The sequence below is a fragment of the Isoptericola sp. NPDC057653 genome (assembly GCF_042799955.1).
GTDB lineage: Bacteria > Actinomycetota > Actinomycetes > Actinomycetales > Cellulomonadaceae > Isoptericola.
In genome coordinates this window covers 1-115343 of the sequence record NZ_JBHVHP010000003.1, presented here as the reverse complement: position 1 = coordinate 115343, position 115343 = coordinate 1, and the positions used below count along the sequence as shown (strand labels likewise).

Below are 115343 nucleotides of genomic sequence, written 5' to 3'. Positions count from 1 at the left end.
GGAGGCGGCCCCGGTCGTCACCGTCCAGGCCAAGGCGAAGGTCGACGTCGAGACGCTCAGCAAGAAGGTCGTCTCCGGCGCCAAGATCACCCCGGCCCCCGAGCCGGAGCCGGAGCCCAAGCCGGAGCCCGTCGTCGAGACGCGCTCCACGACCGAGACCGTCTCGCGCTCCTCGGAGCGCACCGAGGCCCCGGTCGCCGCGACGACGGCGACGAGCTCGTCGATCGGCGCCCAGGTCGTCTCCATCGCGCACCGCTACATCGGCACGCCGTACGTCGTGGGTGGCTCCACCCCGGCCGGCTTCGACTGCTCGGGCCTGGTGACCTACGTCTACGCCCAGGTCGGCGTCAGCCTGCCGCACCAGTCGAGCGCCATCCGCAACGCGTCCAACGTCTCGGTCGTCTCGGCCTCCGAGGCGCGTCCTGGCGACCTCATCTGGTCCCCGGGGCACATCTCGATCTACATCGGCAACGGTCAGCAGATCGACGCCTCGCGTCCCGACGGCTGGGACACCCGGATCCGCGACATCTGGCAGTCCAGCCCGGTGTTCCTGCGCGTCCAGGCCTGATTCACCGCAAAGCGCCCCGGTACCTCGGTACCGGGGCGCTTTGCTGTGCCTTGCGCCTACCTTTCGCTACGCTTGAACCGGGCGCCCTCGACGACGAGGGCGGGCTCCCTCGCCAGCGGACAGGAGGCGCAAGATGACACGGCCTGAGGTCGTCCTGGTAGGTGTTGACGGGTCTGCAGCGAGCCTGCACGCCCTCGACTGGGCCGCCGCGTACGCGCGGCGGGTGGGGTGGGGGCTGCACGTCGTCTGTTCCTACTCGTTGCCGTCGTTCACGGCCGCGTCGCTCGACGGCGGGTACGCGGCGCTGGACGACACCGCGATCCAGGAGGGCGCCAAGGCGGTCCTCGCGGAGGCGGAGGCACGCGTGGCCGCCGCCGGGGTCCCGGTGCAGGGCACGGTCGCGACCGGCGACGCGGCGGGCGTGCTCGTCGAGATGTCCCGGGAGCACGCGCTCGCCGTCGTGGGGACACGGGGCAAGGGCGGGTTCACCGAGCGCCTGCTCGGCACCGTCTCGTCGGCGCTGCCGGCGCACGCCCACTGCCCGACGGTCGTGGTGCCGTACCGGGGCGGTGACGGCGGGACCGACGCCGCCGAGCGGCGCGACGGCGACGCCGTCCACGAGGTGCGGCGGATCGTGGTGGGCGTCGACGGGTCGCCGTCCGCCGAGGTCGCGCTCAAGCACGCCGTCGCGCAGGCGAAGGCGTGGGACGCGGAGCTCGTCGCGGTGGCCGGGGTCCCCCTCGGCGGCGGCGCGGGGATCCTCGCGTGGCTGCCGTCGCAGATCGACCACGAGACCGTGCTCGCCGACGTCAAGGCCGGCCTGGACGTGACGGTCGACCGGGCGCAGGCCGCCAACCCGGGCGTCACGATCAAGCGGCACGTGCTCGACGGCACCGGCGCCGAGCTCCTCACCGAGTTCTCCACCGGCGCCGACCTGATCGTCGTCGGCTCCCGCGGACGCGGCGGCTTCCGCGGCCTGCTGCTCGGCTCCACCAGCCAGGCGGTGCTGCACCACTCCGCGTGCCCCGTGCTCGTCGTGACGCGCAAGTGCGACGAGGAGCTCGACCAGGACGAGTCCTCCGCCGCCTGACGTCCTGGGCGGATCGTGGCCCTGTCCCGACTCGGGACGGGGCCACGATCACGTCCTCGACGGAGTCAGTGGCGGGTGCGGTACAGGCGCATCGTGATGGGGCCGAGGACCCCGGTGAGGACGACGGCGGCGACGAGCACCCAGACGATCTCGCCGCTGTCGGGGGTGCCCGCCATGAGCCCGCGCACGGCGGTGACGAGGTGGGTGACGGGGTTGATCTCCACGAACCGCTGGAGGGCGGCCGGCATCGTCGACGGGTCGACGAAGATGTTCGACGCGAAGGTCAGCGGCATCAGCACCATCATCGACACGCCCATCACGGCGTTCGGGGTGCGCAGCAGCAGGCCCAGGATCGTGAAGATCCAGCTCAGCGAGAACGCGAAGACGAGCAGGAGCAGCACGCCGAGCACGACGCCGACGAACCCGCCCTCGGGCCGGAACCCCAGGATCAGGCCGAGCCCGATGGTCATGACGGACGCGATGGAGTAGCGCACGGTGTCGCCGAGCAGCGCGCCGACGATGGGTGCGGGGCGCCAGATCGGCAGGGAGCGGAACCGGTCGAAGACGCCCTTGGTGATGTCCGTGTTCAGCGTGTAGCCGGTGTACACGGTCACGATGACGATCGTCTGCACCAGGATGCCGGGCAGCAGGAACTGGATGTACGCCGTGGTCGAGCCGGCCAGCGCTCCGCCGAACAGGTAGGTGAACATCAGCGTGAAGATGACGGGGGAGACCAGCACGTCGAACAGCTGCTCGGGCACGTGCTTGATCTTCAGCAGCGCGCGCCACGCGAACGTCAGGGTCATCGCGAGCGCGGGCGGCCGGGCCGGGCGCTCGGTGAGCGCCACCGCCTGGCGCAGGGTGGTGGTCGTGATCTCGGCGGGGTCGGCGGACGTGGTCATCGGGACACCTCCTCCTCGACGGGCCGGGCGTCGTCCTCGTCGGCCGGCAGCGGCTTGCCCGTGATCGTGAGGAACACCTCGTCGAGGCTCGGCTGGCCCAGCGTGAACTCGGGGACGGCGATGCCGGCCTCGCCGAGGGCGGGCAGCAGCCGCGCCACGTCGTCCGCCCCCTCGTCGGGCACGCGGGCCGACAGGGCGTACGGGTCCGTGGGCAGCGTCGGCGCCGACCCGAGCACCTTCTCGACGACGCTCGCGGCCGCGGCCCGCTGGGTCGCGTCGGCGAGGCGCATCGTCACCGCGCCCTGGCCCACCGAGCGCTTGAGCTCCGTCGACGTCCCCTCGGCGATGACGACGCCGTGGTCGATGACGGCGATCCGGTCGGCGAGCTGGTCCGCCTCCTCCAGGTACTGGGTGGTGAGCAGCACGGTGGCGCCGTCCGCGACGAGCACGCGCACGATGTCCCACACCTGGTTGCGGCTGCGCGGGTCGAGACCCGTGGTGGGCTCGTCGAGGAAGAGCACGCGCGGGGCGAGCACCAGCGACGCCGCGAGGTCGATGCGTCGCCGCATGCCGCCGGAGTAGGTCTTGACCTGCCGCGCGCCGGCGTCGGAGAGGCTGAACGCGTCGAGCAGGCCCTCGACGCGCCGTGGGCCGGCCGCGCCGCGGAAGCCGTACAGCCGGGCCAGCATGAGCAGGTTCTCGGTGCCGGTCAGGTCCTCGTCGACGGAGGCGTACTGGCCGGTGAGCCCGACGGCGCTGCGCACGGCGTCGGCCTCGGCCACGACGTCGTGCCCGAGGACGCGGGCGCTGCCGGCGTCGGGGCGCAGCAGCGTCGCCAGCATCCGGACGACGGTGGTCTTGCCGGCGCCGTTGGGGCCGAGCAGGCCGAACACGCTGCCGGTCGGGATCTGCAGGTCGACGCCGTCGACGGCCTTGGTGACCTGCTTGCGGGTGGTGAAGTGCTTGACGAGCCCGTGGGCGTCGACCGCCAGGTCGGCAGTGCCTGCGGCGGGGGCGCGGGGCGTGGGCGGGTCGGACATGGGAACTCCCGGGGTCGCCTGAGTGAGGTGCGTCACGTCCCAGGCTAGGACGGCCCTGCGACGGCGAACTCATCGGCCGCCCGTCGTGGCAGGGTGGCGCCCATGACCACGGAGCACGCGACCAGCGACCTGTTCGACGCCGACCACCTCGCCGCGTGGGTCGCCACCCAGGCCGGCTTCGCGCGGGTCCCGGGCGTGCAGTACGCGGTGCGGGTGGGCGACGACGTGGTGCTCGAGGGCGCGTGGGGCGTCGCCGACGTCACGACCGGGGAGCCGCTGCGCCCGGACCACGTCTTCCGCGTCGCGTCGCACTCCAAGACGTTCACGGCGACGGCGGTGGCGCGCCTCGCGGACCGGGGCGCGCTGCGGCTCGACGACCCGTTCGAGGCCCACCTCCCGGAGCTCGTGGGCGCGGCCGTCGGCCGGGTGACGCTCCGCGAGGCCCTCGGCCACACCGGAGGCGTGCGGCGCGACGGGCGCGACGCCGACTTCTGGCAGCTGGGCGCGCCGTTCCCCGACCGCGGGGCGCTGGTCCAGTCGGTGCTCCTCGACGGCGCCGTCCTCGGGCGGGGCGAGGTCTTCAAGTACTCGAACCTCGCCTACGGGCTGCTGGGGCTGGTCGTGGAGGCCGTCACGGGCCTGCCGTTCGCCGACCACGTCCGGGCCGACCTCCTCGAGCCGCTCGGGCTGCGGCGCACGACCGCCGATCGAGCCGACGGGCCCGCGCACGTCGTGGGCCACTCCGCCCTCGGCGTCGCGGACGACGGCCGCCTGCCGGTCGCCCCGGTGCGGACGGGCGCCCTCGCGGCGGCCACCGGGTTCTGCTCGACGGCGGGGGACCTCACGCGCTGGTTCGCCGCGCACGCGGACGGCTCGGACCTGCTGCGCCCCGAGAGCCGCCGGCTGCTGCAGCGCGACGAGTCGGCGATCGACCGACCGCACGCGCGGCCGCGGCGCTACGGACTGGGCCTCGAGTCGCGGGAGCTCGAGGGGCGGCGCGTCGTCGGGCACGGGGGCGCGTTCCCCGGCCAGCTCAGCCGCACCTGGGCGGACCCCGCCGGGCGGGTCGTGGTGTCGGTGCTGACCAACGCCGTCGACGGCCCTGCCGAGGCCGTCGCGACCGGGCTGTTCTCCCTGGTCGCGACCGCGCTCGACGCAGGTGCCCCGGACTCCGACGCCGACCTCGCAGCCCTGGACCGCCGCACCGGCCGCTTCGCGAACCTGTGGGGCCAGACCGACGTCGTGCGGCTCGGTCAGGAGCTGTGGCTGATCGACCCTCGCCGGGAGGACCCGCTGGCCGGCGCGGAGCGGCTGGTCGCGGACGGCGAGGACCTGCGCCTGCCCGTCCACCCGGGCTTCGGGGCGCCGGGAGAGCCGGTCGAGCTGCTGCCCGACGCCGACGGGCGGCCCGCGGGGATCGTCGTGGGCGGGCTGACGTCGTGGCGGGCGGACGACTACGAGCGCGAGCGGAGGGCCCAGCTCGAGGCGCTCAGGGCTCGGGGAACGTCGGCGTGATCGGCTCCAGGCGCGTCGCGGGGGAGGGGCGCGGCTCGTCGAAGGTCTCGACCTCCACCGTCTCGGGCGCCAGGAGCCGTGCGACGGCGGCGGCGAGGTTGGTGCGGATCGCGGCGACGAGCCCGTCGGCGTCGCGCGCCTCGAAGCGCTCGACGAGGTCGACGTGCGACTCGGCGGCGTCCTTGCGCACCGCGTAGTCCTCGCTGAGCGTGAAGCTCGCGATCCGGACCTCGACGATGAGGGTGGTCATCCAGCGCAGCAGCCAGGGGTTGCCGGCGGCGGCCACGAGCGACCAGTGCACGTTGAGGTCGGCGTCCCCGACCCGCCGGGCGTCCTCGCTGCGCTCGGCGGCGACGAGGGCGTCGTGCGCGGCTCGGACGGCTGCGACCTGCGCGGGCGTGGCCCGTTCGACGGCGAGCGGGGCGGCCGACGTCTCGACGACGGTGCGCGCCTCGTAGAGCGACCGCACCCGGTCGGCGCCGATCCGTACCACGCTCAGGCCCCGGCCGGGCGTCGACCGCAGCAGGCCCTCCTGGACGAGGCGCTGCGCGGCCTCGCGGAAGGGCCCGCGGCTCACCCCGAGCTGGCTCGACATCTCGACCTCACGGATGGGCGACCCCACGGGCAGCGCCCCCGAGTAGACGGCGTTGCGCAGCTCGACGGTGATGAGGTCGACCGTCGACGGCCGTGTCACCGGCGACAGGAACGGTGCGCTGCCGACGGGGACCCGTGACGACGGGGTCATCTGCTCTCCTTCCACGTGGTCGGGGACCGCCCCGACGGGACTCAATCATCCCGCGGCCCGGCCGTCCGGCCAGATCGTGACCCTCTTGTGACCATGACATGACTGCGTTCTGGGACCGCTGAAGGCCCCTCGGCGTGGCGTCGGGCGCTGCCGCCACCGCGTTGACCTGCGATGACGTCGAGCCGTCCGGGTGTGAGTGCCACGTCCTGGAGGATTGTAGACAATCCGACATGCGGATACATAGATTGTCATCGCGTCGGCATCACGGCTACGGTGTCGCACCGTCCAGACCCAACAGCCCGGCGCGACTCCCGCCCGGGCACGGAAGGGAGACACCGTGTCGTCCATCAGGACCACGAAGCGCCGCCGGGCGATCCTCGCCGTCGGCTCCGTCCTCACCATGACCGCCCTGACCGCCTGCTCCAGCGTCGACGACGGCGGCACGGGCGGCGGCGGTGGATCGACCCTGCAGAAGATCAAGGACGCCGGGACGGTCAACGTCGCCTTCAACGGCGAGAAGCCGTACAGCTACAAGGACGGCGACGAGCTCACCGGCGCGACGATCGCCCTCGACAAGGAGATCTTCGCGTCGCTCGGTGCCGACGACGTCCAGGGCACCCAGACGGAGTGGAACTCGCTCATCCCGGGGCTGAACGCCGACCGGTACGACACGGTGTCCGCGGGCATGTCGATCCTTCCGGACCGCTGCAAGGCGGCGGAGTTCGCCGAGCCCACCATCATGTACACCACGGCGTTCCTCGTGCCGAAGGGCAACCCCGACCAGCTGACCGACTGGCAGTCGGTGGAGGACTCGGGCCTGACCATCGCCGTCACGAGCGGCGCGATCGAGGACGGCTACGCCAAGTCCACGGGCGTCAAGACGATCACGGTCGGCGACTCGACGGACGGTCTCAACGCCGTCGTGACCGGCCGCGCCGACGCGTTCGCGCTCACGGGCATCTCGATCCGTGCGCTCGCCGACAGCACCGACGAGGACGTCGAGGCCACGGACGCGTTCGTCGCGTCGATCGACGGCGTGCCTCAGATCGGCGCCGGCTCCGAGGTCTTCCGCAAGGGCGACACCGAGCTGCGGGACGCCTACAACGAGGAGCTCGCCAAGATCACCGGCGACAAGGACAAGTGGCTCGAGATCATGGAGCCCTTCGGCTTCACCGAGGCGGAGTTCCCGCCGGAGGGGCTGACCGCCGACATGCTCTGCGACGGCGACCTCGGAGCCATCCAGGACCAGCTGGGGCTGGACTCCTGACCACATGTCAGACGATCTTCAGGCACTGATCGACCGGCTCCCGAACCTGGGCGACGCGGTCCTCGTCACGCTCGAGATGACGCTCGGCGGCGCCGTGCTCGCCATGGTGGTCGCGCTGGTGCTGGGCTTCGGCTCGCGCACCCGGACCCTCTGGGTGCGCGGGCCGTCCCGGGTGGTGATCGAGTTCTTCCGCGGCACGTCGCTGGTGGTCCAGATCTTCTGGCTCTTCTACGTGCTGCCGCAACTCGGCTTCAAGATGGAGGCGCTCACGGTCGCCATCGTCGCCCTGGGCCTCAACTACGGCGCGTACGCGGCCGAGGTGGTGCGCGGCTCCATCGAGTCCGTCCCCACCGGCCAGTGGGAGGCCGCGACGGCCCTCAACCTGGGCTGGTTCCACAAGGTACGCCGGGTGGTGTTCCCGCAGGCCTGGGCGCTGATGATCCCCCAACTGGCGAACCTGCTGATCCAGCTCCTCAAGGGCTCGGCACTGGCGTTCTACATCACCCTGCACGACGTGTACTGGTGGATCGACGAGCTCCAGAGGGACACCCGCGACACGTTCTTCAGCTACGGGATCGGTCTCGTCATCTACTTCGTGATCGCCTACGTCCTCACCTGGGGGATGAACTGGCTCGAGGAGCGTGCCAAGCGTCGGCTCGGTCGCGGCTCGCGTCCGCGGATGCGTGACGTCCTCGGCCTGAAGCCGGGCGTCCCGACCGAGATCGCTCGCGTGAAGGGGGGCGTGGCATGAGTGACATCTGGGACTGGGAGATCGCCTGGGACGTGCTCCCCGAGCTGCTCCGAGGTCTGGTCGTGACCATCGAGGCGACGATCGTCGGCATGGTCATCGCCTCGATCCTGGGGCTGGTGATCGCCCTGGCCATGCGCACGCCGACCCGGTGGGTCCGCGGACCGCTGCGCCTCGTCGTCGACTTCATCCGCATGACACCGCTGCTGGTGCAGCTCGTCTTCGTCTGGCTGCTGCTGGTCGACGTGCCACCGCTCGTCATCGGCTTCGGCGTGCTCGGCGTGCACTACGCGACGTACATGTCCGAGGTGTACCGCGCAGGGATCGAGGCGGTCCCGCCCGGCCAGTGGGAGGCGGCCAAGGCGCTCAACCTGCCGAGGTCGCGGACGTGGCTCGCGATCATCCTGCCGCAGGCGATCCGCAAGACCCTGCCGGGCCTGGGGAACTACGCCGTGTCGATGTTCAAGGAGACGCCGTTCCTCTTCGCGATCACCGTGGTCGAGATGTACTCGGCGGCGCAGGCCTACGGCGCCCTCACCTACTCGTACATCGAGCCGATCACGATGGTGGGCCTGCTCTTCCTGCTGGTGAGCTACCCCACCTCGCTGCTCGTGCGACGGATGGAGACCCGCCTTGCCTGACCCGACGACGACCTCCGCTGGGAGCCAGACCATGACCACATCGACGAGTGCTTCCCCCGCAGGGAACACACCCGCCATCGAGTTCCGGGACGTGACCAAGCGCTTCGGCGACAACGTCGTGCTCGACGGGCTGAACTTCTCGGTCGCCCAGGGCGACCGGGTCACGCTGATCGGCCCGTCGGGCTCCGGCAAGACGACGATCCTGCGCCTGCTGATGACGCTGGAGGAGGCGAACGGCGGCCTCATCCTCATCGACGGCGACCCCTACACGCACGAGTACAAGGGCGACAAGTGGGTCGAGATCTCCGAGAAGCGCCGCCGCGTGGTGCGCAACCGCGTGGGGATGGTGTTCCAGCAGTTCAACCTGTTCCCCAACATGACGGTGCTGGAGAACATCATCGAGGCGCCCGTGCACGTGCTCGGGCTGTCCAAGAAGGACGCGATCGAGCGGGCCGAGCAGCTGCTCGAGCAGGTCGGGATGTCGGACAAGCGTGACGCACGCTGCACGCAGCTCTCCGGCGGCCAGCAGCAGCGTGTGGCGATCGCCCGCGCGCTGGCGATGGACCCCGAGATCCTGCTGCTCGACGAGGTCACGTCCGCCCTCGACCCGGAGATCGTGGCGGACGTGCTCGGCGTGCTCCGCGAGATCGCGCAGACCACCGACATCACGATGCTGCTGGTGACGCACGAGATGCAGTTCGCCCGCGAGGTGTCGAACCGCGTGCTGATGTTCGACCACGGGCGGATCGTCGAGGAGGCGGACCCCGAGACGATGTTCACCAACCCCAAGCACGAGCGCACCCAGGAGTTCCTCAAGGCCGTGCTCGGCTGAGCCCGCCGCACCCCTCGGGTGCCGAACACGCACCCCTCGGGTGCCGAACAGGCAGTTGCCCCCGGTATGACGCGCCGCGACGCGTCATACCGGGGGCAACTGCCTGTTCGGCGTCCGGGCGCGGTGGGGCGGGTCAGGACGCGGGGGTCGGAGTGGGGCTCGCGCCCTCCTGGGCGGACCCGCCGGAGGAGGTGCCGGTGCCCTGCTCGGCGTCCGTCGAGCCGCTCCCGGTGCCCGTGCCCGTGTCCGTGCCGCTGCCGGTGTCGGTCCCGCCCCCGGTGGTGCCGCCGTCGGAGCCGTCCCCCGTCGTGCCGCCGTCGGTCCCGCCGGACGTGCCGGAGTCGGTGCCGCCGTCGGTCGTGCCGTCCGTGGAGCCGTCGGTGCCCCCGTCGGTGCCGCCGCCCGTGGAGGGGTCCGTGCCGGAGTCGGTGCCGCCGGTCGGGTCCGGTGCGGGCTCCTGCGTCGGGGTGTCGGTGGTGCCGTCCGTGGACCCGTCGGTGGTGCCGGTCGTGGGGTCGCCGGTGCTCTGGTCGCCGGGCACGTTCGCCGGGTCCTCGGCGGGGCCGGACGGCGTCGGGTCGGGCGTGGAGCCGCCGGAGTCCGTGGAGCTGCGGCTGATGCTCGTGCCGGACCCCTCCTGCCCGCGCACCGCGTCGGACAGCGGCTTGCCGATCGCGAGCTCGATCACCAGCACCACGCCCATGACGACGACGAACAGCGCCGCCGCCGACACCGCGAGCACCTTCTTCGTGCCGTGCTTCTCGACGAACCGCAGCCACGCGTTGCGGGGCTCCTCCGCGGGCTCCTCCGAGCCGGCGGGGTCGCCGCCGTCGGTCGGGCCGTCGTCGCCGCCGGGCAGGGGGTCGGCGGCGGACCCGGTGGTCACGGGGGTCTCGACCGCCGTCCCGCCACCGGCGTCCGCGACGGTCACGACCGTACCGTGCGACGTCTCCGTGGTGCGGCGGGACTTCGACGCGAGCTGCGTCACGACGGGCTTGAGCTGCTCGTGCGTCTTCTCGATCGACCGCGTGTAGAAGAAGTTGCCGATCACGGTGACGACGCTCGCGAGGCCGGCACCGATGATCGTCCCGGCGACGCCGAAGAACGACATGAGCACCGTGGCGCTCACCGCGGCGAGCGCGCTGGCCACGATCTGCGTGAGCGAGAGCCGGGTCTTGGGGGCCTCGGCGCGCGGCTCGTCGGCCGGGCCGCTCGGGTCGGGGGTGCGGGAGGAAGAGGTCACGAAGCGTCAGGTCCAGGGGTCGGGGAGTCGGTCCGACACCCGCCGCACCCGCCGGCACCAGGGCCGCGCGCCGCGGGCTCCGGCGTCTGCCGCGGGCGTCCCCAGCAGCCTAGGACGAGCGTGTGCAGGTCGCAGCGGGCCGTCGTGACCCGCCCTGTGAGGAAGCGCGAAGATCCTGTGTTCCCGCACGTTGCGGGTGTGACCGCGGCCCCGTCCCGACGCGGGACGGGGCGAGGATCACACCCACGCAGGCTGGGTCAGGACGCGGCGGCCTCCGCGGCGGCGAGCAGCACGCAGGTCGCGACGCCGTCCATCGCGACGCGCACCTCGTCCAGCGGGGGCATCGAGGGCGCGAGGCGGATGTTGCGGTCCTGCGGGTCGCGGCCGTACGGATACGTGGCTCCGGCAGGGGTCAGCGCGATGCCGGCCTCCTTGGCGAGCTGCACGACGCGCGCGGCCGTGCCCGGCACGACGTCCACCGACACGAAGTACCCGCCGTCGGGCCGCGTCCAGGTCGCCACGCCGGCGTCGCCCAGGCGCTCGTCGAGGATGTCCACGACGGCGCTGAACTTCGGCGCGAGGATGTCGCGGTGCCTGCGCATGTGGGCCCGCACGCCCTCGGCGTCGCCGAAGAACATCGCGTGCCGGAGGTGGTTGACCTTGTCCGGGCCGATGGACCGGATGCCGAGGTGCTTCGTGAACCAGGAGACGTTGGCCGGGGAGGACGCGAAGAACGCGACCCCCGAGCCGGCGAAGGTGATCTTCGACGTCGACGCGTACATGAGGACGCGGTCGGGGTTGCCCGCCTCGGCGGCGAGGTCGATCGCGTTGGCCGACTTGGCCTCGTGCTCCGTGAGGTGGTGCACGGCGTAGGCGTTGTCCCAGAAGATGCGGAAGTCGGGCGCCGCGGCGGGCATCGAGACCAGGCGGCGGGCCACGGCCTCGGAGACGACGGAGCCGTCCGGGTTGGCGTAGGTGGGGACGGCCCACAGGCCCTTGACCGTGGGGTCGTCGGCGACCAGGGCGGCCACCGCCTCGGCGTCGGGGCCGTCGGGGGTCATGGGCACGGTGACCATGCGGATGCCCAGCTCCTCGCAGATCGCGAAGTGCCGGTCGTAGCCGGGCACGGGGCAGACGAACGTGATCTGCTCCTCCCGCGACCACGGCCGCTCCGACCCGGGCACGCCGAACAGCAGCGCCTGCACCACGGTGTCGTACATGAGGGTGAGCGACGCGTTCCCCTGCGCCAGGAGCTGCTCCGTCGGCACGCCGAGCAGCTCGGCGAAGATGCGCCGCAGCTCGGGGAGCCCGGCGAGCCCGCCGTAGTTGCGCGTGTCCGTGCCGCCCTCCGCCACGTGGTGGCCCTCGCCGGGCAGCGCGAGCAGCGGCTCGGCGAGGTCGAGCTGCTCGGCGGACGGCTTGCCGCGCGTGAGGTCGAGCTTCAGCCCGCGGGACTGCAGGTCCGCGTACTCGCGGCGCAGGTCGTCGAGCCTGGTGGCCAGATCGGCGGCCCGGTCGGCGGACGGGGTGGTGGACGACGGCGCGGTGGAACCCTCGGTGCTCACCTCACGGACTGTACCGGCCGACCCCGGGCGCGCGGCAGGGCGTCCCACAGGTCGGGCGGCGGGTCAGGCGGCGGGTCCGGCGGAGGTCAGGCGTGCCGGGAGAGCAGGCGCGCGAGCCGGGCCAGCGACACCTGCATGAACCCGCGCAGCGCCAGCGCGGCGAGCGGGTCGGTGACCGCGCGGGGGAGCGGCCCGGCCAGGTAGGCCTCCTCCCACCACACGACGCGGCAGCGCCGCTCGTCCATCGGCACGACGTCGAACCCGGCCTCGCCGAGCAGCACCGGCCCGAGCTTGCGCAGCCGGGTGCGGCCCACGCGGGCCGCCGACGTCGACGGGCGCTCGAGCTGCTCCACGACCATGCGGTCGAGGAGGACCAGCCGGCCGAGGGCCGTGCCCGGGTCGCGGCCCACGCCCGGCCCGCTCGCCATCGCGTACCGGTCGCCCACCTCGGGCCCGCCGCCCGCGGGGCCCTGGAGGCGGGTGGCGAGGATCCACCGCGGGTGCGTGCGCAGGTCCGCCACCCAGGCGTACGCGACGGACGCCTCGACCGGCACGACCCGCGCGACCTCGACGCGGCGGGCGTGGCGCTGCCGGCCCGTCATCGGACCCGCCCGCCGGTCACGACGCGTCGTCCTTGCGCCTGCGGCGCGGCAGCCATCGGCTGGGCGACGTGCGGCGTGGGGCCTCCAGCGCGCGCAGCTCGGGGACCTCCTCGCCGGGCTCGAGCACGGCCTCCACGACGCGCGGGAAGTGGTCGGGCGGAGGGCCGAACGCGCGCCGCGACTGCGCCACGACGCCGTGCCCCAGGGCCCGCCCGCCCGCGACGCCCACGACGACGCCCACGCCGAACGGCAGCAGGCGCCCGAGCGCCAGCGACCCCTGCTTGGCCACCTGCCGCTTGAGGAACTGGCGGGCGAGGGTCCGGTTGACGCGCTTGATCGTGGTCTGCGGCATGGAGGTGAGCAGCACCTTGCCCCACGCGACGGTCGAGCCGCCGATCGCGAGCTCCACGTCGCGCGCGCCCCGGTCGCCCAGCACGGTGGCCAGCAGCAGGGCGCGCCGGCGCGGCACGTCGTCGATCTCGATGCCGTGGACGTCGGCGACGGCGAGCGCGAACGCGGCCGACGACGCGAAGAAGGTCGCGACGTCGCCGGTGGTCAGGGCGGTCGCAGCCGCCGTCCCGACCGACGGCGCGGCCGCCGCCGCGCCCACCGCGCCGCCGGCCGTCGTGAGCAGCGTGAGGTACTCCTTCTCCAGGATCCGCACGATGCCGGCGGGGTCGGCCTCGGGGTTGCGCGCGCGCAGCCTGTCCACGTGCTTGTGGATCGCCGCCGACGGGATCGTCACCGCCTTGTCGAGGAGCGCGTCGAGCAGCGGCGTCGACCGGTACTCCGCCCACGCCTCGCGGCGCTCCGCCTCGTCCCGCAGCTCGACGTCGCCGCGGCGCTCCTCCTGGGGGACGACCTCGCCGCCCGTGCCGCCGGTCACGACGCGGCGCCCTCCGCGCCGTCGCGCGCCGGCTGCTCGAACACGGCCGGGGGCACGAGGGCGCCCGCCTTGAGGGTGCGGCCCACCGTGCAGGCGCGGTCGATCGAGCGCTGCGCCAGCAGCAGGGTCTTGTTGCGCGACGCCTCGTCCAGCCCGGACAGGTCGATCTCGAACCGCTCCGTGAGCACCGGGTACCGGTCCTCGTCCATGTCCTTCGCGTCCTCGACGCGGATCACGGCCTCGTAGGCGTCGCCCAGCACGCGGGCGAACTTGGTGTCGCTGCTCATCCCCGCGCACGCGGCGAGCGCGATCTTGAGCAGCTCGCCGGGGGTGAACACGGCGCCGGCCTCGACGGGCCCGACCTCGACGGTCGCTCCGCGCGCGGAGAAGCCGCGGTAGGTCCGGGTGCCGGTGCGCTCCACCCACAGCGGGTCCGTGGGCGACGGGGTCACGGGGGCCGCCGTGTCGGTCTCGGGGCCGGCGGCGGTCTCGGTGGTGGTCTGGTCCGTCATGAGGTGATCCTCCCACTGCGTGCCCGGGGACGTCCGGGCGTCCCGAGGAGAACGTGCGGAGGTGCCGGCCGATTCCGGCGCCCCGGCCGCGCCGGGCGATGTGACGGGGCTCACCGCGCACGGGGTGTCACGGAACGCCCGGGGCCGCGGTCGAGAGGGTGTCGGGCGGCCACCGGGCCGCGCACCGCAGAGAGGACACTCGCATGAAGATCGTGGTCGTCGGTGGGACGGGTCTCATCGGGAAGCAGGTCGTCGCGCACCTCACGGACGCCGGGCACGAGGCCGTCGCGGCCGCGCCCAGCACCGGGGTGGACACCCTGACGGGCCAGGGCGTGGACGAGGCGCTCGCGGGCGCCGACGTCGTCGTGGACGTGTCGAACTCGCCGTCGTTCGCGCCGGACGACGTGCTCCGCTTCTTCACGACGTCGACGCGCACGCTGCTCGACGCCGAGGCGCGCGCCGGCGTGCGGCACCACGTGGTGCTGTCGATCGTCGGCGCCGACCGGAACCCGGACTCCGGGTACCTGCGCGCCAAGGTGGCGCAGGAGGAGATGGTGCACGCCGGCGGCGTCGGCTGGACGGTGGTGCGGGCCACCCAGTTCTTCGAGTTCGGCCCGCGGATCGCCGACGGCGCCACCGTCGACGGCGTGGTGCGGATCCCGCCGGTCGCGTTCCAGCCCGTCGCGTCGGCGGACGTCGCACGGTTCGTGGCCGAGGCCGCGGCGGGCGACCCGCGCGGGGAGACGTACGACGTGGCCGGCCCGGACCGGGTGCGGTTCGACGAGTTCGTCCGCGCGGTGCTGGCTGGCGCCGGTGACGACCGCGAGGTCGTGGCCGACCCGGCGGCGCCGTACTTCGGCGCCGTCCTCGTGGAGGACTCGATCGTGCCGCAGGGCGACGCGCGCGTCGGTGCGGTGTCCTTCGCGGACTTCGCCGCCGGGGCGGCCGTGTGACCGTCGCCGGCCACCCCTGCCGTGTCCGTGGGTCGCGGCGTAGCGTGACCGCATGACGACGCGCCCCACCGCGCCCGAGCGCCCCGGCGCCCTCGACGAGACCGAGGGGGCCGGGGCGCTCGACGCGTTCCTCGCCGTCCGCCCGCAGCTGTTCGGCATCGCCTACCGCATGCTCGGCGGGGTGGCGGAGGCGGAGGACGTCGTGCAGGACGCCTGGGTGCGCTGGCAGGGCACCGACCGGGCCGCGGTGCACAACCCGGCGGCGTTCCTCACCACCGTGACGACCCGGCTCGCGATCACCGCGGCGACGTCGGCGCGGGCGCGCCGGGAGACGTACGTGGGGCCGTGGCTGCCGGAGCCGGTCGACACCTCCGGTGACCCGGCGCTCGGCGCCGAGCGGGCCGAGGCCCTCGAGCTGGCGACGCTGCTGCTCCTGGAGCGGCTCACCCCGCTGGAGCGCGCCGTGTACGTGCTGCGGGAGGCGTTCGGGTACCCGCACCGCCGGGTGGCGGAGATCCTGGACCTCACGGAGGCGAACGCGCGCCAGCTCGCGCGCCGCGCCCGCGAGCGCCTCGGCCGCCGCGAGGCCGTCCCCGTCGACCCGGGCGAGCACCGGCGGCTGCTCGACGAGTTCGTGGCCGCCGCGCACGAGGGCGACCTCGCGCGCTTCGAGCGCTACCTCGCGGACGACGTGGTCGCGCGGCCCGACGGCGGCGGCCGGGTGCACGCCTCGAAGGTGGAGCTCGTGGGCCTGGCCCGGGTCGCCCTGTTCCTCGACAACGTGTGGCGCAAGTTCTGGGACGCGGGCGAGGTGCGGGTCGTCGAGGCCAACGGCCTGCCGGCGCTCGTCGTCGACCTCGACGGCGCGCCCCACGCGCTGCTGGCGCTCGACGTCGTCGCCGGGCGCGTGGAGCACGTGTACGTGCAGGTCAACCCCGACAAGCTCACGGGCTACGCCGTCGCGGGCTGAGCCCGCGCCGGCGGCACCTCCTCAGGCGTGCAGCGGCACGTCCGCGCGCTCGTCCTCCGCCGCCGACGCGTCCTCCGTGCCGGGCGTGTCGGGCGCGGTCGCAGCGGCGAACGCGGCGCGCGGCGTCTGGACCGAGGCGAGCGAGACGACGTCCCGCCCGAACACGACGGCGGTGAGCCAGACGGCGAGCACGCGGGCCTTGCGCTCCCACGTCGGGATGGCGAGCAGGTGGTAGCCGCGGTGCATCAGCCACGCGAGCCGCCCCTTCACCACCAGCCGGCGGAACTGGAAGATCCCCGAGCCCAGGCCCAGCGTCGCGATGACGCCGAGGCTGCCGTGCACGTAGGGGCGGGTGGGGCGCCCGTGCAGCGTCGCGACGAGGTTGCGTGCCAGGCGCCGCCCCTGCCGCACCGCGTGCTGGGCGTTCGGCACGGCCAGCGCGCCCGGACGGGGCGCCGCGAGGTCGGGGACCGCCGCGCCGTCGCCCGCGGCCCACGCGTCGTCGACCGGGGCGTCGTCGGTGCCGACCCGCAGGTCGGGCCGCACGACGACGTACCCGCGCGCGTCGACCGGCAGGTCGGTGTGGGTCGCGACCACCGGGTTCGCCGCGTTGCCCGCCGTCCACACGAGCAGGCCCGACGCGAACCTCTCGCCCGTCGAGAGGGCGACGACGCCGCCGGACGCCGACTCCAGCGCCGTGCCGAGGTGCACGTGGGCGCCGCGCCGCTCGAGCTGCTCGACCACCCAGCGGCCCGGGCGCTCCGTCACCTCCGGCAGGATCCGGCCGCTGCGCTCGACCAGGTGGAACCGCAGCTCGGCGGCGTCGATCTCCGGGTAGCGGGGGAGCAGGTCGTGGGCCAGCGACAGCAGCTCCGCGAAGCCCTCCACGCCGGAGAACCCGCCGCCCACGAACGTCACCGTGAGCAGCCGCTCGCGCTCGGCGCCGCGCGGCAGGCCCGCCGCCCGGTCGAACGACGTGAGCAGCCGGTCGCGGATCGCCACGGCCTCCTCGACGTGCTTCATCCCGATCGCGTGCTCCGCCACACCGGGGACCGGGAACACCCGCGTCACCGCGCCCGCCGTCACGACGACCGTGTCGTACGGCAGGCGGGAGGTGCCGCCCGAGCGCGGCCGCACCACGACGGCCCGGTCCGCGTGGTCGATCCGCACGACCGACCCGTCCACCAGCCGCGTCCGGCGCAGGTGGCCGCGGTGAGCCACCGCCGCGTGCCGCGCCTCCACCGACCCGGCCACCACCTCCGGCAGGAACGGCTGGTACGTCATGTACGGGCGCGGGTCCACCAGGGTCAGCTCGACCTCGCCGCGGCGCAGCTCGCGCCGCAGCCCCTTCTCCAGCTCACGGGCCGCCGTGAACCCCGCGTACCCGCCACCGACGATCACGATGCGTCGCATCACTGCCTCCTGTGCCGCGCCCGTCGGGCGCTCTCACCACGTCGACCACGCAGCGGGTGGTGGCGTGACACGCGGGCGGTGTGACGTCGGAGACGCGCGGGCAGCCGCGCCGCCGAGGGCGTCCGCGGGGTCGTAGGGTTTCCGCATGGCCGCCATCCCCACCCCGTACGAGGACCTCCTGCGCGAGGTGCTGGAGCACGGCACGCACAAGGAGGACCGCACCGGGACGGGCACGCGCAGCGTGTTCGGCCGGCAGCTGCGGTACGACCTGCAGCAGGGCTTCCCGCTGATCACCACCAAGCGCGTGCACCTGAAGTCGGTGGCGTACGAGCTGCTGTGGTTCCTGCGCGGCGACTCCAACGTGCGGTGGCTGCAGGAGCACGGCGTGTCGATCTGGGACGAGTGGGCGTCGCCGGAGGGCGAGCTGGGCCCGGTCTACGGCGTGCAGTGGAGGTCCTGGCCCACTCCCGACGGGCAGCACGTGGACCAGATCGCGGGCGTGATCGACCAGATCAAGGTCGACCCGGACTCCCGCCGCCTCATCGTCAGCGCGTGGAACGTGGCCGAGCTCGCCGACATGGCGCTGCCGCCCTGCCACCTGCTGTTCCAGTTCTACGTGGCCGACGGGAAGCTCAGCTGCCAGCTCTACCAGCGCTCCGCTGACCTGTTCCTCGGCGTGCCGTTCAACATCGCGTCGTACGCGCTGCTCACGCACATGGTGGCGGCGCAGACCGGCCTCGAGGTGGGCGAGTTCGTCTGGACGGGCGGCGACTGCCACGTCTACGACAACCACGTCGAGCAGGTGCGCACCCAGCTCGCGCGCGACCCGTACCCGTACCCGACGCTGCGCCTCGCGCCGCGCGACTCGATCTTCGACTACGAGTTCGAGGACGTCGAGGTGCTCGGCTACCAGCACCACCCCGGCATCAAGGCCCCGGTCGCGGTGTGATCGGCCTGATCTGGGCCCAGGCGCACGACGCCGCGGGCCGCCCCGTCATCGGCGCGTCCGGCGACATCCCCTGGCGCGTCCCCGAGGACTTCGCGCACTTCAAGGCCACCACCGCGGGCCACCCGGTGGTCATGGGCCGCCGCACCTGGGAGTCGCTGCCGCACCGCCCCCTGCCCGGCCGCACCAACGTGGTCGTCACCAGGCGGCCCGGCTGGTCGGACGGCGGCGCGGTCGTCGCCTCCTCGCTCGAGGAGGGCCTGGCGCTCGCGGCCGCCGCACCCGGCGGCGACGAGGTGTGGGTCATGGGCGGCGGCGAGGTCTACGCCGCCGCGCTGCCCGTCGCGGACCGGCTCGTCGTCACGGAGGTCGACCTCGCCGTCGAGGGCGACGCGTACGCGCCCGCCGTCGACGGCGCGGTCTGGGAGGTCGTCGACACCGGCGCCTGGGCCACGTCGTCCGGCCCGGGCACCCTGCGCCACCGCGTGCGCGTCTACGCCGCGCGCTGACCCCCGCGAGGTAGCCGGGCTCCACGCGAGGTCGTGCGCACAGCACCCTGGCGCGGACCACCGCGGCGCGGTCCGCGCCTCGCGGGTCTGTCGACCACCTCGCGGCCTGTCGACCACCTCGCGGCCTGTCGACCACCTCGCGGAGTCGTCGACGACCGCCAGGGATCCGCGCTGCCTCGCGGCACCCGACCACCTCGGTGACGCGGGCCCCAGCGGGCTGAGCTTCACGATCTCGACACCGATTGTTGGAAGGCGCTTGCCGATTCCGGCAACCGTCCGGTAGCGTCCGAGAAACCGGTTACCGGCGCGTCTTCACCAGGGAGCGCGACCAGCTCGACGACGAGCAGAGGGGCACACCCATGGTGGTTGTGACGTACGACGAAGGGCCGGCGCGATGAGCGCCGTCACCGCCGCGCAGACGGCCGCGCCGGAGGCGGCACCGGCACCCGGCCCCGCGCCGGCGGGCCCGCGCCGCAAGCGCGCGTCGGCGCTGTGGAAGCACAAGGCGCTCTACCTCATGGCCGTGCCGGGGATCCTGTACTTCCTGGTATTCAAGTACGCGCCCATGGGCGGGCTCGTCATCGCCTTCCAGGACTACATGCCGTTCCTCGGGATCGGCGGCAGCCCGTGGGTCGGGTTCGAGCACTTCGTGCGGTTCTTCACCGAGGACACGTTCCTGGTGCTGCTGCGCAACACCGTGGTGGTCTCGCTCCTGCTGCTGGTGTTCGCGTTCCCGGTGCCGATCATCCTGGCGCTGCTGCTGAACGAGGTGCGCACCAAGGTCTTCCAGCGCAGCGTCCAGACGGTCATCTACCTGCCGCACTTCATGTCGTGGGTCATCGTCGCGTCGATCTTCTACGTGCTGCTCTCGACGGACGGCGGCGCGGTCAACAACCTCATCGTCGAGTGGGGCGGCCAGCCCGTCCCGTTCCTCACCGACCCGGACTGGCTGCGGCCGCTGTACGTGGGCCAGGAGATCTGGAAGGGCGCCGGCTGGGGCACCATCGTCTACCTCGCCGCCATGACGGCGGTCGACACCCAGCTCTACGAGGCGGCCGAGCTCGACGGCGCGGGCCGCATGCGCCAGACCTGGCACATCACGCTCCCCGCGATCCGCCCCACCATCATCGTGATGTTCATCCTCGCCATCGGCGACTTCCTGGAGCTCGGCTTCGAGCACATGTTCCTGGTGATGAACTCCCTGAACCGCTCGGTCGGCGAGATCTTCGACACGTACGTGTACACGACCGGCATCCAGAACGGTCAGCTCAGCTACGCGGCCGCCGTCGGGCTCTTCAAGGGGCTGGTCGGCCTGGTCCTCGTCGTCATGGCGAACCGCCTCGCGAAGCGCTTCGGCGAAGAGGGCGTCTACTGATGTTCTCCTTCGAGGGCTTCGTCCGGATCAACACGTTCCTCACGGGCGCGTACCGGCTCGCCTACCTCAACCTGCTCTGGGTCGTGACGACCGTCCTCGGGCTCGGGCTGCTCGGCGCCGGCCCCGCGTCGTACGCGCTCGCGCGGTACGTCGACGGCTGGTTCCGGCGCGGCGAGACGCCGCCCGTGACGCGCGCGTTCGTCGCCGGCGTCCGGGAGCAGCCGTGGCGGTCGATGGTCGTCAGCTGGATCCTCGCCGGCGCGGGCGCCGTCATCGTCACCAACGTGTTCCGCGCCCCGAGCTGGACCCTCCAGGCGCTGAACGTCGTCGCGCTGGTCGTGCTCGCCGTCGCCGCCGCGTACGTCTACCCGCTGATGGTCGCGACCGGTGCCGCGACCGTCGGCCGCCAGCTCGCCGGCGCCCTGCTGATCGGCTTCGGCTCGCTGCACTGGACCATCCTCGGCGCCACCGCCGTGGGCCTGACCGGGTGGCTGCTGTGGCAGTTCGCGTCGCCCCTGCTGGTGCTGTTCGGGGTGGGGATCCCGGCCTGCGCCGTCGGCGTCGTCACCCGCATCGTCTTCCGACCCCTGGCGCAGGACCCGGACCAGCCGGCCGCGCCCGACCGCAGTTCCATCCACGCGCCTGCGACGGAGCAGGTGGCATGACACGAAGGAGTCAGACCATGAGGAGAGGCATGCTCGTGCGGGGCGCGGCGACGGCGGCCGTCGCCGCGCTCGCCCTGGCCGCCTGCGGCAACAACGGGTCCGGGGACACGGCGGAGGCCGACGACGGCCCCCTCACCTGGATGGCGATGCTCCACACGCCGACCACGCCGGAGAAGGACGGCGTCATCGAGTCGGCGCTGGAGGAGCACACCGGCCAGAAGTTCGACGTGCAGTGGGTGCCGGACGCCTCCAAGGAGGAGAAGATCAACTCGGCGCTGGCCTCGGGCAAGCTCGCCGACATCGTCTCCCTCACGATGACGGACAGCACCCAGGTGCGGCAGGCGCTCGGCTCCGGCCAGTTCTGGGACGTCGACCAGTACCTCGCCGACTACCCGAACCTGTCCCAGATCGACCCCGACACGCTCGAGGCCGCGAAGCTCGACGGCAAGCTCTACGGCGTGCCGTTCCAGAAGATCAAGGCGCGCTACGGCGTCCTCGTGCGCCAGGACTGGCTGGACAACCTCGGGCTCGAGGTGCCGCACACCATCGAGGACCTCACCAAGGTCGCCGAGGCGTTCACCCACGACGACCCGGACGGCAACGGCAAGAAGGACACCACCGGCTTCATCGACCGCGAGGAGAGCTTCCTCGTCGGGTTCCGGTCGCTGTCCGGGTACTTCGGCGCCGGCGACAAGTTCGAGGTCACCGACGACGGCCAGGTCGTGCCCGCGTTCACCACCGACGCCTTCAAGCAGGCGATGGAGTGGTACCGCGGCGTCTACGAGGAGGGCGCGGTCAACCAGGAGTTCGTCACCGTCCAGAAGTCGAACCAGCAGGACGCCATCGCACAGGGCAAGGGCGGCATCGTCGTCACCGGACTGTTCGAGGCGAAGAACTACCAGGCGCTCGCGGAGAGCGCGGACCCGAAGACGCCCATGAAGTGGGCGCTGATCAACGACATGCGCACGGCCGACGTCGAGCACCGCATCCTCACGGACACGGGCGGCGGCATGGGCGGCTGGCTCGCCTTCCCGAAGAAGGAGGTGACGTCGGAGGCCGAGCTGAAGAAGGTGCTGACCTTCGTCGACAAGCTGATGGACGAGGACGCGTTCGCGCTCATGACCAACGGCGTCGAGGGCACGCACTACGCGACCGAGGGCGACGGCGTCGTGTCGATCACGGACGAGACCGCCTGGGAGCAGGAGGTGCAGCCGTACTCCTCCTCGCGGCCGTCGGAGAAGGTCGTGACGTACAAGTCCACCTCGCCGTACGTGGACGAGGCGAACGAGCTGATGGCCGCCAACGAGGACGCCGTCGTCATCAACCCGGCGCAGTCGCTGTCCTCGGACACCTTCGACCGGCAGTGGTCGACCATCGAGCAGCAGGTGAACGACGCGTACAACCAGTACATCACCGGCCAGATCGAGATGTCCGACTACGACGCGGTGATCGACGGCCTCCGCGGCCAGGGCCTCGACCAGATCATCGAGGAGTACTCGGCGGCGTACGCCGAGGTCAACGGCTGACCCCACCCCCGATGCGGTGAGCGGGCTCCGGCCGTGCCGGACCCCGACAGGGGCCGGAGCCCGCTCACCACGCTCGCGCACCACCGAGAGGCGACACGTGCACACCCTCGACGAGACCCTGGCCACGACCACCCTCCAGGCCGCGATCGACGACGCCGCGGCGGCGGGCGGCGGCACCGTGCTGGTGCCCGCCGGGACGCACCGGACGGGCGCGCTGCGCCTGCGCTCGCACGTGGAGCTGCGCCTCGAGGCGGGCGCCGTGCTGCAGTTCGTGCCCGACCCGGCGCTGTACCCGCCGGTCGAGGCACGCTGGGAGGGCGCCCCGGCCACGATCCACTCCCCGTGTCTCTACGCGGCCGGCGAGACGGACGTCGCGATCACCGGGTTCGGCACCATCGACGGCGGCGGCGGCCCGTGGTGGGACACGTTCCGCCACGACCGGGAGGCGCTCGCCCACCCCCGACCGACGCTGGTGGGGCTGCACGACTGCGAGCGCGTCACCCTGCGCGACGTGCGCCTGACCAACTCCCCGAGCTGGACGGTGCACCCGCTGCGGTGCGACGGGGTGACGATCTCCAACGTCGTCGTCGTCAACCCGCCGGACTCGCCCAACACCGACGGCATCGACCCCGAGTCGAGCCGCAACGTACGGATCAGCGACTGCCACATCGACGTCGGCGACGACTGCGTGGCGATCAAGGCGGGCACCGAGCGCGACCCGGAGCAGGTCGCGTGCGAGAACATCGCCATCACCAACTGCACGATGGTGCACGGCCACGGCGGCGTCGTCATCGGCTCGGAGATGAGCGGCGGCGTGCGCGGGGTGGTCATCAGCAACTGCGTCTTCGAGGGCACCGACCGCGGTATCCGCATCAAGTCCCGGCGCGGGCGCGGCGGCGTGGTCGAGGACGTCCGCGTGACCAACGTGGTCATGCGCGGCGTGATGTGCCCCTTCGTGATCAACCCGTTCTACTTCTGCGGGCCGGACGGCGATGAGCCGCGCGTCGCCGACCGGGCCCCGCACCCGGTGGGCCCGTCGACACCGGTGTTCCGGCGCATCCACCTCGCGCACGTCACCGCGCGCGACGTGCACGCGGCGGCCGGCTACCTCTACGGCCTGCCCGAGCAGCCGCTCGACGACGTCACGCTCGACGACGTCACGATCTCCTACGCCGCCGACGCGGTGCCCGGCGTCCCCGCGATGGCCGACGGCGTGCCCGAGCTGCGGCGCGCCGGCCTGCACCTCGGCTTCGTCGGTAACGCGGACCTGTCACGGGTGCGGATCGAGGGCTGCGAGGGCCCGGGCGTCGTCGTCGAGGCGAGCCCCGCGCTGCGGCTTCAGGGGGTGCGGGTCGATGGCGAGCCCGTCGGTGCGTGACGCCGCGCGCCGCGCCGCGCCGGACGACGGCGTGCCCGACGCACCCGTGCGCCGTCGGGCCGAGACGTGGCTGGCCGTCGCGGGCATGGTCGGGGCGGCTGTCTTCCTGGGCGGCTTCGCGCTGGTGCTGAACCGCACCGACGAGGAGACGTTCCTCGCCCGCCTGTACCCGGCGATGACGGACGCGGGCGTCGACCTCGCGTCGGCGGACGCCTACGACGCCGCGCGCACGCTGGCCGCCTGGTTCGGGCTGACCCTCGTGGTGGTGCTGCTCGTGGCGGCCGCGGGGGTCTACGTCGCCCGCCGCCGCCCGGCCCGCCGCTCCACGGGCTGGTGGTTCCTCGCCGCCGGGCTCGCGTGCCTGCTCGGCAGCCAGCTCGTGCTGTACCCGGTCGCGTTCCTGTTCTTCCTCGCCGCGGGCCTGTTCGCCCTGCGGCGGACCCGCCCGACCGGACCCTTGACCGGCCCCTTGACCGAGACCCTGCCCGACACCGGGAGCACCCCATGAGCAAGACCGTCGCCCCGCCGCGTCCCGACCGCGCCCTGCGCGCCGACCGCACCGGCCGGATGCACCGGCCCACCACGGGCACGCGCGTCTTCCGCGTGGTGAACGTGGTCGTCCTGTCCCTGTTCGCGCTGGTGTGCGTGCTGCCGTTCGTCAACGTGCTCGGCAGCTCGCTGGCCACGCCGGGGGAGCTCGCGACCCGCCCGTTCGTGCTCGTCCCGCGCACGTTCTCGCTCGACGCCTACCGGTACATCCTGTCGACGTCGACGATCTTCCGGGCGATGGGGGTCTCGGTGTTCGTCACCGTGGTGGGCACCTTCGTGAGCCTGCTGCTCACGTCGTTCATGGCGTACGCCCTGTCGAAGCGGTACCTGCGCGGCCGCCGCGTCATCAACTTCCTCGTGGTGTTCACCATGCTGTTCAGCGGCGGCATGATCCCCACGTTCATCGTGGTCAACAGCCTGGGCCTCATCGACTCGCTGTGGTCGCTGATCCTCCCGGTGGCGATCAACGCCTTCAACTTCGTCATCATGCGCAGCTTCTTCCAGGGCATCCCCGACAGCCTGGAGGAGGCCGCGCGCATCGACGGCTGCTCCGACCTGGGGGTGTTCCTGCGGATCGTGCTGCCGCTGTCGCTCGCGTCGATCGCGACGATCGGCCTCTTCTACGCCGTGTACTACTGGAACACGTACCAGAACGCCATCCTCTACATCAACGACTCGACGAAGTGGCCCATCCAGGTGCTGCTGCGTCAGATCGTCATCGTCGCCAGCGGCATGAACGCGGACGAGAGCGCCGTGGACGTCGTGCCGCCCGCGCAGTCGGTCAAGATGGCGGTCATCTTCATCGCCACCCTGCCGATGCTGATCGTCTACCCGTTCGTGCAGCGGTTCTTCGTCAAGGGCGCGCTGATCGGGTCCGTGAAGGGCTGACGCACCGGCGCACCGGCGCACCGGCGCACCGGCGCACCGGCGCACCGCGGCCCGGCGGCGTCAGCCGGCGGGGGAGTAGGCCGCGTGGAACGTCCAGCGCGCGTCGAGCGTCTCGCCGAAGCCCTGCGACTGGACGGCGAGCGTGCCGTCGTCGGCCAGGCAGAGGCGGATCCGCAGCGTGGCCAGCTCGTCGCCGTGCGTCCCCGCGCGGACGTCGAGGGTGCCCGCGCCGGACCAGCCGGCCGTCACGACCGCCGGCTCGTCGCCGGTGCGGACGGCCGACGGGCCGGAGGTGTCGACCAGGATCGACCACCCGTCGGACGACGCGACCGTCCCCCCGCTCGCCCCCAGGGCCAGGGTGAGCTCCGCCGGCCCGGCACCCGGGGTGCTGCTCGCCCAGCGCCCCGACAGCACGCGCGCGTGCGCCGGGTCGTGGCGCGGCGCCGGCCAGGTGAGCGGGGCGACGCCGGCCGCCGGGGCGTGCGCCCCGGCCGGGACGAGCGCGCGGGCGGGGGCGACGAGGTGGTCGAGCACCAGGTCCAGGAGCTTCTGGTCGCCGGCGCCGGCGGCCTGGGCGTCGGCCGTCACGACCACGCTCACGCCTGTCGCGGGGTCGCCGTGCACGACCTGGCCGCCGAGGCCGAACATCAGCCAGCCGCCCTGCGGCGGCAGCCACAGCTGGTACCCGTAGGCCGCGCGGAACGGCCCGCCCCACGTCTGGGTCGCCGGGTCGGCCTGCGGCGCCGTGGCGGCGGCGAGGTAGTCCGCGGGCAGCAGCCGCGCGCCGTCGTGCACCCCGCCGTCCAGGAGGAGGCGGGCGAGGCGGGAGAGGTCGTCGGGCGTGCAGATCAGCCCGGAGCCCCCGTGGCTGTACCCGTCCGGGCCGCGCAGGAAGCGCAGGGCGGGGCCGATCCCGAGCGGGTCGAGCAGCCGCGGCCGCAGGTACTCCGCCAGCGAGATTCCGGCGACCCGCTCCACGAGGGCGGCCAGCGTGTACGCGGCGCTGGTGTCGTAGGTGAACAGCGTGCCGGGCGGGTGCGTGGGCGGGACCCGGAAGTACGACTCCAGCCAGCCGCCCTCGCGCACCTTGTACGTCGTGGCACGGTGCGGGCCGACCATCGCGAGCATGTGCCGCAGCGTCGTGGCCTCGAGCCACGGGTGGGCCGGGCCGTCGGCGACGAGGTCGGGGAAGTGCCGCACGACGGGGTCGTCGAGGCTCAGCGCCCCCTCGGCGGCGAGCAGCCCGACGGCGAGGCCCGTCACCGTCTTCGACACGGAGTACATCCGCTGCGGCACGTCGTGGCCGAGCGGTGCGCTCGCGGCGGCGAGCAGCCGCTCGCCGCCCGCCCGGACGTCGACGGTGTGCACCGCGACGTCCAGCTCGCGGGCCCGCGCGACGACGGTCGCGAGGCCCGCGGCGAGGGCGGGGTCGGCGGGCGGCGCCACGGGGCTCAGACCAGGTCGCGCACGGCGGCGTACTGCGCGCGCACCTCGGGCCGGGGGTCGGCGGCGAGCGTCGTGGCGACCGTCGTCGACCACGCGGGCGCCGCCGCATCCGGGGTGCCCGCGGCGGCGAGCACCCATGCGGCCTGGCGTGCGGCGCCGTCGGCCACGTACTCGCCGGGCTCGGGGACGCCGATCGCGAGGCCGAAGACCTGCGTGGCCACCTGCTGCACGGCGGGCGACTGCGCCGCACCGCCGATGAGCATGACGCGCTCGATCGGCACGCCCTGGGCGCGGAGCGCGTCGAGGCCGTCGGCAAGGCCGCAGAGCATGCCCTCGACGTACGCGCGGGCGAGGTGCTCGCGGGTCGACGTCGCGAGGCGGACGCCGTGCAGCGTGCCGGTCGCGTCGGGGCGGTTGGGCGTGCGCTCACCCTCGAGGTAGGGGACCAGGACGAGGCCGTCCGCCCCGGCGGGGGCGGCCAGCGCGAGGTCGGCGAGCTCGTGGACGTCGGCGTCGAGCACGGACCGCGCCGCGTCGAGCACGCGGGCGGCGTTGAGCGTCACGGCAAGCATGAGCGCGTTCCCCGTGGCGTCGGCGAAGCCGTTGATGGCGCCGGTGCCGTCTGCGGTGCGCCGCGGCGCCACCGCGGACACCACTCCCGACGTGCCGATCGAGATCGCGATGTCGCCCGGGGTCATGCCGAGGGCGAGCGCGGCGGCGGCGTTGTCGCCGGCGCCGGGGCCGAGGAGGGCACCGCCGTCGACGTCCGCGCCGGCGGCGGAGGCGTGCGCGACGCCACCGGACTCCGACGGGCCGAGCACGCGGGGGAGCACGAGGTCGTCCCGCCCGAGGGCGAGCCTCAGGAGGTCGGGGCGGTACGCGCCGGCGCCCCCGTCCGCCTCGGCGTCGTAGTAGCCGGTGCCGGACGCGTCGGAGCGGTCGGTGGTCAGGGCGTCGAGGCGCGGCCCGAGCGGCGACTCGTCCTCGGGGCCGTAGCCGGCGATGCGCCAGGTCAGCCAATCGTGGGGGAGGGCGACGGCGGCGACGCGGGCGGCGTTCTCCGGCTCGGCGTCGCGGAGCCAGCGCAGCTTGGTGACCGTGAGCGACGCGACGAGCACGGACCCGACGGCGTCGGCCCAGGCCTGCGCGCCGGCGTCCCGGTCGCCGTCGCCGAGCTCGCGGACCAGGTCCTCGGCCGCGGCGGCGGAGCGGGTGTCGTTCCACAGGAGGGCGTCGCGCACGACGCGGCCCTCGGCGTCGAGCGCGACGAGCCCGTGCTGCTGGCCGCCGACGGCGATCGCGGAGACGTCGTCCAGGCCGCCGGCCTCCTGCGCCGCGGCGAGGAACGCGTCCCACCAGTGCCGCGGGTCGATCGACGTGCCGTCGGGGTGCCTCGCCGTGCCGGATCGCACGAGGCGCCCGGTCTCGGCGTCGCGCACGACGATCTTGCAGGACTGCGTGGACGTGTCCACGCCGGCGACGAGGGGCATCGTTGCTTCCTTCTCGGGTCGTTCAGTGCGGTGGGTGGGATCGTGGCCCGGTCCCGAGCCGGGACCGGGCCACGATCCCACCCACCACGACGGGGGGTCAGCCGATGAGGTGCTTCAGCGCGAGCTGGTGCAGGCGCACCAGGCCGTAGTCGCGCTCGGCGACGGCGTCGACGTCCAGGTCCTCGTAGGAGGAACGGTCGGCGAGGAACGCGTCGAACGACTCGCCCGCGCCGAGCGTCGGCTCGTTCAGCTCGAAGATCCCGGCGTGCTCGAACGCCTTCTGCACCTCGGCGTCGGCGCGGTACGCCTGCGCCTTGGCGGCGAGCATGTCGTAGGTCTCCATGTTCGCCTTCGCCGACTCCCACACGCCGTCGAGGTACTCGGTGCGGCTGGGCTTGTAGTCGAAGTGGCGCGGGCCCTCGTAGCGCGGGCCGCCGTTGGGGAACCCGTTCTCGAGCATGTCCACCGTGAAGAACGCGCTCAGCAGGTCGCCGTGGCCGAAGACGAGGTCCTGGTCGTACTTCGGGCCGTGCTGGCCGTTGAGGTCGATGTGGAACAGCTTGCCCGCGTACAGCGCCAGCGCGAGGCCGTGCGTGTAGTTGAGGCCCGCCATCTGCTCGTGACCCGTCTCGGGGTTGAGGCCCACGATGTCGCCGTGGTCGAGCGTGTCGATGAGCGCGATCGCGTGCCCGATGCTCGGCAGGAAGATGTCGCCGCGGGGCTCGTTGGGCTTGGGCTCCAGCGCGATGCGCAGGTCGTAGCCCTTCTCCTTGATGTAGGCGGCGACGGTGTCGATGCCCTCCGCGTAGCGGGCGTGCGCGGCGTGCAGGTCCTTGGAGTTGTCGTACTCCGTGCCCTCGCGGCCGCCCCACATGACGAACGTCGAGGCGCCCATCTCGGCGGCCAGCTCGACGTTGGTGAGCACCTTGCGCAGGCCGTAGCGGCGCACCGCGCGGTTGTTCGAGGTGAACGCGCCGTCCTTGAAGATCGGGTGCGTGAAGGTGTTCGTGGTGACCATCTCGCAGACGAGGCCGGTCTCCTCGGAGGCCTTCTTCACGGCGTCGATGTGCTTCTGGCGCTCCGCGCCCTCGCCGCCGAACGGGAAGACGTCGTTGTCGTGGAACGTGAAGCCCCAGGCGCCGAGGTCGGCCAGCTTGCGGATCGACTCCGCGGGGTCCAGCTCGGGGCGGGTGGCGGTGCCGAACGGGTCGGCGGCGGGCCAGCCCACGGTCCACAGGCCGAACGAGTACTTGATGTCGCTCACGGGGTTCTCCTCGTCGAGTCGTGTGTCGAAGGCTGCCGGAACGGGCACCGGTCCAGCGGCGCCGCGTCCGCGCGGCGTTTTGTTGTACGGCTGAACTATTGCGCGTCGCTGGGCTAGAGTCAACACGTGCCAGCCACCCCGACGACGACGCCCGAACGGGCCTCCCGCGTTCCCGACGGCGGCGCGGCGTCGCGCCAGCACACCCTGCGGGAGCGGAACCTCCGCCTCGTCGCCGGGGCCGTCTTCGGCGCCGACGGGCCGCCCTCGCGCGCCGACGTCGCCGCCGCCACCGGGCTCACGCGGGCCACCGTCTCGACCCTCGTCGACCGGCTCGTGGCCGGCGGCCTCATCGCCGAGCTTCCGCCCGTCGTCGCCCAGCGGGCCGGCCGCCCCGCCGTCCCGCTCGTGCCCGCCCGCCGCACCGTCGTCGGGCTCGGGCTCGAGGTGAACGTCGACTACCTCGGCGTGCGCGTGCTCGACCTGGTGGGCGACGTCGTCGCCGAGCGCGTCGTCACCGGCTCCCTGCACGACTCCGACCCGCGCGAGGTGCTGGCGCGCCTGCGCGGGCTCGCCGTCGACGTCGTGGCCGAGGTCGAGGCCGGCGGCATGCGCGTCGCCGGCGCGCGGCTCGCGCTCCCCGGCCTCGTCGACGTGCGCGGGGCGCGGCTGGAGGTGGCGCCCAACCTGGGCTGGTCGTCGGTCGAGCCCGTCCCCGAGCTGGACCTGCGCACCGGCGCCGGGGAGGCGGTCGACGTCGAGGTGGCCAACGAGGCCAAGCTGGCCGCCCTCGCCGAGCTCGCCGGCGAGGTGCCGCCGTCGTTCCTCTACGTCTCCGGCGACGTCGGCGTCGGCGCGGGGATCGTCGTGGACCGCCAGCTCTTCCTCGGCGAGCGCGGCTGGAACGGCGAGATCGGGCACGTCGTCGTCGACCCCGCCGGCCCCCGCTGCTCGTGCGGCGCCACCGGCTGCCTGGAGCAGTACGCAGGCAAGGAGGTGCTGCTGCGCGGCGCCGGCCTGCCGTCGTCCGCCCCCGTCCACGCCGTCGTCGACCTGCTCCGCCAGGGCGACGACGCGGCCCTCGCCACCGTGCGGCGCGCCGGCCGTGCCCTCGGAGCCGCGCTCGCCACCTTCGTCAACCTCGTCGACGTCTCCACGGTCGTCCTCGGCGGCGCGTACGCCGAGCTGTTCGGCTGGGTCGGCCCCGTCGTCGCCGGCGTCGTCGAGGAGCGCGCCCTCGCCGCGCCGTTCGCGCCCGTCGACGTGCGGCCCGCCGCCGCCGGACCCCACGCCGCCCTCACCGGCGGCGCGCGCGAGGTGCTGCGCGCCGTGGTCGCCGACCCGGCCGGCTGGGTCTGACGGTCGGAACGGTCAGAACCAGCCCGCGACGACGCGCACGCCCTGCACGACCAGGGCACCCAGCCCGAGGATCGCGAGCAGCGCGATCGCCCCGGCGACCAGGCCTGCCGCCGTGCACCCCGCGCGTTCGAGGACGCGCTCCGACCGGGTGCGCTCGTCCACGGCGTCGTCCGGCGATCGCGCCCCCTCCTGGAGCCGCGCGAGACGTGCCGACGCCACGGGGCCGAGAGCGTCGGTGTTGCCCGACCATGCGACGGCGGCGAGCCTGCCCCGCGGCGACCGGAAGGCGCGCTCGAAGGCCGCGATCTCGGTCGCGTCCGCGTCCTCGGCGAGGAACGACCAGCGACCCGCCTGCGCGATCTCGTGCTGGCTCCGGTAGACGACCGCCAGCCGGGCGCGGACGTCGAGCCGATCCGGGTAGGTGCGCACCAGGCTGCGCAGGCGCTGGATCGCCGGGAGGACCCGACCCTGAGCGAGGTCGTCGTCCACCCGCTGGAGCGTGAGGTCGAGGGGCACATCGAGGATTGTCGGTGACGGCGCCTCGCGGCCACCAGAGAATTCGCGGCCAGGGTGCCGGGCGCGGGACGCTAGGCTGTGGGCGGCCGCGATGAGGACAACGCGGCGGCACGCGTCACCCCGTGGTGGCGCGCGCGCCTGTAGCTCAGTGGATAGAGCACCGCTCTCCTAAAGCGGGTGTCGGCAGTTCGAGTCTGCCCAGGCGCACTCTCGCCAGGTCTTCGGGGCGGTCCCGCGGTCCTAGGCTCGTCCCATGCCGCCTTCCGACGTCGAACCGCGCCTGGACTCCGCCGACCCGGCGGAGCAGTTCGCCGCCTACCTCGACTACTACCGCGCCGTCGTGGCGCGCAAGGTCGAGGGGCTGACCGACGCGCAGCTGCGGACCAGCCTGCTGCCGTCGGGGTGGACGCCGCTCGAGATGGTGACCCACCTGGTGCACATGGAGCGCCGCTGGTTCGTGTGGGGCTTCCTGGGCGAGCAGGTGGACCGGCCGTGGGGCGACAACGCGGACGCCGCCCCGGAGAGCCCGTGGCGCGTCCCCGAGGGAGTCGGTCCGGAGGAGCTGGTCGCCGCGCTGCACGCGGGCGGCGAGCGGACCCGGCAGCTGCTGGCGGTTCACGACCTGGCCGAGCGGGCCGCGGTCGGCGGGCGGTTCACGACCGACGACGGCACGCCTCCCACGCTGCTGTGGATCTGCTTCCACGTACTGCAGGAGTACGCGCGGCACGCCGGTCACCTCGACATCGCGCGGGAGCTGGCCGACGGCGCGACGGGGGAGTAGCCCGGGCTCCCTCGCGGTCAGTCGGCCTGGGCGTGCGCGATGTGGGCGAGCTGCCGCCACACGAGCACGAGCGTCAGCCCGGCGCCGACGAAGCCGAACCACATGGGTGCGGTGAGGCCCCAGTGCTCGGCGAGGACGCCGCCGACGGCGTTGCCCACGACGATGCCGCCGAACACGCACATCATGTAGGCGGAGCCGACGCGGCCCTGGAAGCGGGTGGGGGTGGCCCGCTGCCGCACGGTGTTGGACACGGTGCCCCAGACGAACGAGTACGCGCCGAACACGAAGAGGATCGCCATCGCCGCCCAGCCCTTCGTGGCGAGCGCGAGCGCGAGGTGGAACAGCACCTCGAGCGTGAGGCACACCTTCATGAGGGTGGCGAGCGAGTACCGCCGCTCGAGCGTGCCGTACGAGAACGTGCCGATGAGTCCGCCGACGGCGGCGGCCGTGGTGAGCAGCCCGTAGCCGACGGGCCCCATGTGCAGGTAGTCGAGGGAGTACTTCACGAGGATCCCCCACGGCGCGGCCCACGTGGCGTTGAAGACGAGGATCACCAGGGCGAGCGTGCGGACCGGGGGGTTGGTCCAGATCCACCGCAGGCCCTCCGCGATGTCGTGCCGCACCTTGTGGCGCTCGCCCCCGACGCGCACGCCCGGCGCGGGCGGCACGGGCGTCAGCACCACCTTGCTCACCAGCAGCACGGCCAGCAGCACGGTGAGGACCTGCGCGGCGAACGGCCACGCGGCCCCGGCGGCGAAGAGCGCGGCACCCAGCGGCGGCCCCACCAGCTGGTTCGCGGTGAGGAACCCGGCCTGCAGGCGGGAGTTGCCGATGCCGAGGTCGGCGGGCCGCACCAGCATCGGCAGCAGGGTCTGGGAGGTGGTGTCCGCGAAGACCTCCGCCACCCCCATGAGCAGCATGGCGGCGAGGACGACGCCGATGTTCACGTGCCCGGTGACGATCACGACGCAGAGGGCGGCGACGACGACGGCGCGCAGCAGGTTGGCGACGATGACGAGCCTGCGGCGGTCGAGCCGGTCGGCGAGCACCCCGGCCCAGAGGCCGAAGATCAGCCAGGGCAGGCGTTGCAGCATGGCGGCCAGGGCGACGAGCATGGCGGAGCTGGTCTGCGACGCGACGAGCAGCGGTCCGGCGGCGAGCGCGACGCCGTCGCCGATGTTGCTCACCCACGACGCCGACATCAGCCACCGGAACCCGGTGCCCATGCGCGCGGGCGCCACCGCCTCGACCACTCGTCTCACGAGCGACCAGCCTAGGTGCCCCGGGCAGACGGCCGCCCTCAGAACTTCCTCACATGAGTTGCGAGGTTCGCCCTCCTCGCATATTGACGACATCGACGGTGAGCGGCACACTCTCGGTGACAGCGCGCATCGCCCGCCCCCTGCGCGGTGCGCGCTGTCCCTTGCCGGGCCGAGCCCGGCCCGACGCCCCTTCGGACCCCCCGCCGAGGGGGCGTCTACGTGCTCGCGTGCCGTCGATGTCCCCGCCGGGGCGCCTGCTCCGGCCGTTCCTCGGCGCGGCGAGCCCGGCCCGAGGGGTCGGCCGTTCTACCGTGCTGGCGTGAGAGCCGCCCGACGATCCACCGCCACGACCGCGGTCGACCCCTCCGCCGGGGCCCCCGCCGCGCCGGCCACGTCCGCACGGACGGGCCAGGACGGCGACGGTCCCGCGGGCGGGGGAGACGACGCCCCCGACGCCGCGCGCGGGGGGCGCGACCAGGAGCACGACGCCGCGCCGGGCACCGGCGACCGGTCGTCGGGCTCGGGGCCGCACGGGCGGCGGTCGGGCGAGAGCGCGTCGTCCGCGGCGGCCGCGGCCGTCGAGACGGCGACCCGCCGCTGGCGCACCTCCCTCGTCGACATGGTCGGCGGCTCGTCCCTGTCGGACGTCGGACTGCTCGGTGAGGCCATCGTCGACCTGTCCAAGGCGCACCCCAACGGGGTCGCGGGGTTGTTCGCCGGCCGCCCGACGCGCCTGTCGAACCTGGTGCGCGAGGGCGAGGCGCTCCCCGCGGCCCGCCGCCGCGCCCGTGCCGTCGCGGCCCGCGCCGCGGAGCACGCGTCGCGCTACGGCGTGGCGCCCACGTACCTCGCGATCGGCGTCGCCACCTGGGTGGAGCACGACGACGAGCCGGAGGTCCCCTTCGGTGGCGGCGGCCCGCAGCGGCACGACGTCGCCGCGCTCGCACGGGTCGCGTCGTCGGGCGCGACGGCGGCCGCCGTCGTCGCGGACGACGCGGACGACGCGGACGACGCGGACGGGGCCGAGGACGCCGACGGCGTCGACGAGGCCGCCACCGACGGGTCCGGCGCTGCCGGCTCCGGGGAGGCGACCGGGTTCGCCGACGGCGACACGGGCGAGAGCCCCGCGCTGACGACGTCGATCCCCGTCGTGTCGATGGCGTCGCGGGAGCGGTCTGCCGCGCCGCGCGCCACGCCGTCGGACCCCGACGCCGGGCCGCCCGCCGGCCGTGTGGTGCACGCGCCGGTCGTGCTGCGGCCCGTCACCCTGACCCCGCGCGGGGACGGCGGCGCCGACTACGACCTCACGCTGGAGCCGACGGTCGAGATCAACCCCGTGGTGGCGCGCACGCTGCGCGCGCACGGGGCCCTGCTGGACCCGGCGGCCCTGGCCCGCGCGACCTTCACGCTGGCCGGGTTCGACCCGACCGACGTGCTGGCCCGGGTGGCCGCGCTCGGCGAGGCCGTGCTCGAGGACTTCCAACTGGACCGCCGGGTGCTGGTGGGCACGTTCGTGCACCCCGGGCAGGCGCTGGTCGACGACCTCGACCAGCTCTCGCCGTCGCTGCACCGGCACGAGGTCGTGGCCGCGCTCGCCGGCGTCGACGACGCCGCGCAGCGCCTGGCCGCGCTGGAGCTCCCGGCCGTGCGCCGCGGCGACGCCGACCCGACCCGGGAGCGCGGGGTCGGCGACCTGGACCCGCAGCAGCGGTCGGTGCTCGACGCGCTCGCGACGGGCGGGCACCTGTTCGTGGACGCCCCGGTGGGCTCCGACGTCGCGGGCACGCTCGCGGCCGTGGTCGGCGAGGCGACCGCCGCGGGCCGCTCCGTGCTCTACGTGACCGGGCACCGGCGGGCGGCCGACCGGCTGGCGCTGCGGCTCGACGGCCTGGGTCTGGAGAGCCTGCTGCTCGACGTGCCGCCCCACCCGACGTGGCGCGAGGACGTGACCCGCCGCCTGCTGTCCGCGATGGCGAGCGAGCCCGAGCAGGTGGACGTGGACGGCGCCGCCCGCGTGCGCGACGCGCTGATCGGCACCCGGTCCCAGCTCACGGGCTACATCGAGGCCCTGCACCAGCCGCGCTCGCCGTGGCAGGTCTCGGCCTACGACGCGCTGCAGGCGCTCGCGCGGCTCACCTCGGAGCGGCCGGCGCCGTCGACCACCGTGCGGCTCGCGTCCGAGTCCGTGCTGGCGCTCACCCCGGACCGCCGCCGCGAGATCGCGGCGGGCCTGGAGCGCGCCGCGGCGCTCGGAGCGTTCACGCTGCGCCCGTCGTCGACACCCTGGTACGGGGCGCACCTGCTCACCGACGACGACGCCCGCCAGGCGCTGGTGCGCGTGGAGCGGCTGCGCGACGTCACGCTGCCGCAGCTGCGCCGCCAGCTCGCGTACACGGGCGAGGTCACGGGCCTGACGACGCCGACGACGGTGCGCGGCTGGGGCGAGCAGCTCGCGATGCTCGGCGGCATGCGCAGCACCCTCGACCTCTTCCACCCGATGGTCTTCGAGCGGACGGCCGCCGACCTCGTGCAGGCGACGGCGTCCCGGCGCTGGCGGGCCGAGCACGGCATCGAGATGGGCTGGTTCGCGCGCCGGCGGCTGCGCAAGCGCGCCAAGGACATGGTGCGCCCCGGGGTGCGGGTGCCGAACCTGCACGAGGCTCTGGTGCAGGTGCAGGAGCAGCGTGACGTCTGGGCCGAGCACGCCCAGCGCGGCGGCTGGCCGACCCTCCCCGAGGGCCTCGCGTCGATCGAGGACACCTACGAGGCGGTACGCATCGACCTCGAGGCGCTGGAGCCGGTGCTGGCCCCGACCATGCTGGGCGGCCACCTGCTGGACCTCGACCTCGACGGGCTCGCCGAGCGGCTGCAGCGCCTCGCCGGCGCGGCCGAGGCGCTCGCCAAGCTGCCCGAGCGGACCCGCCTGCTGCGCGAGGCCCGGGGGGCCGGCGTCGGCGACCTCGTGGACGACCTCACCGACCGGCGCGTGCCGGGAGACCTCGTCGGGGCGGAGATCGAGCTCGCCTGGTGGTCGTCCGTCTTCGAGCAGCTGCTCACCGCCGACCCGGTGCTCGCCGGGCAGGACGGCGTCGGGCTCGACGCGCTCGCGCGAAGGTTCCGCGACCTGGACCGCGAGCACCTGGCCGCCCTGTCGCAGCCGGTGCGCGTCGCCGCGCGGGCCCACCTCGGCACCGCGATGCGCGAGGACCGCGACTCCGCGGAGGCGCTGTTCACCGAGCTCATCGAGGGCCGGATGACGACGCTGCGCGACGTCGCCGAGCGGCACGGCGACGTGCTGCGCCGCCTGCGCCCGGCGCTGGTCGCCACGCCCACCCTGGTGCCGCACCTGCTGCCCGAGCACCGCACCGCGGACGTCGTGATCCTCGACGCCGTGCAGCACGTGCCCACCGAGGTGGTGGTGCCCGCCATCGCGCGCGGCCGTCAGATCGTGGTGGTCGGCGACCCGCGCTCGGCGTCCGGCACCAGCGTGCACGAGCTGTTCGCCCTGCTCCCGACGGTGACGCTGCAGCCGCACGAGAACAGCCGCGACCCCGAGCTGACCCGGCTGCTCGCCGCCCACGGCTACGAGGGCCTGCTGCGCCCCGCGCCGCTGCCGCGCGCGGAGGCGCTCGTGCATCTCGACGTGGTGGACGGCACCGGCATGCCCGACCCGGTCTCGGGCAGCATCGAGAGCACGCAGGCCGAGGTGGACCGCGTGGTCGAGGTCGCCATCGAGCACGCCCTGACCCGCCCGGAGGAGACGTTCGCCGTCGTCACGGTGACCGCCACGCACGCCGACCGCGTGCGCGAGGCGCTGCTCGCCGAGGTGCGCGCGAACCCCGCGCTGGCGCCGTTCTTCTCGGGCTCGCGGCCCGAGCCCGTGGTCGTGGCCGACATCACCGGGGTGGCCGGGCTGTCGCGCGACACCGTGCTGCTGTCCGTCGGCTTCGGCCGCACCCCGCACGGCCGCGTGCTGCACCGCTTCGGCGTGCTGGGCGACGCCGGGGGAGAGGCCATGCTGGTCGGCGCACTGGGCGCGACTCGCAAGCGGCTGCACGTCGTGTCCTGCTTCCGGGCCGACGCCCTCGACCCCGAGCGGCTGCGTGGTGCCGGCCCGCGGCTGCTGGTCGACACGCTGGAGCTCGCCGAGCGGCGCTCCGGCGTCGCCGACCAGGTGCGCCTCGGCAACGGCGTCGACGTCGGCCGCGCGCCGGACCGCCTCCTGGTCGACCTGGGCGAGCGGCTCTGGAAGCTCGGCTACCTCGTCGAGACCGACTACGGCGCCACGGACGGCGACCGCATCCCGCTGGTCGTGGGGCACCCGGACCTGCCGGGCGAGCTGCTCGTGGCCGTCCTGACCGACGACGCCGCCTACGTGGCCGAGCCGTCCGTGCGCGTCCGCGACCGGCAGCTCGCGGAGCGGCTCGAGCGGCTGGGGTGGGTCGTGACGCAGGTCTGGTCGGCCGCCGCGTTCCTCGACCCCGACGGCGAGGCCGACCGCGTGCGGCGGCTCGTGCAGCGCGTGCGCGACGAGCGCATCGGCACCGCCGGCGGCGTCGTCCCGCCGCGGGAGGTCGTCGTGCCGGTGCTCCCAGACGAGGACGAGCACCCCGTCGACGTCGGCCCGGCGCCCGAGGTCGTCGTCGACGTCGAGGTGGACGTGGACGCGGATGTCGAGGTGGGCGTCGAGCCGGATGACCAGCCGGACGACGAACCGGACGACGCGTCGTCACCGGAGACGGTCGCGGTCGCGGAGGGCCCGGACGGCGCGGACGACGGCACCCCGGACGGTGCCGAGGCGGCGACGAACGGCGACGAGACGCCGGAGGCCCGGCCGCAGGGCTGATCGCTCCTCCGCCCGCCGCGGCGGACCCGCCGCAGACCGTGGCGGACAATGGCGGGGTGAACGATTCCCCCGAGCGGACTGCCGCGCCGTCCGGCGCGGACCCGGACGAGACCACGCCGAGCGCGCCCGCTCCGCGCCGCCGGCGCCGCCGCGTGGTCCGTCAGGGCACGGAGCGGGAGACGGTCATGGGCCAGACGGCCGACGACCGCGGCGGCCACGACGACAACGACGACCGGCTCCTGCGCGACGTCCCGCCGCACTGGGGCCGCCGCTGAGAGACGCCGACGGCCGAGCCCGGAGCCCGGACCCGCTGCGGGTCCAGGTCTCGACGGGCTCGGCCGCTGCAGCGAGTTCGACTGCGGTGCGCGGCGAGCGCCGGCAGTGCGTAGCCAGTGGCGGTGGCCGGTCAGTACTGAGGACGGTCCGACTGCACGCCGCCGGACTGCGCGGCGAGGAGGTCGCGGATCTCCTGCAGCAGCACGGTGTCCTGGGCCAGCGGCGCCGGCTCCTCCTCCTGGCCGCGGGCACGCCGCGCCGCGAGGTGGTTGAGCGGTGCCACGACGATGAAGTAGAGGGCGGCGGCGATGATGAGGAAGTTCAGCACGGCGTTGAGGAAGAGCCCGATGCTGAACTTCGCCTCGTTGATCGTGAACGACAAGACGTGTGAGATGTCCGGCTGCCTGAAGATCGCCGCGATGAGCGGGTTGATGATGCCGTCGAGCAGCCCGGTCACGACTGCGGTGAACGCGGCGCCGATGACGATGCCGACCGCGAGGTCGACGACGTTGCCGCGCAGAACGAATTCCTTGAAGCCTGCGAGCAGGTTCTTCATGCGTGCCCCCTGGGTGGTGTGTGGCGCGCCGGGAGAACCCCGGCAGCGGCTGACGGTCGCCGATTCTCGCCGGGGAGCAGCGGGGCCGCAACGGCGGGGGCGGCGTGTCACCGGACCGGTCACCTCACCAGGACGGCGCCGACGGTGCCTCCGCCCGACGCGGCGGACAGCCCCGGCGCCTCGTCCTCGGACACGGCCACGAGGGTGACGTCGATGCCGTCGGTCGCCCCCGTCGGGCCTCCGAGGAGGCCGCCGCCGGCGTCGGTCGCGACCTCCGCGGCGGGGCGGGGGAGCACGAGGGCCCGCCGCGCGAGGTAGGGAGAGGTGTCGTCCTCCGGGTCGCCGCCCGGCCCTCCGTCCGGCTCGCCCGCCCGGACGAGGTCGACCCGGTCGCCGGGGCGCAGCCAGTCGGCGGCGGTGGCGTCGAGGCGGACCGGGACCACGACGGTGCCCGTCGGCGCCTGGGCCACCACGCCGCCGCCGGGCAGCAGCTCGACCCGCAGCGGCAGCCCGGCGGGCAGGGGGGTCGCGGGCGCGCGACCGACGAGGTCGGCAGGGGCGGTGACGGCGCCGTCGGGGGCGAGCGCCGCGGCCACGGGGACGGTGGTGAGGTCGGCTGCGGCGACCGGCTCGCCGGCGGGCAGCTCGCGCACGGGGACCACGACGTCGACCGACGGCGGCGGCGCGGGGCGGACCGCCTGGACGACGGCGGTGGCCGCGAACCCGCAGCAGGCGGCGGCCAGGACGAAGCGGGAGCGCCAGAGGGCGGCGCGCAGGCGGCGCAGCGTGCGACGGCCGGCCGGCGTGCCGCGGTCGTGGGGACCGGCGGGCTCGTCGGCGCGGCGTCGGGAGGGGCGGGTCAGCGCGTCGGGCAGCGGCATGGCGGCGACGCTAGGCCGACGTCGCGCGTCCACCCCCGTGCCGGCGGTGCACCTGTGGACGACGAGTCCCTGGGGGCAGCGCTCAGGCCAGCGCCCCAGCGACGCCGTCCCCGAGATGGGTCAGGAGGACGCGGCCTTGGAGGCGCTTGAGGACGACGTCGACGTCGACGAGGTGCCGCCCGACGACGAGCCGCCGGACGACGAGGACGACGAGCCGGACGAGTCCTTGCCCGCCGACACGGCGCTCGAGGAGGCGCTGGAGCTCTTGCCCGAGCCGGAGCGCGAGTCCGTGCGGTAGAACCCCGACCCCTTGAAGGTGACGCCGACGGAGCCGTACTGCTTGCGCAGCGCGCCGCCGCACTCGGGGCAGACGGTGAGCGAGTCGTCGGTGAACGCCTGGTGGACGTCGAAGGCGTGGCCGCAGTCGGCACACCGGTACGCGTAGGTGGGCACGTGATCTCCTCGGGGCGGACGCCGGCACCTGCCGCGGGACGCGGGATGCTGGCACTCAGGTGATGCGAGTGCCAATCATACGCCGGACGGTAGTCTCGCCTGCGTGTCAGCGACCGCCACCCCTGCAGCACCCGGAAACCCCCCCGAGCCGGACCCCTCGTCAGACGGTACGGAGACCGAGGAGACGCCGCCTCGGCAGGCCAGGCGATCGCGGCTCCGCAGCGCCGTCGTCGGCGTCGCGGTGGTCGTGGTGCTGGCGCTCGTGGCAGGCACGGTCTTCACGGTCGTGACCCTGCGGCGCCCGCTGCCGGACCACAAGGGCTCGCAGCAGGTGCCGGGCCTCACCTCCGCCGTCGACGTCCGCCGGGACGCGCAGGACGTGCCGCAGGTCTACGCGGACACCCCCGAGGACCTGTTCCGCGCGCAGGGCTACCTGCAGGCGCAGGACCGCTTCTTCGAGATGGACTACCGCCGCCACGTGACGGCCGGCCGGCTGGCCGAGCTCGTCGGCGACGTCCCGGCCGCGATCGAGGCCGACAAGGTCACGCGCACCTTCGGCTGGCGTCGGGTCGCCGAGCAGGAGTGGCACGAGATCTCCGACGAGTCCCAGGAGTACCTCCAGGCCTACGCCCAGGGCGTCAACGCCTACCTCGAGGACCGCGACACCGAGGAGCTCGGCGTCGAGTACACGGTGCTGGGCGCGACGGTGGACGTGAAGGAGCCGGAGCCCTGGGACCCGGTGGACTCGCTCGCGTGGCTCAAGGCGATGGCCTGGGACCTGCGCGGCAACTACGACAGCGAGCTCGACCGCGCCCTCGCCTACAGCACCCTCGGCGAGACGGACCTGGTCGACGAGCTCTTCCCCGACTACGACGCCAGCGGCAACCACCCCGTGCTGCGGAACCGCGACCTCGCGAACGACCGCAGCAAGTCCGGCGGCTCGGAGCAGGACGACAGCGCCTCGGACGCCGACCTCACCAGCGCGCTCACGGGGCGCACGACGGGCGCCGGGGCCGCGACGGACGCGCTGGGCGCAGCCGTCGACTCGGCCCGCAGCGCGCTGGACGCGGTCCCCGTGCTGGTGGGCCGCGGCGACGCGGCAGGCTCCAACTCGTGGGTGGTGTCGGGCGAGCACACGGCGTCCGGCAAGCCGATGCTCGCCAACGACCCGCACCTGGCCCTCTCCGCGCCGGGCATCTGGTCCCAGGTGGGCCTGCACTGCAACCAGGTCAGCGCCGAGTGCCCGTTCGACGTCGCGGGCTTCTCGTTCGCGGGCTTCCCGGGCGTGATCATCGGGCACAACGGCGACCTGGCCTGGGGCCTGACCAACATGGGCGCCGACGTCACCGACTTCTTCATCGAGCGCGTGCGCGGCGACACCTGGCTGAAGGACGCCGACGCCGAGGAGTGGGAGCCGCTCGACGTCCGCAAGGAGACGATCCGGGTGTCGGGCGGCAAGCCCGTGGACATCACCGTGCGCAGCACGGAGCACGGGCCGATCGTCTCGGACGTGCTCGACGTCGGCGACGTGGTGGGCGCGCCCACCCAGGCCGGCACCGAGTTCGGGGAGTACGCCGTCGCGCTGCAGTGGACGGCGCTGCAGCCGGGCCGCACCGCCGACGCGGTCTTCGCGTTCGACACGGCCAAGGACGCCAAGGACATCCGCGCGGCCGCCGCGCTGTTCGAGGTGCCGGCGCAGAGCATCGTCTTCGCCACCACCGACGGCCACATCGGCTACCAGGCGCCCGGCCGCATCCCGGTCCGCGCCAAGGTCAAGGGCCCGGTGCCGTCGGACGGCACGTGGCCCCGGCCCGGCTGGGACCCGCGGTACGACTGGCAGGGCTGGGTGGACCCGGACGACATGCCCCGGACCCTCGACCCGCAGGAGGGGTTCGTCGTCGCGGCGAACCAGGCCGTGCTGCGCAGCGGTACCGCGCCGTACCTCGCGGACGACTGGGACTACGGCTACCGGTCCGAGCGGATCCGCACCCTGCTGACGGAGCAGATCGCGGCGGGCCGCCCCTTCACCGCCGAGGACATGAACCGCATCCAGAACGACGACTGGTCGGCGTTCGCGGAGGCGCTCGTGCCGGCGCTGCTGGACATCGACCTCGACGACTCGTACGTCGCGGCCGGGCAGGAGCTGCTCGCCGACTGGGACTACCGGATGGACGCCGACTCCCCGGCGGCCGCCTACTTCGCCGCCGTGTGGCGCAACCTCCTGCAGGAGGCGTTCTGGGACGACCTGCCCACGAGCATGCGGCCCGACGGCGGCTCGCAGTGGCTGGTCGTCGTGAAGTCGATGCTGGACCGCTCCGACGACACCTTCTGGGACGACCGCACCACCGCGAACGTCGTCGAGTCCCGCGACGAGATCCTCACGCGCGCGCTCATCAGCGCGCGGCGCGACCTCACGGTCGAGCTCTCCAAGGAGCCGTCCGACTGGGACTGGGGCACGCTGCACACCCTGCGCCTCGAGCACCCGGTGCTCGGCGGGGCCGGGGTGCCGAGCCTCGTGCGCGACCTCGTCAACCCGGACCCGGTGAAGATGCCCGGCGGCTCGTCCATCGTCAACGCGACCGGGTGGGACGCCGGCACCGGCAGCTTCGCGGTGACGACCGGGCCGTCCATGCGGATGGTCGTGGACATGGCCGACCTGGACGCCTCCACGTGGGTGACCGTCACCGGCACGTCGGGCCACCCGGCGTCGTCGCACTACGACGACCAGCTCGACGCGTGGGCCGCCGGCAAGACGTTCGACTGGCCGTTCTCCCGCGAGGCCGTCGAGGAGTCGGCGAAGACGCGCGCCACGCTCGTGCCCTGACGGCTCCGACCGTCCGGCGCCGAGCGTGCCGACGAGCCCCGGACGTCCTGACGTCCGGGGCTCGTCCGTTCTCGAGCTCGACGACGTCAGAAGTCGTCCGCGAGCGCCGCGCCGTAGGCGTCGGCCCACGAGAGCTGCTGCGCGAGCTCGGCGGCGTCCACGGAGCCCACGACCTGCTCGGACCCCGCGACGGGCGGCGTCGTGGAGTCCTCGAGCAGCGCGATCCCGGTGACGGCGGTGGCGGCCGCCGCGACGAACGCGACGCCGAGCGCCATGACCGTGCGGCCCGGGCCGCGCAGCCAGCGGCGCACGACGCCGCCCGCCTCGGGCGCGTCCTCCGACGTGCCGCCGGGCGCCCCCGCGGTCGGGCCGTCGACGAGCCCGGCGACGAGGGCGTCGAGCTGGCGCGGCGTGAGCCGCTCGAACGCGTCGACGAGTGCCGGCCCGAGGGTCCGGCCGGCGTGTCGGTCGGCGTCGCGGAAGCGGTCGAGCGCCTCCTGGTCGGTGCGGCCGAGGCGGGGTGCGGTGGTCATGGTCGGCTCTTCTCGGTTCGGGTGGCGGTCGCGGGGTCGGCGGGTGTCGGGGTCTCGAGGTCTCGGGGTCAGCGGCCCGGGGCGCGGGTCACGACCTGCTGGAGCACCCAGCCGTTGCCGTCCGGGTCGGCGAACGACGCGTAAGTGCCGTAGCTGTCGGTGGCGGGGTGGGGCCCGGGGACGCGGTTGACCTCGCCGGCCCAGTGGAAGATGCCGTCGGCGTCGTGCCAGAGGTCGCTGACGTCCGCACCGCGGCGGCGCAGCTCGTCGCGGGCGGCGCCGATGTCGGTCGTGACGAGGTGCAGCCCCTGGAGGGAGCCGGGCGCGGCGTCGGTGAGGCGCTCGCCGAGGATGATCGACGCCTCCGACCCGGGCGGGGTGAGCTGCACGACGCGCAGCCCCTTGTCGCTGCGGAAGTCGGCGTCCAGGCGGAAGCCGAGGCCGGTGTAGAAGGCCGTCGCGCGGTCGACGTCGGAGACGGGCAGGACGACGATCTCGAGCTTGAGTTCCATGGTGTTCCTCCGGTGCTCTCGGAGACCGGCGTTACCGGTCTGACTGGTGACGACCTTCCTCCGACAGGGTGTCACCTGTCAAAGTGGTGATGGTCACGCGGCCCGGCCTTGCGTCGACAGGCGTCACCCCTCAGGATGGTGACGTGATCCATGCCTTCCCCTGCGGCACCCTCCCGCTCGACTTCGTCGGCACGCTGCGCGCGCGCCGCAACGACGCGCCCATGGAGAAGCTGGCGTCGGCCGCGGACCTCGACGCGTGGTTCGTGGAGTCGGGCCTGCTGCCCGACGCGCCGTCGTCGGGCGCGCGCGACCTCGAGCGCGCCGTCGAGCTGCGGGAGGCGGTCTACGCGCTGGTCTGGGCGCGCCTGCACGACCGACCGCTGCCCGAGGACCCCGTCGCGACCGTCAACGCGTACGCCGCGGCCGCGCCGCTCGTCCCCGTCCTCACGGACGAGGGCTGGTCGCGGGTGGGCGACGCGGGGCAGGCGCTCTCACAGCTGGCCCGGGAGGCCGTCGAGATCGTCGGCGGCGACCAGGCCGCGCTGCTGCGCGAGTGCGGCCGGCCGGAGTGCACCCAGGTCTACCTGGACCACTCGCGAGGCCACCGCCGCGAGTGGTGCTCGATGGCGACGTGCGGCAGCCGGATGAAGGCCGCGGCCTACCGCGCCCGGCAGCGGGCCGACGCGGAGGCCTGACGCCGGGGGAGGGCGGCCCGAACTGGCCGGCTCAGCGCCCCACGGCGGGCGCGGGCAGCTCCTGCCACCCCTCGGGGGTGACGACGGCGTGCACGGGCACGTCGTGCTCCTCGGCGGGCAGCGGCTGCTCGGCCGAGTCGTAGACCTCCTCGGGGAAGACCAGCGCGACGACGGGCACGCCCGGGCGGCGCATCTTCAGCAGGCGGTCGTACCAGCCGCCGCCCTGGCCCAGCCGGACACCGCGGTCGTCGACGGCGAGCGCGGGGGCGACGACGACGTCGGCCCGGGTGATCGCCTCGGCGCCCAGCGCGGGGCCGCTCGGCTCGGGAGGACGCCCGGGGGCGCGCTCGAGGAGGTCCTCGGGCCCGGCGTACCAGGCCCAGTCGCGCGCCAGGCCGGCGCCGAGCACGGGGAGCAGCACCTGCGTGCCGCGGGCGGCGAGCTGCTCCAGCAGCACGTGCGTGCCCGGCTCGGTGGGGCGGGAGACGTACGTGGCGACCACGCCGGCGTCGCGGACGGCGGGCACGGTGGCGAGGACGTCGGCGAGGGCCCGTGCGGCCTCGTCGCGGAGGCGCGGGGAGCGCTCGGCGCGGTGCGCGCGGATGGCCCGGCGGAGCTCCTCCTTGGCGTCCCCGGCCTCCATGCCGGCGACGACGGGGTACGGCCGGTGTGCTCTCGATCCCTTGCGGTCGCCGTGCATGGGGCCATTGTGGCAGGGTCCCGTCCGGGGAGTCCCGGCGCGCGCCGGTGACGCCGAGAACGGCACGGGCGATCGCGCGCGGGCCGGAGCGTCGGGACGGAACGAGGTGGCATGACGCACAAGCTCGCCCGTGGATGGACGGTGTCGCGGCCGTGGCCGGTGACGCTGCGCGAGGACGGCCCGACCGGCACCGTGGTGCTGCGCCCGCTGCGCCGCAAGGACGGCCCGGAGTGGCTGCGCCTCCGCTCCCGCAACGCGGGGTGGCTCGAGCCGTGGGAGGCGACCTCGCCGGGGGAGCGGCCCGCCGCGTCCACCTTCGGCGACTACCTGCGCGCGCTGTCCGCCCAGGCCCGCGCGGGGACGACGCTGCCGTTCGCCGTCGAGCTCGACGGCGCGCTCGTCGGGCAGCTCACCGTGTCGCAGATCGTCTACGGCTCGCTCTGCTCCGCGAGCATCGGGTACTGGGTGTCGCAGGACGTCGCGGGCCGGGGCGTCATCCCGACGGCCGTCGCGATGGCGGGGGACTACTGCCTCGCCGTGCTCGGGCTGCACCGCCTGGAGATCAACATCCGGCCCGAGAACGCGCCCAGCCTGCGCGTCGTGGCGAAGCTCGGCTTCCGCGACGAGGGCCTGCGCGAGCGCTACCTGCACATCCAGGGCACCTGGCGCGACCACCGCACCTTCGCGGTCACCACCGAGGACGTCCCCGAGGGGCTGCTCGCCCGCTGGCAGCGCACGCGCGACGACGACTGAGGGTCCCGACCACGGACACGCCGCGACGGCGTGCGTCCTCGGCGTTGCCGCGTCCCCTACCGTCGTGACGTGGAAACATCGGCGGCAGGACTCGCGGTGCTCGCGCTGTTCGTCCTGTGGCTGGGCTTCTGGGTGCCGCACCGGCTGCGGCACCGTCAGCAGCTGCTCGACGCGCGGATGGACGACAGGTTCTCCGGCGGGCTCCGGGTGCTGGCGGTGGCGGAGGCGGGCGGCGCGCGCGGGGTGACGACACCGACCGGCGGTGCGGTGCCGCTGCTGATGTCCGGCACGCCGTCGGACGGCGGACGAGGGGAGCGACCGATGGGTCTGGACGACGACGAGGGCGCGTCGCGTGCCCTGACGGACCCGCGCGCCGAGGCCCTGGCGCCGAGCCGGCCGCGCGAGTCGCGCCTCGCGATGCTCGAGCAGCGCGCCGCCCGGGCGCGCCGTCGGCTGCTGCTCACGCTGCTGCTGCTGCTCGCCACCGTCGCCGCGTGGGTCGTGGTGGGCCTCGGCCTGGTGACGTGGGTCGCCGGGGCGGTCCCGACGGCGCTGCTGCTCGGCGTGCTCGTGCTGGGCCGGGTCGCGGTGCTCCAGGCGCGCCGCGCCGACGCCCGCTGGGCGGCCGAGCGGAAGGCCGCGCGGCAGCAGGCGACGCAGGCGCGCGCCCTCGCGAACGGCGGCCCGCACGCGCCGCGCAACCGCCCGCGGGTCACCGGCCACGCCGTGCGCCCCTCGGCCACGCACACGCAGATGATCCCTCGCGTCGCCGCCCCGGCCGCGGAGCCGTCGTCGGCCCGTCCCACCCCTCGCGCCTCGTCCCGCGTCGCCGCCGGTGCGGTCGGCGCGCGCGACGAGGAGCCCACGGAGCCCGAGCCAGTCGTTCCCCGGGCCGCGCCGGCCTCGGGCCGTGCCGTCTACGACGCGCGCGCCGACGAGGCGCCCGCCGAGCCCGAGCCCGTGGTGGTCGTGGACCCGGGCCCCGGCCCGGCGCCGGTGGCCGGCCCGCCGCCGGTCGGCAGCGAGCCGTGGGAGCCGGTCCCCGTGCCCCTGCCCACCTACGTCACGAAGCCGGCGGCGCCCCGCCGGGAGCCGCGCCCGCTCGTCGCGTCGTCCTCGACGGCGACGGGGCGGACCGTGTCCGTCTCCGACTCCGCCCGCGTCGCCGCTCTCGCCGCGACGATGCAGGCTGCGCTCGGCCCGACGGCGACGCCCGCGGGCGCCGACACGGCGTCCTCGACCACCTCGTCCGCCCGGGACGCGGCCGCTCCCGAGGAGCCGCGCCCCCGCACCGAGACGCTCGGGCTGCCGCTCGACGAGATCCTCGCGCGCCGTCGCGCCGCCGGCTGAGCCGATTTGGCGACCTGCCGTGACGGGGTGCTAATGTTGGCACCGCTCTCGGGGCTATGGCGCAGTTGGTAGCGCGTCTCGTTCGCAATGAGAAGGTCGGGGGTTCGAATCCCCCTAGCTCCACCGAAAGCCGAAGGCCGTCGCACTCCGTGCGGCGGCCTTCGTCGTTCCCGGGCCCCTCACCAGGTGCGACGCACCGTCGCCTTGGACCCCGTGACGAGGCTGCGGGGCGGGACGTCCTCGGTGACGACGGACCCGGCGGCGACGACGGAGTCCCGGCCGATGGTGACGCCGGGCAGGATGGTGGCCCCCGCGCCGATCCAGACGTTCTCCTCGACGTCGATGGGGCCGCCGGTGAGCCAGACCCTGCGGTCGTCGGTGTCGACGGGGTGGCCCACGGTGATGAACGTGACCTTCGGTGCGACCATCACGCGCTCGGCGAGGCGGATGCCGGCGTAGTCCAGGAACGTGCACCCCTGGTTGACGAACACCCGCTCGGCCAGGTCGAGGCGCAGCCCGTGGTCCGTGTAGAAGGGCGGGTAGATCGTGACCCGCGGCCGCAGGGGGCGGCCCAGGATCTGCTCGAACAGTGCCGCCTTGCCATCCTCGTCGTCGAACGGCAGGACGTTGAGGCGCGAGGTCAGCTCGGTGGCGCGCAGCACGCGCTCCGACATGGCCTGGAACTCGGGGCTGTGGATCCGCATGAGGAGGTCGTTCGCCATCCGGAGATCCTCTCGTGCCCGGGCGGGTCGCGGCGCGACACGCCGAGGGTCCGGGATACCGGACGGGGCGACGTCGACCCTGGCCGCAGGATGCGCAAAGATGAGGGGCGTGCCCCTCCGGAACGTCCGATTCGTCCTGCCCGTCGTCGTCCTGACCGGTGCACTCGCCCTCACAGGCTGCACGGCGTCGCCCCCCGACGAGGGGTCGACGGCGCCCACGGCCGCGCCGGCGGTCGCGGTGCGCGACCTGCCGGACCACACCGTGCTGCTCGACTCGGCGGACCCCGTGGAGCTGGCCCTGACCACGAGCCAGGCGATCTACGCGCGCTCGGAGATCGTGGTGCTCGCGGACGCCGACGACGAGGCCGCGCTGCCCGCGCTCGCGGCGACGGCCGTGGCCGTGCACGCCCCGGCGCTGCTGACCGACGGGACCGGTGCCGGCGTGACGGAGGAGCTGAAGCGGCTCGGCGCCCGCGTGGCCGTGGTGGTCACGGGCGACGAGATCCGAGGCGGCGAGGACGGCACCACGAAGGACGAGGACGACGAGGCGTCGCGCCAGGCCGCGGACGCGGCGGGCGTGCAGGCCCTCGACGTCGCGCCGGACGTGGTCGAGGGTGCCGACGGGGCGGGCCCGACGCTCGAGGACGACGACCTGGACGACCTCGCCGCACAGCTCGACGGGATGCTGGGCGGCAGCGTGACGTCGTCGCCCTCGGCGTCCGGCGCCGAGGAGGGCACGGCGTCGACCGGCCCTCGGCTCCTGCGGGAGGTGCTGGCGCTCGTCGACCCGGGCGAGGGGCAGGAGGCCGCGATCGCGTCCCTCCGGGCGGCCGGCGCCGTGACGACCGAGGTGCCCGGCGGCGACCTGGGCACCCGCGACGCCGTGCGGACGGTCGACCGGGCACAGGCCCTCACGGTCGTGGGGGTGGGCCGGTCGTTCGGCGACGCGGGGACGTTCGCGTGGCGGGTCGCCGCCGCCGAGCGCGCCGCCCTGCTGCCCACCGGCAGCCAGCACCTGCTGCCCGCGCGGTACGTCACGGCCGCGGCGACCGTGTGGGACGACCCGGCGACGGCGATCGCGCGGGCGCAGGCCGCGGCCGCCGCCTACACGCCGACGGACGACGACGCCAAGGGGTCCGGCCCGGTCGTGCCGACGCTGGTGGTGCCCGTGAGCGTGACGGCGGGCGGCCCGGGCGACGACGGCGACTGGGTCACGCAGGAGGACGTCGAGGCCTTGAGCCCCCTGGTCTCCGCGGCCCGCGACGCCGGGGTCTACGTGCTGCTGGACGTCGGCGCGGGCACCACCCCGGTGGTGGACCAGGTGCGCGCGGCGGAGCCGCTGCTGCAGTCGTCCGGGGTCGGTGTGTCCGTGCGGCCGGAGAAGCGCGTCGGGGACGGGGCGTCGACCACGTCGCACGAGATGAGCGCCGACGAGCTCGACGAGGTCACCGCCTACCTGGCCGACCTCGTCTCGCGCGAGGGGCTGCCGCCCACCCTGCTCGTCGTGCACCAGACGCGACCCGAGTCGGTGCCCGACCGCGCCCTGCTGCACCCGCTGCCGCAGGTGGAGGTGGCGGTCGTCGCCGACCGGACCGGCGGCGTCACGACGGGCGAGTGGGTGTGGAACCAGGTGAGCGAGGGCATCCCGGAGGGCGTCCACGTGGGCTGGTCCGGCCCGGCCGCCGGGGTGCTCGACTCCGTGCTGCCCGCCGACCCCGCGCCGGTCGTGATCGACACCTACTGAGGCGGGCCGGGGCGGAGCGCAGGCCCACGGGGCGGGTCGTTGACACGGGTTCCACCTATTCGGCAGGATCGCTAACGTAACGATTCGACCCGCGTCTGGAGACTGATCCCCGTGCTGCCTCTCATCCCGTGGCCCACCGTCGTCGAGGGCCAGGACGCGCCGTCGCTCGCCCTGGACGTGGCGTCCGTCGTCGCGCCCGACGACTCCCTCGCCGCGCTGGCGGCCGAGCAGCTCGCGGCCGTCGGCGTCCGCGTCGCCGCCGCCGACGAGGACGGGGCCACCCCGGTGGTGCTGCGGCTCGACGCCGCCGCCGGGCCCGAGGGGTCCGACAACCCCGAGCGCTACACGCTGCGCGTCACCACCGCGGGGGTCGAGGCGACCGCGCCGGAGCCCGTCGGCCTGCTGCACGCCGCGCGCACGCTCCGCCAGCTCGTCGCGCCCGTCCCCGCCGACGCTGCCGGCGGCGCCCGCGAGGTGCCCGGCGTCGTCGTGCACGACGCGCCGCGCTACCGCTGGCGGGGCCTGTCGTTCGACGTCGTGCGGCACTGGTTCGGCCCCGACGACATCCGCGCCGTCGTGGACCTCGTCGCGGCGTTCAAGCTGCGGGTGCTGCACCTGCACCTCACCGACGACCAGGGCTGGCGGATCGAGACGCCGTCGCGCCCCGAGCTGGAGAAGGCGTCGGACAGCCAGGTGGGCGGCGGCACGGCCGGCTTCCTCACCGTGGACGACTACCGCGAGCTGCAGGCGTACGCGGCGGAGCGGTTCGTCACGATCGTGCCGGAATTCGACATGCCGGGGCACATCAACGCCGCGCTGCAGGTCTACGGGGCCCTCAGCCAGGACGGCCTGGCGACCGAGCCCTACGAGGGCATCGAGGTCGGCTTCTCCCGCCTGTGGTTCGACAACCCGGCCACGGAGCCGTTCCTGCGCGCCGTGATCGGCGACATCGCCGGCATGACCGAGGGCGACTGGGTGCACGTCGGCGGCGACGAGGTGCACACGATGGAGGTCGAGGAGTTCGCGAAGTTCGTGGAGCTCGCGGGCCGCATCGTGCGCGAGCACGGCAAGACACCGATCTTCTGGCAGGAGGGCGCCCGCGGCCCCGTGGAGCCGGGCACGCTGCTGCAGTACTGGGAGCCGAAGGGCGAGGAGTTCGCCCGCTTCGTCGCGGCGGCCCACGCCGGCGCGCGGTTCATCATGTCGCCCGGCAACCACGCCTACCTCGACATGAAGTACACGCCGGAGCACCCGCTGGGCCTGCACTGGGCCGGGTACGTCGAGCTGCGCGACTCCTACGAGTGGGAGCCCACCACCGTGATCGACGGGCTGCCCGCCGACTCGGTCGAGGGCGTCGAGGCCGCCGTCTGGACGGAGACGCTCGCCACCCGCGAGGAGCTCTTCTCCATGCTGCTGCCGCGCCTGGGCGCCGTCGCCGAGGTGGCCTGGACGTCGCCCGAGCGCAAGGACTGGGACGCCTTCCGCGCCCGGGTCGCCGCGCAGGCGCCGGTGTGGCGCGAGACCGGCTGGGCGTTCCACGAGACCCCGCAGGTCGACTGGCCCACCGCCTGACGACCCCGAGCACCGTCGGTACGAGACCGGCCCCGCCCCGCGAGAGGGGCGGGGCCGCTCTCGTCCCCACGTCCGCCGGGTGGCGTCAGATCCACGACTCCAGGCGCATGACGTTCTGCCAGTACGGGTACGGCACCTGCGTGCCGGTCCACAGCGGGTAGAAGACCGCCGACACGGCGAGGATCACGAGCAGCACGGCGAGGATTCCCGCGACGACGAGGCCGCGCTCGCGACGGCGCCCCTCGGTGCGCTCGAGCGCGACCACCATGGGATAGAGCAGCGTGAGCACCACCCACGGTGTGAAGGCGATCGTGTAGAAGGTGAAGATCGTCCGGTCGCTGAACGGGGGCGCGTACGCGAACCACGGCAGCCAGCCGGCGGCGGTGCCGCTGAGCACGGCGACGGCGCGCCAGTCGCGGAAGCGGATCCCCAGCCAGATGGTCGCGACGATCGCGAGCGCGGCGAGCAGCCACAGCAGCGGGTTGCCGAGCGACGTGACGGCGCGGGCGCACGCGTCGGCGGCGTCGGCCGGGCAGGTCCCCTCGCCGGGCGCCTGCTTCTCCCAGAAGAACGACGTGGGCCGCCACTGCACGATCCAGCCCAGCGGGTGCGACGCGTACGGGTGGTCGGACGAGAGACCCGTGTGGAAGTCCCACATCTGCTGGTGGTACGCGAGCAGGCTGCGCAGGGACTCGGGCAGCCACGTGACGCCCTCGCCCGGATGCTCCGCCGCCCACTGCCGCATGTACGCGCCGGCGTGCGTGAACCACGACCACCACGACGCCAGGTAGACGACGAACGCGGTGGGCACGATCGTGAGGAACGCGGGCACGGCGTCGACGACCAGGGAGTCCTCCCACCAGCGGCCGACGCCGGCCGCGCGGCGCGCCGCCAGGTCCCACAGCACGGTGAGGATGCCGAAGACGGCGACGAACCACAGCCCGGACCACTTCGTGCCGCACGCGAGCCCGAGGCTGACGCCGGCGGCGAGGCGCCACCAGCGGAACCCGAGCCGCGGACCGTAGCGCGCGACGGTGCCGCCCGCGTCGAGGATCTCGGCGACCCGGCCGGCGAGCCGACGCCTGGCCTGCTCCCGGTCCATGACGAGGCAGCCGAACGCCACCAGCACCCACAGCATGAGGAACTGGTCGAGCAGCGCCGTCCGGGAGTGCACGATCGCCTCGCCGTCGATCGCCAGGAGCAGGCCCGCGGCGACGCCCATCGCCGACGACGCGAAGAGGCGGCGCGCGATCCGGACCAGGAGGAACACGGCGAGGATGCCGACGACGGCGCTCGCGAGCCGCCACGCGAACGAGCTGGTGGCGCCGCCCCCCGCCTCCATCCCGAGCCAGATCATCCACTTGCCGATCGGCGGGTGGACGACGTACGCCGCCTTGTCGAGGTAGGTGAGCACGTCGCCGGCCTCGAACGCCGGGTTCGGCTCGTCCGGCCACTGCGCCTCGAAGCCCAGCCGGCCCAGCGTGAAGGCGTCCTTGACGTAGTACGTCTCGTCGAACACGAGCTTGTGCGGCTGCCCCAGGTTCCACAGCCGCGTCGCGGCGGCGAGCAGCGTCACGACGATCGTGCCGAACCAGCCCCAGAAGCGGTCGCGGCGGCGCAGGTCGAGCCGTACCCGTCGCGCGCCGAGCAGGCGGTCCAGCAGCCGCTCGTGCGTGGAGCGGGGGTCGGGCTCCGCCTCCGGGACCGGCGGGAACGCCGGCGACGGGACGCCGGGGAACGCCGGGGGCGGGCCCCCGGCCGCACCGTGGGCGACCTCGCCGGCCTCCGTCGCCCCTGCCTCGGGCCGGTCGGCGGCGGCGAGGTCGGGGACGTCGGGCCTGCCGTACGGGTCGTCGGCCGCGCGGTGGCGACCGCGGTCCGGCGGCGTGCCCGCGGGCGCGGGATCGCCGGTGGCTGTGGCGTCGGCGTCGGGGGCGGTCACCGGGTCATCGTAGGGGCGTGGGACGCTGGTCACCATGACCCCCGAGCCTCCTGTCGCACCCCGTCCCGCCCCGAGCGCCGAGGCCGGGGCGGTCGTGCTCGCCGCGACGCCGATCGGGAACGCCGAGGACGCGTCGCCGCGGCTGCGCCGGCTGCTCGCGGAGGCCGACGTCGTGGCCGCCGAGGACACGCGCCGGCTGCACGCCCTCGCCCAGCGCCTGGGCGTGACGGTCGGGGGGCGGGTCACGTCGTACCACGAGCACAACGAGGCGGCGCGCGCCGACGAGCTGCTCGACGTCGTCGCCGACGGCGGCACCGTGCTCGTGGTGTCCGACGCGGGCATGCCCGCCGTGTCCGACCCCGGCTACCGCGTCGTCGCCCGCGCCGTCGAGCGGGACGTGCGCGTCACCGCCGCGCCGGGCCCGTCCGCGGTGCTGACCGCGCTCGCGCTGTCCGGGCTGCCGACGGACCGGTTCACCTTCGACGGCTTCGTCCCGCGCAAGCCGGGCGAGCGGTCGCGGTGGCTGGGGGCGCTCGCGGCCGAGACGCGCACGATGGTCTTCTTCGAGGCGCCGCACCGCATCGCCGACACCCTGCACGCGATGGCGGACGCATTCGGCGGCGACCGCCCCGCCGCGGTGTGCCGCGAGCTGACCAAGACGTACGAGGAGGTGCTGCGCGGGCCGCTCGCCGACCTCGTCGCCGAGGTCGACGCCCGCGCGGCCGCCGGCGACGGCCTGCGCGGCGAGATCTGCGTCGTCGTCGGCGGGGCCCCCGTCGGCGCCGCCCCGAGCGTCGAGGACCTCGTGCCCGAGGTGCTGGCCCGCGTCCGGGCGGGGGAGCGGCTCAAGGCCGCCGTCGCCGACGTCGCGACCGCCGCCGGCGTGCCCAAGCGCGACCTCTACGCGGCGGCCCTCGCCGCGAGGTAGCCGCCGAGCAGGCGGTCGCGCACGTTCTGGACGCCCAGGACGTGCGCACCCGCCTGCTCGCCGGCGTCGGAGCTCGGCGAGGTCAGGGAGCGGTCGAGGGGACCAGCTCGACGCCCGCGGCGGCGAGCTCGGCGCGGGCCTGCTCCCCCTGCTCGGGGCTGACGGGGATGGTGAGGTCCGTGAGCACCCGCGTGGCGAGGCCCAGGCCGACGGCGTCGAGGGCCGTGCGCCTGACGCAGTGCGACTCGACGAGGCCGACGACGTCGACCGCCTCGACGCGGGCGTCGCTCAGGGCCTGCTCCAGGGTGCGGCCGGCGTCGTCGGTGCCCTCGAAGCCGGAGTAGCCGTGGGCGTACTGGCCCTTCTTCACCGACACGTCGGGGTGCAGGCCGGCGAGGGCGGGGTGCAGCTCCGCGTTCGGCGTGCCGGCGATGCCGTGCGGCGGCCAGGAGTCGACGAAGTCGGGCCGATCGCTGAAGTGGTCGCCCGGGTCGACGTGCCAGTCCTGCGTGGTCACGACGATCTCGTACCGGTCGCGGTGCGCGGCGACGTAGGCCGCGACGTCCGCGGCGACCTGGTTGCCGCCGTCGACGGCGAGCTCGCCGCCCTCGCAGAAGGTGGGCTGGACGTCGACGACGATCAGGGCGCGGCCCGCGGCCGCGGGGACGGTGCTCTCGCTCATGCCCCCACCCTGCCACCGCCCGCGCGCGGGGCGCGCCCGACGTCGCGCCCGCCGTCCGAGCCGCGGGCAGACCGTTGACGCTCCCGCCGACCTCCGCTAGCGTTCCCGTTCATCGACACATGAGTCCCGATGATCGGGACGACACGACGAGGTGGGGACGTGGAGATGAGGTCGCTGACGCGACGCGCGGTGCTCCGCGCACTGGGGGTGGCGGGTGCCGCGGCGGCCGTCGCCGGGTGCGCGCCCACGATCGGCACGACGCGCATGCCGCAGGTGGCGGGCGCCTACGACGGCCCGCCGGTCACGCTGCGGTTCTGGAACGGGCTCACGGGCGGCGACGGCCCGGTGATGCGGACGCTCATCGCGGAGTTCACGGCCGCGCACCCGAACGTCCGGATCGACATGTACGCGCTGCCGTGGCCGGACTTCTACCAGAAGTTCCCGGCGGCGGTGATGAGCGGCCTGGCCCCCGACTTCGCGCTCATGCACAACTTCCAGGTGGCGACGAACGCCGCACGGAACGTGATCATGCCGGTGGACGAGGTGCTGGGCACCGTCGGGCTGACGGAGGCCGACTACCTGCCGGTCGTGTGGGGGTCCGGCGTCTACCGCGACCAGCGCTGGTCGCTGCCGCTCGACATGTGGCCGGACTCCCTGTTCTACAACCGCCGGGTGCTGGAGGCGGCAGGTCTCGACCCCGAGACGCCTCCCGTCGACCGCGCCGGGTACGAGGCGGCGCTCGACGCGCTGGCGTCGACCGGCGTCCGCGGCCACTGGCTCCCGGCCATCGACCCGCAGGGCGTGGGCCGCGGCTTCGACTCCCTGCTGTGGCAGCACGGCGGCACCCACTACGACGACGCCGGCCGGTCCGCGACGTGGGCCGGCCCCGAGGGGGTCGAGGCGCTGGCGTGGCAGCAGTCGCTCATCCGGCAGGGCTGGAGCCCGCGCGACGTCAGCGGCTCCGACGCCAACGTCGCGTTCAAGAACGACCAGAACGCGTTCCTGTGGGGCGGCCCGGGCGCCCTCATCAACGACCTGGCGCAGGTCGACGGCCTCGACTGGGACGTCGCCCCGCTGCCGCGCATCGGTGGCGAGCGGGCCGCGTTCTCGGGCTCGCACCAGTTCGTGGTCGCCAGGCAGCGCACGTTCGACGCCGACCGGCTGGCCGCCGTCGTGACCTTCCTTGGCTGGATCCTCGAGAACTCCCTCGGCTGGGCGTCCGCCGGCCCCGTGCCGGCGCGGCTGCCCGTGCTCCGCTCCCCGGAGCTCCAGGACCTCCCCGCGCAGGCGCACGTCGCGCAGGGCGTGGAGCACATCCGGTTCTACCCGCTGGTGCCGGGCATCGCGGAGGTGCAGACGACGATCCTCTACCCGGCCGTCGGGGACGCCCTGCTGTCCCTGGGCGACCCGCGCACCGCGCTCGAGACCGCCACCACCCAGGCGTCCTTCCTCCTCACGGAGAACGCCTCGAAGTACGGGGAGGCCTGACATGACCACCGTCTCCGCCGCCGGCACCGCCCGGCACGAGGCCCCGGCGCCCGCCACGGGCGCGGCCGGACCCGACGTGCGGCGCCGCGCCCGCTCGCCGCACCGCCCGCGCTGGTGGACGCCGTACGCCTTCCTCGCCCCGTTCCTCCTGATCTTCGGCACGTTCGTCCTGGTCCCCGCGGTGTCGGGCGTCTGGATGAGCCTGCACAACTGGGACTTCTTCCTCCCGGCCCGCCCGTTCGTCGGGCTGCAGAACTACGTCGACCTGTTCACGCCCGGCGCGCTCGTCGCCCAGCAGTTCTGGGAGAGCATGCGCGCCACGGGGATCTTCGTGGTGCTCAGCGTCCCGCTGCTCATGGCGGTCCCGCTGGCGCTCGCGCTGCTGCTCAACCAGCGCTTCCGCGGCCGCACGTTCTTCCGGGCGGTGTTCTTCGCGCCCTACGTGCTGGGCGTGAGCGTCGTCGGGCTGCTGTGGCAGTACCTGCTCAACGGCAACACGGGGCTGGTCAACGGCTACCTCGCGGAGCTCGGCATCACCGAGGCCGTGCCCTGGCTCACGGCGACGCCGTGGGTCTGGGTGTCGCTGGTCGGCGTCACGCTGTGGTGGACCCTGGGGTTCAACTCCGTGGTCTACCTGGCGGGCCTCCAGGGCGTCGACGAGGCGCTCTACGACGCGGCGAAGGTGGACGGCGCCGGCCGGTGGGCCCGGCTGTGGCACGTGACGCTGCCGCAGCTGCGGCCCGTCATCCTCTTCGTCCTCACGATGACGGTGCTGGCGTCCGCGAACATGTTCGGCCAGTCGTACCTGCTCACGGGCGGCAACCCGTCGAACGAGACGCGCACGGCGATCATGTTCATCGCCGAGGTCGGGCTCGAGCAGTTCCGCATGGGCCTCGCCGCCGCGATGAGCTACCTGCTCGCTCTCCTGCTGATCGTCGTCAGCGCCCTGAACTTCCTGTTCCTGCGTCAGAAGGAGAGCTGAGATGACGACCACGGTCGAGCGCACGGGACGTGCCCGCACCCGGACGGCGTCCCCGGCCGGGCGCGGGGTGGTCGGCACCCTGCTGCTGTACGCGCTGCTGCTGATCCTGTCGGTCCTCGTCCTGGCGCCGCTGCTCTGGATGCTGTCGACGTCGTTCAAGACGACGGGCGACGCGACGGTCCTGCCGCCGCAGTGGGTGCCGCCGGAGCCCACGCTCGAGGGGTACCGCACCCTCTTCGCCGACGCCCAGGCGCCGCTGCTGCGCTGGTTCGGCAACTCGGTGCTCGTCGGGGTGCTGCACACGGTCCTGGTGCTCGCGACGGCGTCGGCGGCGGCCTACCCGCTGGCCCGCATGCGGTTCCCCGGGCGGCGGGTCGTGTTCGCCGTCATCGTCGCCACGCTGTTCGTGCCGGGGTTCGTCTTCCTCATGCCGAACTACCTCATCGTGGACGGGCTCGGCTGGCTCGACACCGTGTGGGCCCTGGTCATCCCGGGGGCGGCGAGCGCGTTCGGCGTCTTCTTCCTGTGCCAGTTCTTCGCCGGCCTCCCGGCGGCCCTCGAGGAGGCCGCGCTGATCGACGGCGCGAACCGGTGGCAGATCTTCGTGCGCGTCGTGCTGCCGCTGTCGAAGGCGCCGCTCGCGACGCTGGGGCTGCTGACCTTCCTGGCCAGCTGGAACGACTTCCTGTGGCCGCTGTACGTGCTGTTCAACCCGTCGCAGCTCACGCTGCCCGCGGGCCTGGCGACGCTGCGCGGCGCGTACGCGACGGACTTCCCGGCCGTGATGGCCGGCGCCGCCGTCGCCAGCGTGCCCGTCCTCGTCCTGTTCGCGTTCGTCCAGCGCTACGTCATCGCGGGCGTCGCCCGGTCGGGGCTCAAGGGATGAGCGCCCGGGCCGGGGCAGGATGGCAGCGTGAGCACTGTGAACGCGAGCAACGACGTCGACAGGGGAGCCGCCGGGACGCTGGTCCGCGGCCTCGACATCATCGAGTGGGTCGCCGCCCGGCCGGGAGGGACGGTGCAGCGGCTCGCGACCGACCTCGGGCTGAGCCGCAGCGCGGCCTACCGGATCGTGGGCACCCTGCGCGACCGCGGCTACGTCGTGGGCGAGACGGAGCTGCGCCTCGGTCCCGTGACGATGCGGCTCGGGCTGCAGGCGCTCGACGGGCTGGACGTGTTCGCGGTCGGCCCGGAGCACCTGCGCGCCCTGGTCGACGAGACGGAGGAGACGGCGTTCATCGCCGTCGTCGACGACGACCAGATGTGCTACGTCATGCAGGAGGAGGGCCCGCAGGTGGTGCGGGTGCTGTCGAAGCTGGGCAGCCGCGCGCCGCTGCACGCGTCCGGGCTGGGCAAGGCGTGGATGTCGGCGCTCCCGGCGGCCGAGGCCGACGCCGTCCTCGCCCGCATCCCGAGGCCGCGGTACACCCCGACCACGCTCACGACCCTCACCGAGCTGCGCACCGAGCTCGACCGCATCCGCGACCAGGGCTGGGCGCTCGACGACGCCGAGCGGGAGCCCGGCGTGCGCTGCATCGCCGCCCCGCTGGTCGGCCGCGACGGCCGGCCGGTCGCCGCCATCAGCGTCGCGGGCCCCCGCGAGCGCATCGTCGACGCCCAGGACGACATCGTCGCCGCCGTGCTCCGCACCGCTGCACGCATCTCCGCCGCGCTCGGCGCCGAGCCGCAGACGCCCGCACCACCCCCGACCCCCTGAAGGGACCCATGACCTCCGCCGACCCCCGCATCGCCTCGGTGCGCCTCGCCCGCCTCGAGACCCGCTATCCCCGCACCGTCGGCCGCAACGCGCGGCTCGGCAGCCACGGCGACGGCCCCGACTCGGACGTCGCGGTCCTCGTCACCGACGACGGACGGACCGGCTGGGGTCTGGTAGAGGGGCCGGCGGGGGACGTGACGCGCGTGGAGGGGCGCCGGCTCTCCGAGCTGGCGGACCCCGCCGTGGGCATGCTCGACCCGGCGGACCGCTGGCTCGACGTCGCGCTGCACGACCTGCTCGGCGTCGTCCACGACGCGCCCGTCCACGCCCTCCTCGGCGGGCTCGGGACCCGGGACGTCCCGGTCTACGACGGCGCGCTCTACTTCGACGACCTCGACCCGCAGGGGTCGCCGCGCGGGGTGGACGTGGTGCTCGAGGAGTGCCGGGCCGACGCCGGCCTCGGGTTCCGCGACTTCAAGCTCAAGATCGGGCGCGGGAACCGCTGGATGGACCGGGCCGCGGGGGACGAGCGCGACGTCGCCGTCACGTGCGCGGTCCGCGAGGCCTTTCCCGACGCCCGCCTCCTGGTCGACGCCAACGACGGCTACGACCTCGACGGCTTCCTCTCGTACCTCGACGCCGTGGCCCACGTCGGCCTGTACTGGGTGGAGGAGCCGTTCCTCGACGACCCGGGCGACCTCAAGGCCCTGCGGGCGTGGCTCGACGACCGCTCCCCGTCCACCCGCGTGGCCGAGGGCGAGACCAGCCCCGACGTCGCCGCCCTGCTGCCCGTGGCGACGAGCGGCGCGATCGACGTGCTGCTCATGGACGTCATGTCCTTCGGCCTCACCGCGTGGCGGGAGCTGATGCCCCAGCTGGCGGGCACCGGCGTGGGGGCCTCCCCGCACGCCTGGGGGCGCCCCCTCAAGACGCGGTACGCCGCGCACCTCGCCGCCGGCCTCGGCAACGTCGAGGTCGTCGAGGGCGTGCCGGGGCGCGTGGCGGGCGTCGACCCGGCCCTGCTGCTGCCCCGCGACGGCGTGCTGCACCTCGACGACGCCCCCGGCTTCGGCCTCCCCCTGCCCGACGACGCCCACCTGCGCCCGATCCGCTGAGGAGCCTCCCGTGCGACTTCTGCCGTCGACCCATCCCGACGACTTCGCCCGCCTGACCACCGACGAGCTCCGCGGGCGCTTCCTCGCGGACGGACTGTTCCCGTCCCCGACGCCGACCTGGGCGCTCGCGGCGGACGACCGGATGCTGCTGGGCGGCCTCGTGGCCGGCCCCGAGGCGGTGGTGCTCGTCGCGCCGCCCGAGCTCCACGCCCCCTCCCTGCTCGCGCGCCGGGAGCTCGCCGTCGTCCCCCTCGACGGCGCCGTGACGGTGACCGTGGACGGCGTCGACCACGTCGTGGCCGCGCTGGACGTCCTGTACGTCGGCGCGGGCGACGACCGCGAGGTCGCCGTCGCCGGGGAGGGGCGCGTCTACCTCGTGTCCGCGCCCGCGCACGCCGCGCACCCGGACGCCGTGGCCCGCCGCGACGAGGCCGACGGCGCCCGGCTCGGCGAGCAGGAGAGCGCCAACGTGCGCACCGTGCGGAGGTACGTGCACGCCGACGGGGTCCGCTCGGCCAACCTCGTGCTCGGCATCACCACGCTGGAGCCGGGCAGCGTCTGGAACACCATGCCGCCGCACACGCACGCGCGGCGCACCGAGGTGTACCTCTACACGGGCCTCGGCGAGGAGGACCGCGTCGTGCACCTCGCCGGCCCGCCCGACGGCACCCGGTCGATCGTGCTGGCGGACGGCGACGTCGTCGTCAGCCCGGGCTGGTCGGTGCACCTGGGCGTCGGCACCCGTGCGTACTCGTTCGTCTGGGCGATGGCGGGCGAGAACCAGGACTACGCCGACATGGACCCGGTCGGGATCGCGGGGCTCCGGTGACGGGCCCGTTCGACCTCACCGGCCGTCGCGCCGTCGTCACGGGTGCGAGCCGCGGCATCGGCCTCGCGGTCGCGGACGCGCTGGCGGCGGCCGGGGCGGACGTCGACGCCGTGGGCACGAGCCTGCGTCCGGGCACGAGCGAGGTGGAGCGCCGCGTGGCCGCGCACGGCCGGCGGTGCACGGTGCACGCGTGCGACTTCGCCGACCGCGGGGCGGTGCTCGCCCTCGGCGAGGCGCTCGTCGCGTCCGGGCCCGTGGACGTCCTGGTGAACAACGCGGGCACCATCCGCCGTGCCCCTGCGGCCGAGCACCCGCTCGCCGACTGGGACGAGGTGCTGCAGGTGGACCTGTCGAGCCAGTTCGCGCTCACGCAGGTCGTCGCGCGCCCCATGCTGGAGCGAGGCGGCGGGAAGGTCGTCTTCACCGCCTCGCTGCTGAGCTTCCAGGGCGGGGTGAACGTGCCGGGCTACGCGGCCGCGAAGTCGGGCGTCGCGGGCCTCACCCGCGCGCTCGCCAACGAGTGGGCCCCGCGTGGCGTCAACGTCAACGCCGTCGCGCCCGGGTACGTCGCCACGGACAACACGCAGGCCCTGCGGGACGACCCCGACCGCTCCGCGCAGCTGCTCGACCGCATCCCGGCGGGGCGCTGGGGGCGGGCCGAGGACGTCGGGGGCGCCGTGGTGTTCCTCGCGTCGCCCGCCGCCGACTACGTGCACGGCGTCGTGCTCCCCGTCGACGGCGGCTGGCTCGCGCGGTAGGTCAGTACGGGAAGGAGGCCGACCCCGAGGGCCGCAGCGGCTCGACGCACATCGTCCCGGACGCCGGTCGTGCGTCGAGGACGGCCTCGGGGGCCGCAGGGAGACGGGGGAGGTCGCGGGGGCGGTCGGGCTCCGCCCCGCGTTCCTCGCGACGGAACCAGCTCGACACGGTACTGACGATGCTCATCACGACCTCCGGGCTCGGCGGTACTCCGGGCTTGGTGCTGCCTTGACCACAGGGTGCCAGAACTTCGACCGACGGTCGACCACGTGTCGACCGACGCCCGAGCGTCCCGGGCGGGAGGATGGGGTCATGGACTCACGCCACCGCACCTCCGCCGTCCGCCGGGGCGCGGCGGCAGCCGTCGTGCTCCTGGCGCTCACCGGGTGCGGCACGACGGCCGACGGCGGGCCGCCCGAGGCGTCGAGGACGTCGGCGTCCCTCGGTCCCGCCGAGAACCCCACCGCGCCCGGCGCCTCGGCGACCTCCACGCCCGGGGCCACGGTCGAGACCGTCGTCGACGACCTCGACGTGCCGTGGGGCCTCGCGCCCCTGCCGGACGGGACCCTGCTGATCAGCCTGCGGGACGCCGCCCGGCTCGTCGTCGTCGACCCCGACGCGGGGACGACGACCGAGGTCACCGGCCCGGGGGCCGACACGCTCGTCGCCCAGACCACGCCCGACGGCGAGGGCGGGCTGCTGGGCGTGGCCCGCGACCCCGCGTCGGGCGACGTGTTCGTCTACCGCACCGGCGCCGACGACAACGCGGTGCTGCGCGGCACGCTGGAGGGGACCACGCTCGGCCCGCTCACGACCGTTCTCGACGGCATCCCCCGCGCCGGGCACCACGACGGCGGCGGCCTGGCCTTCGGGCCGGACGGGTTCCTGTTCGTCGGCACGGGCGACGCGGGGGACGGCGCCGCGTCGCAGGACCCGGGGTCGCTGGGCGGCAAGATCCTGCGCGTCACGACGGACGGCGACCCGGCCCCGGGGAACCCCGACCCCGCGTCCCCGGTCTGGACGCTCGGGCACCGCAACGTCCAGGGCCTGGGGTGGGAGGCGTCGGGGCGGATGTTCGCGAGCGAGTTCGGGCAGAACACCTGGGACGAGCTCAACGTGATCGAGCCGGGCGGCAACTACGGGTGGCCCGACGTCGAGGGCCCCGGGACCGAGGGCCAGGAGGGGGCCGTGGCCGGCACCGTCACCCCCGTCGCCTGGTGGTCCACGGCGGACGCGTCGCCGTCGGGCCTCGCGGTGACCGACGACGCCGTCTACCTCGCGGGGCTGCGCGGCGAACGGCTCTGGCGGGTGCCGCTCGGGAGCACGGCCTCGGGCGCGGACGAGAAGGGCGCGAGCGAGGGGGTCGACGCCGACGGGAGCGTCCGACCGCTCGGGGCGGCGCAGGCGCTGCTCGTCGGCGAGCTGGGGCGGCTGCGCAACGTCGCGCCCGTCGTCCCCGGCGGCAGCGACGCGGACGGGCTGTGGGTGCTGACCAACAACACCGACGGCCGCGGCGCGCCGCGCGACGGCGACGACCGGCTGGTCCGCGTCACCCTCCGGTGACGCGGACCGCGGTGCGGGACGCCCCGGACGCGCGGGGGACCGGCCCCTAGAATCGCGGTCGTGACCCACATCCTGTCCGCCGTGGCCTGGCCCTACGCCAACGGCCCGCGGCACATCGGCCATGTCGCCGGGTTCGGCGTTCCCTCCGACGTCTTCAGCCGGCACATGCGGATGGCGGGTCACGACGTGCTGATGGTGTCCGGCACCGACGAGCACGGGACGCCGATCCTCGTGCAGGCGGAGCAGGAGGGGGTCACCCCGCAGCAGCTCGCGGACCGCTACAACCGCGTCATCGTCGAGGACCTCACGTCGCTCGGGCTGTCCTACGACCTGTTCACCCGCACCACGACGCGCAACCACTACGCCGTCGTGCAGGAGATGTTCCGCACGGTCCACAAGAACGGCTACATGGTCGAGAAGACCACGATGGGCGCGATCTCCCCGTCCACGGGCCGCACGCTGCCCGACCGCTTCATCGAGGGCACGTGCCCCATCTGCGGGTACGACGGCGCGCGGGGCGACCAGTGCGACAACTGCGGCAACCAGCTCGACCCGATCGACCTGATCAACCCCCGCAGCCGCATCAACGGCGAGACGCCGAAGTTCGTCGAGTCGGACCACTTCTTCCTCGACCTGCCGGCCCTAGCCGACGCGCTGGGCGACTGGCTGCGCACCCGCACCGGGTGGCGGCCCAACGTGCTGAACTTCAGCCTCAACCTGCTCGACGACGTGCGCCCGCGCGCCATGACGCGCGACATCGACTGGGGCATCCCGGTGCCGCTCGAGGGTTGGGAGCAGAACCCGACCAAGCGGCTGTACGTGTGGTTCGACGCCGTCATCGGGTACCTGTCCGCGTCGATCGAGTGGGCGCGCCGCACCGGCGACCCGGAGGCGTGGCGCGCGTTCTGGACCGAGGAGACGGCCCGCTCGTTCTACTTCATGGGCAAGGACAACATCACGTTCCACTCCCAGATCTGGCCGGCGGAGCTGCTCGCCTACGACGGGCGCGGCTCCCGCGGCGGCGCGCCCGGCCCGTACGGGACGCTGCAGCTGCCCACCGAGGTGGTCAGCTCGGAGTTCCTCAACGTGGAGGGCCAGAAGTTCTCGAGCTCGCGCGGCGTGGTCATCTACGTGCGCGACATGCTGGCCCGCTACCAGCCGGACGCGTTCCGCTACTACGTGGCGGCAGCCGGCCCGGAGAGCCAGGACGTCGACTTCACGTGGGACAGCTTCCTGCGGCGCACCAACGACGAGCTCGTCGCGGGCTGGGGCAACCTCGTGAACCGCACGGCGAGCATGGTGCACAAGAACTTCGGGCAGGTCCCGACCCCGGGCGAGCGGTCCGACGTCGACCGCGCCGTCCTCGAGACGACGGGCAAGGCGTTCGGCACCGTGGGCGGGCTCATCGGGTCCAACCGCCAGCGGGCGGCGATCGCCGAGGCCATGCGCGTCGTCGGCGACGTCAACCGGTACGTGTCCGAGACCGAGCCGTGGAAGCTCAAGACGGACCCCGACCGCCTCGCCACGGTGCTGCACACGGTCACGCAGGCCGTGAGCGACTGCAACACGCTGCTCAGCCCGTTCCTGCCGCACTCGGCGCAGCAGGTGCACGAGACGTTCGGCGGCACCGGGACGTTCGCGCCCCAGCCGCGCATCGACGAGGTCACCGACCTCGACGACGACTCGCGCACCTATCCGGTGATCACGGGCGACTACGCCTTCCCGGCGTGGGAGTCGCGCGCCGTCGTACCGGGCACGGAGGTCGGGAGGCCCACCCCCGTGTTCACCAAGCTCGACGACTCGATCGTCGAGGAGGAGCTCGAGCGTCTGCGCGAGAAGGCCTGAGCGCGGGGCGGCCCCGGGGCGCAACTACGATGGGCACCATGCCGGAGCCCGCGACCTTCTACCTGACGACGCCGATCTACTACGTCAACGACGCCCCCCACATCGGGCACGCGTACACGACGGTCGCGGCCGACGTCGTCACCCGCTGGCACCGCCAGCGCCAGGAGGACGTCTGGTTCCTCACCGGCACGGACGAGCACGGCGAGAAGGTGCTGCGCACGGCCGAGGCGAACGGCGTCAGCCCCCAGGAGTGGGCCGACCGCCTCGTCGAGTCGGCGTGGGAGCCCGTGCTGCAGACGCTCGACGTGCGCAACGACGACTTCATCCGCACCACGCAGGAGCGGCACGAGACCGCGGTACAGACGTTCCTGCAGGACCTGTACGACAAGGGCGAGATCTACTCCGGCTCGTACGAGGGCCCGTACTGCGTGGGCTGCGAGGAGTACAAGCTCCCGGGCGACCTGGTGGACGGCACCGGTGAGCTCGAGGGCCAGAAGCTGTGCCCCATCCACCTCAAGCCGGTGGAGATGCTCGCGGAGGAGAACTACTTCTTCCGCATGAGCGCCTACGCGGACCGGCTCCTCGCGCTCTACGAGGACCACCCCGAGTTCGTGCAGCCCGCCAGCGCCCGCAACGAGGTCATCGGCTTCGTCAAGCAGGGCCTGCAGGACCTGTCGATCTCGCGGTCCACGTTCGACTGGGGCATCCCGATCCCGTGGGACGACAAGCACGTGCTGTACGTGTGGTTCGACGCGCTGCTCAACTACGCCACCGCCGTCGGCTACGGCTCGGACGACGAGGCCGCGCAGGAGAAGTTCGCGCGGACGTGGCCCGCCGACGTCCACCTGGTCGGCAAGGACATCCTGCGGTTCCACGCCGTCATCTGGCCGGCGATGCTCATGGCGGCCGGGCTGCCGCTGCCGAGGCGCGTGTTCGCGCACGGCTGGCTGCTCGTGGGCGGCGAGAAGATGAGCAAGTCGCGCCTGACCGGCATCGCGCCCGCCGACATCATCGACACGTTCGGCTCGGACGCGTTCCGCTACTACTTCATGCGGACCATCGCGTTCGGCGGCGACGGCTCGTTCTCCTGGGAGGACATGGTCGCGCGCTACCACGGCGAGCTGGCCAACGGGTTCGGCAACCTCGCGTCGCGCACGGCCGCGATGATCGGCAAGTACTTCGGCGGCACGCTGCCGACGCCGGGGCCGGCCACCGACCTGGAGACGAACCTCGAGGCCGTCGCCGCGAAGGCCGTGGGCGACGCCGAGGACGCCATCGACCGGCTGGCGATCCACGACGCCGTCGGTGCCGCCTGGACGCTGGTCGACGCGACGAACGTCTACCTCACCGAGACGCAGCCCTGGAAGGTCGCGAAGGCCGAGGGCGAGACCGACGAGGACGGCCGCGGCGTCGACGGGGGCCGCCTCGCGACGTCCCTCGTGACGGCTGCCGAGGCGCTGCGCTCGCTCGCGGTGCTCCTCAACCCGGTGACGCCGAAGGCCGCCCAGGCGCTGTGGGAGGCGCTCGGGGCCGAGCCCGCGCTGGGTGCGCTCGACGCGCAGCCGGTCGCGAGCGCGGCGTCCTTCGGGGCCCTGCCCGCGGGCGCCGTCGTGACGAAGGGCGCCGCGCTCTTCCCGCGCCTCGCCGACGACGCCTGACCGTGGGGCGCAAGCGCGAGCGCGGGTTCCCGGCGGACCCGGAGCCCCTGCCCGTCCCGGTCGCGGACAACCACACGCACCTCGACGCGATCGCGGGCGTGCTTCCGGACGACGTCCCGTCGCCGGGCGTCGCCGAGCACCTCGCCCGCGCGGCGGCGGCCGGCGTGGACCGGGTCGTGCAGGTGGGCTGCGACCTGCCCGGCATCGACTGGACCGTCGACCTGCTCGGTGCGGGCCACCCCGGCGTGCTCGCCGCCGTGGCGATCCACCCCAACGAGGCGGTGCTGCACGCCGGCGTGCGGGAGGTCGGCCCGGACGGGCTGGACCCCGACCCGGCCGCGCACCACGCCGTGCCCCTCGACGACGCGCTCGCCCGCGTGGCGGAGGTGGCGCGGTCGCACGACCGCGTGCGCGCGATCGGGGAGACGGGGATGGACCTGTTCCGCACCGGCCCGCAGGGCGAGGCCGTGCAGCGCGAGGCGTTCCGTGCGCACGTCGCCCTGGCGAAGGAGCTCGGCCTGGCGCTGCAGATCCACGACCGGGACGCGCACGCCCAGGTGATCGACGTGCTGCTGGCCGACGGGGCGCCCGAGCGCACGGTGTTCCACTGCTACTCCGGCGACGAGGAGATGGCCGCCCTGGCGGCGGAGCACGGCTGGTACCTGTCGTTCGCCGGCCCGGTCACCTACCCGCGCAACGACCACCTGCGGGCCGCGCTGCGCACGGTGCCGCTGGACCTGGTGCTGGTCGAGACGGACGCGCCGTACCTGCCCCCGCACCCGTACCGCGGCCAGCCGAACGCCCCCTACGTCGCGGCGCACACCGTGCGGGCGATGGCCGAGGTGCTGGAGCGCCCGCTGGACGAGGTCTGCCGGGCCGTGTCGGACACGTCCGAGCGCGTCTACGGCGCGTGGTGAGCGGGAGGGGACTTCCCCCCAGGTCACGGTTCCGTTACGGTCTGGTGCTCGTGCGGAGATCGAGGGCGAAGCGGACGTCGGACGGGTCGGCGGCCGGTCGGTCGACCCCGCGCCGCGGGGCGCTGACGGGCCCCGCGCGGCACGTCGTGCACGGCGCCGTCGTGGTCGCGCTGGTGGGCAGCACCGCGGTCGTCGCGCACGCGCACAAGTCCGTGACGATCGACTACGACGGCCGGGTCGCGACCGTCGACGCCTACGGCACCACGGTCGCCGAGGTGCTGCGCTCGCACCACATCACCCCGGGCCCGGACGACCTGGTCCAGCCGGCGGTGACGTCGGCCGCCAGGAACGGCGGCGAGGTCGTGGTGCGCTCCAGCCGCGACGTGACCGTGGAGATCGACGGCGAGGTCACGACCTTCCCGACGACGGCGCACACGGTGGGCGAGCTGCTGGCGGCGCTGGGCCCGCGCGGCGACGAGGCGGTGACGTCCGCGTCGCGCACCACCCCGCTGGACCGCGCGCCCGTCCGTGTCTCGACGATGAAGACCGTGCAGGTGGCGGTCGACGGCCTCGTGCTGCCGATCCGCACGTCGCAGGCCACGGTCCGCGACGTGCTGTCGACCGCGGGCATCACCCTCGGCGAGCAGGACCGCACCTCGGTGCCGCTCGGCGCGGCGGCCGTGGACGGCATGGTCGTGATGGTCAGCCGCGGGAACACCGACGCCGACCGGGTCACCGAGGTCGTCCCGTTCGAGACGGAGCGCGTCGAGTCCGCCGAGCTGCCCCAGGGCTACGAGGTGGTCCGCACCTCGGGCGTCCCGGGCGAGCGCGTCACCACCTACGAGGTGCGCACGCTCGACGGCGCCGAGGTGCAGCGCACGGTGCTGGACCGCAAGGTGACGCGCGAGCCCGTGACCGAGGTGGTCGTCGTGGGCACGCTCGACGTCTCGTCGGCGAACCCGGACCCGGGCTCGGCGAAGGCGATCGGCAAGGCGATGGCGGCCGAGCGGGGCTGGGGCAGCGACCAGTACGTCTGCCTCGAGAAGCTGTGGACCAAGGAGTCGGGCTGGCGCTGGAACGCCGAGAACCCGTCCAGCGGGGCCTACGGCATCCCGCAGGCGCTGCCCGGTACCAAGATGGCGTCCGCCGGCGCGGACTGGCGCACCAACCCGTCGACGCAGATCGAGTGGGGCCTGGGCTACATCGCCGGGCGGTACGGCACCCCGTGCGGGGCGTGGAGCCACTCGATGTCGGTGGGCTGGTACTGATCGCTCGCCCGGTGACCGCCCGCCTGTGAGTCGGGTCACGCCGTCCGTCACGACTTTTCGGACAGCGGGGGACAGACGCGGGCATCCGTAGCACATCCGGGCTTGGCCGATAGTCACGATCCGGTTACGGTCTTCGGAGCCACCGGATCGACCTCGGTCCCGACAGCCAGTCGGGAGGCCCGACGTCGTGGCCGGATCGCACGACGACTGGACCTGTGTGAACTCCTCGAACGAGACTCCCCATCCCTCGGCCGAGTCGACGCCCGAGGCGTCCGGCTCCGGCACCACGACCGCGACCCGTCGCCGTCGCCTCCCGCTGATCGCGGGCCTCGCGGCAGGCGCCCTCGTCATCGCCGGTGGCGCGGCCACCGCCTACGAGAACGCACGCAAGAACGTGACTCTCGACATCGACGGCGAGACGCAGACCGTCCAGACCTTCTCCGGCTCCGTCGCCGGCCTGCTCGACGCCCAGGGCGTCGACGTCGGCGAGCGTGACTCCGTCACCCCCGGCACCGATGCCGCGCTGCGGGACGGCGCACAGGTCGTCGTGCGCACCGGCCACGAGCTCAAGGTCGACGTCGACGGCGAGCAGGACGACGTGTGGGTCACCGCGCTCGACGCCGAGGAGGCGCTCCGCGGCCTCGACGCGCGCGGGTCCGACGTCTCCCTCGTCGCCTCCCGTTCCGGCGACCGCGCGTCGCTGCCCCTGCAGCTCGACGCCGACCAGCCGGTCGCCGTGGTCGCCGACGGCACCACCACGGTGGTCGGCGACGGCTCCGTCGGCCTCGACGCGATCCTCCAGGGCCTCGGCCTCACCGTCGACAAGGACGACCACGTCTTCGTCGAGAGCCAGGCCGCCAAGGCCGACGGCGACCCCGCGGTGCGCATCGTCATCGAGCGCGTCGAGACCAAGAAGGTCGCCAAGAAGGTCGCGGTCGACCACAAGTCGCGCACGGAGACGGACGCCGACCGCTACGCCGACCTGGGCAGCAAGGTCACCCAGGCGGGCAAGGACGGCCAGCGCACCCTCACCTACCGCGTGACCACCGTCGACGGCAAGGTCGTCGCGAAGAAGAAGCTCTCGGACAAGGTGACGACCAAGCCGGTCACGGAGGTCGTCGTCAAGGGCACCAAGGCGCGCCCCGAGCCGAAGCCCGACCCCGCCCCGAAGAAGACGTCGAGCACCTCCTCGTCGTCCTCCTCGTCGTCCTCGTCCTCCTCGTCGAGCGGCTCGACGTCCGGCGGCAAGGACCTCGGTTCCGCGCCTGCCGGCGTGTGGGCCCAGCTCGCCCAGTGCGAGTCCGGCGGCAACCCGGCCACGAACACCGGCAACGGCTACTACGGGCTGTACCAGTTCTCGGCGCAGACCTGGCACGCGATGGGCGGCTCCGGCCTCCCGTCGGAGAACTCGGCCGCCGAGCAGACCCGGCTCGCCCAGAAGCTCCAGGCCCAGTCGGGCTGGGGCCAGTGGCCCGGCTGCGCGGCCAAGCTCGGCCTGCTCTGACCTGACCCGCCAGACCTGCGGAACGACCGCCCGGACCGGCATCGCCGGCCCGGGCGGTCGCGCGTCCGGGCGGTTCGTCGGGGCATGTGTCGGGGACGTGGGGAGGCCGTGGAGTCCGTCACGACGGGCCCTCAGGATTAGGTTCGGCATCACGATTCGGTTACGGTCGGGTGTCCCGCATGCGAGCCGCACCCTTCAGGTGTATGTGCCGCATCGGGTGGACCGCCGGATCGGTGGGTCGGAGCTCGGCGCCCCAGGGTGCAGAGGCCGGGAGCGAGGCGCCGCGCGCCGCCCCGGTGTGTGACGGGTCGTCGAGGCCCGCCGCCGACGACCGTGCCCGGACAGCACGACGACTGGACTCTCGTGACCCGCACCCCCCTGACCTCACCCACGCCTGCCGTGCCGGCCGACGACCCGACGGCGACCGGCACGACCCGCTCCCGCCGCCGCTGGCCCTTCGTGGCCGCCGCGACCGCCGCCGCGGTCGCGGTCGCCGGTGGCGCCGTCGCCTACGCGGACGCCCGCAAGACCGTCACGCTCGACGTGGACGGCGACGTGCGCACCGTGACCTCCTACTCCGGCTCCGTCGACGACCTGCTCGGTTCGCAGGGTGTGACGGTCGACGACCGCGACCTCGTGACTCCCGCCGCCGGCGCCGACCTCGAGGACGGCGCCGACGTCGTCGTCCGCACGGGCAAGCAGCTGACGCTGCAGGTGGACGGCGAGCAGGACGACGTCTGGGTCACCGCGCTCGACGCCACGGAGGCGCTCGACACCCTCGGCGCGCGCGGCGACGACGTGCGCCTCGTCGCGTCCCGCTCGGGCGACCGGGCCACGCTGCCCGTGGACGTCGACACCGACGGCCAGGTGGCCGTGGTGCACGACGGCACCACGGACGTCGTGGCGGGCGCCGACGACGTCGCGGGCGTGCTCGACCAGGCCGAGGTCGAGCTCGGCGACAGGGACCGCGTGCAGGTGACCGACACCGCGAACCCGGACGTGAAGAAGGACGTCGCCACCGCGGTGGCCAAGCAGGAGAAGAAGCAGGCCGACAAGGCTGCCGACCAGGCCGACGAGAAGGCCGGCACGGCCGGCGCGACGGTCGAGCAGGCCGCGGCGGAGACCCCCGCCGCGCCGCAGGTGGCCGTCGTCGTCCAGCGCGTCGAGACCAAGAAGGTCACGACCACCAAGGCGATCGCGCACGACACGACGACCAAGAAGTCGTCCTCCCGGTACTCCGACCTCGACGCCAAGGTCGCGACGAAGGGCAAGGACGGCGAGCGCACGATCGTCCAGAAGGTCACGACGATCGACGGCAAGGTCGTGAAGAGGACCAAGGTGTCGAACAAGGTCACCAGCAAGCCCGTGACCCGCGTCCTCGTGAAGGGCACCAAGGCGCGCCCCGAGCCGAAGCCGGAGAAGGCGGCGACGCCGACCTACTCGGGCTCCACGCGGTCGATCGGCCAGCAGATGGCCGCCGCGCGCGGCTGGAGCGGCTCGCAGTGGACGTGCCTCGAGTCCCTGTGGACCAAGGAGTCGGGCTGGAACGCCTCGGCGGCCAACCCGTCGTCCGGAGCCTTCGGCATCCCGCAGTCGCTGCCCGGCTCGAAGATGGCGTCCGCCGGCGCCGACTGGCGCACGAACCCGGCCACCCAGATCGAGTGGGGCCTGGGCTACATCGCCGACGTGTACGGCACGCCGTGCGGCGCGTGGGGCCACTCGCAGTCGGTCGGCTGGTACTGAGCCGGCACCCGAGTCCCTGAGCGGCCCGGCGCGGGCCGACGAATAGACTCGCCCCCATGACCAACACCCCTGGCGCCCTGCTCGGCCCTGCGGAGATCCGCGAGCTGGCGGGGCGCCTCGGTGTGCGCCCCACCAAGACGCTCGGGCAGAACTTCGTCCACGACGGCGGCACGGTGCGCAAGATCGTCCGCGCCGCCGGCCTGCGGCCGGGGGAGCGGGTCGTCGAGATCGGGCCCGGCCTGGGGTCGCTGACCCTGGGCCTGCTCGAGGCCGGCGCGTCGGTCGTCGCGGTCGAGATCGACCGGGTGCTGGCGGGCCAGATCACCGAGACCGTGCGCAGGCACGCCCCCGAGGCGGACTTCGAGGTGGTGCCCGCGGACGCCCTCGACGTCACGGAGCTGCCCGGCGAGCCGCCCACGGCCCTCGTCGCGAACCTCCCGTACAACGTCGCCGTGCCGGTGCTGCTCACCTTCCTGCAGCGGTTCCCGAGCCTGGAGCGCGTGCTCGTCATGGTGCAGGCCGAGGTGGCCGACCGGCTCGCCGCCGGGCCCGGGTCGCGCACCTACGGCGTGCCGTCCGTGAAGGCCGCCTGGTACGCCGACACGCGCCGGTCGCTCAACGTCAGCCGGCACGTGTTCTGGCCCGAGCCCAACGTGGACTCCGCGCTCGTGTGGCTGGAGCGGCGCGACCCGCCCGCCACGACCGCGACGCGCGAGCAGGTGTTCGCCGTCGTCGACGCCGCCTTCGCGCAGCGGCGCAAGACGCTGCGTGCCGCGCTGTCGGGCACGTTCGGTTCCGGGGCCGCGGCCGAGGAGGCCCTGCGCGCCGCCGGCGTCGACCCCGGGCTGCGGGGCGAGCGGCTCGACGTCGCCGACTTCGCGCGCATCGCCGAGCAGCTTCCCGTCGCTGCTGGGACGGTAGAGGCGTGACCCACCTCGCCGCCGCGCCCTCGCCGTCGGTCCGCGTCCGCGCGCCCGGGAAGGTGAACCTGTCGCTGCGCGTCGGGCCGGTGCAGGAGGACGGCTACCACCCGCTGGCCACCATCTTCCAGGCCGTGGCCCTCTACGAGGAGGTGACCGCCACCCAGGTGCCCGAGGGCGCCGGCGTGACGATCACCGTGGAGGGCCCGCAGGCGGACCAGGTCCCGGTGGACGCGTCGAACCTCGCGTGGCGGGCGGCCGAGGCGCTGGCCCGGCAGGTGGGGACGGCGCCCGACGTCGCGCTGCACCTCGCCAAGGGCGTCCCGGTGGCCGGCGGCATGGCGGGCGGCTCGGCCGACGCCGCCGCGACGCTCGTCGCCTGCGACGCCCTGTGGCAGACGGGGCTGAGCCGCGACGACCTGACCGAGCTCGCCGCGGACCTCGGGTCCGACGTCCCGTTCTCCCTGCTGGGGCACACCGCCGTCGGCACGGGGCGCGGCCACCTCCTGACGCCCGCGATGACCCGCGGCGAGTTCCACTGGGTGTTCGCCACGCAGGCGGAGGGCCTGTCGACGCCCGCCGTGTACGGCCGGTTCGACGAGCTGGCGTCCGGGGCCGGCCGGACGCCGGACGACCCTGCGATCGAGGCGGACACCGGCCTGATGCAGGCGCTGCGCGCCGGCGACGCGCACGCCCTCGGCGCCGCCCTGCACAACGACCTCGAGCCCGCCGCGCTGTCGCTGCGCCCCGAGCTGGAGCGCACCCTCGCCGTCGCGCGCGAGGCCGGGGCGCTCGGCGCGTTCGTGTCCGGCTCCGGGCCGACCGTCGCCGCGCTGGCCCGGTCGCGCCAGCACGCGCTCGCCGTCGCCGCGTCGTGGACCGCCGAGAACGCCGCCGACGCCGTGTGGTGCACGTCCGGCCCCGCGCACGGCGCCCGCCTGCTGCCCTGACCCCGCTGCCGAGCGGCGTCCGTCAGAGGTGCTTGCCCAGCCAGGAGAGCGTCGGGGCGAAGCGGTAGCCCTGGCCGCCCTCGTGGCGGTTGTAGGGGTAGACGTCGATCGCCTTCTCGGGGGCCGTGTCGCCCAGCGCGCCCCACTGGTTGTACGCGGCGTAGACGGTGGACGGCGGGCAGACGTCGTCGCGCAGCGCCGTGGAGAACAGGCCGGCCGCCCGGGCGCGGCGGGCGAACGAGACGCCGTCCAGGTAGGAGAACGTGCGCCAGACGGCGTCCTCGTGCTCGCGGTGCACGGACAGGTACTGGGTGATCTCGGCGTAGGGGAACGCGTCGGAGATCTGCACGGCCCGGCGGTAGTGGCACAGGAACGGCACGTTCGGGACGGCGGCGGCGAGGTCCGGCACGAGGCCGGCGACGGCGATCGCGATGCCGCCGCCCTGGCTGGTGCCCATGACGGCGACGCGTCCGGGGTCGACGCCCTCGACGCGGCGCACCGCGTCGACGGCCCGCACGCCGTCGGTGAAGACGCGGCGGTAGTAGTGGTCGCGCGGGTCGAGCACGCCGCGGGTCATGAAGCCGGGGGAGGCGGGGCCGCTGCCCACCGGGTCGGGGGTGTCGCCGCCGTGGCCCCAGCCGGAGCCCTGGCCGCGGGTGTCCATGACGAGGTGCGCGTACCCCGCCGCGGCGAGGGCGAGGTGGTCGTGCGCCAGCCCGCGGCCGCCGCCGTACCCCACGAACTCGACGACGGTCGGCAGCGGGCCGTCGGCGCGGGCTGGCCGCGTCAGCCACGCCTTGACGGGCTGGCCGCCGAACCCGGGGAAGGTCACGTCGTCGACGACGAGCTCCGTGAGCCCGGTGTCCGCGCGCTCGAGCACGGGGGCGTCGTCGTGCGCGCGGCTCTCGACGAGGGTGCGGGACCAGAACTCGTCGAAGTCGGCGGGCTCGTCGATCGGGGGGACGTACGCCTCGAGCTCGGGCACGGGCAGGTCGAACTGCGCCATCGGGTTCCTCCGGGACTTCCTGCGGCACTGCGGTGTCGGGCTGCACTGTAGCGGGCCGGGGGGTGGCCACGGAGAACGTTTGCCCGCGCCGGACGTCTACGCTTCAACCACATCGGACGGACGAGGTGAGGACACGGTGCGTCGCGGGACGAACCTGCCCCGGGTGGGCGACTTCAACCAGATGGTGGTGCTCGACCAGGTGCGGCGGGCGCCGGACGGGTCGAGCCGCAGCGAGCTCGCTGCGGGGACGGGGCTGTCCCTGCAGGCGGTGTCGAACATCGTGGCGCGGCTCATCGCGCACGGGTACGTCGTCGAGGGGGAGCGGCGGTCCGCGGGACGCGGCAAGCCGCGCACGATGCTCTACCTCGACCCGCGGGGCGCGTACGCGCTGGGCACCCACATCGACCCGGTGGTCGTGACGTCGGTGCTCGTCGACCTCGACGGCCGCACCGTGGAGAAGGTCGTGGAGCCGACGCCGGCGGGGCCGGAGGCCGTGGCGGCGTCGGTCGCGGAGGCGACGGACGCGATGCTCCGGCGCGCGGGCGTGGACCCCGCGGCGGTGCTCGGCCTGGGCGTCGCCGCCCCCGGCCCGGTGGACCTGGACGCCGGCACGGTGCTCCGGCCGCCACTGCTGGACGGCTGGGGCGAGGTGCCGGTGCGCGACCTGCTGGCCGCCGCGACGGGCTTCGACGTCGTGCTCGGCAAGGACGTCTCGGCGGCGATGGTGGCGGAGCTGTGGCGCGGCAACCGGATGCTGCGCGGCACGTCCCTGTTCTTCTACTCGGGCTTCGGCGTGGCCGTCGCGGTGGCGCACGACGGCGAGCTGCTCTCGGGCACGTCGCGCAACGCCGGCGAGGTGGGCCACCTCGTGGTCGACAGCGACGGGCCGCTCTGCGACTGCGGCAACCGGGGGTGCATCGGCGTCTCCGCGGCGCCCGCGACGCTCGTCGCCGAGGCCGTCGCGGGCGGCGTGCTGCCGCCGGACACTCCCGCGTCGTCGCCCTGGGAGCTCGACGCCGCCCTCACCACGCTGTGCCGGCTCGCGGGCGACGGCGACGCGCTGGCGACGCGGATCCTCGAGGTGTCCGCGCGGCGCGTGGCCCGCGGGATCACCGTGGTGGCCGACCTCGTGGACGCGGGCGTGGTGGTGTTCGGCGGCCCGGCGTGGGCCCGCCTGGCCCCGCACTACCTGCCGGAGGTGCGGCGCGAGCTGACCCTGCAGTCGACGCTGCGCGAGGTGCACCCCGTCGAGGTGCTGGGCTCCGCGGTCGGCGACCACGTGGGCGCCGTCGGAGCGGCCAGCCTGGTGCTGGACGGCCTCTTCACACCCCGCCCCTCGGGTCTCGTCGAGGCGTCGCCGCCCGGCGCCGCGGTCCGCTCCTAGCCGCGACCCGACCCGACCCCGCCGACACGCGCGACGACACGCCCGCCGGGCACCGGGATGCCCTTGACAGCATTAACTCAATTCGCTTGAGTTAATCGCGTCAGCCGGCCCGGCGTCGTCGGGCCACTCATGTGGGCAAAGGAGCACCATGCGACTGGCACGACCCCTCGCCGCGGGCACCGCGGTCACGGCACTGGTCCTCGCCCTCGGAGCCTGCGGCTCGGGGGCCGACGGCGGCGACGGCGACGCGACGATCAAGATCGCGTACCAGAAGTTCGGCAACTTCACGCAGGCCGACGAGCTGTTCAAGGACGTCAAGGCGGAGTACGAGAAGGCGAACCCCGACGTCACCATCGAGCTGGTGCCGATCGAGGCCAGCCAGAACGACTACTTCACCAAGCTCGCGCTGATGAACCGGGCGCCGGCCACCGCGCCCGACCTCATGTACGAGGACACGTTCATGATCAAGTCGGACGTCGAGGCGGGCTACCTGCTGCCGATGGACGACTACCTCGCCGACTGGGACGACTGGGGCCAGTTCGTGGACCAGGCCAAGCAGGCCGGCCTCGGCGACGACGGCAAGACGTACGGCGTCCCGATGGGCACCGACACCCGCGGCCTGTGGTTCAACAAGGACGTGCTCGCCAAGGCCGGGCTGCCCGACGACTGGGCGCCCAAGAGCTGGGACGAGCTCCTCGAGGCCGCGCGCGCCATCAAGAAGGCCGAGCCGGACGTCATCCCCCTCAACGTCTACTCGGGCAAGCCGATGGGCGAGGGCTCCACGATGCAGGGCTTCGAGATGCTGCTGTACGGCACGGGCGGGACGCTCTACGACACCGACTCCAAGAAGTGGGTCGTCGGGTCGCAGGAGTTCGTCGACTCGCTCGACTTCATCAAGACGATCTACACCGAGGGCCTGGCCCCGACGCCGCAGCAGGCGCTCGACCCGAACGTCGGCAACACCGTCTCCGCGGAGTGGCTGCCGAAGGGCAAGCTCGGCATCTCCCTCGACGGCTCGTGGATGCCCGGCACCTGGCTCGAGGAGGGCACGGCGCCCTGGCCCGAGTGGACCGACGTCATGGGCACCGCCGCGATGCCGACCCAGGAGGGGCAGGCGCCCGGCGCGGTCAGCATGTCGGGCGGCTGGACGATGGCGATCGGCGCCGGGTCCAAGAACCCCGACGTCGCGTTCGACGTCCTCACGCACTCCCTCGACAAGGAGAACTCGCTGCGGTTCGCGATCGACAACAGCCAGATCGCGGTGCGCACCGACGTCGCCGAGGAGCCCTCCTACTCCGAGGCCAACCCGACGGTGCCGTTCTTCTCCGACCTCGTCGGCGTGACGAACTTCCGGCCCGCCACCTCCGACTACGCGCAGGTCTCCAACGCGATCCAGGTCGCGATGGAGTCGGTGATGACCGGCCAGCAGTCGCCCGAGGAGGCGGCCGCCGTCTACGACAAGGCCGTCGTCGCCCAGGTCGGCGAAGAGAACACGACGAACGGCTGACGACGTGACCGCACTCGCCCCCGCGCCCGCCGCGGCGCCGGGAGCGGGGCCGCGGGCGGTGCGGCGCACCCCGGTGCGCCGCACCGCCGGCCGCCTCGTCCCGCTGCTCCCCGCCGTCGTCCTGCTCGCCCTGTTCATGCTCGGGCCGGTCGTCTGGTCGTTCTACGGCTCGTTCACGAACGCGGCGCTCACCGGCCCGAACGCCGCGAACCCCGAGTGGGTGGGGCTCGGCAACTACGTCCAGCTGCTCGGCGACCCGGACTTCCCGAAGGCGCTGTGGCTCACGGTGCTCTTCGTCATCGCGTCCGCCGTGGTCGGGCAGAACCTCGCCGGGCTCGGGCTCGCGATGCTCATGCGGTCCGCGCTCAAGCCCGTGCGGGCGGTCGTCTCGACGCTGGTCGTGACGGCGTGGGTGCTGCCCGAGATCGTCGCCGCCTTCGCGGCCTATGCCTTCTTCCACGCCGACGGCACCCTGAACTCGCTGCTGGCGGGCGTCGGGATCACCGGGCCGGACTGGCTGTTCGACTACCCGATGCTGGCCGTCATCCTCGCCAACGTCTGGCGCGGCACCGCGTTCTCGATGATGGTCTACTCGGCCGCCATCGCGGAGGTGCCGCCCGAGATCACGGAGGCGGCGACGGTCGACGGCGCGAACGCCGTGCAGCGGCTCGTGTGGGTCACGCTGCCCACGATCCGCCGCAGCATCTCGACCAACCTCATGCTCACGACGTTGCAGACGCTGTCCGTGTTCACCCTCATCTACGTGATGACGGGCGGCGGCCCCGGCACCGACAGCTCGACGCTGCCGATCCTCGCCTACCAGGAGGCGTTCAAGTTCGCCCAGGTCGGCTACGGCACGGCGATCGCCACCGTGATGCTGGTGATCGGCGCCGTCTTCTCCGTCGTGTACATCCGCAGCCTGAAGCCGGAGGTCGACTGATGGCCCGGACCGCCCCCGCGCCCGCACCGGACGCCGCCCTCGCGGCCGCGCCGCCGGCCCGACGCAAGGCCGCGCCGTCCGTCGCCGCGCCCGGTCCGCGCGCCGCCCGCGCGCTGTCGAACGCCGTGCTCGTCGTCGTCGGGCTCTGCTTCCTGCTGCCCCTCGGCTGGATCGTGCTGGCGTCGCTCGACGCGAGCGCCACGCTCGCCGTCGGGCTGCCGGAGACGTTCACCCTCGAGAACTTCACCGCCGTGATGACCCCCGAGCAGACCTGGCGGCCGTTGTGGAACGCGTTCCTCCTGTCCGCCGGGACCGGCCTCATCACCGTGGTCGCGTCCGTGCTGGCGGCGTACCCGCTGTCGCGCTACCGGATGCGGTTCAACAAGCCGTTCATGTACGCCGTCCTGTTCGGCACGTGCCTCCCCATCACGGCGATGATGGTGCCGGTCTACTCGCTGTTCGTGCGGCTCAACCTGCTCGACTCGCTGCCGGGCACCACGTTCTTCATGGCCGCGACGTCCCTGCCGATGGCGATCTGGATGACGAAGAACTTCATGGACTCCGTGCCGATCTCCCTCGAGGAGGCGGCGTGGACCGACGGCGCGTCGGCCATGACCACGCTGCGGACCATCGTGCTGCCGCTCATGCGCCCGGGCATCGCCGTCGTGTTCATCTTCGTGTTCATCCAGGCGTGGGGGAACTTCTTCGTCCCCTTCGTGCTGCTGCTGACCCCCGAGAAGCAGCCGGCCGCCGTGAGCATCTTCGCGTTCTTCGGCCAGTACGGGTCCGTGGCCTACGGCCAGCTCGCGGCCTACTCGATGCTCTACTCCATCCCCGCGGTCGCGCTCTACGTGCTCGTCTCGCGGCTCTCCGGCTCGTCGTTCGCGCTCGCCGGAGCGGTCAAGGGCTGACTCCGCCCTCCCTGTCCCACCCGCCCCACCCGTCACCAGGAGCCTGATCCATGCACGACACCACCACCCGCACCACCATGCGCCTCCAGCGCTTCGTGAAGGACTGGCTGGAGCCCGCCGTCCTGCGCGAGACCCGGCCGCTCGACGTCGAGGCGTGGACCGTCGGCGGGGAGCCGGTGCCCTTCGCCGAGGCGGTCGCGGCGACCTACGCGCCGTTCGCGATCGGCGCGCCGTGGGGGCGCCCGTGGGACACCACCTGGTTCCACGTGACCGGCGACGTCCCCGCCGCGTGGACCGGGGACGCCGCGCCCGCGGGCACGCGCGTGGAGCTCGTCGTCGACCTCGGCTTCACCGGCGCCGGCCCCGGCTTCCAGGCCGAGGGCACCGCGTGGACGCCGGACGGCCGCATCATCAAGGCCGTCGAGCCCCGCAACCGGCACGTGCCGCTCGCGGCCGGGCAGGCGCTGGACGGCGGCGGGCGGGTCGACGTCTTCGTCGAGGCCGCCGCCAACCCCGACGTGCCGGGCGGCGCGTGGACGCGACCCACCCCGATGGGCGCCTGGGAGACCTCCGGCCCCGACCCGATCTACGCCCTGCGCACCATGCACGTGGCCCTCGTGGACACCACGGCCTGGGAGCTGCTGCAGGACGTGCGCGCCCTGCACGGTCTCGTGCGCGTGCTGCCCGCCACCACCCCGCGCGCCGCCGAGGTGCTGCGCGCCCTCGAGGACATGCTCGACGCCGTCGACCCGGACGACGTGCCGGGCACCGCCGCCGCCGGCCGGGCGGCGCTCGCCGCCGCGCTGGCCAGCCCCGCCGCCGCGTCCGCGCACCGCGTGCACGCCGTCGGGCACGCGCACATCGACTCCGCCTGGCTGTGGCCGACGCGAGAGACGGTGCGCAAGTGCGCCCGCACGTTCTCCAACGTGCTCGCCCTCATGGACGAGGACCCGGACGTGAAGTTCGCCTGCTCCTCGGCGCAGCAGTACTCCTGGGTCCAGGAGCACTACCCGGAGCTGTTCGAGCGGATCCGCGAGCGCGTGCGCGAGGGCCGGTTCGTCCCCGTGGGCGGCATGTGGGTCGAGTCGGACACGAACATGCCGGGCGGCGAGGCGCTGGCCCGCCAGCTCGTGGCCGGCAAGCGGTACTTCATCGACGAGCTGGGCGTGGAGCCGAAGGAGGTGTGGCTGCCGGACTCCTTCGGGTACACGGCCGCCCTGCCGCAGCTCGCGCGCCTGGCGGGCAGCGACAACTTCCTCACGCAGAAGATCTCGTGGAACGACACGAACACGATGCCGCACCACACCTTCTGGTGGGAGGGCATCGACGGGTCGCGGGTGTTCACCCACTTCCCGCCCGTGGACACGTACAACTCGGAGCTGACGGCCGAGGAGCTGGCCCGCGCCGAGCGGCAGTACGCCGAGAAGGGTCGCGCCAACACGTCCCTCGTGCCGTTCGGCTTCGGCGACGGCGGCGGCGGCCCCACCCGCGAGATGGTGGCCGCGGCCCGCCGCACCCACGACCTGGAGGGCTCGCCGCGCGTCGAGCTGTCCGACTCGCAGGCGTTCTTCGACGCCGCGCGCGCCGAGTACGCCGCCCCGCCCACGTGGACGGGCGAGATGTACCTCGAGTACCACCGCGGCACGTACACGTCGCAGGCCCGGACCAAGCGCGGCAACCGCCGCAGCGAGCACCTGCTGCGCGAGGCCGAGCTCTGGGCCTCGACGGCGGCCGTCCGCGCCGGCGCCGAGTACCCGGCCGAGCGCCTGCAGCGGCTGTGGCGCACCGTGCTGCTGCAGCAGTTCCACGACATCCTGCCCGGGTCGTCCATCGCCTGGGTGCACCGCGAGGCCGAGCGCAACTACGCCGAGGTGGCGCGGGAGCTCGAGGAGATCATCGACGACGCGCTGCAGGTCCTCGTGGGCGCGGGCGACCGACCGGTCGCCGTCAACGCCGGGCCGTTCGCGCGCGGCGGGGTCGCCGGGCTCGGGGCCACCGCCCTCGACGCACCGCGCGGGGCGGGCACCGTGGCGCCGGTGCCCGGCCCCGTGGCCGACGGCGACGGCTGGGTGCTGGAGAACGACCTCGTGCGCGTCGCCGTCGACGGCCGCGGGCACGTCGTGTCCGCCGTCGACCGCCGGACCGGGCGGGAGGCGATCCTGCCCGGGGGTCGCGGCAACCTGCTCCAGCTGCACCGCGACGTCCCGAACGAGTGGGAGGCGTGGGACATCGACGAGCACTACCGCCGCGCCACCACCGACCTGGTCGACGTGGCGAAGATCGAGGTCGTCACGACCGACGCCGGGCCCGCGCTGCGGGTGCTGCGCGAGTTCGGGTCGTCGCGCGTGGAGCAGGACCTCGCGCTCGCGGCGGACGGGCGTGCCCTGCGCATCACGACGCGCGTCGACTGGCACGAGCGGCAGAAGCTGCTCAAGCTCGCGTTCCCGCTCGACGTGCGCGCCGAGCGCGCGACGTCGGAGATCCAGTTCGGGCACGTGCACCGGCCGACGCACGTCAACACGTCGTGGGACCACGCGCGGTTCGAGACGGTCGCGCACCGGTGGGTGCACGTGGAGGAGCCCGGCTTCGGCGTCGCCGTCGCGAACGACTCGACCTACGGGCACGACATCACCCGCACCCGCACCGACGACGCGACCGACGCCCAGGGCGCCCGGGGCACCACGGTGCGGCTCTCGCTGCTGCGCGCGCCGATGTTCCCGGACCCCGACGCCGACCAGGGCGAGCACGAGCTGCGCTGCGAGCTCGTCGTCGGCGCCGGCATCGAGGACGCCGTCCGCCACGGCTACGCGCTCAACCTGCCCGAGCGCGTCGTCACCGGTGACCACGGCGTCGAGCCCCTCGTCGCGGTGGACGACGACGCCGTCGTCGTGGAGGCCGTCAAGCTCGCGGAGGACGGCAGCGGCGACGTCGTCGTGCGGCTGTACGAGAGCCGCGGCGGGCGGGCCCGGGCGCGCGTCACGCCGGCGTTCGAGCACACCGGCGTGGTCGTGACCGACCTGCTGGAGCGCCCGCTGGACGCCGCGCACCGCGACGGCGACGACGTGCTGCTCGAGCTGACCCCGTTCCAGGTGGTCACGCTGCGCGTGCGCCGCTGACCCTCCGGCGGGGACGTGGGCGCGAGCCCGGCGCTGTCCGGAAGGCGGACGGCGCCGGGCTCGCGCCCACATCGTCTGGGCACCACCCGAGCACCACCCGAGCACCACCGAGCGAAGGAGAAACGATGAGGTTCACCAGAGCAGTCGGTACGGTCGCCGCGCTGGCGTGCGTGATGGGGGCGGCGGCGGTCGCGCCCGCGTCCGCCGACGACGCGGGACGGGACGGGCCCGGCGTCCCGCCGCGCACGCAGGAGGCGCGGGCGGTGGCCAGCTACGAGGCGATGCAGGAGCACCTGTACGCCGACGACGGGTCGTCGCTCTACCTGGAGCACCACCCGAGCAAGGCGGACGACCGGACCTACTCGTTCGAGTGGCCGTTCTCGCAGGCGCACATCGCCACCCTCGACCTCGCGGGCATCTCGGGCCGCACCGGCCGCGCGTTCGCCGACGACCTCGCCGACCGCGGCGTCGGGCAGGAGCGGTTCTGGAACGCGGGCGGCGGCACGACGGGCCTGCCCGGCTACGACTCCTACCCCCGCGCCCCGTACGGCGACGGCGGCGACATGTTCTACGACGACAACGAGTGGGTGGCGCTCGCGAAGGTGCAGCAGTACCTCGACACCGGGGACAGGGCGGCCCTGCGCCGGGCGAAGGAGATCTTCGCGCTCGTCGAGTCCGGCTGGGACACCGACCCGAGCCACCCCGCGCCCGGCGGGGTCTTCTGGACCCAGGCGACGTGGAGCACCGACCGCAACACCGTCTCGACCATGCCCGGCGCGCAGCTCGCCACGCGGCTGTACCTGATCACGGGGGAGCGGCACTACCTGCGCTGGGCCGAGCGGATGACGGACTGGACCGACCGCTACCTGCTGGCCCCCGACGGGCTGTACTGGGACAACATCAAGCTCGACGGGTCCATCGACCGGACGCACTGGTCGTACAACCAGGGCGTGCCGGTCGGCACGTACGCCCTGCTGTACGAGGCGACGGGCAAGAAGGAGTACCTGCGCAGGGCCGAGGCGGTCGCGCGGGCGTCGTACCGGTACTACGTCACCGAGGGGCGGCTCGACGGGCAGCCCATGTTCTTCAACTCCATCTGGTTCAAGAACCTCCTGCTGCTGGAGTCGGTGACGGGCGGGCACACCTACCGGGACGCCATGGCCGACTACGCGGACGCGCGGTGGAGCGACGTGCGCGACCCCGAGACCGGGCTGTTCCCCACCGACGGCGGGACGACCGAGCTGCTCGGCCAGGCCGCCATGGTGCAGATCTACGCCACGCTCGCGTGGCCGCGCGGCAAGGCGTCGATCCTGTACTGACGCTCCCGCCTTCGAGAACGGGATCTGTCGCGTCCTCCGGCCGGATGACGCGACAGATCCCGTCCTCGAAGGCGACTACCCTCGTGAGGTGGCACATCTCCTCGGCGCGGACGGCATCGCGCTGACCATCGGTACCCGCACCCTCCTGCGTGACGTCTCCCTCGGCCTCGACGACGGCGACCGCATCGGCGTCGTCGGCCCCAACGGGGCGGGCAAGTCCACCCTGCTGCGCCTGCTGGCCGGCACCCAGGCGCCCGACGCCGGCCGCGTCACCCGCGTGGGCGGCTCCCGGCTCGGCATGCTCGTGCAGCGCGACGTGGACGACGACGCGGCCACGATCCGCGACCTCGTCCACGGCGACGACGCCACGCACGAGTGGGCGTCCGACGCCCGCATCCGCAACGTGCACGCCGGCCTGCTGGCCGACCTCGACCTCGACCAGCCGGCGGCCACCCTCTCCGGCGGGCAGCGCCGCCGCGTCGCGCTCGCCGCGCTGCTCGTCGAGGACCCCGACGTCCTGCTCCTCGACGAACCCACCAACCACCTCGACGTCGAGGGCGTCGCCTGGCTGGCCGAGCACCTGTCGGACCGCTACGGCCGGCCCGGCGCCACCGGCGCGCTCGTCGTGGTCACGCACGACCGCTGGTTCCTCGACGCCGTCTGCTCCCGCACCTGGGAGGTGCGCGGCGACGGCACCGGCGGCGTCGACGGGTACGACGGCGGGTACGCCGCCTACATCCTGGCCCGCGCCGAGCGCGCCCGGCAGGCCGCCACCGCCGCCGAGAAGCGCAACAACCTGCTCCGCAAGGAGCTCGCCTGGCTCAAGCGCGGCGCCCCCGCCCGCACCTCCAAGCCCAAGTTCCGTCTCGACGCCGCGGCCGCCCTCATCGACGACGAGCCGCCGCCCCGCGACACCCTCGAGCTCACGCAGATGGCCACGCGTCGCCTCGGCAAGGACGTGCTCGACCTCGAGGACGTCACCGTCACTGTGCCCGTCCGCGACGACTCCGGCCGCCGGCGCGTGCTGCTCGACGACGTCACCTGGCGGCTCGGCCCCGGCGACCGGTACGGCGTCGTCGGCGTCAACGGCTCCGGCAAGACCACGTTGCTGTCGCTGCTGGCCGGCCGCCGCGAGCCCGACTCCGGCCGGGTGCGGCGCGGCAAGACCGTGCACGTCGCCGAGCTCACCCAGGACGTCGGAGAGCTCGACGACGTCGCGCACCTCACCGCCGTGCAGGTCGTCGACCGCGAGAAGCGCACCGTCGTCGTCGACGGCAAGGAGCTCACCGCCGGCCAGCTCACCGAGCGGCTCGGCTTCACCCGCGAGCGCGCCCACACCATCGTGCGCGACCTCTCCGGCGGCGAGCGGCGCCGGCTCCAGCTGCTGCGCCTGCTCGTCTCCGAGCCCAACGTGCTGCTCCTCGACGAGCCCACGAACGACCTCGACACCGACACCCTCGCCGCCGTCGAGGATCTGCTCGACGGGTGGCCCGGCACGCTCATCGTCGTGTCCCACGACCGGTACCTGCTGGAGCGTGTGTGCGACCGCCAGTGGGCGCTGCTCGGCGACGGCGCGCTGCGGGACCTGCCTGGTGGGGTGGAGCAGTACCTGGCGCTGCGGCGTGCTGGTGGTGGTGCTGGTGGTGGTCGGGGGGCGTCGACGGCGGATGTCTCGTCGCGAGGCGTCCATCCGAGCCCTCGTTCCTCGGGCTCTCCCGCCAGGCCCGTCCAGCCTCGCGACGAGACGTCCCCCGACGCCGCCAGCGGCAGCGTGACCTCCGCCGAGGGTGCGGCGGGGAACGCTCCGTCGGCGGCGGACGTGCGGGCGGCGCGGAAGGAGATCGCGCGCGTCGAGCGGCGGCTGGGGCGGATCGCCGACGAGGAGAAGGTGCTGCACGAGCAGATGGCCGCCGACCCGACCGACTACGCCGCCGTGGCCGCGCTGGACGAGAAGCTGCGCGCGCTGGGCGCCGAGAAGGACGAGCTCGAGCTGGCGTGGCTCGAGGCCGCGGAGGTCGCGGGCTGACCGACAGCCCGCCGGCACCCGCCGGGGGGCGCGGGGTGGAGAGCGGGGCGCCCGTCGTCCACGATGGCTGGGCGGGGCGAACGAGCACGGGGAGAGGACCAGGCATGCTCGAGGACGAGGTCGACAAGGCGCTGGTACGCGCCCTGCAGAGCGACGGGCGGGCGACGCTGGCGTCGCTCGCCGGCGTGACGGGGCTGTCGCAGTCCGCCGTGCAGGCGCGGGTGCGCAAGCTCGAGGCGCGCCAGGTGATCACGGGCTACCGCGCCGTCGTCGACCCCGAGGCGGTGGGCCTGCCGATCGCGGCGTACGTCGAGATCACGCCGCTGGACCAGTCGCAGGCCGACGACGCCCCCGAGCGGCTGCGCGACGTGCCCGGCATCGAGGCGTGCTGGTCGGTGGCCGGGAACGCGAACTACATGCTGCTGGTGCGGGTGCCAGCGCCCAGCGACCTCGAGGACCTGCTGGGCGTGATCCGCCGCGAGGCGGGCGTCTCCACGCGGTCGACGATCGTGCTGCGCACCTACTTCGAGGGCCGACCTCTCGCGAGCTGACGGAGGTTATTCCGGGCAAACCCTGGTTCGACCGAAAGTTCTCCCCTACGGTCGGGGTATGACCGAGACAATCTCTCAGCGCACGGCCCCCAGCGTCGGTGGCTCGATCGAGGCCACCGCCGTCCTCGAGTCGCTGCGCGAGCACCTGCTCGTGGACGGCTTCGACCTCGTCCTCGACCTGGAGCGCTCGCACGGATCGACGCTCGTCGACGCCCGCGACGGCCGCGAGTGGACCGACCTGTTCACGTTCTTCGCCTCCAACCCCCTGGGCATGAACCACCCCGCCCTGTTCCGCGACCCGATGTTCCGCGAGGAGCTCACCCGCGCGGCGATCAACAAGCCGTCCAACTCCGACGTCTACACCGTCGAGCTGGCCCGCTTCGTCGACGCCTTCGCCCGCGTCCTCGGCGACCCCGCCCTGCCCCACCTCTTCTTCGTCGACGGCGGCGCCCTCGCCGTCGAGAACGCGCTCAAGGTCGCCTTCGACTGGAAGTCGCGGCACAACGAGGCGCACGGCCGCTCGCCCGAGCTCGGCACCCGGGTGCTGCACCTGCGCGACGCGTTCCACGGCCGCTCCGGCTACACCATGTCGCTCACCAACACCGAGCCCGGCAAGGTCGCCCGCTTCCCCAAGTTCGACTGGCCGCGCATCACCACCCCCTACCCGGGGCACGACGCCGACGGCACCCTGCGCGACGTCGAGGCGCTCGAGGCCCGCGCCCTCGCCGAGGCGCGCGCCGCCTTCGAGGCCCACCCGCACGACATCGCCTGCTTCGTCGCCGAGCCGATCCAGGGGGAGGGCGGCGACCACCACCTGCGCGCCGAGTTCCTCCAGGCCATGCAGGCGCTGTGCCACGAGCACGACGCCCTGTTCGTGCTCGACGAGGTGCAGACCGGCGTCGGCATGACCGGCACCGCCTGGGCCTACCAGCAGCTCGGCGTGCAGCCCGACGTCGTCGCCTTCGGCAAGAAGGCCCAGGTGTGCGGCGTCATGGCCGGCGGCCGCGTCGACGAGATCGACGACAACGTCTTCCACGTGTCGTCGCGCATCAACTCCACCTGGGGCGGCAACCTCGTCGACATGGTGCGCTCGCGCCGCATCCTCGAGGTGATCGAGGCCGAGGACCTCGTCGGTCGCGCCGCCCGCGTCGGCGCCGGCCTGCTCGCCCGCCTCGAGACGCTCGCCGCCGCCCACCCCGGCGTCGTCACCGACCCCCGCGGTCGCGGCCTCATGTGCGCCGTCTCCCTCCCGTCGCGGCAGGTGCGCGACGCCGTCGTCGCCGGCCTGCACGACGAGGGTTTCCTCATCCTCGGCTGCGGCGAGCGCTCCGTGCGGTTCCGCCCCGCGCTCACCGTCGACGAGTCCGTGCTGGACGACGCCGTCTCCGCCCTCGACCGGGTGCTCGGCAAGGTCGGCTGACCAGCGCGGCAGTTCGGGTTCAGGTCGGCAGTCCGGACTGCCGACCTGAACCCGAACTGCCGTAGGGAATGGGCCGGTGACGCGGCGGGAGGGGGAGGAGCGGGTCGATGCGGGAGGCGCGGCGGACGTCGGGCGGGAACCTCGCGAGCAGCCGGTCGGCGACGCCGTCCGGGTCGCGGGCGTCGCGAGCGACGAACCGCAGCGGGCGGACGCCGAGGCGTTCGGTGACCGCGTCTTCGCGTACCTTCTCGTCGAAGAGTGCCTGCTCGGCGTCGTAGCCCGCGCCGAAGGCACCGTCCCGGTACTTGAGCCGCCCGTCGAACTCGGCGAGAACGCGGTGCTCGGGCCAGGCAAGGTCGACGTAGAAGCGCCCGGCATGGGTGTCCACCTCGAACTGGGTGCGTGGCCGCGGGAGACCGAGCCGCAGGGCCACGTACCGCAGCCACGTCTCCCAGGGCGGCGTGGCTCCGCGATCGGCCAGGGCGAGGACCAGCCGGCCGCGTGCCGCGCCGTGGCGTCGTGGACCGGCGCGCAGCTCGGCAGCGGCCTCGTCCCTGGCGAGGCCGTGCGCCAGGGCCCAGTCCGCGACGACCAGCCCTTCGAGGGGATGCAGGCTGGTCACGCAGTCGACGACGGTGCGGCAGAGGTCGGTGACAGGGAGCCCGCGCAGGTCGACCCGGCGCTCCGGCAGCCCGCGGTGTCGCGCGACGTCCCGCGCCGAGCGCGAGCTGGCACCGGACCGCTGGAGCACGTGGACCCGCGACGGCGCCCGCCACAGCGGCACACCCCACAGCAGTGCCGCACTCTCGTGGCTGAACACGTGCTCGGAGACCAGCTGGCGGTGGACGGCGGTGATGCGGTCCCGGGCGAGGTCCGCAGGGCCTCGATCCGCGCCACCTCGTCGCAGGTACGCGCCTCGGCGGATGCGGTCGATCTCACCGGACGCGTGGGCACGACGCAGAGTGGCGGGATCGTGCTGGCGCGCGATCAGGATCCGCGCATCGTCGGTTGTCATGTCGCGCACCGTGCCTCGTCGGAGACACGCGCGGCGGCGAGCGGCGTCAGGCTGTGGGTCCGCGCGGTCTGGGGGCAGGGTCCGCGCGGCAGTCTCCTCTCGGCGCGGCAGTTCAACCTGCCGACCGGGACCGGAACTGCCGCCGGGGCGGGGTCGCGCGACACGCGGTCGATCGTTACTGATCCTTAACAGTGATTTTCACCACGGGAGGCCATGATGGCGATATGTTCCACGGCAGCGTCGTCGTGGGCCCGTGGAGTCGGGCTGCGACGGCGAGCACGACGACGTGAACACACGCATGGCAACGGCGCCTAGAGCGACCACGACGTGGGGAGAAGCCGGTGACGATGGGGCGAAGGGCTGCAGTGGCAGCCACGGCGACAGCGGTGGCGCTGGTGCTGGCGAGCTGTTCCGGCGGGGGCGGGAACGACGAGGGCGACGGCGACGGCGGTGGGGGGAGCGACGCGGACGCGACGCTGCACCTCTCGCTGACCCAGGACGTCGAGACGCTGCTGCCGATGGACTCGAACGTCGGGGACAACATCTCCGTGCTCGACGTCGTGTACGACGGGCTGGTCCGGTACGACCCGAAGACGACGGAGCCGTACAACTACGTCGCCGACAGCATCGAGAGCGACGACAACACGGTCTGGACGATCAAGATCAAGCCGGACCTGACGTTCCAGAACGGCGAGGCCGTCGACGCGGAGGCGTTCGCCCGGGCCTGGAACTACGCGGCCTACGGCCCGAACGCGATGGCGAACAACTACTTCTTCGAGCGCATCGCCGGCTACGACGACATGCAGGGCGAGACGGACGACGACGGCAACGTCACGAAGGAGCCGGCCGCCGACACGCTGTCCGGCCTGAAGGTCGTGGACCCGCAGACGCTCGAGGTCACGCTGACCAGCCCGTTCGCCGGCTTCTCGACGATGCTCGGCTACACCGGCTTCTTCCCGATCGCGCAGGCGTGCCTCGACGACATCGACGCGTGCGCCGTGCAGCCGATCGGCAACGGACCGTTCGAGGTCGAGAAGTGGGACCAGGGCGTGAACCTCACCGCGAAGCGGTGGGACGACTACACGCTGGAGGAGACCCCGAAGTACGGCGCCATCGAGTGGACCGAGTACACGGGTGAGGACAACTGGCCGGACTTCCAGGCCGGCAACCTCGACTTCGCCACCCCGCCGCCCGCGGAGACCGCGGCCGCCGCGAACGACCCCGACCTGCAGGAGCGGTACATCGAGGGCCCGGGCGCCGCGCTCACCTACCTCGGCTTCCCCCTGTACAAGGACGGGCCGTGGAAGAACGTCGAGTTCCGCCAGGCGATCTCGCAGGCGATCGACCGCCAGGGCATCATCGACGCCCTGCTGCCGGGTCAGCGGATCCCGGCCGACAGCTGGGTCGTGCCGGACGTCGTGCCGGGCGGCACCGGCGGCACCTGCGAGTTCTGCACCTTCGACCCGGACGCGGCCAAGGCGGCGCTCGCGAAGGCGGGCGGCTGGCCCGACGGCGAGAAGCTGACGATCCACCTGGGCCAGGACGAGACGGAGCAGGCCCTGTTCAAGGCGGTCGGCGACTCCATCCAGGAGACGCTCGGCATCCCGTACGAGCTGGACCCCACGGAGGACTACTTCGCCCGCCGCTCGGCGCGCGACTTCTCCGGCCCGTTCCGCGCCAACTGGTTCCCGGACTACCCGCTGAACGAGAACTACCTGGCCCCGGTGTACGCCAGCGGCGACGCCAAGAACGGCAACGTGGAGTTCGGCTACTACAGCGCGGACTTCGAGGCGGCCATCAAGGCCGGCGACGAGGCCCCCACGCTCGACGACGCGGTCACCAAGTACCAGGAGGCGGAGAAGATCCTCGCCTCCGACTTCCCGACCGTCCCCCTGTTCGTGGCCCAGAACACCACGTACTACAGCGAGAACGTCTCGAACGTCATCCTCGACCCGTTCAGCGGCGAGCCCAAGCTCCGCCTCCTCGAGGTGACGAACGGCTGACAGCTCCGATCGACCCTCCCGGTGGCCGCGGCCCAGGTCACCGGCCACCGGGAGGCAGCAAGAGCGTGGCGGGGGTTGTGGTGTCGCGAGGCTGGTCGGGCCTGGCGGGAGCCGAGCGAGGAACGAGCGAGGCGGATGGCGCGCCTCGCGACACCACAACCCCCGCCACGCGAACCCCCGGCACGGAAAGAAAGTGAATGGGCCGCTACATCCTCCGCCGCACCCTCCTGGGCGTGGCCACCCTGCTGCTCGTGATGTTCGTGCTGCACCTGCTCACGACGTTCGCGATCCAGCTCAACGGCAATCCCGCGCTGGCGTTCTTCGGCGACCACGTGCCGACGAAGTCGCAGCTCGCGGCGGTGGAGGCGCGCTACGGCCTCGACGACCCCTGCTACGACCAGCCGGGCAACCCGTGCCTCGGCCCGTTCGTGGAGCGGCTGGGCTCGTACGCGCAGGGTGACTTCGGTACCAACCTGCGCGGCCGCGAGGTCACGGACATCGTGGCGACGGCGGCGCCGAACACGCTGAAGCTGTTCCTCATCGTGACGATCGTGTGGTTCGTGCTCGGCATGGGCCTGGGCACGGTGGCGGCGCGCTGGCGGGGCCGGGCGTCGGACCACGGGATCCGGCTGACGTCGGTGCTGATCGACGCGTTCCCGATCTTCGTCCTGCTGCTGGTGTACCGGTACGTGTTCGCGGTGCCGCTGAACGGCTGGGCCAAGGACACGTTCGGCGCGAGCAGCCTGCCGGCGCTGTGGTTCCGGCCGTCGTTCGACGACGACCATCCGTGGGCGACGCTGCTGGTGCCCGGCATCCTGCTGGGTCTGGCGGGGTCGGCGGCGTTCATCCGCCTGGTGCGGGCGAGCCAGCTGGAGTCGTACGCGGGCGACCACGTCCGCACGGCGCGCTCCCGGGGACTCAACGAGCGGCACGTGGTGGTGCACCACGTGATGCGGAACTCGGCGGTGCCGGTCGTGACGGCGGTGGGGCTGACCTTCACGGAGGCGCTCGCGGGCGCCGTCATCACCGAGGGGATGATGAACATCTACGGCATGGGCGGCGTGCTGTGGCAGGCCGTGCGCGGCGCGGACGTCTCCCTCGTCCTCGGCGTGGTGACGATCCTCGCCGCGGTGACGGTGGTCGTGATGCTGGTGGTCGACGTCGCCTACGCCGCCCTGGACCCGAGGATCCGTTATGCCTGAGCCCACTGCTGCCACCGCGACCCCGGACGCGCCGGGGGTGGACGTCTCCGCGTCGCTGGGCGGGGACGCCTGGCGCCGGCTGCGTCGTCGCCCCGACGTCGTCGTGTCGGCGCTGGTCGTCGTCTTCTTCGCCGTGATGGCGGCGTTCCCGACCTTGTTCACGAGCACGAACCCGCAGCGCTGCCTCATCGGCGACTCGAAGATCCGGCCCCAGGGCGTCGGGGCCGAGCACCCGCTCGGCACGGACGTGCACGGCTGCGACATGCTGGCGCAGCTGGTGCACGGGGCCCGCCCGTCGCTGCTGCTGGCGTTCGTGGTGGTGGGCGTGTCGGTGGTCATCGGCGTCGTGCTCGGCCTGCTCGCCGGGTACTACCTGGGCTGGGTCGACACGGTCGTGTCCCGCACGATCGAGGTGTTCCTCGTGATCCCGCTGCTGCTGGCGGCGCTGCTCATGCTGTCCCTGTTCCGGAACGTGCACGTGGGCGGCGGGGCGTTCGACGTCATCCTGCTCCCGGCGGTCGTGCTGACGATGTTCGGCTGGATGGGGTATGCCAGATATGTGCGGGCGAGCGTGCTGGAGGCGAAGAACCTGGACTACGTGACGGCGGCCCGCGCACTGGGCGCGTCGGACCTGCGCGTCATGGTGCGGCACGTGCTGCCCAACGCGATCGGCCCGGTGACGGCGCTGGTGCCGACGGCGATCGCGGGGGTGATCAGCGCGGAGGCCGTGCTGGCGTTCCTCGGCATCGGCGTCCGGCCCCCGGCGATCAGCTGGGGGATCATGATCACGAACGGCGCGGAGTGGGTGACCGGCGGGTACCCGTACCTGCTCCTCATCCCGCTGGGGTGCCTGATCCTCACGGTGCTGGCGCTCGTCGTGCTCGGCGACGCGCTGCGCGACGCCCTCGACCCGAGGCTCCGGTGAACGACATGACGGAGAGCATCACGGACACGACGACGGACGACTCGGCGGTCGCGACGACGGCGCCCCGGGAGGCGGGGGCGGCCCTGCTCGAGGTGGAGGACCTGGCGGTCGAGTTCCGCTCCGACGACGGCTCGGTGCGCGCCGTCGACGGCCTCAGCTACCGGGTGGACGCCGGTCGCACCCTGGCGCTGGTGGGGGAGTCGGGCTGCGGCAAGTCGGTGAGCTCGCTGGCCGTGATGGGCCTGCTGCCGCCGACGGCCCGCGTCGTGCGCGGGTCGGCCCGTTACCGGGGCACGGACCTGCTGGCGCTGTCGCCGACCCAGCACCGCGGGCACAACGGCACGCACGTCGCGATGGTGTTCCAGGACGCGCTCGCGGCGCTCAACCCCGTGCACACCGTGGGCTACCAGCTCGCGGAGTCGCTGCGGGCCCGCACGGGGAGCTCGAAGCGGGAGGCGCGTCGCCGGGCGGTGGAGCTGCTCGACCTCGTGAAGGTGCCGAACGCCGTGCAGCGCGTGGACGAGTACCCGCACCAGTTCTCGGGCGGCATGCGGCAGCGCGTGATGATCGCGTCGGCCCTCGCCCTCGACCCGGACGTGCTCATCGCGGACGAGCCGACGACGGCCCTCGACGTCACCGTGCAGGCGCAGGTGCTGCGCCTGCTCGCGGAGATCCAGGCGGAGCGGCAGATGGGCCTGGTGCTCATCACGCACGACCTGGGCGTGGTGGCGGGCGTCGCCGACGACGTCACCGTGATGTACGCCGGGCGCGCGGTGGAGCACGCGCCCGTGCGCGACCTGTACGCCGCCCCGGCGCACCCGTACACGCGCGCGCTGCTGCGCTCGGTGCCCCGGCTGGAGGCCGGCGGCGACCGGTCGGTCGGCGGGCGGCTGCCCGTGGTGCCGGGCCGCCCGCCCGCGCCCGGCAAGGTCCCGCCGGGCTGCCCGTTCCACCCGCGCTGCGACATGGTCCGCGACGTGTGCCGCACCGACGTGCCGCAGCTCGACGACGTCGCCCCCGGGCGGTCGTCGGCCTGCCACTTCGCCACCGAGCTCCTGGGAGGCGTTCGTGCCTGAGCCCGTCCCCGCGGTCCCCGCGACCGATGCCCCCGACGTCGTGCTCGAGGTGCGCGACCTGGCCAAGTCGTACCCGGTGCGCCAGGGCGTCGTCCTCAAGCGGACCACCGGCCACGTGCAGGCGGTGGACGGCGTGTCCCTCACGCTGCGGCGCGGCCGCACCCTGGGCCTGGTGGGGGAGTCCGGGTCCGGCAAGTCCACGCTGGCCCGCGTGCTCGTGGGCATCGAGAAGCCGACGCGCGGACAGGTGCTGGTCGACGGCGAGGACGTGTCGCAGATGTCGCGCGCGGCCCGCCGCGAGCTGCGCCGGTCCGTCCAGATGGTGTTCCAGGACCCGTACACGTCGCTCAACCCGCGCATGTCCGTGGGCGAGATCGTGGCCGAGCCGTTCCGCATCCACCGCGACGCGGTCCCGCGGGGCGGGCGGCGGCGCGCCGTCGCCGAGCTGCTGGAGCTGGTGGGCCTCGACCCCGACCACGTGCACCGCTACCCGCACCAGTTCTCCGGCGGGCAGCGCCAGCGCGTCGGCATCGCGCGGGCGCTCGCCGTGAAGCCCCGCGTGCTGGTGTGCGACGAGCCCGTCTCGGCGCTCGACGTGTCCGTGCAGGGGCAGGTCATCAACCTGCTCGAGGACCTGCAGGACGAGCTGGGGCTGTCGTACCTGTTCATCGCGCACGACCTGGCCGTCGTGCAGCACATCGCCGACGAGGTCGCGGTGATGTACCTGGGCCGCGTCGTCGAGGAGGGCGACGGCCCCGCGGTGTACGGCGACGCCCACCACCCCTACACCCGCGCCCTGCTGTCCGCGGTGCCCGTGCCGGACCCGACGGCCCGGCCCGCGGACGGCGACCTGATGCTGGAGGGCGACCCGCCCTCTCCCGCCGACCCGCCGTCCGGCTGCCGCTTCCACACGCGGTGCTGGCTCGCCCGCCGGCTCGCCGCCGAGCAGGGCGTGCCCGGCGACGGGCCGGAGGCCGTCCCCGAGCGGTGCCGCACCGAGGACCCGGTGCTGGTGCCGCTCGGGCGGCGCGACGACGGCGGCGAGGGGCACGCCGCCGCGTGCCACTTCGCTCGCGAGGCCGCCGCCCGCGGCGGGCTACCGGGGGCGGCCGCCGCTCCGCGGGATCTGCTCGAGACCGTCCCCGAGAACGTGCCCGAGGACGTGCCCGAGGACGTGCCCGAGAACGTGCCCGAGATCGAGACCGTGCCCGACAGCAGGGAGCGCTGAGCCGTGCCAGACCGCCGACCGACCGTCGTCCTCGTCCAGAACTCCCCGCGCAGCGGGCCGGGTCGCCTGCCCGCCTGGCTGGAGGAGGACGGCGCCACCGCCGTCGTCGTGCAGGGTGCCGACCTCGCGGCCCGGGTCCCGGCGCTGCGCGAGGCCGGCGACGACGTGCACGGCCTCGTCCTGCTGGGCGGCGGCCTGCTGCCCGACGAGGACGAGCGCGCGCCGTGGCTGCCGCACGAGCGGGCGCTGGTGGCGGAGGCCCTGGAGGCCGGCGTGCCGGTGCTGGGCATCTGCCTCGGCGGGCAGGTGCTCGCGCACGTGGCGGGCGGCACGGTCACGGGCCGGTCGGGGGAGACGGAGAAGGGGCTGTGCCCCGTGCGCCTCCTCGAGGACGCGGCCGACGACGCGCTGCTCGGCCCCCTCGGCCCGCTGGCCGACGGCGGCGAGGTGCGGATGATCGAGAGCCACGTGGACTCGATCACCGGGCTGCCGCCGGAGGCGGTGCACCTCGCGACGAGCGACGCGTGCGGGGTGCAGGCGTTCCGCGTGGGCGAGGTCGCGTGGGGGCTGCAGTTCCACCCCGAGGCCGCGCCCGAGCGCATCGGCGCGTGGGACGCCGACGAGCTGGCGGCCCTCGGCTTCGACCGGGACGAGCTGCTCGCCGCCGGGCTCGAGCGGGCGCCCGAGAACGAGCGGCAGGCGCGTGCGCTGTCCGCCGCGTTCGCGGCCGTCGTCCGCGACCGGAGCCACGCCGCCACCGCGGAGGTGGGGCGCTGATGGTCTCCACGGGCACGCACTCCGACGGGGTCCCCGTCGTCGCCTACCAGGTGCGGCGCGCGGGCGGCGAGGTGCTCGCCGGGCGCGACGCCGACGCCCCGTTCTACGCCGCGTCCACCGTCAAGCTCGCCGTGCTGGTCGCCGCCGCGCGGGCGGTGGAGGCGGGCACCCTGACGCTGGAGCAGGAGGTCCTCAGCACCGACACGTTCCGCTCCCAGGTGCCCGGCGCCCCGGACTACCGCATCGAGCCCGACGACCTCGACCCCGACATGCCCGCGCCCGGCACCCTCGTGCCCGTGGGCCAGGTGGTCGACCGGATGATCGTCGTGTCCTCCAACGAGGCGACCAACATGGTCATCGAGCTCGTGGGGCTCGACGCCGCGAACCGCGCGCTGGCCGACGCGGGCGCCACCGGGAGCGTCGTCGGGCGCAAGTACAGCGACCTCGCCGCCGAGGCCCGCGGCGACACGCACCGCACGACGGCCGGCGACCTCGCGGCGCTCATGTCCGCCGTGGTCACCGGGCGCCTCGCGGGGCCCGAGCAGACCGCGTGGATGCTCGGGCTGCTCGCCCGCCAGACGGACCGGCAGCTCACGGCCGCCGTCCCCGAGGGCGTGCCGTTCGGGTCGAAGTCCGGCTGGGTGGACGGCATCCGGCACGACGTCGCGTTCGTCGGCGAGCCAGGGCCGGACGCCCTCGTGGTCGCGGTGTGCACGCGCGGCTACGACGAGCAGCACGCGGAGGAGGCCCTGCGGGCGCTGGGCTCCCTCGCGGTGACGCTCGCCGGCGTCCGCTAGAGCGCGAGGCGGGGGCGGGCCGACGCCGCCCACATCGCCGCCGTCATCGTCGCGAGCACGGCCGCGACGACGGCGAGGGGCGCCGTCCAGCCCTGGGACGCCTCGTGCACCGCGCCCATCACCGTGGGGGCGAGCACCGCGCACCCGTAGCCCGCCGTCTGCACGACCGCCGACGTCCGCCGCGCCACCGCGACGCCCGGGCTGCGTTGGGCCACGAGCGTGAAGATGACGGTGAAGTTGCCGCCCTGCGCGGCGCCCGCCAGGCCGACCCAGAGCCACCAGAGCCCCGGCGCGAGGAGCAGCCCCAGCGGCAGCGACAGCCACATCGCCGCCATCGCGACCGCGACGGAGCGCGCCGACAGGCCGCGCGAGAACGCCGCCGGGACGAGGAACGACCCCAGCACCGCGCAGAGCTGGAACGGGGCGGCGGCGCTGCCCGCGCCGGCCGCGGTCATGCCGAGCCGGTCGTGCAGGATCTCCGGCAGCCACGCCGTCACCGCGTAGTAGCCGAAGGCCTGCCCCGCGAAGGCCACGGACAGCAGCACGGCGAGGCGCCGCACCGAGGACCGGGTCGCCGGGTCGAGGGCGGACAGCTCCGCCCGGGCCGACGGCGGGCGGGGGCGCGGGCCGGCGCCCGTGGGTGGCGCCGCGGCCCGTCCGCGGGCCGCGAGCCGGCGGCCCGCGGGTATCCACGCGGCGAGCGCGACCACCGCGAGCACGCCCCAGCCCGCCAGCGCCCACTGCCACCCGATGGCGGTCGCGAGCGGCACGGTGAGCATGGTCGTGAACGTCGAGCCGAGGTTCATCATCGCGCTGTACGCGCCCGTCACGGCCGCGGCCCGGCGGCGGAAGTCCCGGGTGATGACCACCGGCACCGCGACGTTGCCGATCGTGATCGCGACGCCGAGCACGGCGCTGCCCGCGAGCGCGGTCGGCACCGAGCCCGCCGAGCGCAGCAGCGTCCCGGCGAGGATCCCGGCCATCGACCCCCCGAGCGCCAGCTCCGGACCCATCCGCGCCACCAGCACCGACGCGAGCGGCGTGCAGAGCGCGAAGCACAGCACCGGCACGGAGGTGAGCAGCCCCGCCCCCGTGGGGGTGAGCGCGAGGGAGGCGGCGACCTCGTCCACCACCGGCGGCAGCGACGTGATCGGGGCGCGCAGGTTGAGCGCGACGAGGAGCAGCGCCCCCAGGAGCAGACCGGCGCGCGCGCCGTCGTCCCGGGCGGAGGGGGAGGGGTAGGACGTCACGCGGCGGGCGCCCCCGTCGTCGCTGCGGTGGTCCCGGGCGCCGACCCGGCGGTCATGGCCGTCACTCGTCGAACTGGGCGACGACGGTGCGCAGCAGCGCGGCGAGCTGGGGCCGCACCGCGGCGGGCAGCGCGTCCAGCACGCGGGCCTCGACGTCGAGCAGGTCGCTCATCGCCGCGTCCACGCGCTGCCGCCCCGCGGCGGTGAGCTGCACCAGCACGCCCCGGCGGTCGGAGGGCGCGCGGTGGCGCTCCACGAGCCCGCGCTCCTCGAGCCGGTCGATGCGGTTGGTCATGGTGCCGCTGGTGACGAGCGTCTGCGCCACGAGCACGCCGGGGGACAGCCGGTACGGCTCGCCCGCGCGGCGCAGCGCGGACAGGACGTCGAACTCCCACGTCTCCAGGTCGTGCCGTGCGAACGCGCCGCGGCGCGCGCGGTCCAGGTGCCGGGCGAGCCGGCTGACCCGGGAGAAGACCGTCAGCGGCTCGACGTCCAGGTCCGGGCGCTCGCGGCGCCACGCGTCGACGATCCGGTCGACCTCGTCGGACCGTGCCTCCACATCCATGTGCCGAGACTACCGCCGGTCTCTCGACGTCAAGAATCTTGACGCGCGATCGAGGGTGGCGATCGAGACCCCTCCGCGCTCAGGCGTGCCCGGCCTCGCCCTCGACGGTCTCGACGACCACCTCCGCGGCGGTCGCGCGGCGCGCTCCCCGGAGCGTGACCCACGCGACGACGGCGGCGACGAGGACGAGCCCGGCGGCGACCAGGTACGCGGCGTGCACGCCGGAGACGTAGGCGTCCTCGGCGACGCGCGCGGCCACCGTGTCGAGGTCGGCGGGCACGGAGCCCTGGGCCAGGCCCTGGAGGCCGTCGTCGTCCAGCCCGAGCCCGCCGGCCCCGGAGCGCACCTGCGCCGCGACGACCGCGGACATCACGGCGGTGCCCAGTGCGCCGCCGATCTGGATGCAGGTGGACTGGAAGCCGCCGGCCACCCCTGCGAGGTGCACGGGTGCCGAGCCGACGATCGCTTCCGCGCCGGCCGTGATGGTCATGCCGGTGCCCATCGCCAGGACGACGAACGCGATCGCCATGACGCCGTACGGGGAGGTGGCCGACGAGCCGACCAGCACCAGCAGGCCCACGGCGGTGAGGCCGAGGCTCAGCGCGCCGGTGGCGCGGGTGCCGACCCGTGCGACGAGCAGCGCGCCGACCGGGGCCGCCACGATCGAGACGGCGGACATCGGCAGCAGCATGAGACCGGCATCCAGCGCGGTGGCACCGCGCAGGTTGATGAAGAACATCGGCAGCAGGAACGTGGCGCCCATCAGCACGAAGAAGTTGGCCGCGATCATCAGCCCGCCGGTGCCGACGGTCGTGCCGCGGAAGAGGGACAGCGGCAGCAGGGCATCGCCGGTGCGCGCCTCGGTACGGCCCTCCAGGGCGACGAAGCCGACGATGACGAGCACGCCGAGCGCGAGCAGGCCGAGGGTGCGCGGGTCGCCCCAGCCCCAGGTCTCGGACTGCACGATGGCGAAGACCGTGGCGACCAGGCCGAGCGCCAGCACGACGACGCCGCGCAGGTCGAACCGGCCCGTGGCGGGGAAGCTGGTGCGCGGGAGCAGGCACAGCCCGTAGACGAGGCCGACGGCGGCGACCGGGATGTTGACGAAGAACACGGACTGCCAGCCGTACGACGCCTCGAGCGCACCGGCCAGCGTCGGGCCGACGGCGATCGCGATGGAGGAGACGCCGCCCCAGATGCCCACGGCCATGCCGAACCGCTCGCGCGGGAACGTGGCGCGCAGCATCGCGAGCGTCTGCGGCATGAGGGCGCCTGCCGCGACGCCCTGGACCACGCGGAACGCGATCAGTCCGGCGGCGGTGGTCGAGAGGCCGATGGCGGTCGACGCGACGGTGAACAGGACCAGCCCGGCCAGGTAGAGGGTCCGATGGCCGTACCTGTCGCCCAGCTTGCCCGCGAGGATCAGCGTGGCGGCGAGCCCGAGCAGGTAGCTGTGCGTGACCCACTGCAGCTGGACGAAGGTGGTGCCCACCTCGGCGGCGATCGCGGGGTTGACGATCGAGACGACGGTGGCGTCCAGGCCCACGAGGAACAGGCCGAAGGCGACGCCCACGAGCGTCAGGCCGGGGCGGCCGCGCAGCGGGCGGCGAGCCGGCGGCGCGGAGGCTGCGCCGAGGGCGGTGGAGGTGGTCACGGGGCTCCTCAGGAGACGGGATCGTTACTGATTATGAAACTATAACTATCTCCACACCCTAGGATCGGGCCATGCCAGACGAGACGATCGTCACGCCCCGACGTGGCCCGCGGGAGCGCCCGGCCGGGGCCGCCGACCTCGCCGACCTGGCCGACGCCGTCATCGAGGTGGCCCACCACCTGGACGTCCGCTCCCCGGAGCTGCGGGGCGTCGTACCGCTGACCGGCACCGAGGTGGCCGTGATCCGCGAGGTCCACCGCGCGGCGCACCCGACGCCGTCGCGCATCGCCGTCGCGACCGGGCTCGCGCGCAGCAACGTCAGCACCGCGCTGCGCACCCTCGAGGCGCGCGGGCTCGTGGTCCGTGAGCACGCCGGCGGCGACCGGCGGACCGTCCGGCTGGTCGCGACGCCGCTGGCCGACGAGCACCTCGCCCGCATCCACGACTTCTGGACCCGCCGGCTCGGGAGCGTGCCGGACGACGTGCGCGACGCCGCGCTCGACGCGTTGCCCGCGCTCCGGGCGCTCGCGGAGGCGCTCGTCGACCCGCGCGACACCCCGGCCTGAACGACCTCGCGGGGAGCCTGCCTCGCGTCAGGCGGGCTCGAGGCGGACGACGACGGCCTTGGACACGGGGGTGCGGCTGGTCTCGGCCGTGGCGCCCAGCGGCACGAGGACGTTCGCCTCCGGGAAGTACGCGGCCGCGCACCCCCGCGCGGTCGGGTAGGCGACGACGCGCTGGCCGCGCAGCACGCGGTCGACGCCGTCGTGGTACTCGCCGTGCACGTCGACGGTGACGCCGTCCGCGAGGCCCAGCTCGGCGAGGTCGTCGGGGTTGACGAGGACGACGGCGCGGCCGCCCTTGATGCCGCGGTAGCGGTCGTCGCGCCGGTAGATCGTGGTGTTGAACTGGTCGTGCGAGCGGATGGTCTGCAGCAGCAGGCGGCCCGGCGGGCACTCCACCGGCGCGAGCTCGTTGACGGTCAGGTGCGCGCGCCCGTCGTCCGTGGGGAAGGTGCGGGAGTCGCGCGGGCCGTGCGGCAGGCGGAAGCCGCCCTCGCGGCGGATCTTCGCGTTGTAGCCCTCGCACCCGGGCACGACGCGCGCGACGTGCTCGCGGATCGCGTCGTAGTCGCGCTCCATGGCCGCCCAGTCGACGGGCCCCGGCCCGCCCGGCCGCCGGCCCAGGACCGCCCGCGCCATCCGGGTGACGATCGAGACCTCGGACAGCAGGCCGGGCGCCACCGGCCCGACCTTGCCCCGCGACGCGTGCATGGCGCAGACCGTGTCCTCGACTGAGACGAACTGCTCGCCCGACGCCTGCCGGTCGATCTCGGTGCGCCCCAGCGTGGGGAGGATCAGCGCCTCGCGCCCGACGACGGCGTGCGAGCGGTTGAGCTTGGTCGAGATCTGCACGGTGAGGTCCGTGCGCGCGACGGCCGCCTCCGCCGCGACCGTGTCGGAGATCGCGCCGACGAGGTTGCCGCCCAGGGCGACCAGGGCCTTCACGCGCCCGTCCGCCATCGCCTCGACGGTGCCCACGGCGTCGAGGCCGTGCGCGCGCGGGACCTGGAGGCCGAACTCGGCGTCGAGCGCGTCGAGGAAGCCGTCGGGCATCTGCTCCCAGATGCCCATGGTGCGGTCGCCCTGCACGTTGGAGTGCCCGCGGATGGGCGACGCGCCCGCCCCCGGGCGGCCGATGTTCCCGCGCAGGAGCAGCAGGTTGACGATCTCCTTGATGGTCGGCACGGCCTTGGCGTGCTGCGTGAGCCCCATCGCCCACGTGACGATGACGTTCTCGGCCCGCACGTAGCGGTCGGCGAGCTCGTCGATCTCGCGGCTCGTGAGGCCCGTGGCCGCGAGGACGGCCGCCTCGTCGAGGTCGGCCAGGTGCGCGGCGAGCTCCTCGAGGCCGGAGGTGCGCTCGGCGAGGAACGCGTGGTCCAGCACCGTGCCGGGCGCGGCCGCCTCGGCCTCGAGCACCCGCTTCGACACCGCCTGGAGCAGGGCCATGTCGCCGCCGAGCCGGATCTGCAGGAACTGGTCGGCGAGCTCCGTGCCCCGGCCCGCCAGGCCGCGCACCGTCTGCGGGTTCTTGTACCGCTTCAGCCCGGCCTCGGGCAGCGGGTTGACGGCGACGATGCTCGCGCCGTGCTGCTTGGCCTCCTCCAGCGCGGTGAGCATGCGCGGGTGGTTGCTGCCCGGGTTCTGCCCCATGATCACGATGAGGTCGGCCAGGGCGAAGTCGTCGTAGGTGATCGTCGCCTTCCCGACGCCGATCGTCTCGCCCAGGGCGGCGCCCGTGGACTCGTGGCACATGTTGGAGCAGTCCGGCAGGTTGTTGGTGCCGAACGCGCGCACGAAGAGCTGGTACACGAACGCCGCCTCGTTGGACGTGCGCCCGCTGGTGTAGAACGACGCCTCGTCGGGCGTCGCGAAGCCGTCCAGCCGGTCGGCGACGATCGCGAACGCCTCCTCCCACGACACCGGTACGTAGTGGTCGGAGCCCGCGGCCTTGTGCACGGGCTCCACCAGCCGCCCCTGCTGGCCCAGCCAGTGCTCGGTGCGGGTGCGCAGGTCGGAGAGGGGGTGCTCGGCCCAGAACTCCGGCTCGACGACGAGCGGCGTCGCCTCCCACGTCACGGCCTTGGCGCCGTTCTCGCAGAACTCCGCGGGCTTGCGCCGGTCCGGGTCGGGCCAGGCGCAGCTCATGCAGTCGAAGCCGTCCTTGTGGTTCATCGACAGCAGCAGCTTCGCCGTCCTGCCGGCGCCCATCCCGCGCACCGCCGGGACGAGGGCGTGCACGATGCCGGGCACGCCGGCCGCCCAGTCCTTGGGCGGCCTCGTCGCGGTGGGCTGCGGCTCCTGGGGCTCGCCGTCGTCCCGGACCTCCTCGGGCTGCTGGGTGGTCATGCCGCGTCCCCTCTCCGGTGCCCTCGCGCCCCGTCGTCGTGCTGCGCGCCGTCGTCGTGCGTCGCGTCCGTCGCGTGCTCCTCGACCACCCGGTGCCCGCCGGCGTAGACGACGAGCGTGGGGTCGCGCACGAAGCCGACGAGCGTCAGGCCGGCCTCGTCCGCGAGCTCGGCGGCCAGCGAGGACGGCGCGGAGACCGCCGCGAGCACCGGGACGCCCGCCATGACCGCCTTCTGCGTCAGCTCGAAGCTGGCGCGGCCGGACACCACGAGCACCGTGCCGCGCAGCGGCAGGCGCCCCGCCGCGGCCGCCCACCCGACCACCTTGTCGACCGCGTTGTGCCGGCCCACGTCCTCACGGACCACGAGGGCCTCGCCCGTGGCGGCGTCGAACAGCCCCGCGGCGTGCAGGCCGCCGGTCCGGGCGAAGACGTCCTGCGCGGCACGCAGCCGGTCCGGGAGGGCGGCGAGCAGCGCCGCGCCCACGCGGACAGGGTCGTCCGCGACCTCGAAGGCGCTGCGCGTGAACACCGCGTCGATCGACGCCTTGCCGCACAGGCCGCACGCGCTGGAGGTGAAGAACTCCCGCGCGAGCGCCGGGTCCGGCGGGGCGACGCCGGGGGCGAGCGCGACGTCGAGCACGTTGTAGGCGTTCTCTCCCGGCACCCCGGGGCCAGGCGCGCAGTACCGCGCCCCCGCGACCTGCGCGCCGTCGGTGACCACGCCCTCCGAGACGAGGAAGCCGGTCGCGAGCTCGACGTCGTGCCCGGGCGTGCGCATCGTGACGGCCAGCGACCGGCCGCCCACGCGGATCTCGAGGGGCTCCTCGCCGGCGAGCAGGTCCTCGCGGCGCGCGGTGCGCCCGCCGATCGTGACGCGCCTGACGCGGCGTCGGACGGTGACGCGGGTCATACCTGCAGGCCTAGCAGACTGCCCCGCCCGGCACAACGTCAGCGGGTCGACGGCCGGCCGGCCCTCGACCTGCCAGGGGCGCGCGACGCGCCTACGGTCGGGAGACCGGCTCAGACCGGGCCGGACGTGTTCGAGGAGGAGCACCATGGCAGACACCAACCGCGCGGTCGCGTACAAGGGGCCGGGCGAGGTCGAGGTCATCGACATCGACTACCCGACCTTCGAGCTCAAGGACGGCCCCGGGGTCAACCCGGCGAACGTGGGCCGGCAGGTGCCGCACGGGGTCGTCCTGCGCACCGTGGCCACGAACATCTGCGGGTCGGACCAGCACATGGTCCGCGGCAGGACCACGGCGCCCCCGGACCTCGTGCTGGGCCACGAGATCACCGGCGAGGTCGTGGAGACGGGTCGCGACGTCGAGTTCATCAAGGTGGGCGACCTCGTCTCGGTGCCGTTCAACATCGCGTGCGGCCGGTGCAAGAACTGCAAGGAGCGCAAGACCGGCATCTGCCTGAACGTGAACCCGGACCGGCCGGGCAGCGCGTACGGGTACGTCGACATGGGCGGCTGGGTCGGCGGGCAGGCGAACTACGTGCTGGTCCCGTACGCCGACTGGAACCTGCTGAAGTTCCCGGACAAGGACCAGGCGCTCGAGAAGATCATGGACCTGACGATGCTGTCCGACATCTTCCCGACCGGGTTCCACGGCGCGGTGACCGCCGGCGTGGGGGTCGGGTCCACGGTCTACGTGGCGGGTGCCGGGCCGGTCGGGCTCGCGGCCGCGACCGGCGCGCTGCTGCTCGGGGCGGCGGCCGTCATCGTGGGCGACATGAACGAGGGCCGGCTGGCGCAGGCGCGGTCCTTCGGCTGCGAGACGGTCGACCTGACGAAGGGCGGGCCCGCGGAGCAGATCGAGCAGATCCTGGGCGTCCCGGAGGTGGACTGCGGCATCGACGCCGTCGGGTTCGAGGCCAAGGGCCACGGCGCGGACGCCGGGCACGAGGCCCCGGCGACGGTGCTCAACTCGCTCATGGAGATCACCGCCGCGGGCGGCGCGATGGGCATCCCGGGGCTGTACGTCACCGGCGACCCGGGGGGCATCGACGACGCCGCCAAGAAGGGCGCGCTGTCCCTCAGCCTCGGCACCGGGTGGGCGAAGTCCCTCGCGTTCACCACGGGCCAGTGTCCGGTGATGAAGTACCACCGGGGTCTGATGCAGGCGATCCTGCACGACCGCGTGCAGATCGCGAAGAACGTCAACGCGAAGGCGATCACCCTCGACCAGGCCCCGCAGGGCTACGCCGAGTTCGACGCCGGCGCCGCGACGAAGTACGTCATCAACGCGAACGGGTACCTCGACGGCAAGTGACGGTCGCGGGTGTCGGCATCGAGCGTGCTGACCTGATCCTCACAAGGCCCGTTCGAGGATCACGTCAGCACGCTCGATTCGGTGCCGGTGCCGGTGCCGATGCCGGTGCCGGTGCCGGTGCGTGCCGGGTCAGCGGGACTTGGTGAGCTCCGGCTTCTTGACCATCCCCGACAGCCCGTTCCAGGCGAGGTTGACCAGGTGCGCGGCGACCTCGGTCTTCTCGGGGCTGCGGGCGTCGAGCCAGTACTGGCCGGTGAGCGCCACCATGCCCACGAGCATCTGCGCGTACAGCGGCGCCGCCTTGCGGTCCAGGCCGTTGGCCTTGAACTGGTCACCGAGGATGTGCTCGACCAGCGTCGCGACGTCGCCGATGAGGCTGGAGAACGTGCCGGTGGCCTGGGCGACGGGGGAGTCGCGCACGAGGATGCGGAAGCCGTCCTCCGACGCCTCGATGTAGCCGAGCAGGGCCAGCGCGGTGCGCTCGACGAGCACCTTGGGGTGCCCGCCCTCCTCCAGGGCTCCGGTGAGGGCGGAGGTCAGGGCGCGCACCTCGCGGTCGACGACGACGGCGTAGATGCCCTCCTTCCCCCCGAAGTGCTCGTAGACCACGGGCTTGGACACCTCGGCGCGCGCGGCGATCTCCTCGACGCTGGTGCCGTCGAAGCCCTTCTCGGCGAACAGGCCGCGGCTGACCTCGAGCAGCTGCTCGCGCCGCTGGCTCGCCGTCATCCGGGCGCGCGGCGGACGCTTGGACGCTCGGGAGTCGGTGGGCATGGGGCCCATTGTGCCTGCACCCTGCCGGGGGCGGGTGTGGTGCGCGCCACGGCATCCGGGCGGGGGAGAGCCCGGGGAGCGGCGAGGGCGGTCCTGCGGACCTGGCAGACTGAGGACGGACGCCCGACGGTGCCGCGCCTCCCGCGTGAACCGGCCTGGGGCCCGATCCGCCTTGGTGTAATCGGCAGCACAGAGGTTTTTGGTGCCTTTGGTCCAGGTTCGAGTCCTGGGGGCGGAGCGCGTGCACCACCGACGAAGCACACCCCGAGAGAGACGGAGCACTCGTGGTCTCGACAGGCTCGACCGCTGCAGGTTCGAACGAGACACCCTCCACCCCCAGACCGGCGGCCGTCGTCGTCCTCGCCGCAGGGCAGGGCACCCGCATGAGGTCCGCGACGCCGAAGATCCTGCACAGCATCGGCGGGCGCACCCTGCTGGGCCACGTGATGACGGCAGCGACGGAGCTGGACCCGCAGCACGTGGCCGTGGTCGTGCGGCACGAGCGCGAGGCCGTCGCGGCCGCGGCGCTGCAGCTCGACCCCGCGGCGCTCGTCGTCGACCAGGACGAGGTCCCCGGGACGGGACGGGCCGTGCAGTGCGCGCTCGACGCGCTCGACGCCCGGGCCCACGCGGGTCGCGCGGCCGCCCTGGCGCACGCCGACGACCTGCACGACGAGCACCTCGACGGCGGGGAGCACCCGCTGGGCGACGGGCTCGACGGCGCGGTCGTCGTCCTCGCCGGAGACATCCCGCTGCTCGACGGCGCGACCCTGGGCGAGCTGCTCGCCGCGCACCACGCGGACGGCAACGCCGTCACCGTCCTCACGACCGAGGTCGCGGACGCGAACGGCTACGGCCGCATCGTGCGCGAGGCCGGTTCGGGCGACGTGCTGGCGATCGTGGAGCACAAGGACGCGACGCCCGAGCAGCGCGCGATCCGCGAGATCAACAGCTCCGTCTACGTCTTCGACGCCGCCGTGCTGCGGCGGGGCCTCGGCGGCCTCGGCACGGACAACGCGCAGGGCGAGGTCTACCTCACCGACGTCGTCGCGTCCGCACGGGCCGAGGGCGGCGCCGTGCGCGCCGTGCTCAGCGACGACCCGATGCTCGTCGAGGGCGTCAACGACCGGGTGGCGCTCGCGACGCTGGGCGCGGAGCTCAACCGCCGCCTGCTCACGGAGTGGATGCAGGCCGGCGTCACCGTCGTCGACCCCGCCTCCACCTGGGTGGACGTGGACGTCGAGCTGGCGTCGGACGTGACGCTGCTGCCCGGCACGCAGCTGCACGGCGCCACCAAGGTGGAGTCAGGGGCGACGATCGGCCCGGACACCACGCTGACGGACGTCGAGGTGGGCCCGGGCGCGACGGTCGTGCGCACGCACGGCTCGCTGTCCGTCATCGGCGAGAACGCGTCCGTGGGCCCGTTCGCCTACCTGCGGCCCGGCACCGAGCTGGGCACCAAGGGCAAGATCGGCACCTTCGTCGAGACGAAGAACGCGCAGATCGGCGAGGGCTCGAAGGTGCCGCACCTGTCGTACGTCGGCGACGCGACGATCGGCGAGCACACGAACATCGGTGCCGCCTCGGTCACGGTGAACTACGACGGCGTGCGCAAGCACCGCACGGTGATCGGCTCGTACGCGAAGACGGGCGCGGACAACATGTTCGTCGCGCCGGTGACGGTGGGCGACGGCGCCTACACGGGCGCCGGCTCGATCATCGTCAAGGACGTCCCGGCGGGTGCGCTGGGCGTCGCGCGGGCGCAGCAGCGCAACATCGAGGGCTGGGTCGAGCGACGCTGGCCCGAGACCCCCGCCGCCGAGGCGGCCGCCCGGGCCCGCGCCGAGGCGACGGCCGAGCAGCTCGGTGCGCAGGCGCAGGAGCAGCTAGCCGCGCACAATGCCCTCACTGGCGCCATCCCGGTGGTGCCCGCCCCGGCACCCGATCCCGCCACCCAGGCCCCCACCCACCCCGCCGTCGACGACGAAGGAAGCACGCAGCGATGAACAACTTCATCCCCGGAACCGGAGAGCGCACCCTGGTTCTCGCCTCCGGACGGGCGCACCCGGAGCTCGCGGAGGCCGTGGCCAAGGAGCTCGGGATCGAGCTGCTCCCGGTCTCGGCGTACGACTTCGCGAACAGCGAGACGTACGTGCGCTTCAGCGAGTCGGTCCGCGGCAGCGACATCTTCCTGCTGCAGAGCCACACCGCCCCGGTGAACCAGTGGCTCATGGAGCAGCTGCTCATGGTGGACGCCGCGAAGCGCGGGTCCGCCCGCTCCGTGACGGCCGTGGCGCCCTTCTACGCCTACGCCCGCCAGGACAAGAAGAGCCGCGGGCGCGAGCCCATCTCGGCCCGCCTCGTGGCCGACATGCTCAAGACCGCGGGCGCCGACCGCATCCTGAGCGTCGACCTGCACACCCCGCAGATCCAGGGCTTCTTCGACGGTCCGGTCGACCACCTGTGGGCCATGCCGGTGCTGGTCGACTACGTGCGCACCCGCGTGGACCTGTCCAACGTGGCCGTGGTCTCGCCGGACGCCGGCCGCATCCGCGTCGCCGAGCAGTGGGCCGCCAAGCTGGGCGGCTGCCCGCTCGCCTTCGTGCACAAGACGCGCGACGTCACGCGCCCGAACCAGGCCGTCGCGAACCGCGTCGTCGGCGAGGTCGAGGGCCGCGACTGCGTGCTGGTCGACGACCTGATCGACACCGGCGGCACCATCGCCGAGGCCGTCAAGGTGGTCATGGAGGCCGGTGCCCGGTCCGTGACCGTCGCGGCCACGCACGGCGTGCTGTCCGACCCGGCCGCGCAGCGCCTGCAGGAGTGCGGGGCCGCCGAGGTGGTCGTCACCGACACGCTGCCGATCTCGGCCGACAAGCGGTTCGAGAAGCTCACCGTGCTGTCCATCGCGCCGCTCGTCGCGCGCGCGATCCGCGAGGTCTTCGACGACGGCTCCGTGACGAGCCTCTTCGACGGCAACGCCTGACGGGACCCCCCTTCCCGCCGAGCGCGGGGCGTGACGAGCAGTCGTCGCGCCCCGCGCTCCGTCGTCTCCGGGCCCGGGGGTGCCCGGTGCCGGCCGGGGCCTCGGTCCCACTGGTCCGGACCAGTTGCCGTGGCCGCGGTGCGGCCCTACTGTCGTGCCCGGCGCACCGATGTTATGGATAACCGATCCGGCCGACGACGACGTCGTCCCGGTGCGCCGCCGACTACCGAGCTCAGAGACGAGGTCCGATGTCGTTCGATGCCCGACCCGAGACGCCACAGCCGACGCACCCGTCGCCGCCGCCCGCCACGGCGGTCCGACCGCCCGGCACGCGCATCCCGCGCCGCGCGGGCACCGCCGTCGCCGCCGCGGCCCTCCTCGCCACCGTCGCCGGGGGCCTCGCCGCGCCCGGCGCGGTGGCCGAGACCCCCACCACCAGCGGCGCCGCCGCCGCCGCCGGCGTGTTCCCCGCGCCCCAGCAGGCGGCCGCCAACGACGACGAGTTCCCCGTGGCGGGCCGGGTCACCCTCGTCGTCGGCAAGGGCACCGACGACGCGGCCGTCGCGGCGACGCGACGGGTCCTCGCCGACGCCGGTGCGAAGGTCGGGGTCACCGTCGCCGACCGCGCCGGCACCCCGGTGTCGGGCAAGCGGGTCTACCTCGGTGCGGCGGGGGACAACCCGGCCGTCGCCGGCGTCCTGCGCCGCATCGGCGTCGACGGCGCGCAGGACCTGCCCGCCGACGGCTACGTGCTCGCGACCGGCCGCGACGCGGGCCCCGTGCTCGTCCTCGACGGGCACGACGACACCGGCGCGTTCTACGCCGCGCAGACCCTGCGCCAGCTGGTGGGCGAGGACCGCGAGGTCGCCGGGGTCCAGGTGCGCGACTGGCCGCTGATGGAGATCCGGGGGGCGATCGAGGGCTTCTACGGGATCCCGTGGTCGCACCAGGCACGCCTCGACCAGCTCGCCTTCTACGGCACGCACAAGATGAACACGTACGTGTACACGCCGAAGGACGACCGCAAGCTGCGGTACGAGTGGCGCGACCTGTACGAGGGCGCCGAGCTCGACCAGCTCCGCGAGCTCGTGGAGACCGCCCGCCGCAACCACGTGAAGTTCACGTTCGCGCTCTCTCCCGGCAACGACGTCTGCTACTCCTCCCAGGAGGACTTCGACGCCACCGTGCGGAAGTTCGACCAGCTGCGCGACCTGGGCGTGACGAGCTTCTACGTGGCGCTCGACGACATCCCGCTCGAGCTGCACTGCGACGCCGACAAGGAGCGGTTCACGGCGGGGAGCTGGGGCTGGCTCGCGGACGCGCAGACGTACTACCTCAACCGGATCCAGCGCGAGTACGTGGTGCCGAACGGCCTCGAGCCGCTGCAGACCGTGCCCACCAACTACTCCGGGAGCGGCGAGGACCCGTACAAGAGCCGGTTCGGCGACGGCCTCGACGACGACGTCCGCGTCCAGTGGACCGGCGAGGGCGTGTTCTCCCCGACCGTGACGAGCGCGTCCGTGCAGAAGGCGGCGCAGAGCTACCGCACCGACCACCTCTACGTCTGGGACAACTTCCCCGTGAACGACGGCCGCCGCGACCGGCTGTTCCTCAACCCGCTCACCGGCCGGGACCCGGAGCTGTACCGGTACGTCGACGGCTTCACGTCCAACCCGATGATCGAGCCGTACGCGTCGATGCCGTCCCTCGCGGACTACGGGGACTACACGTGGAACCCGCCGGCCTACGACGCCGACGCGTCGCACGGGAACGCGCTCGACGAGCTGGCCGGGGACGCCCCCGGGGTCCGCGCGGCGCTCGGGCTGTTCGTCGACCTCAACCAGAACTGGCCCTACCGGTCCGGCAGCCCGAAGGCGCCGGGGCTCTCGGCCGACGTCGACGCGTTCTGGGCGGCGTACGACGCGGGCGACGACGCCGGCCGCGCCGCGCTGCTCGACCGCCTCGGCGCGATCGAGGACCTGCCGCGGTCGCTCGCGCCGATGGCGGAGCCCGGCTTCGTCGCCGACGCGACGCCGTGGATCGACGCGGCGTCCCAGTGGGCGTCGGCGCTGCTCGCCGAGAGCCGCATGCTCGCCGCGCTCGAGGCCGGCGATGCCGCGACGGCGTCCGCGCGGGCGGCGGAGGCGCGCGAGCAGCTCGCCCTCGCCGGCCGGGCCACGGTCGACGACCAGGGCTCCGACGGCGTCCACCAGGAGGACCAGATCGTGCCGAGCGTCGGCGACGGGCGGTTCGAGGAGTTCTCGGCCAAGGCGTTCCGGATCTTCTGCGCCGCGGCGCCGGACGACGCGTCGTGCCCCGTGCCGACGCTGCCCGGCGCGGTCAGCACCTCGTTGCCGCAGTACTCGACCTACGCCGCCGCGCACATGGTCGACGGCGACGACTCGACCCTGTTCTGGTCGTCGCGGGCGCCCGTGGTGGGCGACGAGGTCCGGTACGACCTCGACGCTCCGGCGGCCGTGACGTACGTCGCCGTGCACATGGCGGACAACGACACCGCCGCGGGCGACATGATCCAGCACGGCCGGGTGGAGGTGTCGGCGGACGGCGCGACCTGGACGTCGGTCGGGACCTTCGACGACACCCCGCTGGCCGAGGTGGTGCTCGACGAACCCGTCGAGGCGAGCCACGTGCGCGTGGTCGTGACCGCCCCGAACTCCGGGGGCCGGTGGGTCAAGGTGCGGGAGCTCGTGGTGGCCGAGCGCACGCCGTGACCGCGCGCCGCGGGGCGCGCGCCTGAGCCCGCGGCCCTGTCCCGGCGAACAGCCAGGACAGGGCCGTAGGCTGTGCGGACGATGGAGGTGCTCGTGGACGTGACCGTGCTGGTCCCCACCTACAACGAGGGACCGAACGTCGCGGAGCTGGTACGTCGGCTGGCCGCGGCGCTCGGCGACGGCGTCGTGCCCGGCGGCGTCGAGGTCCTCTTCGTCGACGACTCCACCGACGACACCCCCGCCGAGATCGAGCGGGTGGCCGCGGCGGCGGACCTGCCCGTGCGGATGATGCACCGCGCCACTCCCGACGGCGGGCTCTCCGGTGCCGTCGTCGCCGGCCTGCACGCCGCCGCCGGCGAGCGCGTCGTCGTGATGGACGGCGACCTGCAGCACCCGCCCGAGATGGTGCCCGTGCTGCTCGCCACCGCCCGCGACACCGGCGCCGACGTCGTCGTCGCCTCCCGGTACACCGGGAAGGGCGACGCCGGCGGGCTGGACGGCCGCTACCGGCGCTGGGTCTCCAAGGCGTCCGGGCTGCTGGCCCGCTCGATGTTCCCCGTGAAGCTGCGCGACGTCTCCGACCCCATGACCGGCTTCTTCGTGGTGCGGCAGGGGGCCGTCGACCTGTCCGCGCTGCAGCCCCGCGGGTTCAAGATCCTGCTGGAGATCCTCGCCCGCCAGCGGCTCGTCGTCGTCGAGGAGCCCTTCGTCTTCGGGGAGCGCTTCGCCGGCCGGTCGAAGGCCACCGTCGCCAACGGGCTGCGGTACGTGCAGCAGCTCACCCTGCTGCGGTTCGGTCGGCTCTCGCCGTTCGCGCTGATCGGCGCCGCCGGCGCCGTGCTCAACCTCGCGATCCTCGCCGCGCTGCAGGCCACCGGCATGCACTACCTGCCCGCCGTGATCGTGGCCAACGCCGTGACGATCGTCATCAACTTCCTGCTGCAGGAGCGGTTCGTCTTCGCCGACCTGCGTGACGGTGCCCACGGTTTCTGGGGCCGGTTCGTGCGGTCGTTCGCGTTCAACGGCACCGAGGCCGTGGTCCGCACCCTCCTGCTGTGGTGGATCGTCGAGCAGGCGGTGCCGCACCCCGAGGTGGTGCAGGCGGCGCTGATCCTCGTGGCGTTCGTCGTGCGGTTCGTCTTCCAGGCGCAGGTCGTCTACCGCCCGCAGGGCTCCGCCGGTACCCGCGGGCGCTCGCCCGACCGCTCGGGCGAGCACGCCGGCTCCTGACACGCCGGCCTGCGAAGGGGGCTATACTCGTCCGGTTGCCTCGGCGAGGGACGTCTGACGGGCGCCGGTCACGCAGGTGGGGTCGAGCTGTTTCAGCAGGGACCGCACCGCGACGCTGCCGCCACCCTCAGAGCAGGATCCGTCGGATTTCCGTGATCGACTGGGCGGCTGTCGGTGCACCACTCTCGCTGGTGCCCCCACGGCGCGCTCTCGATCGCGTCCGTCACGTGTCCCACGCCGACGCAACCGCAGTTCGCGGGGACCACCCCTCGTGGACAGCCGACGGCTCCCTCTGGCCGTCGGCACGCACAGACCTCCAGGAGTGATCCACGTGTCCGACATCAAGCTCGCCGCCGAGGCCCGCACCGAGTTCGGCAAGGGCGCCGCCCGCCGCATCCGTCGCGAGAACAAGATCCCCGCCGTCCTGTACGGGCACGGCACGGACCCGCTGCACATCACGCTGCCGGGCCACGAGACGATGCTCGCCACGCGTCACACCAACGCGCTGTTCACCATCGAGCTCGACTCGAAGTCCGAGATGGCCGTCATCAAGGACATCCAGCGCGACGCCGTCCGCGGCACCATCGAGCACATCGACCTGCTGCTCGTGAAGCGCGGCGAGAAGATCGCCGTCGAGGTCGCCGTGAACGTCGTGGGCGAGTCGGCCCCCGGCACCATCCACTTCGTCGAGTCCCAGACCCTGTCGGTCGAGGCCGAGGCCACCCACCTGCCCGAGTCGGTCGAGGTGTCGATCGAGGGCCTCGAGGCCGGCCAGCACGTCACCGCCGGCGAGGTCACGCTGCCGAAGGGCGCCACGCTGCTCACCGACCCCGACGCCGCCGTCGTCGCCGTCTCCGAGCCGCGCGGCGAGGTCGCCGACGAGGCCGAGGAGGAGGCCGAGGCTGCCGCCGAGGAGTCCGCCGAGGCCGCCGAGTCGACCGAGGGCTGAGCCCCCGCCCGACCCGTACGCTGTGGGCGCGAGCTCGGCGCCGTCCCTCGAGGGACGGGGGCGGGGTCGCCGCCCACCCGCGGTGTGGGGGCTGGGCTGGGCCCCACCCCCGGGGGGGTCGGGGGGCGCGGCGACCCC

The 115343-nt window shown here is 74.0% G+C and carries 99 protein-coding genes and 3 tRNA genes (1 of these 102 running past the window's edge); 71 read left to right on the top strand and 31 right to left on the bottom strand.

The genetic code is table 11. The annotated features are described in order from the left end of the window. Together ACFU9A_RS17530 and ACFU9A_RS17525 are read left to right on the top strand one after the other, a co-directional pair. Window positions 1-568: the 3' portion of a C40 family peptidase gene (locus ACFU9A_RS17530; protein ID WP_430576580.1), read on the top strand. 233 nt of this gene lie to the left of the window's left edge; 568 of the gene's 801 nt are visible here — the last part of the coding sequence; the start codon falls outside the window, past its left edge; the stop codon is at window positions 566-568. A gap of 133 nt (window positions 569-701) precedes the next feature. After that, window positions 702-1658, top strand: a complete 957-nt coding sequence (locus ACFU9A_RS17525) for a universal stress protein (protein WP_430576579.1) — start codon at window positions 702-704, stop codon at window positions 1656-1658. A gap of 65 nt (window positions 1659-1723) precedes the next feature. On the opposite strand, the gene ACFU9A_RS17520 is transcribed toward ACFU9A_RS17525, so the two are convergent. Then, window positions 1724-2560: an ABC transporter permease gene (locus ACFU9A_RS17520; RefSeq protein ID WP_430576578.1), complete on the bottom strand. Its 837-nt coding sequence runs from the start codon at window positions 2558-2560 to the stop codon at window positions 1724-1726. Further along, window positions 2557-3600: an ATP-binding cassette domain-containing protein gene (locus tag ACFU9A_RS17515; RefSeq protein WP_430576577.1), complete on the bottom strand. Its 1044-nt coding sequence runs from the start codon at window positions 3598-3600 to the stop codon at window positions 2557-2559. Before ACFU9A_RS17515 ends, ACFU9A_RS17520 begins: the two co-directional genes overlap by 4 nt. 102 nt (window positions 3601-3702) lie before the next feature. Here ACFU9A_RS17515 and ACFU9A_RS17510 point away from each other — a divergent pair, with 102 nt between their 5' ends. After that, window positions 3703-5115, top strand: a complete 1413-nt coding sequence (locus tag ACFU9A_RS17510; protein WP_430576576.1) for a serine hydrolase domain-containing protein — start codon at window positions 3703-3705, stop codon at window positions 5113-5115. Here ACFU9A_RS17510 and ACFU9A_RS17505 read toward each other — a convergent pair. After that, entirely contained in the window at window positions 5090-5860 is a 771-nt protein-coding gene (locus ACFU9A_RS17505; protein ID WP_430576575.1) for a GntR family transcriptional regulator, read from the bottom strand. The two genes, ACFU9A_RS17510 and ACFU9A_RS17505, sit on opposite strands and share 26 nt — an antisense overlap. A gap of 337 nt (window positions 5861-6197) precedes the next feature. Here ACFU9A_RS17505 and ehuB point away from each other — a divergent pair, with 337 nt between their 5' ends. The 4 genes from ehuB to ehuA are packed head-to-tail and all read left to right on the top strand — an operon-like array spanning window position 6198 to window position 9348. Then, a complete protein-coding gene (ehuB, locus tag ACFU9A_RS17500) occupies window positions 6198-7127 on the top strand; it encodes an ectoine/hydroxyectoine ABC transporter substrate-binding protein EhuB (protein WP_430576574.1) in 930 nt (309 codons plus the stop codon). A gap of 4 nt (window positions 7128-7131) precedes the next feature. Then, complete coding sequence (gene ehuC, locus ACFU9A_RS17495; RefSeq protein WP_430576573.1) at window positions 7132-7878, top strand: ectoine/hydroxyectoine ABC transporter permease subunit EhuC; 747 nt, start codon at window positions 7132-7134, stop codon at window positions 7876-7878. Next, window positions 7875-8516, top strand: coding sequence for an ectoine/hydroxyectoine ABC transporter permease subunit EhuD (gene ehuD, locus ACFU9A_RS17490; RefSeq protein WP_430576572.1), 642 nt, complete (start codon window positions 7875-7877; stop codon window positions 8514-8516). Before ehuC ends, ehuD begins: the two co-directional genes overlap by 4 nt. A gap of 31 nt (window positions 8517-8547) precedes the next feature. After that, entirely contained in the window at window positions 8548-9348 is an 801-nt protein-coding gene (gene ehuA / locus ACFU9A_RS17485) for an ectoine/hydroxyectoine ABC transporter ATP-binding protein EhuA (protein ID WP_430576571.1), read from the top strand. 133 nt (window positions 9349-9481) lie between these two features. On the opposite strand, the gene ACFU9A_RS17480 is transcribed toward ehuA, so the two are convergent. The 5 genes from ACFU9A_RS17480 to ACFU9A_RS17460 form a co-directional block, all read right to left on the bottom strand. Next, the gene (locus ACFU9A_RS17480; RefSeq protein WP_430576570.1) at window positions 9482-10591 is read right to left on the bottom strand and encodes a hypothetical protein; all 1110 of its coding nucleotides are present in this window, start codon (window positions 10589-10591) and stop codon (window positions 9482-9484) included. 257 nt (window positions 10592-10848) lie between these two features. Next, window positions 10849-12156 (bottom strand): aminotransferase, encoded by a 1308-nt coding sequence (locus tag ACFU9A_RS17475; RefSeq protein WP_430576569.1) that lies wholly within the window; start codon window positions 12154-12156, stop codon window positions 10849-10851. Between the two features lie 86 nt (window positions 12157-12242). Then, window positions 12243-12758 carry an SRPBCC family protein gene (locus tag ACFU9A_RS17470; protein ID WP_430576568.1) on the bottom strand — a complete coding sequence of 172 codons (516 nt, stop codon included), beginning with the start codon at window positions 12756-12758 and terminating at the stop codon, window positions 12243-12245. Between the two features lie 16 nt (window positions 12759-12774). Further along, window positions 12775-13644, bottom strand: coding sequence for a hypothetical protein (locus ACFU9A_RS17465; RefSeq protein WP_430576567.1), 870 nt, complete (start codon window positions 13642-13644; stop codon window positions 12775-12777). After that, window positions 13641-14156 (bottom strand): OsmC family protein, encoded by a 516-nt coding sequence (locus tag ACFU9A_RS17460; RefSeq protein ID WP_430576566.1) that lies wholly within the window; start codon window positions 14154-14156, stop codon window positions 13641-13643. The genes ACFU9A_RS17465 and ACFU9A_RS17460 overlap by 4 nt, the downstream gene beginning before the upstream one ends. A 203-nt stretch (window positions 14157-14359) precedes the next feature. On the opposite strand from ACFU9A_RS17460, the gene ACFU9A_RS17455 reads away from it, so the two are divergent. Together ACFU9A_RS17455 and sigJ are read left to right on the top strand one after the other, a co-directional pair. After that, a complete protein-coding gene (locus ACFU9A_RS17455; protein WP_430576565.1) occupies window positions 14360-15109 on the top strand; it encodes an SDR family oxidoreductase in 750 nt (249 codons plus the stop codon). A 52-nt stretch (window positions 15110-15161) separates the two neighbouring features. Further along, entirely contained in the window at window positions 15162-16079 is a 918-nt protein-coding gene (gene sigJ, locus ACFU9A_RS17450) for an RNA polymerase sigma factor SigJ (protein ID WP_430576564.1), read from the top strand. Between the two features lie 21 nt (window positions 16080-16100). On the opposite strand, the gene ACFU9A_RS17445 is transcribed toward sigJ, so the two are convergent. Beyond that, a complete protein-coding gene (locus ACFU9A_RS17445) occupies window positions 16101-17492 on the bottom strand; it encodes an NAD(P)/FAD-dependent oxidoreductase (protein ID WP_430576563.1) in 1392 nt (463 codons plus the stop codon). A 145-nt stretch (window positions 17493-17637) separates the two neighbouring features. On the opposite strand from ACFU9A_RS17445, the gene ACFU9A_RS17440 reads away from it, so the two are divergent. The 8 genes from ACFU9A_RS17440 to ACFU9A_RS17405 all read left to right on the top strand — a co-directional run bounded on the left by ACFU9A_RS17440 (window position 17638) and on the right by ACFU9A_RS17405 (window position 25328). Next, the gene (locus ACFU9A_RS17440; RefSeq protein ID WP_430576562.1) at window positions 17638-18441 is read left to right on the top strand and encodes a thymidylate synthase; all 804 of its coding nucleotides are present in this window, start codon (window positions 17638-17640) and stop codon (window positions 18439-18441) included. Continuing rightward, entirely contained in the window at window positions 18438-18947 is a 510-nt protein-coding gene (locus ACFU9A_RS17435) for a dihydrofolate reductase (protein WP_430576561.1), read from the top strand. Before ACFU9A_RS17440 ends, ACFU9A_RS17435 begins: the two co-directional genes overlap by 4 nt. A gap of 394 nt (window positions 18948-19341) precedes the next feature. Next, entirely contained in the window at window positions 19342-20322 is a 981-nt protein-coding gene (locus ACFU9A_RS17430; protein WP_430576560.1) for an ABC transporter permease, read from the top strand. Then, a complete protein-coding gene (locus tag ACFU9A_RS17425) occupies window positions 20322-20987 on the top strand; it encodes a DUF624 domain-containing protein (RefSeq protein ID WP_430576559.1) in 666 nt (221 codons plus the stop codon). Before ACFU9A_RS17430 ends, ACFU9A_RS17425 begins: the two co-directional genes overlap by 1 nt. A gap of 17 nt (window positions 20988-21004) precedes the next feature. Next, window positions 21005-22513 (top strand): extracellular solute-binding protein, encoded by a 1509-nt coding sequence (locus ACFU9A_RS17420; protein WP_430576558.1) that lies wholly within the window; start codon window positions 21005-21007, stop codon window positions 22511-22513. Between the two features lie 97 nt (window positions 22514-22610). Continuing rightward, window positions 22611-23891, top strand: a complete 1281-nt coding sequence (locus ACFU9A_RS17415; RefSeq protein ID WP_430576557.1) for a glycoside hydrolase family 28 protein — start codon at window positions 22611-22613, stop codon at window positions 23889-23891. Continuing rightward, complete coding sequence (locus ACFU9A_RS17410) at window positions 23869-24399, top strand: hypothetical protein (protein ID WP_430576556.1); 531 nt, start codon at window positions 23869-23871, stop codon at window positions 24397-24399. The genes ACFU9A_RS17415 and ACFU9A_RS17410 overlap by 23 nt, the downstream gene beginning before the upstream one ends. Then, window positions 24396-25328, top strand: coding sequence for a carbohydrate ABC transporter permease (locus tag ACFU9A_RS17405; protein WP_430576555.1), 933 nt, complete (start codon window positions 24396-24398; stop codon window positions 25326-25328). The genes ACFU9A_RS17410 and ACFU9A_RS17405 overlap by 4 nt, the downstream gene beginning before the upstream one ends. A 60-nt stretch (window positions 25329-25388) precedes the next feature. Here ACFU9A_RS17405 and ACFU9A_RS17400 read toward each other — a convergent pair whose 3' ends face one another. The 3 genes from ACFU9A_RS17400 to xylA form a co-directional block, all read right to left on the bottom strand. After that, on the bottom strand, window positions 25389-26774 hold the full coding sequence (locus ACFU9A_RS17400; protein ID WP_430576554.1) for a serine hydrolase domain-containing protein: 1386 nt from the start codon (window positions 26772-26774) through the stop codon (window positions 25389-25391). Window positions 26775-26779: 5 nt separating this feature from the next. After that, entirely contained in the window at window positions 26780-28264 is a 1485-nt protein-coding gene (locus ACFU9A_RS17395) for an FGGY family carbohydrate kinase (protein ID WP_430576553.1), read from the bottom strand. A gap of 97 nt (window positions 28265-28361) precedes the next feature. Then, on the bottom strand, window positions 28362-29528 hold the full coding sequence (gene xylA / locus ACFU9A_RS17390; protein WP_430576552.1) for a xylose isomerase: 1167 nt from the start codon (window positions 29526-29528) through the stop codon (window positions 28362-28364). Window positions 29529-29654: 126 nt separating this feature from the next. Between xylA and ACFU9A_RS17385 the strand changes: the two genes are divergently transcribed. Beyond that, window positions 29655-30884, top strand: a complete 1230-nt coding sequence (locus ACFU9A_RS17385; protein ID WP_430576551.1) for an ROK family protein — start codon at window positions 29655-29657, stop codon at window positions 30882-30884. A gap of 12 nt (window positions 30885-30896) precedes the next feature. Here the strand turns inward: ACFU9A_RS17385 and ACFU9A_RS17380 are convergent, their stop codons facing one another. Continuing rightward, the gene (locus ACFU9A_RS17380; protein ID WP_430576550.1) at window positions 30897-31400 is read right to left on the bottom strand and encodes a DUF6584 family protein; all 504 of its coding nucleotides are present in this window, start codon (window positions 31398-31400) and stop codon (window positions 30897-30899) included. Between the two features lie 134 nt (window positions 31401-31534). On the opposite strand from ACFU9A_RS17380, the gene ACFU9A_RS17375 reads away from it, so the two are divergent. Both ACFU9A_RS17375 and ACFU9A_RS17370 read left to right on the top strand, forming a co-directional pair. Next, window positions 31535-31607 (top strand) — tRNA-Arg (locus tag ACFU9A_RS17375). 46 nt (window positions 31608-31653) lie between these two features. Next, window positions 31654-32181: a DinB family protein gene (locus tag ACFU9A_RS17370; RefSeq protein ID WP_430576549.1), complete on the top strand. Its 528-nt coding sequence runs from the start codon at window positions 31654-31656 to the stop codon at window positions 32179-32181. 17 nt (window positions 32182-32198) lie between these two features. Here the strand turns inward: ACFU9A_RS17370 and ACFU9A_RS17365 are convergent, their stop codons facing one another. Beyond that, window positions 32199-33443 carry an MFS transporter gene (locus ACFU9A_RS17365; RefSeq protein ID WP_430576548.1) on the bottom strand — a complete coding sequence of 415 codons (1245 nt, stop codon included), beginning with the start codon at window positions 33441-33443 and terminating at the stop codon, window positions 32199-32201. A 619-nt stretch (window positions 33444-34062) separates the two neighbouring features. On the opposite strand from ACFU9A_RS17365, the gene ACFU9A_RS17360 reads away from it, so the two are divergent. Continuing rightward, window positions 34063-38289, top strand: coding sequence for a hypothetical protein (locus ACFU9A_RS17360; protein ID WP_430576966.1), 4227 nt, complete (start codon window positions 34063-34065; stop codon window positions 38287-38289). Between the two features lie 56 nt (window positions 38290-38345). After that, window positions 38346-38564, top strand: coding sequence for a hypothetical protein (locus tag ACFU9A_RS17355; RefSeq protein ID WP_430576547.1), 219 nt, complete (start codon window positions 38346-38348; stop codon window positions 38562-38564). Between the two features lie 131 nt (window positions 38565-38695). Here ACFU9A_RS17355 and mscL read toward each other — a convergent pair whose 3' ends face one another. The 3 genes from mscL to ACFU9A_RS17340 form a co-directional block, all read right to left on the bottom strand. Beyond that, window positions 38696-39121, bottom strand: a complete 426-nt coding sequence (mscL, locus tag ACFU9A_RS17350; protein ID WP_430576546.1) for a large conductance mechanosensitive channel protein MscL — start codon at window positions 39119-39121, stop codon at window positions 38696-38698. Between the two features lie 119 nt (window positions 39122-39240). Then, complete coding sequence (locus tag ACFU9A_RS17345) at window positions 39241-40002, bottom strand: SAF domain-containing protein (protein WP_430576545.1); 762 nt, start codon at window positions 40000-40002, stop codon at window positions 39241-39243. Between the two features lie 120 nt (window positions 40003-40122). Next, window positions 40123-40455: an FmdB family zinc ribbon protein gene (locus ACFU9A_RS17340; protein WP_430576544.1), complete on the bottom strand. Its 333-nt coding sequence runs from the start codon at window positions 40453-40455 to the stop codon at window positions 40123-40125. A 253-nt stretch (window positions 40456-40708) separates the two neighbouring features. On the opposite strand from ACFU9A_RS17340, the gene ACFU9A_RS17335 reads away from it, so the two are divergent. Continuing rightward, the gene (locus ACFU9A_RS17335; RefSeq protein ID WP_430576965.1) at window positions 40709-43279 is read left to right on the top strand and encodes a penicillin acylase family protein; all 2571 of its coding nucleotides are present in this window, start codon (window positions 40709-40711) and stop codon (window positions 43277-43279) included. A gap of 86 nt (window positions 43280-43365) precedes the next feature. Here ACFU9A_RS17335 and ACFU9A_RS17330 read toward each other — a convergent pair whose 3' ends face one another. Together ACFU9A_RS17330 and ACFU9A_RS17325 are read right to left on the bottom strand one after the other, a co-directional pair. Further along, window positions 43366-43812: a hypothetical protein gene (locus ACFU9A_RS17330; protein WP_430576543.1), complete on the bottom strand. Its 447-nt coding sequence runs from the start codon at window positions 43810-43812 to the stop codon at window positions 43366-43368. A 68-nt stretch (window positions 43813-43880) separates the two neighbouring features. After that, window positions 43881-44324 carry a VOC family protein gene (locus tag ACFU9A_RS17325; RefSeq protein ID WP_430576542.1) on the bottom strand — a complete coding sequence of 148 codons (444 nt, stop codon included), beginning with the start codon at window positions 44322-44324 and terminating at the stop codon, window positions 43881-43883. Between the two features lie 143 nt (window positions 44325-44467). Here ACFU9A_RS17325 and ACFU9A_RS17320 point away from each other — a divergent pair, with 143 nt between their 5' ends. Next, window positions 44468-45019 (top strand): CGNR zinc finger domain-containing protein, encoded by a 552-nt coding sequence (locus ACFU9A_RS17320; protein ID WP_430576541.1) that lies wholly within the window; start codon window positions 44468-44470, stop codon window positions 45017-45019. 31 nt (window positions 45020-45050) lie between these two features. Here the strand turns inward: ACFU9A_RS17320 and ACFU9A_RS17315 are convergent, their stop codons facing one another. Continuing rightward, a complete protein-coding gene (locus ACFU9A_RS17315) occupies window positions 45051-45719 on the bottom strand; it encodes a 5-formyltetrahydrofolate cyclo-ligase (protein ID WP_430576540.1) in 669 nt (222 codons plus the stop codon). Window positions 45720-45830: 111 nt separating this feature from the next. On the opposite strand from ACFU9A_RS17315, the gene ACFU9A_RS17310 reads away from it, so the two are divergent. The 3 genes from ACFU9A_RS17310 to ACFU9A_RS17300 all read left to right on the top strand — a co-directional run bounded on the left by ACFU9A_RS17310 (window position 45831) and on the right by ACFU9A_RS17300 (window position 47945). Then, entirely contained in the window at window positions 45831-46472 is a 642-nt protein-coding gene (locus ACFU9A_RS17310) for a GNAT family N-acetyltransferase (protein WP_430576539.1), read from the top strand. A gap of 69 nt (window positions 46473-46541) precedes the next feature. Beyond that, window positions 46542-47822: a hypothetical protein gene (locus tag ACFU9A_RS17305; RefSeq protein ID WP_430576538.1), complete on the top strand. Its 1281-nt coding sequence runs from the start codon at window positions 46542-46544 to the stop codon at window positions 47820-47822. 50 nt (window positions 47823-47872) lie between these two features. Next, window positions 47873-47945 (top strand) — tRNA-Ala (locus ACFU9A_RS17300). Between the two features lie 56 nt (window positions 47946-48001). Here ACFU9A_RS17300 and ACFU9A_RS17295 read toward each other — a convergent pair. Next, window positions 48002-48544: a sugar O-acetyltransferase gene (locus tag ACFU9A_RS17295; RefSeq protein ID WP_430576537.1), complete on the bottom strand. Its 543-nt coding sequence runs from the start codon at window positions 48542-48544 to the stop codon at window positions 48002-48004. A 109-nt stretch (window positions 48545-48653) separates the two neighbouring features. On the opposite strand from ACFU9A_RS17295, the gene ACFU9A_RS17290 reads away from it, so the two are divergent. Continuing rightward, window positions 48654-50288 carry a hypothetical protein gene (locus ACFU9A_RS17290; protein ID WP_430576536.1) on the top strand — a complete coding sequence of 545 codons (1635 nt, stop codon included), beginning with the start codon at window positions 48654-48656 and terminating at the stop codon, window positions 50286-50288. A gap of 111 nt (window positions 50289-50399) precedes the next feature. Continuing rightward, complete coding sequence (locus ACFU9A_RS17285; RefSeq protein WP_430576535.1) at window positions 50400-51860, top strand: family 20 glycosylhydrolase; 1461 nt, start codon at window positions 50400-50402, stop codon at window positions 51858-51860. Window positions 51861-51945: 85 nt separating this feature from the next. On the opposite strand, the gene ACFU9A_RS17280 is transcribed toward ACFU9A_RS17285, so the two are convergent. Then, a complete protein-coding gene (locus ACFU9A_RS17280) occupies window positions 51946-53802 on the bottom strand; it encodes a phospholipid carrier-dependent glycosyltransferase (RefSeq protein WP_430576534.1) in 1857 nt (618 codons plus the stop codon). 34 nt (window positions 53803-53836) lie between these two features. On the opposite strand from ACFU9A_RS17280, the gene rsmI reads away from it, so the two are divergent. Continuing rightward, window positions 53837-54730 carry a 16S rRNA (cytidine(1402)-2'-O)-methyltransferase gene (gene rsmI / locus ACFU9A_RS17275; protein WP_430576533.1) on the top strand — a complete coding sequence of 298 codons (894 nt, stop codon included), beginning with the start codon at window positions 53837-53839 and terminating at the stop codon, window positions 54728-54730. An 82-nt stretch (window positions 54731-54812) separates the two neighbouring features. Here rsmI and ACFU9A_RS17270 read toward each other — a convergent pair whose 3' ends face one another. Further along, window positions 54813-55412, bottom strand: coding sequence for an isochorismatase family protein (locus ACFU9A_RS17270; RefSeq protein WP_430576532.1), 600 nt, complete (start codon window positions 55410-55412; stop codon window positions 54813-54815). A 165-nt stretch (window positions 55413-55577) separates the two neighbouring features. Between ACFU9A_RS17270 and ACFU9A_RS17265 the strand changes: the two genes are divergently transcribed. The 16 genes from ACFU9A_RS17265 to ACFU9A_RS17190 all read left to right on the top strand — a co-directional run bounded on the left by ACFU9A_RS17265 (window position 55578) and on the right by ACFU9A_RS17190 (window position 74670). Continuing rightward, entirely contained in the window at window positions 55578-56900 is a 1323-nt protein-coding gene (locus ACFU9A_RS17265; protein ID WP_430576964.1) for an ABC transporter substrate-binding protein, read from the top strand. A gap of 1 nt (window position 56901) precedes the next feature. Next, on the top strand, window positions 56902-57882 hold the full coding sequence (locus ACFU9A_RS17260; protein WP_430576531.1) for a carbohydrate ABC transporter permease: 981 nt from the start codon (window positions 56902-56904) through the stop codon (window positions 57880-57882). A 1-nt stretch (window position 57883) separates the two neighbouring features. Next, window positions 57884-58768: a carbohydrate ABC transporter permease gene (locus tag ACFU9A_RS17255; protein WP_430576530.1), complete on the top strand. Its 885-nt coding sequence runs from the start codon at window positions 57884-57886 to the stop codon at window positions 58766-58768. A gap of 27 nt (window positions 58769-58795) precedes the next feature. Next, complete coding sequence (locus ACFU9A_RS17250; protein ID WP_430576529.1) at window positions 58796-59599, top strand: IclR family transcriptional regulator; 804 nt, start codon at window positions 58796-58798, stop codon at window positions 59597-59599. Between the two features lie 8 nt (window positions 59600-59607). Further along, window positions 59608-60714: an enolase C-terminal domain-like protein gene (locus ACFU9A_RS17245; protein ID WP_430576528.1), complete on the top strand. Its 1107-nt coding sequence runs from the start codon at window positions 59608-59610 to the stop codon at window positions 60712-60714. Between the two features lie 10 nt (window positions 60715-60724). Beyond that, window positions 60725-61543 carry a 5-dehydro-4-deoxy-D-glucuronate isomerase gene (gene kduI, locus ACFU9A_RS17240; RefSeq protein ID WP_430576527.1) on the top strand — a complete coding sequence of 273 codons (819 nt, stop codon included), beginning with the start codon at window positions 60725-60727 and terminating at the stop codon, window positions 61541-61543. After that, complete coding sequence (locus tag ACFU9A_RS17235) at window positions 61540-62301, top strand: SDR family oxidoreductase (RefSeq protein WP_430576526.1); 762 nt, start codon at window positions 61540-61542, stop codon at window positions 62299-62301. The genes kduI and ACFU9A_RS17235 overlap by 4 nt, the downstream gene beginning before the upstream one ends. A gap of 313 nt (window positions 62302-62614) precedes the next feature. Further along, window positions 62615-63865, top strand: a complete 1251-nt coding sequence (locus tag ACFU9A_RS17230; RefSeq protein WP_430576525.1) for a PQQ-dependent sugar dehydrogenase — start codon at window positions 62615-62617, stop codon at window positions 63863-63865. Between the two features lie 60 nt (window positions 63866-63925). Next, entirely contained in the window at window positions 63926-65710 is a 1785-nt protein-coding gene (gene metG / locus ACFU9A_RS17225) for a methionine--tRNA ligase (RefSeq protein WP_430576524.1), read from the top strand. 38 nt (window positions 65711-65748) lie between these two features. Further along, on the top strand, window positions 65749-67368 hold the full coding sequence (metG, locus tag ACFU9A_RS17220; protein ID WP_430576523.1) for a methionine--tRNA ligase: 1620 nt from the start codon (window positions 65749-65751) through the stop codon (window positions 67366-67368). A 2-nt stretch (window positions 67369-67370) separates the two neighbouring features. After that, window positions 67371-68285, top strand: coding sequence for a TatD family hydrolase (locus ACFU9A_RS17215; RefSeq protein WP_430576522.1), 915 nt, complete (start codon window positions 67371-67373; stop codon window positions 68283-68285). 50 nt (window positions 68286-68335) lie between these two features. After that, the gene (locus ACFU9A_RS17210; RefSeq protein WP_430576521.1) at window positions 68336-69553 is read left to right on the top strand and encodes a ubiquitin-like domain-containing protein; all 1218 of its coding nucleotides are present in this window, start codon (window positions 68336-68338) and stop codon (window positions 69551-69553) included. 187 nt (window positions 69554-69740) lie between these two features. Next, on the top strand, window positions 69741-71057 hold the full coding sequence (locus ACFU9A_RS17205) for a transglycosylase family protein (RefSeq protein WP_430576520.1): 1317 nt from the start codon (window positions 69741-69743) through the stop codon (window positions 71055-71057). 363 nt (window positions 71058-71420) lie between these two features. Next, complete coding sequence (locus ACFU9A_RS17200) at window positions 71421-72800, top strand: G5 domain-containing protein (protein ID WP_430576519.1); 1380 nt, start codon at window positions 71421-71423, stop codon at window positions 72798-72800. Between the two features lie 56 nt (window positions 72801-72856). Next, window positions 72857-73729 carry a 16S rRNA (adenine(1518)-N(6)/adenine(1519)-N(6))-dimethyltransferase RsmA gene (rsmA, locus tag ACFU9A_RS17195; protein ID WP_430576518.1) on the top strand — a complete coding sequence of 291 codons (873 nt, stop codon included), beginning with the start codon at window positions 72857-72859 and terminating at the stop codon, window positions 73727-73729. Further along, entirely contained in the window at window positions 73726-74670 is a 945-nt protein-coding gene (locus tag ACFU9A_RS17190; RefSeq protein WP_430576517.1) for a 4-(cytidine 5'-diphospho)-2-C-methyl-D-erythritol kinase, read from the top strand. Before rsmA ends, ACFU9A_RS17190 begins: the two co-directional genes overlap by 4 nt. A gap of 22 nt (window positions 74671-74692) precedes the next feature. Here the strand turns inward: ACFU9A_RS17190 and ACFU9A_RS17185 are convergent, their stop codons facing one another. After that, window positions 74693-75676, bottom strand: coding sequence for an acetylxylan esterase (locus tag ACFU9A_RS17185; RefSeq protein WP_430576516.1), 984 nt, complete (start codon window positions 75674-75676; stop codon window positions 74693-74695). 136 nt (window positions 75677-75812) lie between these two features. On the opposite strand from ACFU9A_RS17185, the gene ACFU9A_RS17180 reads away from it, so the two are divergent. The 9 genes from ACFU9A_RS17180 to lat all read left to right on the top strand — a co-directional run bounded on the left by ACFU9A_RS17180 (window position 75813) and on the right by lat (window position 88850). Further along, entirely contained in the window at window positions 75813-77060 is a 1248-nt protein-coding gene (locus tag ACFU9A_RS17180) for an ROK family transcriptional regulator (protein WP_430576515.1), read from the top strand. 148 nt (window positions 77061-77208) lie between these two features. Further along, on the top strand, window positions 77209-78567 hold the full coding sequence (locus ACFU9A_RS17175) for an ABC transporter substrate-binding protein (RefSeq protein ID WP_430576514.1): 1359 nt from the start codon (window positions 77209-77211) through the stop codon (window positions 78565-78567). Window positions 78568-78571: 4 nt separating this feature from the next. Further along, complete coding sequence (locus ACFU9A_RS17170) at window positions 78572-79507, top strand: carbohydrate ABC transporter permease (protein ID WP_430576513.1); 936 nt, start codon at window positions 78572-78574, stop codon at window positions 79505-79507. Then, window positions 79507-80418 (top strand): carbohydrate ABC transporter permease, encoded by a 912-nt coding sequence (locus ACFU9A_RS17165; protein ID WP_430576512.1) that lies wholly within the window; start codon window positions 79507-79509, stop codon window positions 80416-80418. The genes ACFU9A_RS17170 and ACFU9A_RS17165 overlap by 1 nt, the downstream gene beginning before the upstream one ends. Before the next feature lie 50 nt (window positions 80419-80468). Next, window positions 80469-83534 (top strand): alpha-mannosidase, encoded by a 3066-nt coding sequence (locus tag ACFU9A_RS17160; RefSeq protein WP_430576511.1) that lies wholly within the window; start codon window positions 80469-80471, stop codon window positions 83532-83534. Window positions 83535-83659: 125 nt separating this feature from the next. Then, window positions 83660-84853, top strand: coding sequence for a glycoside hydrolase family 76 protein (locus tag ACFU9A_RS17155; protein WP_430576510.1), 1194 nt, complete (start codon window positions 83660-83662; stop codon window positions 84851-84853). An 88-nt stretch (window positions 84854-84941) separates the two neighbouring features. After that, on the top strand, window positions 84942-86879 hold the full coding sequence (locus ACFU9A_RS17150) for an ABC-F family ATP-binding cassette domain-containing protein (RefSeq protein ID WP_430576509.1): 1938 nt from the start codon (window positions 84942-84944) through the stop codon (window positions 86877-86879). A gap of 104 nt (window positions 86880-86983) precedes the next feature. After that, complete coding sequence (locus ACFU9A_RS17145; RefSeq protein WP_430576508.1) at window positions 86984-87430, top strand: Lrp/AsnC family transcriptional regulator; 447 nt, start codon at window positions 86984-86986, stop codon at window positions 87428-87430. A gap of 58 nt (window positions 87431-87488) precedes the next feature. Next, window positions 87489-88850 (top strand): L-lysine 6-transaminase, encoded by a 1362-nt coding sequence (gene lat, locus ACFU9A_RS17140; RefSeq protein ID WP_430576507.1) that lies wholly within the window; start codon window positions 87489-87491, stop codon window positions 88848-88850. Window positions 88851-88869: 19 nt separating this feature from the next. Here the strand turns inward: lat and ACFU9A_RS17135 are convergent, their stop codons facing one another. After that, complete coding sequence (locus ACFU9A_RS17135) at window positions 88870-89472, bottom strand: hypothetical protein (RefSeq protein WP_430576506.1); 603 nt, start codon at window positions 89470-89472, stop codon at window positions 88870-88872. Window positions 89473-89670: 198 nt separating this feature from the next. Between ACFU9A_RS17135 and ACFU9A_RS17130 the strand changes: the two genes are divergently transcribed. From ACFU9A_RS17130 to ACFU9A_RS17095, 8 genes are all read left to right on the top strand, one after another. Next, window positions 89671-90054: a hypothetical protein gene (locus ACFU9A_RS17130; RefSeq protein WP_430576505.1), complete on the top strand. Its 384-nt coding sequence runs from the start codon at window positions 89671-89673 to the stop codon at window positions 90052-90054. Window positions 90055-90230: 176 nt separating this feature from the next. Beyond that, a complete protein-coding gene (locus ACFU9A_RS17125; protein ID WP_430576504.1) occupies window positions 90231-91868 on the top strand; it encodes an ABC transporter substrate-binding protein in 1638 nt (545 codons plus the stop codon). Window positions 91869-92065: 197 nt separating this feature from the next. Then, window positions 92066-93070 carry an ABC transporter permease gene (locus ACFU9A_RS17120; protein WP_430576503.1) on the top strand — a complete coding sequence of 335 codons (1005 nt, stop codon included), beginning with the start codon at window positions 92066-92068 and terminating at the stop codon, window positions 93068-93070. Then, on the top strand, window positions 93063-93995 hold the full coding sequence (locus ACFU9A_RS17115) for an ABC transporter permease (protein WP_430576502.1): 933 nt from the start codon (window positions 93063-93065) through the stop codon (window positions 93993-93995). The genes ACFU9A_RS17120 and ACFU9A_RS17115 overlap by 8 nt, the downstream gene beginning before the upstream one ends. A 5-nt stretch (window positions 93996-94000) precedes the next feature. After that, window positions 94001-95071: an ABC transporter ATP-binding protein gene (locus ACFU9A_RS17110; protein WP_430576501.1), complete on the top strand. Its 1071-nt coding sequence runs from the start codon at window positions 94001-94003 to the stop codon at window positions 95069-95071. Beyond that, complete coding sequence (locus ACFU9A_RS17105; protein ID WP_430576500.1) at window positions 95064-96299, top strand: ABC transporter ATP-binding protein; 1236 nt, start codon at window positions 95064-95066, stop codon at window positions 96297-96299. The genes ACFU9A_RS17110 and ACFU9A_RS17105 overlap by 8 nt, the downstream gene beginning before the upstream one ends. 3 nt (window positions 96300-96302) lie before the next feature. Then, window positions 96303-97076 (top strand): type 1 glutamine amidotransferase, encoded by a 774-nt coding sequence (locus ACFU9A_RS17100; RefSeq protein ID WP_430576499.1) that lies wholly within the window; start codon window positions 96303-96305, stop codon window positions 97074-97076. After that, a complete protein-coding gene (locus ACFU9A_RS17095; RefSeq protein WP_430576498.1) occupies window positions 97076-97873 on the top strand; it encodes a serine hydrolase in 798 nt (265 codons plus the stop codon). Before ACFU9A_RS17100 ends, ACFU9A_RS17095 begins: the two co-directional genes overlap by 1 nt. Here ACFU9A_RS17095 and ACFU9A_RS17090 read toward each other — a convergent pair. The 3 genes from ACFU9A_RS17090 to ACFU9A_RS17080 all read right to left on the bottom strand — a co-directional run bounded on the left by ACFU9A_RS17090 (window position 97870) and on the right by ACFU9A_RS17080 (window position 101342). Next, on the bottom strand, window positions 97870-99123 hold the full coding sequence (locus tag ACFU9A_RS17090) for a CynX/NimT family MFS transporter (protein ID WP_430576497.1): 1254 nt from the start codon (window positions 99121-99123) through the stop codon (window positions 97870-97872). The genes ACFU9A_RS17095 and ACFU9A_RS17090 overlap by 4 nt on opposite strands. A 61-nt stretch (window positions 99124-99184) precedes the next feature. Next, complete coding sequence (locus tag ACFU9A_RS17085; RefSeq protein ID WP_429764450.1) at window positions 99185-99688, bottom strand: MarR family winged helix-turn-helix transcriptional regulator; 504 nt, start codon at window positions 99686-99688, stop codon at window positions 99185-99187. Between the two features lie 79 nt (window positions 99689-99767). Continuing rightward, window positions 99768-101342 (bottom strand): MFS transporter, encoded by a 1575-nt coding sequence (locus tag ACFU9A_RS17080; protein WP_430576496.1) that lies wholly within the window; start codon window positions 101340-101342, stop codon window positions 99768-99770. Between the two features lie 71 nt (window positions 101343-101413). Between ACFU9A_RS17080 and ACFU9A_RS17075 the strand changes: the two genes are divergently transcribed. Continuing rightward, window positions 101414-101908 carry a MarR family winged helix-turn-helix transcriptional regulator gene (locus ACFU9A_RS17075; RefSeq protein WP_430576495.1) on the top strand — a complete coding sequence of 165 codons (495 nt, stop codon included), beginning with the start codon at window positions 101414-101416 and terminating at the stop codon, window positions 101906-101908. Between the two features lie 27 nt (window positions 101909-101935). Here the strand turns inward: ACFU9A_RS17075 and ACFU9A_RS17070 are convergent, their stop codons facing one another. Next, window positions 101936-104254 carry an FdhF/YdeP family oxidoreductase gene (locus ACFU9A_RS17070; RefSeq protein WP_430576494.1) on the bottom strand — a complete coding sequence of 773 codons (2319 nt, stop codon included), beginning with the start codon at window positions 104252-104254 and terminating at the stop codon, window positions 101936-101938. Then, window positions 104251-105165 (bottom strand): formate dehydrogenase accessory sulfurtransferase FdhD, encoded by a 915-nt coding sequence (fdhD, locus tag ACFU9A_RS17065; protein WP_430576493.1) that lies wholly within the window; start codon window positions 105163-105165, stop codon window positions 104251-104253. Before fdhD ends, ACFU9A_RS17070 begins: the two co-directional genes overlap by 4 nt. Window positions 105166-105310: 145 nt before the next feature. On the opposite strand from fdhD, the gene fdhA reads away from it, so the two are divergent. Continuing rightward, a complete protein-coding gene (gene fdhA, locus ACFU9A_RS17060) occupies window positions 105311-106534 on the top strand; it encodes a formaldehyde dehydrogenase, glutathione-independent (protein ID WP_430576492.1) in 1224 nt (407 codons plus the stop codon). Window positions 106535-106663: 129 nt separating this feature from the next. Here the strand turns inward: fdhA and ACFU9A_RS17055 are convergent, their stop codons facing one another. Further along, window positions 106664-107263 carry a TetR/AcrR family transcriptional regulator gene (locus ACFU9A_RS17055; RefSeq protein ID WP_430576963.1) on the bottom strand — a complete coding sequence of 200 codons (600 nt, stop codon included), beginning with the start codon at window positions 107261-107263 and terminating at the stop codon, window positions 106664-106666. A 211-nt stretch (window positions 107264-107474) separates the two neighbouring features. On the opposite strand from ACFU9A_RS17055, the gene ACFU9A_RS17050 reads away from it, so the two are divergent. The 6 genes from ACFU9A_RS17050 to ACFU9A_RS17025 all read left to right on the top strand — a co-directional run bounded on the left by ACFU9A_RS17050 (window position 107475) and on the right by ACFU9A_RS17025 (window position 115205). Continuing rightward, window positions 107475-107546: transfer RNA gene (locus tag ACFU9A_RS17050), tRNA-Gln, on the top strand. Between the two features lie 145 nt (window positions 107547-107691). After that, window positions 107692-109314 (top strand): bifunctional UDP-N-acetylglucosamine diphosphorylase/glucosamine-1-phosphate N-acetyltransferase GlmU, encoded by a 1623-nt coding sequence (glmU, locus tag ACFU9A_RS17045; RefSeq protein ID WP_430576491.1) that lies wholly within the window; start codon window positions 107692-107694, stop codon window positions 109312-109314. Further along, window positions 109311-110294 carry a ribose-phosphate diphosphokinase gene (locus tag ACFU9A_RS17040; RefSeq protein ID WP_430576490.1) on the top strand — a complete coding sequence of 328 codons (984 nt, stop codon included), beginning with the start codon at window positions 109311-109313 and terminating at the stop codon, window positions 110292-110294. Before glmU ends, ACFU9A_RS17040 begins: the two co-directional genes overlap by 4 nt. 248 nt (window positions 110295-110542) lie before the next feature. After that, window positions 110543-113026 (top strand): beta-N-acetylglucosaminidase domain-containing protein, encoded by a 2484-nt coding sequence (locus ACFU9A_RS17035; protein WP_430576489.1) that lies wholly within the window; start codon window positions 110543-110545, stop codon window positions 113024-113026. Window positions 113027-113107: 81 nt separating this feature from the next. Beyond that, window positions 113108-114256, top strand: coding sequence for a glycosyltransferase (locus ACFU9A_RS17030; protein ID WP_430576488.1), 1149 nt, complete (start codon window positions 113108-113110; stop codon window positions 114254-114256). Window positions 114257-114587: 331 nt separating this feature from the next. Next, entirely contained in the window at window positions 114588-115205 is a 618-nt protein-coding gene (locus tag ACFU9A_RS17025; protein ID WP_430576487.1) for a 50S ribosomal protein L25/general stress protein Ctc, read from the top strand. The last annotated feature ends 138 nt before the right edge of the window (window positions 115206-115343 follow it).

Coding starts and splice junctions, on each gene's coding strand:
- ACFU9A_RS17525 (WP_430576579.1), top strand. CDS start 702: ATGACACGGCCTGAGGTCGTCCTGGTAGGTGTTGACGGGTCTGCAGCG.
- ACFU9A_RS17520 (WP_430576578.1), bottom strand. CDS start 2,560: ATGACCACGTCCGCCGACCCCGCCGAGATCACGACCACCACCCTGCGC.
- ACFU9A_RS17515 (WP_430576577.1), bottom strand. CDS start 3,600: ATGTCCGACCCGCCCACGCCCCGCGCCCCCGCCGCAGGCACTGCCGAC.
- ACFU9A_RS17510 (WP_430576576.1), top strand. CDS start 3,703: ATGACCACGGAGCACGCGACCAGCGACCTGTTCGACGCCGACCACCTC.
- ACFU9A_RS17505 (WP_430576575.1), bottom strand. CDS start 5,860: ATGACCCCGTCGTCACGGGTCCCCGTCGGCAGCGCACCGTTCCTGTCG.
- ehuC (WP_430576573.1), top strand. CDS start 7,132: ATGTCAGACGATCTTCAGGCACTGATCGACCGGCTCCCGAACCTGGGC.
- ehuD (WP_430576572.1), top strand. CDS start 7,875: ATGAGTGACATCTGGGACTGGGAGATCGCCTGGGACGTGCTCCCCGAG.
- ehuA (WP_430576571.1), top strand. CDS start 8,548: ATGACCACATCGACGAGTGCTTCCCCCGCAGGGAACACACCCGCCATC.
- ACFU9A_RS17470 (WP_430576568.1), bottom strand. CDS start 12,758: ATGACGGGCCGGCAGCGCCACGCCCGCCGCGTCGAGGTCGCGCGGGTC.
- ACFU9A_RS17460 (WP_430576566.1), bottom strand. CDS start 14,156: ATGACGGACCAGACCACCACCGAGACCGCCGCCGGCCCCGAGACCGAC.
- ACFU9A_RS17455 (WP_430576565.1), top strand. CDS start 14,360: ATGAAGATCGTGGTCGTCGGTGGGACGGGTCTCATCGGGAAGCAGGTC.
- sigJ (WP_430576564.1), top strand. CDS start 15,162: ATGACGACGCGCCCCACCGCGCCCGAGCGCCCCGGCGCCCTCGACGAG.
- ACFU9A_RS17445 (WP_430576563.1), bottom strand. CDS start 17,492: ATGCGACGCATCGTGATCGTCGGTGGCGGGTACGCGGGGTTCACGGCG.
- ACFU9A_RS17440 (WP_430576562.1), top strand. CDS start 17,638: ATGGCCGCCATCCCCACCCCGTACGAGGACCTCCTGCGCGAGGTGCTG.
- ACFU9A_RS17430 (WP_430576560.1), top strand. CDS start 19,342: ATGAGCGCCGTCACCGCCGCGCAGACGGCCGCGCCGGAGGCGGCACCG.
- ACFU9A_RS17425 (WP_430576559.1), top strand. CDS start 20,322: ATGTTCTCCTTCGAGGGCTTCGTCCGGATCAACACGTTCCTCACGGGC.
- ACFU9A_RS17420 (WP_430576558.1), top strand. CDS start 21,005: ATGAGGAGAGGCATGCTCGTGCGGGGCGCGGCGACGGCGGCCGTCGCC.
- ACFU9A_RS17410 (WP_430576556.1), top strand. CDS start 23,869: ATGGCGAGCCCGTCGGTGCGTGACGCCGCGCGCCGCGCCGCGCCGGAC.
- ACFU9A_RS17405 (WP_430576555.1), top strand. CDS start 24,396: ATGAGCAAGACCGTCGCCCCGCCGCGTCCCGACCGCGCCCTGCGCGCC.
- ACFU9A_RS17395 (WP_430576553.1), bottom strand. CDS start 28,264: ATGCCCCTCGTCGCCGGCGTGGACACGTCCACGCAGTCCTGCAAGATC.
- ACFU9A_RS17370 (WP_430576549.1), top strand. CDS start 31,654: ATGCCGCCTTCCGACGTCGAACCGCGCCTGGACTCCGCCGACCCGGCG.
- ACFU9A_RS17360 (WP_430576966.1), top strand. CDS start 34,063: ATGGTCGGCGGCTCGTCCCTGTCGGACGTCGGACTGCTCGGTGAGGCC.
- mscL (WP_430576546.1), bottom strand. CDS start 39,121: ATGAAGAACCTGCTCGCAGGCTTCAAGGAATTCGTTCTGCGCGGCAAC.
- ACFU9A_RS17345 (WP_430576545.1), bottom strand. CDS start 40,002: ATGCCGCTGCCCGACGCGCTGACCCGCCCCTCCCGACGCCGCGCCGAC.
- ACFU9A_RS17330 (WP_430576543.1), bottom strand. CDS start 43,812: ATGACCACCGCACCCCGCCTCGGCCGCACCGACCAGGAGGCGCTCGAC.
- ACFU9A_RS17325 (WP_430576542.1), bottom strand. CDS start 44,324: ATGGAACTCAAGCTCGAGATCGTCGTCCTGCCCGTCTCCGACGTCGAC.
- ACFU9A_RS17315 (WP_430576540.1), bottom strand. CDS start 45,719: ATGCACGGCGACCGCAAGGGATCGAGAGCACACCGGCCGTACCCCGTC.
- ACFU9A_RS17310 (WP_430576539.1), top strand. CDS start 45,831: ATGACGCACAAGCTCGCCCGTGGATGGACGGTGTCGCGGCCGTGGCCG.
- ACFU9A_RS17295 (WP_430576537.1), bottom strand. CDS start 48,544: ATGGCGAACGACCTCCTCATGCGGATCCACAGCCCCGAGTTCCAGGCC.
- rsmI (WP_430576533.1), top strand. CDS start 53,837: ATGACCCCCGAGCCTCCTGTCGCACCCCGTCCCGCCCCGAGCGCCGAG.
- ACFU9A_RS17270 (WP_430576532.1), bottom strand. CDS start 55,412: ATGAGCGAGAGCACCGTCCCCGCGGCCGCGGGCCGCGCCCTGATCGTC.
- ACFU9A_RS17265 (WP_430576964.1), top strand. CDS start 55,578: ATGAGGTCGCTGACGCGACGCGCGGTGCTCCGCGCACTGGGGGTGGCG.
- ACFU9A_RS17260 (WP_430576531.1), top strand. CDS start 56,902: ATGACCACCGTCTCCGCCGCCGGCACCGCCCGGCACGAGGCCCCGGCG.
- ACFU9A_RS17255 (WP_430576530.1), top strand. CDS start 57,884: ATGACGACCACGGTCGAGCGCACGGGACGTGCCCGCACCCGGACGGCG.
- ACFU9A_RS17245 (WP_430576528.1), top strand. CDS start 59,608: ATGACCTCCGCCGACCCCCGCATCGCCTCGGTGCGCCTCGCCCGCCTC.
- ACFU9A_RS17230 (WP_430576525.1), top strand. CDS start 62,615: ATGGACTCACGCCACCGCACCTCCGCCGTCCGCCGGGGCGCGGCGGCA.
- metG (WP_430576523.1), top strand. CDS start 65,749: ATGCCGGAGCCCGCGACCTTCTACCTGACGACGCCGATCTACTACGTC.
- rsmA (WP_430576518.1), top strand. CDS start 72,857: ATGACCAACACCCCTGGCGCCCTGCTCGGCCCTGCGGAGATCCGCGAG.
- ACFU9A_RS17185 (WP_430576516.1), bottom strand. CDS start 75,676: ATGGCGCAGTTCGACCTGCCCGTGCCCGAGCTCGAGGCGTACGTCCCC.
- ACFU9A_RS17175 (WP_430576514.1), top strand. CDS start 77,209: ATGCGACTGGCACGACCCCTCGCCGCGGGCACCGCGGTCACGGCACTG.
- ACFU9A_RS17165 (WP_430576512.1), top strand. CDS start 79,507: ATGGCCCGGACCGCCCCCGCGCCCGCACCGGACGCCGCCCTCGCGGCC.
- ACFU9A_RS17160 (WP_430576511.1), top strand. CDS start 80,469: ATGCACGACACCACCACCCGCACCACCATGCGCCTCCAGCGCTTCGTG.
- ACFU9A_RS17155 (WP_430576510.1), top strand. CDS start 83,660: ATGAGGTTCACCAGAGCAGTCGGTACGGTCGCCGCGCTGGCGTGCGTG.
- ACFU9A_RS17145 (WP_430576508.1), top strand. CDS start 86,984: ATGCTCGAGGACGAGGTCGACAAGGCGCTGGTACGCGCCCTGCAGAGC.
- lat (WP_430576507.1), top strand. CDS start 87,489: ATGACCGAGACAATCTCTCAGCGCACGGCCCCCAGCGTCGGTGGCTCG.
- ACFU9A_RS17120 (WP_430576503.1), top strand. CDS start 92,066: ATGGGCCGCTACATCCTCCGCCGCACCCTCCTGGGCGTGGCCACCCTG.
- ACFU9A_RS17115 (WP_430576502.1), top strand. CDS start 93,063: ATGCCTGAGCCCACTGCTGCCACCGCGACCCCGGACGCGCCGGGGGTG.
- ACFU9A_RS17110 (WP_430576501.1), top strand. CDS start 94,001: ATGACGGAGAGCATCACGGACACGACGACGGACGACTCGGCGGTCGCG.
- ACFU9A_RS17095 (WP_430576498.1), top strand. CDS start 97,076: ATGGTCTCCACGGGCACGCACTCCGACGGGGTCCCCGTCGTCGCCTAC.
- ACFU9A_RS17085 (WP_429764450.1), bottom strand. CDS start 99,688: ATGGATGTGGAGGCACGGTCCGACGAGGTCGACCGGATCGTCGACGCG.
- ACFU9A_RS17075 (WP_430576495.1), top strand. CDS start 101,414: ATGCCAGACGAGACGATCGTCACGCCCCGACGTGGCCCGCGGGAGCGC.
- ACFU9A_RS17070 (WP_430576494.1), bottom strand. CDS start 104,254: ATGACCACCCAGCAGCCCGAGGAGGTCCGGGACGACGGCGAGCCCCAG.
- fdhD (WP_430576493.1), bottom strand. CDS start 105,165: ATGACCCGCGTCACCGTCCGACGCCGCGTCAGGCGCGTCACGATCGGC.
- fdhA (WP_430576492.1), top strand. CDS start 105,311: ATGGCAGACACCAACCGCGCGGTCGCGTACAAGGGGCCGGGCGAGGTC.
- ACFU9A_RS17055 (WP_430576963.1), bottom strand. CDS start 107,263: ATGACGGCGAGCCAGCGGCGCGAGCAGCTGCTCGAGGTCAGCCGCGGC.
- glmU (WP_430576491.1), top strand. CDS start 107,692: ATGAGGTCCGCGACGCCGAAGATCCTGCACAGCATCGGCGGGCGCACC.
- ACFU9A_RS17040 (WP_430576490.1), top strand. CDS start 109,311: ATGAACAACTTCATCCCCGGAACCGGAGAGCGCACCCTGGTTCTCGCC.
- ACFU9A_RS17035 (WP_430576489.1), top strand. CDS start 110,543: ATGTCGTTCGATGCCCGACCCGAGACGCCACAGCCGACGCACCCGTCG.
- ACFU9A_RS17030 (WP_430576488.1), top strand. CDS start 113,108: ATGGAGGTGCTCGTGGACGTGACCGTGCTGGTCCCCACCTACAACGAG.